100 protein-coding genes, 5 tRNA genes and 1 pseudogene (1 of these 106 cut by a window edge) are annotated in these 114,109 nt (G+C 73.9%); 82 read left to right on the top strand and 24 right to left on the bottom strand.

What is annotated here, in order from left to right; all coding sequences use genetic code 11:
- The 15 genes and pseudogenes from ligA to ACIOHG_RS23390 all read left to right on the top strand — a co-directional run.
- A protein-coding gene (gene ligA / locus ACIOHG_RS23460; protein WP_400953556.1) for an NAD-dependent DNA ligase LigA crosses the window boundary here: on the top strand, positions 1-217 show its final stretch. It extends 2,129 nt beyond the left edge of the window; the window shows 217 of its 2,346 coding nt (coding positions 2,130-2,346); its start codon lies off the left edge, out of view; it ends in the stop codon at positions 215-217.
- A gap of 364 nt (positions 218-581) precedes the next feature.
- Positions 582-2,069: pseudogene (locus ACIOHG_RS23455) on the top strand (putative bifunctional diguanylate cyclase/phosphodiesterase); the annotation flags it as partial.
- A 226-nt stretch (positions 2,070-2,295) separates the two neighbouring features.
- Positions 2,296-2,592 (top strand): Asp-tRNA(Asn)/Glu-tRNA(Gln) amidotransferase subunit GatC, encoded by a 297-nt coding sequence (gene gatC / locus ACIOHG_RS23450; protein ID WP_014138188.1) that lies wholly within the window; start codon positions 2,296-2,298, stop codon positions 2,590-2,592.
- A 5-nt stretch (positions 2,593-2,597) separates the two neighbouring features.
- Complete coding sequence (gene gatA, locus ACIOHG_RS23445) at positions 2,598-4,091, top strand: Asp-tRNA(Asn)/Glu-tRNA(Gln) amidotransferase subunit GatA (RefSeq protein WP_400953535.1); 1,494 nt, start codon at positions 2,598-2,600, stop codon at positions 4,089-4,091.
- Positions 4,088-4,327 (top strand): hypothetical protein, encoded by a 240-nt coding sequence (locus ACIOHG_RS23440; RefSeq protein WP_400953534.1) that lies wholly within the window; start codon positions 4,088-4,090, stop codon positions 4,325-4,327. Before gatA ends, ACIOHG_RS23440 begins: the two co-directional genes overlap by 4 nt.
- A gap of 33 nt (positions 4,328-4,360) precedes the next feature.
- Positions 4,361-5,524, top strand: coding sequence for an AAA family ATPase (locus tag ACIOHG_RS23435; RefSeq protein ID WP_400953533.1), 1,164 nt, complete (start codon positions 4,361-4,363; stop codon positions 5,522-5,524).
- A gap of 35 nt (positions 5,525-5,559) precedes the next feature.
- Positions 5,560-6,159 carry a hypothetical protein gene (locus ACIOHG_RS23430; RefSeq protein ID WP_400953532.1) on the top strand — a complete coding sequence of 200 codons (600 nt, stop codon included), beginning with the start codon at positions 5,560-5,562 and terminating at the stop codon, positions 6,157-6,159.
- Between the two features lie 5 nt (positions 6,160-6,164).
- Positions 6,165-7,658 carry an Asp-tRNA(Asn)/Glu-tRNA(Gln) amidotransferase subunit GatB gene (gene gatB, locus ACIOHG_RS23425; protein ID WP_400953555.1) on the top strand — a complete coding sequence of 498 codons (1,494 nt, stop codon included), beginning with the start codon at positions 6,165-6,167 and terminating at the stop codon, positions 7,656-7,658.
- A 251-nt stretch (positions 7,659-7,909) separates the two neighbouring features.
- Positions 7,910-8,131: a hypothetical protein gene (locus ACIOHG_RS23420; protein WP_400953531.1), complete on the top strand. Its 222-nt coding sequence runs from the start codon at positions 7,910-7,912 to the stop codon at positions 8,129-8,131.
- 110 nt (positions 8,132-8,241) lie between these two features.
- Complete coding sequence (locus tag ACIOHG_RS23415; RefSeq protein ID WP_400953530.1) at positions 8,242-11,292, top strand: AAA family ATPase; 3,051 nt, start codon at positions 8,242-8,244, stop codon at positions 11,290-11,292.
- Positions 11,293-11,486: 194 nt separating this feature from the next.
- Positions 11,487-11,819: a DUF6059 family protein gene (locus tag ACIOHG_RS23410; protein ID WP_400953529.1), complete on the top strand. Its 333-nt coding sequence runs from the start codon at positions 11,487-11,489 to the stop codon at positions 11,817-11,819.
- Positions 11,820-11,977: 158 nt separating this feature from the next.
- Positions 11,978-13,717 carry a fatty acyl-AMP ligase gene (locus tag ACIOHG_RS23405; RefSeq protein WP_400953528.1) on the top strand — a complete coding sequence of 580 codons (1,740 nt, stop codon included), beginning with the start codon at positions 11,978-11,980 and terminating at the stop codon, positions 13,715-13,717.
- Positions 13,714-15,504 carry an acyl-CoA dehydrogenase gene (locus ACIOHG_RS23400; RefSeq protein ID WP_400953527.1) on the top strand — a complete coding sequence of 597 codons (1,791 nt, stop codon included), beginning with the start codon at positions 13,714-13,716 and terminating at the stop codon, positions 15,502-15,504. The genes ACIOHG_RS23405 and ACIOHG_RS23400 overlap by 4 nt, the downstream gene beginning before the upstream one ends.
- Complete coding sequence (locus ACIOHG_RS23395) at positions 15,501-16,331, top strand: 4'-phosphopantetheinyl transferase family protein (RefSeq protein ID WP_400953526.1); 831 nt, start codon at positions 15,501-15,503, stop codon at positions 16,329-16,331. Before ACIOHG_RS23400 ends, ACIOHG_RS23395 begins: the two co-directional genes overlap by 4 nt.
- Positions 16,332-16,418: 87 nt before the next feature.
- A complete protein-coding gene (locus ACIOHG_RS23390) occupies positions 16,419-17,024 on the top strand; it encodes a DNA-binding response regulator (RefSeq protein ID WP_400953525.1) in 606 nt (201 codons plus the stop codon).
- 27 nt (positions 17,025-17,051) lie between these two features.
- On the opposite strand, the gene ACIOHG_RS23385 is transcribed toward ACIOHG_RS23390, so the two are convergent.
- The 4 genes from ACIOHG_RS23385 to ACIOHG_RS23370 all read right to left on the bottom strand — a co-directional run bounded on the left by ACIOHG_RS23385 (position 17,052) and on the right by ACIOHG_RS23370 (position 22,456).
- Positions 17,052-18,290, bottom strand: coding sequence for a sensor histidine kinase (locus ACIOHG_RS23385; RefSeq protein WP_400953524.1), 1,239 nt, complete (start codon positions 18,288-18,290; stop codon positions 17,052-17,054).
- Positions 18,291-18,347: 57 nt separating this feature from the next.
- Positions 18,348-19,838: a SagB family peptide dehydrogenase gene (locus ACIOHG_RS23380; RefSeq protein WP_400953523.1), complete on the bottom strand. Its 1,491-nt coding sequence runs from the start codon at positions 19,836-19,838 to the stop codon at positions 18,348-18,350.
- Positions 19,839-20,003: 165 nt separating this feature from the next.
- Complete coding sequence (locus ACIOHG_RS23375) at positions 20,004-22,283, bottom strand: TOMM precursor leader peptide-binding protein (RefSeq protein WP_400953522.1); 2,280 nt, start codon at positions 22,281-22,283, stop codon at positions 20,004-20,006.
- Positions 22,280-22,456: a hypothetical protein gene (locus ACIOHG_RS23370; RefSeq protein WP_400953521.1), complete on the bottom strand. Its 177-nt coding sequence runs from the start codon at positions 22,454-22,456 to the stop codon at positions 22,280-22,282. The genes ACIOHG_RS23375 and ACIOHG_RS23370 overlap by 4 nt, the downstream gene beginning before the upstream one ends.
- 282 nt (positions 22,457-22,738) lie before the next feature.
- Here ACIOHG_RS23370 and ACIOHG_RS23365 point away from each other — a divergent pair, with 282 nt between their 5' ends.
- From ACIOHG_RS23365 to ACIOHG_RS23340, 6 genes are all read left to right on the top strand, one after another.
- A complete protein-coding gene (locus ACIOHG_RS23365) occupies positions 22,739-23,557 on the top strand; it encodes a BTAD domain-containing putative transcriptional regulator (RefSeq protein ID WP_400953520.1) in 819 nt (272 codons plus the stop codon).
- Positions 23,558-23,721: 164 nt separating this feature from the next.
- Positions 23,722-24,492 (top strand): cyclase family protein, encoded by a 771-nt coding sequence (locus ACIOHG_RS23360; protein WP_400953554.1) that lies wholly within the window; start codon positions 23,722-23,724, stop codon positions 24,490-24,492.
- Positions 24,489-25,259 carry a thioesterase II family protein gene (locus ACIOHG_RS23355; protein WP_400953519.1) on the top strand — a complete coding sequence of 257 codons (771 nt, stop codon included), beginning with the start codon at positions 24,489-24,491 and terminating at the stop codon, positions 25,257-25,259. Before ACIOHG_RS23360 ends, ACIOHG_RS23355 begins: the two co-directional genes overlap by 4 nt.
- 88 nt (positions 25,260-25,347) lie before the next feature.
- On the top strand, positions 25,348-26,616 hold the full coding sequence (locus ACIOHG_RS23350) for a beta-ketoacyl-[acyl-carrier-protein] synthase family protein (RefSeq protein ID WP_400953518.1): 1,269 nt from the start codon (positions 25,348-25,350) through the stop codon (positions 26,614-26,616).
- The gene (locus ACIOHG_RS23345) at positions 26,613-27,866 is read left to right on the top strand and encodes a ketosynthase chain-length factor (protein WP_400953517.1); all 1,254 of its coding nucleotides are present in this window, start codon (positions 26,613-26,615) and stop codon (positions 27,864-27,866) included. Before ACIOHG_RS23350 ends, ACIOHG_RS23345 begins: the two co-directional genes overlap by 4 nt.
- Before the next feature lie 32 nt (positions 27,867-27,898).
- Positions 27,899-28,168, top strand: coding sequence for an acyl carrier protein (locus ACIOHG_RS23340; protein ID WP_400953516.1), 270 nt, complete (start codon positions 27,899-27,901; stop codon positions 28,166-28,168).
- A gap of 333 nt (positions 28,169-28,501) precedes the next feature.
- On the opposite strand, the gene ACIOHG_RS23335 is transcribed toward ACIOHG_RS23340, so the two are convergent.
- A complete protein-coding gene (locus tag ACIOHG_RS23335) occupies positions 28,502-28,942 on the bottom strand; it encodes a nuclear transport factor 2 family protein (protein WP_400953515.1) in 441 nt (146 codons plus the stop codon).
- A 175-nt stretch (positions 28,943-29,117) separates the two neighbouring features.
- Between ACIOHG_RS23335 and ACIOHG_RS23330 the strand changes: the two genes are divergently transcribed.
- From ACIOHG_RS23330 to ACIOHG_RS23310, 5 genes are all read left to right on the top strand, one after another.
- Positions 29,118-29,900, top strand: a complete 783-nt coding sequence (locus ACIOHG_RS23330) for an SDR family NAD(P)-dependent oxidoreductase (protein WP_400953514.1) — start codon at positions 29,118-29,120, stop codon at positions 29,898-29,900.
- 29 nt (positions 29,901-29,929) lie between these two features.
- Entirely contained in the window at positions 29,930-30,871 is a 942-nt protein-coding gene (locus ACIOHG_RS23325; protein ID WP_400953513.1) for an aromatase/cyclase, read from the top strand.
- The gene (locus ACIOHG_RS23320; protein WP_400953512.1) at positions 30,864-33,050 is read left to right on the top strand and encodes an AMP-binding protein; all 2,187 of its coding nucleotides are present in this window, start codon (positions 30,864-30,866) and stop codon (positions 33,048-33,050) included. Before ACIOHG_RS23325 ends, ACIOHG_RS23320 begins: the two co-directional genes overlap by 8 nt.
- Positions 33,043-33,813 carry an SDR family oxidoreductase gene (locus ACIOHG_RS23315; protein ID WP_400953511.1) on the top strand — a complete coding sequence of 257 codons (771 nt, stop codon included), beginning with the start codon at positions 33,043-33,045 and terminating at the stop codon, positions 33,811-33,813. Before ACIOHG_RS23320 ends, ACIOHG_RS23315 begins: the two co-directional genes overlap by 8 nt.
- 132 nt (positions 33,814-33,945) lie before the next feature.
- Positions 33,946-35,181, top strand: a complete 1,236-nt coding sequence (locus ACIOHG_RS23310; RefSeq protein WP_400953510.1) for an FAD-dependent monooxygenase — start codon at positions 33,946-33,948, stop codon at positions 35,179-35,181.
- Between the two features lie 51 nt (positions 35,182-35,232).
- Here the strand turns inward: ACIOHG_RS23310 and ACIOHG_RS23305 are convergent, their stop codons facing one another.
- A complete protein-coding gene (locus tag ACIOHG_RS23305) occupies positions 35,233-36,789 on the bottom strand; it encodes a PH domain-containing protein (RefSeq protein ID WP_400953509.1) in 1,557 nt (518 codons plus the stop codon).
- On the bottom strand, positions 36,786-37,322 hold the full coding sequence (locus ACIOHG_RS23300) for a PH domain-containing protein (RefSeq protein WP_400953508.1): 537 nt from the start codon (positions 37,320-37,322) through the stop codon (positions 36,786-36,788). The genes ACIOHG_RS23305 and ACIOHG_RS23300 overlap by 4 nt, the downstream gene beginning before the upstream one ends.
- Positions 37,323-37,542: 220 nt before the next feature.
- Between ACIOHG_RS23300 and ACIOHG_RS23295 the strand changes: the two genes are divergently transcribed.
- From ACIOHG_RS23295 to ACIOHG_RS23260, 8 genes are all read left to right on the top strand, one after another.
- Complete coding sequence (locus ACIOHG_RS23295) at positions 37,543-38,610, top strand: glucose-1-phosphate thymidylyltransferase (RefSeq protein ID WP_400953507.1); 1,068 nt, start codon at positions 37,543-37,545, stop codon at positions 38,608-38,610.
- Positions 38,607-39,590 carry a dTDP-glucose 4,6-dehydratase gene (gene rfbB, locus ACIOHG_RS23290; RefSeq protein ID WP_400953506.1) on the top strand — a complete coding sequence of 328 codons (984 nt, stop codon included), beginning with the start codon at positions 38,607-38,609 and terminating at the stop codon, positions 39,588-39,590. The genes ACIOHG_RS23295 and rfbB overlap by 4 nt, the downstream gene beginning before the upstream one ends.
- Complete coding sequence (locus ACIOHG_RS23285) at positions 39,587-41,236, top strand: FAD-dependent oxidoreductase (RefSeq protein WP_400953505.1); 1,650 nt, start codon at positions 39,587-39,589, stop codon at positions 41,234-41,236. Before rfbB ends, ACIOHG_RS23285 begins: the two co-directional genes overlap by 4 nt.
- A 184-nt stretch (positions 41,237-41,420) precedes the next feature.
- Positions 41,421-42,578 carry a nucleotide disphospho-sugar-binding domain-containing protein gene (locus ACIOHG_RS23280; RefSeq protein WP_400953504.1) on the top strand — a complete coding sequence of 386 codons (1,158 nt, stop codon included), beginning with the start codon at positions 41,421-41,423 and terminating at the stop codon, positions 42,576-42,578.
- A gap of 30 nt (positions 42,579-42,608) precedes the next feature.
- The gene (locus tag ACIOHG_RS23275) at positions 42,609-43,763 is read left to right on the top strand and encodes a nucleotide disphospho-sugar-binding domain-containing protein (RefSeq protein ID WP_400953503.1); all 1,155 of its coding nucleotides are present in this window, start codon (positions 42,609-42,611) and stop codon (positions 43,761-43,763) included.
- A 74-nt stretch (positions 43,764-43,837) separates the two neighbouring features.
- The gene (locus ACIOHG_RS23270) at positions 43,838-44,842 is read left to right on the top strand and encodes an aldo/keto reductase (protein ID WP_400953502.1); all 1,005 of its coding nucleotides are present in this window, start codon (positions 43,838-43,840) and stop codon (positions 44,840-44,842) included.
- Positions 44,839-45,702, top strand: coding sequence for an aromatase/cyclase (locus ACIOHG_RS23265; protein WP_400953501.1), 864 nt, complete (start codon positions 44,839-44,841; stop codon positions 45,700-45,702). Before ACIOHG_RS23270 ends, ACIOHG_RS23265 begins: the two co-directional genes overlap by 4 nt.
- A 25-nt stretch (positions 45,703-45,727) precedes the next feature.
- Entirely contained in the window at positions 45,728-46,906 is a 1,179-nt protein-coding gene (locus tag ACIOHG_RS23260) for a nucleotide disphospho-sugar-binding domain-containing protein (RefSeq protein WP_400953500.1), read from the top strand.
- A gap of 44 nt (positions 46,907-46,950) precedes the next feature.
- On the opposite strand, the gene ACIOHG_RS23255 is transcribed toward ACIOHG_RS23260, so the two are convergent.
- Positions 46,951-47,589 (bottom strand): TetR family transcriptional regulator, encoded by a 639-nt coding sequence (locus ACIOHG_RS23255; protein WP_400953499.1) that lies wholly within the window; start codon positions 47,587-47,589, stop codon positions 46,951-46,953.
- Positions 47,590-47,768: 179 nt separating this feature from the next.
- On the opposite strand from ACIOHG_RS23255, the gene ACIOHG_RS23250 reads away from it, so the two are divergent.
- Positions 47,769-49,253: an MFS transporter gene (locus tag ACIOHG_RS23250; RefSeq protein WP_400953498.1), complete on the top strand. Its 1,485-nt coding sequence runs from the start codon at positions 47,769-47,771 to the stop codon at positions 49,251-49,253.
- Between the two features lie 141 nt (positions 49,254-49,394).
- Positions 49,395-50,621: a nucleotide disphospho-sugar-binding domain-containing protein gene (locus tag ACIOHG_RS23245; RefSeq protein ID WP_400953497.1), complete on the top strand. Its 1,227-nt coding sequence runs from the start codon at positions 49,395-49,397 to the stop codon at positions 50,619-50,621.
- Positions 50,622-50,673: 52 nt separating this feature from the next.
- On the opposite strand, the gene ACIOHG_RS23240 is transcribed toward ACIOHG_RS23245, so the two are convergent.
- Entirely contained in the window at positions 50,674-51,639 is a 966-nt protein-coding gene (locus ACIOHG_RS23240) for an NAD-dependent epimerase/dehydratase family protein (protein WP_400953496.1), read from the bottom strand.
- Positions 51,640-51,808: 169 nt separating this feature from the next.
- On the opposite strand from ACIOHG_RS23240, the gene ACIOHG_RS23235 reads away from it, so the two are divergent.
- The 16 genes from ACIOHG_RS23235 (at position 51,809) to cimA (ending at position 74,249) form a co-directional block, all read left to right on the top strand.
- Positions 51,809-52,426 (top strand): dTDP-4-dehydrorhamnose 3,5-epimerase family protein, encoded by a 618-nt coding sequence (locus tag ACIOHG_RS23235; protein ID WP_400953495.1) that lies wholly within the window; start codon positions 51,809-51,811, stop codon positions 52,424-52,426.
- Between the two features lie 110 nt (positions 52,427-52,536).
- Entirely contained in the window at positions 52,537-53,847 is a 1,311-nt protein-coding gene (gene rfbH / locus ACIOHG_RS23230) for a lipopolysaccharide biosynthesis protein RfbH (RefSeq protein WP_400953494.1), read from the top strand.
- A gap of 11 nt (positions 53,848-53,858) precedes the next feature.
- The gene (locus ACIOHG_RS23225) at positions 53,859-55,235 is read left to right on the top strand and encodes an NDP-hexose 2,3-dehydratase family protein (protein WP_400953493.1); all 1,377 of its coding nucleotides are present in this window, start codon (positions 53,859-53,861) and stop codon (positions 55,233-55,235) included.
- A complete protein-coding gene (locus tag ACIOHG_RS23220; RefSeq protein ID WP_400953492.1) occupies positions 55,228-56,295 on the top strand; it encodes a Gfo/Idh/MocA family protein in 1,068 nt (355 codons plus the stop codon). Before ACIOHG_RS23225 ends, ACIOHG_RS23220 begins: the two co-directional genes overlap by 8 nt.
- 189 nt (positions 56,296-56,484) lie before the next feature.
- Entirely contained in the window at positions 56,485-59,475 is a 2,991-nt protein-coding gene (locus ACIOHG_RS23215; RefSeq protein WP_400953491.1) for a putative bifunctional diguanylate cyclase/phosphodiesterase, read from the top strand.
- A gap of 274 nt (positions 59,476-59,749) precedes the next feature.
- Positions 59,750-61,600, top strand: coding sequence for an acetolactate synthase large subunit (locus ACIOHG_RS23210; RefSeq protein ID WP_400953490.1), 1,851 nt, complete (start codon positions 59,750-59,752; stop codon positions 61,598-61,600).
- A gap of 24 nt (positions 61,601-61,624) precedes the next feature.
- Complete coding sequence (ilvN, locus tag ACIOHG_RS23205; protein WP_400953553.1) at positions 61,625-62,149, top strand: acetolactate synthase small subunit; 525 nt, start codon at positions 61,625-61,627, stop codon at positions 62,147-62,149.
- A 99-nt stretch (positions 62,150-62,248) separates the two neighbouring features.
- Complete coding sequence (gene ilvC, locus ACIOHG_RS23200; RefSeq protein ID WP_400953489.1) at positions 62,249-63,247, top strand: ketol-acid reductoisomerase; 999 nt, start codon at positions 62,249-62,251, stop codon at positions 63,245-63,247.
- A 210-nt stretch (positions 63,248-63,457) separates the two neighbouring features.
- Positions 63,458-65,044 carry a phosphoglycerate dehydrogenase gene (gene serA / locus ACIOHG_RS23195; protein WP_400953552.1) on the top strand — a complete coding sequence of 529 codons (1,587 nt, stop codon included), beginning with the start codon at positions 63,458-63,460 and terminating at the stop codon, positions 65,042-65,044.
- A gap of 284 nt (positions 65,045-65,328) precedes the next feature.
- Entirely contained in the window at positions 65,329-65,496 is a 168-nt protein-coding gene (locus tag ACIOHG_RS23190) for a hypothetical protein (RefSeq protein ID WP_400953488.1), read from the top strand.
- A 95-nt stretch (positions 65,497-65,591) separates the two neighbouring features.
- Entirely contained in the window at positions 65,592-68,696 is a 3,105-nt protein-coding gene (locus ACIOHG_RS23185; RefSeq protein WP_400953487.1) for a S8 family serine peptidase, read from the top strand.
- 4 nt (positions 68,697-68,700) lie between these two features.
- A complete protein-coding gene (locus ACIOHG_RS23180) occupies positions 68,701-69,270 on the top strand; it encodes a Uma2 family endonuclease (RefSeq protein ID WP_400953486.1) in 570 nt (189 codons plus the stop codon).
- A gap of 63 nt (positions 69,271-69,333) precedes the next feature.
- The gene (locus tag ACIOHG_RS23175; RefSeq protein ID WP_400953485.1) at positions 69,334-70,371 is read left to right on the top strand and encodes a 3-isopropylmalate dehydrogenase; all 1,038 of its coding nucleotides are present in this window, start codon (positions 69,334-69,336) and stop codon (positions 70,369-70,371) included.
- Positions 70,372-70,540: 169 nt separating this feature from the next.
- Complete coding sequence (locus tag ACIOHG_RS23170) at positions 70,541-71,653, top strand: branched-chain amino acid aminotransferase (protein ID WP_400953484.1); 1,113 nt, start codon at positions 70,541-70,543, stop codon at positions 71,651-71,653.
- A 96-nt stretch (positions 71,654-71,749) separates the two neighbouring features.
- Positions 71,750-72,313, top strand: a complete 564-nt coding sequence (locus tag ACIOHG_RS23165) for a Uma2 family endonuclease (RefSeq protein ID WP_400953483.1) — start codon at positions 71,750-71,752, stop codon at positions 72,311-72,313.
- Between the two features lie 331 nt (positions 72,314-72,644).
- Positions 72,645-74,249 carry a citramalate synthase gene (cimA, locus tag ACIOHG_RS23160; RefSeq protein WP_400953482.1) on the top strand — a complete coding sequence of 535 codons (1,605 nt, stop codon included), beginning with the start codon at positions 72,645-72,647 and terminating at the stop codon, positions 74,247-74,249.
- Between the two features lie 90 nt (positions 74,250-74,339).
- On the opposite strand, the gene ACIOHG_RS23155 is transcribed toward cimA, so the two are convergent.
- From ACIOHG_RS23155 to ACIOHG_RS23120, 8 genes are all read right to left on the bottom strand, one after another.
- Positions 74,340-74,924: a GTP-binding protein gene (locus ACIOHG_RS23155; protein WP_400953481.1), complete on the bottom strand. Its 585-nt coding sequence runs from the start codon at positions 74,922-74,924 to the stop codon at positions 74,340-74,342.
- Positions 74,905-75,561, bottom strand: coding sequence for a DUF742 domain-containing protein (locus ACIOHG_RS23150; protein ID WP_400953480.1), 657 nt, complete (start codon positions 75,559-75,561; stop codon positions 74,905-74,907). The genes ACIOHG_RS23155 and ACIOHG_RS23150 overlap by 20 nt, the downstream gene beginning before the upstream one ends.
- Positions 75,562-75,727: 166 nt before the next feature.
- Positions 75,728-76,141 carry a roadblock/LC7 domain-containing protein gene (locus ACIOHG_RS23145; RefSeq protein WP_014138208.1) on the bottom strand — a complete coding sequence of 138 codons (414 nt, stop codon included), beginning with the start codon at positions 76,139-76,141 and terminating at the stop codon, positions 75,728-75,730.
- Positions 76,142-76,151: 10 nt separating this feature from the next.
- Positions 76,152-79,658, bottom strand: a complete 3,507-nt coding sequence (locus ACIOHG_RS23140; protein ID WP_400953479.1) for a nitrate- and nitrite sensing domain-containing protein — start codon at positions 79,656-79,658, stop codon at positions 76,152-76,154.
- 321 nt (positions 79,659-79,979) lie between these two features.
- Entirely contained in the window at positions 79,980-80,564 is a 585-nt protein-coding gene (locus tag ACIOHG_RS23135) for a GTP-binding protein (protein WP_400953478.1), read from the bottom strand.
- Positions 80,545-80,997 (bottom strand): DUF742 domain-containing protein, encoded by a 453-nt coding sequence (locus tag ACIOHG_RS23130; protein WP_400953477.1) that lies wholly within the window; start codon positions 80,995-80,997, stop codon positions 80,545-80,547. The genes ACIOHG_RS23135 and ACIOHG_RS23130 overlap by 20 nt, the downstream gene beginning before the upstream one ends.
- 170 nt (positions 80,998-81,167) lie before the next feature.
- Positions 81,168-81,581 (bottom strand): roadblock/LC7 domain-containing protein, encoded by a 414-nt coding sequence (locus tag ACIOHG_RS23125; protein ID WP_176192842.1) that lies wholly within the window; start codon positions 81,579-81,581, stop codon positions 81,168-81,170.
- A gap of 13 nt (positions 81,582-81,594) precedes the next feature.
- Positions 81,595-85,428: a nitrate- and nitrite sensing domain-containing protein gene (locus tag ACIOHG_RS23120; protein WP_400953476.1), complete on the bottom strand. Its 3,834-nt coding sequence runs from the start codon at positions 85,426-85,428 to the stop codon at positions 81,595-81,597.
- Between the two features lie 523 nt (positions 85,429-85,951).
- Between ACIOHG_RS23120 and ACIOHG_RS23115 the strand changes: the two genes are divergently transcribed.
- From ACIOHG_RS23115 to ACIOHG_RS23080, 8 genes are all read left to right on the top strand, one after another.
- Positions 85,952-86,125: a hypothetical protein gene (locus ACIOHG_RS23115; protein WP_400953475.1), complete on the top strand. Its 174-nt coding sequence runs from the start codon at positions 85,952-85,954 to the stop codon at positions 86,123-86,125.
- Positions 86,126-86,271: 146 nt separating this feature from the next.
- Positions 86,272-87,069, top strand: coding sequence for a fumarylacetoacetate hydrolase family protein (locus tag ACIOHG_RS23110; protein ID WP_400953474.1), 798 nt, complete (start codon positions 86,272-86,274; stop codon positions 87,067-87,069).
- Positions 87,066-88,580 carry a glutamate--tRNA ligase gene (gltX, locus tag ACIOHG_RS23105; protein ID WP_400953473.1) on the top strand — a complete coding sequence of 505 codons (1,515 nt, stop codon included), beginning with the start codon at positions 87,066-87,068 and terminating at the stop codon, positions 88,578-88,580. The genes ACIOHG_RS23110 and gltX overlap by 4 nt, the downstream gene beginning before the upstream one ends.
- Before the next feature lie 178 nt (positions 88,581-88,758).
- Positions 88,759-88,830: transfer RNA gene (locus tag ACIOHG_RS23100), tRNA-Gln, on the top strand.
- Positions 88,831-88,851: 21 nt separating this feature from the next.
- Positions 88,852-88,924 (top strand) — tRNA-Glu (locus ACIOHG_RS23095).
- Between the two features lie 36 nt (positions 88,925-88,960).
- Positions 88,961-89,033 (top strand) — tRNA-Glu (locus ACIOHG_RS23090).
- A 15-nt stretch (positions 89,034-89,048) separates the two neighbouring features.
- Positions 89,049-89,121, top strand: a tRNA-Glu gene (locus tag ACIOHG_RS23085).
- A gap of 4 nt (positions 89,122-89,125) precedes the next feature.
- Positions 89,126-89,200: transfer RNA gene (locus ACIOHG_RS23080), tRNA-Gln, on the top strand.
- A 166-nt stretch (positions 89,201-89,366) separates the two neighbouring features.
- Here the strand turns inward: ACIOHG_RS23080 and ACIOHG_RS23075 are convergent.
- Complete coding sequence (locus ACIOHG_RS23075; protein ID WP_014138216.1) at positions 89,367-90,080, bottom strand: IclR family transcriptional regulator; 714 nt, start codon at positions 90,078-90,080, stop codon at positions 89,367-89,369.
- Positions 90,081-90,312: 232 nt separating this feature from the next.
- Here ACIOHG_RS23075 and leuC point away from each other — a divergent pair, with 232 nt between their 5' ends.
- From leuC to ACIOHG_RS23055, 4 genes are all read left to right on the top strand, one after another.
- Positions 90,313-91,734 (top strand): 3-isopropylmalate dehydratase large subunit, encoded by a 1,422-nt coding sequence (gene leuC / locus ACIOHG_RS23070; protein ID WP_400953472.1) that lies wholly within the window; start codon positions 90,313-90,315, stop codon positions 91,732-91,734.
- Positions 91,735-91,737: 3 nt separating this feature from the next.
- Positions 91,738-92,334 carry a 3-isopropylmalate dehydratase small subunit gene (gene leuD / locus ACIOHG_RS23065; RefSeq protein ID WP_400953471.1) on the top strand — a complete coding sequence of 199 codons (597 nt, stop codon included), beginning with the start codon at positions 91,738-91,740 and terminating at the stop codon, positions 92,332-92,334.
- A 136-nt stretch (positions 92,335-92,470) separates the two neighbouring features.
- The gene (locus ACIOHG_RS23060) at positions 92,471-92,761 is read left to right on the top strand and encodes a hypothetical protein (RefSeq protein WP_400953470.1); all 291 of its coding nucleotides are present in this window, start codon (positions 92,471-92,473) and stop codon (positions 92,759-92,761) included.
- A 133-nt stretch (positions 92,762-92,894) separates the two neighbouring features.
- Positions 92,895-93,596 (top strand): HU family DNA-binding protein, encoded by a 702-nt coding sequence (locus ACIOHG_RS23055; protein ID WP_400953469.1) that lies wholly within the window; start codon positions 92,895-92,897, stop codon positions 93,594-93,596.
- Between the two features lie 243 nt (positions 93,597-93,839).
- Here the strand turns inward: ACIOHG_RS23055 and ACIOHG_RS23050 are convergent, their stop codons facing one another.
- A complete protein-coding gene (locus ACIOHG_RS23050; protein WP_400953468.1) occupies positions 93,840-94,580 on the bottom strand; it encodes a GntR family transcriptional regulator in 741 nt (246 codons plus the stop codon).
- 139 nt (positions 94,581-94,719) lie between these two features.
- Here ACIOHG_RS23050 and ACIOHG_RS23045 point away from each other — a divergent pair, with 139 nt between their 5' ends.
- Together ACIOHG_RS23045 and ACIOHG_RS23040 are read left to right on the top strand one after the other, a co-directional pair.
- The gene (locus tag ACIOHG_RS23045) at positions 94,720-94,965 is read left to right on the top strand and encodes a hypothetical protein (RefSeq protein WP_400953467.1); all 246 of its coding nucleotides are present in this window, start codon (positions 94,720-94,722) and stop codon (positions 94,963-94,965) included.
- On the top strand, positions 94,962-95,345 hold the full coding sequence (locus ACIOHG_RS23040; protein ID WP_400953466.1) for a hypothetical protein: 384 nt from the start codon (positions 94,962-94,964) through the stop codon (positions 95,343-95,345). Before ACIOHG_RS23045 ends, ACIOHG_RS23040 begins: the two co-directional genes overlap by 4 nt.
- Positions 95,346-95,602: 257 nt before the next feature.
- On the opposite strand, the gene ACIOHG_RS23035 is transcribed toward ACIOHG_RS23040, so the two are convergent.
- Positions 95,603-95,824 (bottom strand): hypothetical protein, encoded by a 222-nt coding sequence (locus ACIOHG_RS23035; protein WP_400953465.1) that lies wholly within the window; start codon positions 95,822-95,824, stop codon positions 95,603-95,605.
- 17 nt (positions 95,825-95,841) lie between these two features.
- The gene (cofC, locus tag ACIOHG_RS23030; RefSeq protein WP_400953551.1) at positions 95,842-96,441 is read right to left on the bottom strand and encodes a 2-phospho-L-lactate guanylyltransferase; all 600 of its coding nucleotides are present in this window, start codon (positions 96,439-96,441) and stop codon (positions 95,842-95,844) included.
- A 303-nt stretch (positions 96,442-96,744) separates the two neighbouring features.
- Between cofC and ACIOHG_RS23025 the strand changes: the two genes are divergently transcribed.
- From ACIOHG_RS23025 to ACIOHG_RS23015, 3 genes are read left to right on the top strand one after another with little or no spacing between them, the layout of a single operon-like run.
- Positions 96,745-97,557 carry a lysophospholipid acyltransferase family protein gene (locus ACIOHG_RS23025; RefSeq protein WP_400953464.1) on the top strand — a complete coding sequence of 271 codons (813 nt, stop codon included), beginning with the start codon at positions 96,745-96,747 and terminating at the stop codon, positions 97,555-97,557.
- Positions 97,554-98,555, top strand: a complete 1,002-nt coding sequence (locus tag ACIOHG_RS23020; protein ID WP_400953463.1) for an NAD(P)H-dependent glycerol-3-phosphate dehydrogenase — start codon at positions 97,554-97,556, stop codon at positions 98,553-98,555. Before ACIOHG_RS23025 ends, ACIOHG_RS23020 begins: the two co-directional genes overlap by 4 nt.
- A 30-nt stretch (positions 98,556-98,585) precedes the next feature.
- Positions 98,586-99,728: a D-alanine--D-alanine ligase family protein gene (locus ACIOHG_RS23015; RefSeq protein WP_400953462.1), complete on the top strand. Its 1,143-nt coding sequence runs from the start codon at positions 98,586-98,588 to the stop codon at positions 99,726-99,728.
- On the opposite strand, the gene ACIOHG_RS23010 is transcribed toward ACIOHG_RS23015, so the two are convergent.
- Positions 99,725-100,291 (bottom strand): DUF3515 domain-containing protein, encoded by a 567-nt coding sequence (locus tag ACIOHG_RS23010; RefSeq protein WP_400953461.1) that lies wholly within the window; start codon positions 100,289-100,291, stop codon positions 99,725-99,727. The genes ACIOHG_RS23015 and ACIOHG_RS23010 overlap by 4 nt on opposite strands.
- Before the next feature lie 19 nt (positions 100,292-100,310).
- Positions 100,311-100,544, bottom strand: a complete 234-nt coding sequence (locus tag ACIOHG_RS23005) for an Lrp/AsnC ligand binding domain-containing protein (RefSeq protein WP_400953460.1) — start codon at positions 100,542-100,544, stop codon at positions 100,311-100,313.
- A gap of 165 nt (positions 100,545-100,709) precedes the next feature.
- On the opposite strand from ACIOHG_RS23005, the gene ACIOHG_RS23000 reads away from it, so the two are divergent.
- The 3 genes from ACIOHG_RS23000 (at position 100,710) to thiD (ending at position 103,676) form a co-directional block, all read left to right on the top strand.
- Positions 100,710-101,678 carry a thiamine-phosphate kinase gene (locus ACIOHG_RS23000; protein ID WP_400953459.1) on the top strand — a complete coding sequence of 323 codons (969 nt, stop codon included), beginning with the start codon at positions 100,710-100,712 and terminating at the stop codon, positions 101,676-101,678.
- 137 nt (positions 101,679-101,815) lie between these two features.
- Positions 101,816-102,841 (top strand): 6-phosphofructokinase, encoded by a 1,026-nt coding sequence (locus ACIOHG_RS22995; RefSeq protein ID WP_400953458.1) that lies wholly within the window; start codon positions 101,816-101,818, stop codon positions 102,839-102,841.
- A 31-nt stretch (positions 102,842-102,872) separates the two neighbouring features.
- The gene (gene thiD, locus ACIOHG_RS22990; protein ID WP_400953457.1) at positions 102,873-103,676 is read left to right on the top strand and encodes a bifunctional hydroxymethylpyrimidine kinase/phosphomethylpyrimidine kinase; all 804 of its coding nucleotides are present in this window, start codon (positions 102,873-102,875) and stop codon (positions 103,674-103,676) included.
- A gap of 310 nt (positions 103,677-103,986) precedes the next feature.
- Here thiD and rpmB read toward each other — a convergent pair whose 3' ends face one another.
- Positions 103,987-104,172, bottom strand: a complete 186-nt coding sequence (gene rpmB, locus ACIOHG_RS22985) for a 50S ribosomal protein L28 (RefSeq protein WP_014138233.1) — start codon at positions 104,170-104,172, stop codon at positions 103,987-103,989.
- Positions 104,173-104,434: 262 nt separating this feature from the next.
- Between rpmB and ACIOHG_RS22980 the strand changes: the two genes are divergently transcribed.
- The 10 genes from ACIOHG_RS22980 (at position 104,435) to mutM (ending at position 114,084) form a co-directional block, all read left to right on the top strand.
- Complete coding sequence (locus tag ACIOHG_RS22980) at positions 104,435-106,042, top strand: DAK2 domain-containing protein (protein WP_400953456.1); 1,608 nt, start codon at positions 104,435-104,437, stop codon at positions 106,040-106,042.
- A gap of 37 nt (positions 106,043-106,079) precedes the next feature.
- Positions 106,080-108,287 (top strand): ATP-dependent DNA helicase RecG, encoded by a 2,208-nt coding sequence (gene recG, locus ACIOHG_RS22975; protein ID WP_400953455.1) that lies wholly within the window; start codon positions 106,080-106,082, stop codon positions 108,285-108,287.
- A gap of 106 nt (positions 108,288-108,393) precedes the next feature.
- Positions 108,394-108,903, top strand: coding sequence for a hypothetical protein (locus ACIOHG_RS22970; RefSeq protein WP_400953454.1), 510 nt, complete (start codon positions 108,394-108,396; stop codon positions 108,901-108,903).
- Between the two features lie 103 nt (positions 108,904-109,006).
- Positions 109,007-109,591, top strand: coding sequence for a 16S rRNA (guanine(966)-N(2))-methyltransferase RsmD (rsmD, locus tag ACIOHG_RS22965; protein WP_400953453.1), 585 nt, complete (start codon positions 109,007-109,009; stop codon positions 109,589-109,591).
- Positions 109,592-109,626: 35 nt separating this feature from the next.
- On the top strand, positions 109,627-110,112 hold the full coding sequence (coaD, locus tag ACIOHG_RS22960; protein WP_400953452.1) for a pantetheine-phosphate adenylyltransferase: 486 nt from the start codon (positions 109,627-109,629) through the stop codon (positions 110,110-110,112).
- Between the two features lie 129 nt (positions 110,113-110,241).
- The gene (locus ACIOHG_RS22955) at positions 110,242-111,381 is read left to right on the top strand and encodes an ATP synthase F0 subunit B (RefSeq protein ID WP_400953451.1); all 1,140 of its coding nucleotides are present in this window, start codon (positions 110,242-110,244) and stop codon (positions 111,379-111,381) included.
- A gap of 191 nt (positions 111,382-111,572) precedes the next feature.
- Positions 111,573-112,166 carry a YceD family protein gene (locus ACIOHG_RS22950; protein WP_400953450.1) on the top strand — a complete coding sequence of 198 codons (594 nt, stop codon included), beginning with the start codon at positions 111,573-111,575 and terminating at the stop codon, positions 112,164-112,166.
- A 49-nt stretch (positions 112,167-112,215) separates the two neighbouring features.
- Positions 112,216-112,389, top strand: a complete 174-nt coding sequence (rpmF, locus tag ACIOHG_RS22945) for a 50S ribosomal protein L32 (RefSeq protein WP_035866499.1) — start codon at positions 112,216-112,218, stop codon at positions 112,387-112,389.
- A 20-nt stretch (positions 112,390-112,409) separates the two neighbouring features.
- A complete protein-coding gene (gene rnc / locus ACIOHG_RS22940) occupies positions 112,410-113,216 on the top strand; it encodes a ribonuclease III (RefSeq protein WP_400953550.1) in 807 nt (268 codons plus the stop codon).
- Positions 113,217-113,226: 10 nt separating this feature from the next.
- Entirely contained in the window at positions 113,227-114,084 is an 858-nt protein-coding gene (mutM, locus tag ACIOHG_RS22935) for a bifunctional DNA-formamidopyrimidine glycosylase/DNA-(apurinic or apyrimidinic site) lyase (protein ID WP_400953449.1), read from the top strand.
- The last annotated feature ends 25 nt before the right edge of the window (positions 114,085-114,109 follow it).

The following is a 114,109-nucleotide window of genomic DNA, read 5'->3' as shown; positions in this document are numbered from 1 at the left end:
GAAGTACGACAAGGCGGTGCAGCTCGGCCTCCCGGTGCTGGACGACGCGGGCTTCGCCGTGCTGCTCGACCAGGGGGCCGACGCCGCCCGGGCCCACCTCGGCCTGGAGCCGGCCGCCGAGCCGGTCGAGGCGGCCGCCGAGCCCGCGGCCGTTGCGCCGGAAACGCCGGAAACGCCGGAAAAGGCGGGGGAAGGGCAGGAGGAGCAGGTTTCCTGACGGGTCGTTATCGTCCTGATGCCGCGTCAGTCGGGTGTTCGAGAGCGAAATCGGGCATTGTGTCACTGAGCAGCGCGCGGATACGACGTCGCGCTCGGAGGTGACCGGAAAGTGCGCCCCTGCGGGGCGCCCCGGCTTACCCTGGGCGCTACGAACTGTCAGCAAGGAGTGTGTGGCAACGGTTTCGCCGCCGGAGCCCCGGGGACACGCCCTCGTCTGACGTCCACCGGTACCCCTGAGGAGAGGGGTGCCTCACCGTGAGGCGGCCCTGCGGGGGCGGGCCCGACGGAGGACTGGGCTTATGGATCGTACGACCGGCGGCGCGCCCACACGCCCGCCGCAGGGGGTGGCAGGTGCGGTCCTGCTGCTCGGCGTGTTGCTGGCCGGGGCCGCGCCGCTCATTCCGCTGGCCGTCCTGGTGTACCGCTACGAACCCGAACTGCTCCCGCTGTTCGCGGTTCCCCTGGCCGTGCTCGTCGCCGCCTGGCGGATCGCCCGGGACCGGGCCCGGGACCAGCTCACCGACCCGCTGACCGACCTGCCGAACCGGCAGGCCCTGCTGATCGCCACCCAGGAGGCCCTCGCCAAGCACGAGGCGGAGCCCGGCTACAGCGTCGGGCTGGTCCTGCTCGACCTGGACCGCTTCCGCTCCCTCAACGACGCCCTGGGCCACACCGCGGGCGACCGCCTGCTGGTGCACATCGCCCGCCGCCTGCACCGCGCGCTGCGCTCCGGGGCCGGCCCCGCCCGGGAGGGCGAGGAGGGCTCCGCGCTGCCCCCGCCGGTCCGCCGCGGCGAGCGCCCGGTGGTGGCCCGGATGGGCGGCGACGAGTTCGCCGTCCTGCTGCCCGGCGTCGGCAGCCCCGAGGTGCTGGAGCGGGTCGCCAAGGCGCTGATCGCCGAACTCGCCGCCCCGATCCGGCTCGACGGACTGCTGCTGGTCCTGGAGGCCAGTGCCGGGGTCTGCGTCTACCCGACGCACGCCCAGGACGCCGAGTCGCTGCTGCGCCGCGCCGACGTGGCGATGGGCCACGCCCAGCACAGCCGCAGCGGCGTCGAGCGCTACGACGAGTCCCGCGACCTCGACACCCCGTACCGGATCGGCCTGCTCGGTGACCTGCGGCGGGCCATCGAGATGAACGAGGTGCAGCTGCACTACCAGCCCAAGGTGGCCTTCGACGGCAGCGTGGTCGGGCTGGAGGCGCTGGTCCGCTGGGACCGCCCCGGCCAGGGCCGGGTGCCGCCCGACGAGTTCATCAGCCTCGCCGAGTCCTCCGGGCTGATGCCCCGGCTCACCGACTACGTGCTGGAGAGCGCCGTCGGGCAGATCGCCCGCTGGCGCCACCAGGGCCTGATGGTGCCGGTCGCCGTCAACGTCTCGCCCCGCGACGTCCTCAGCCCGGGTTTCGCGGCCCGGGTCGCCGGACACCTGACCCGGCACCAGGTCCCGCCGGAGGCGCTCCAATTGGAGATCACCGAGCGGCTGCTGCTCGACGACAGCCGACGCGCCGCCGACACCCTCGCCGAGCTGCGGCGCTACGGCGTCCGGATGTCGCTGGACGACTTCGGCACCGGGCACTCCTCGCTGGTGCGGCTGCGCAGCCTGCCGGTCGGCGAGCTCAAGATCGACCGGTCCTTCGTGTCCCGGATGGTCGCCGACGACCACGACGCGGCGGTGGTCCGCTGCTCGGTGGAGCTCGCGCACTCGCTCGGGCTGACCGTGGTCGCCGAGGGCGTCGAGGACGACGAGACCTGGGAGCGCCTGCACGACATGGGGGTGGACGCCGTCCAGGGCTGGCTGGTGTCGGCGGCGCTCCCGGCCGACCAGGCCACCGCGTGGCTGCTGGTGCGGCGCACCGGCGCCTCGCCGGTGGAGTCGCTGCCCCGGTAGGCGGGTGCGTCGCGGGGCCCGTTCGAGGGGGTGGTGCCGTCCTCGGGCGGGCCCCGCCGCGCGTGCGCGGTTCCCCGCGCCCCGGGACGCACCCCTTCTGCCCATAGGATGGGCTTCCTGACCGAAAGGACGGGTGCGGCCAGTGGCAGGCGCCCGGCCCCCAGAACTCACCCTTGAGGATCGCTGCATGCCTGGCATCACGCGCGAGGAGGTCGCCCACCTCGCCCGGCTGTCGCGTCTGGAGTTGCAGGCGGAGGAGTTGGACCACTTCGCCGAGCAGCTCGACGTGATCATCGGCGCGGTCGCCCGCGTTTCCGAGGTCGCGGGGCAGGACGTCCCGCCGACCTCGCACCCGCTCCCGCTCACCAACGTGATGCGCGCGGACGAGGTGCGACCGTCGCTGACCCCGGAGCAGGCGCTGTCCGGCGCCCCGGCGAGCGAGGACCAGCGTTTCCGCGTGCCGCAGATCCTCGGGGAGGACTGACCGAGATGACCGAACTGATCAAGTACACGGCGGCCGAGACGGCCGCCGCGATCGCCGGCGGCCAGGTCTCCGCCGTCGAGGTCGCCCAGGCCCACCTGGACCGGATCGACGCCGTCGACAAGAAGGTCAACGCCTTCCTGCACGTGGACGCCGAGGGCGCGCTGGCCGCGGCCCGGGCCGTCGACGAGCAGCGCGCGGCCGGCGCCGAGCTGGGCCCGCTGGCCGGTGTCCCGCTCGCGCTGAAGGACGTCTTCACCACCCAGGGCATCCCGACCACCTGCGGCTCGAAGATGCTGGAGGGCTGGATCCCGCCCTACGACGCCACCCTGACGCGGCGTCTGAAGGACGCGGGCGTGGTCATCCTCGGCAAGACCAACATGGACGAGTTCGCGATGGGCTCCTCCACCGAGAACTCCGCCTACGGCCCGACCGGCAACCCGTGGGACCTGACCCGGATCCCCGGCGGCTCCGGCGGCGGCTCGGCGGCCGCGCTGGCCGCCTTCGAGGCGCCGCTCGCCATCGGCACCGACACCGGCGGCTCGATCCGCCAGCCCGGCGCCGTCACCGGCACCGTCGGCGTCAAGCCCACCTACGGCGCGGTGTCCCGCTACGGCCTGATCGCCTTCTCCTCCTCGCTCGACCAGGGCGGCCCGTGCGCCCGCACCGTGCTGGACGCGGCGCTGCTGCACGAGGCGATCGCCGGGCACGACCCGCTCGACTCCACCTCGATCGACGCGCCCGTCCCGGCCGTGGTCGCCGCCGCGAAGCTGCGCGACGTGCGCGGCATGCGGATCGGCGTGGTCAAGGAGTTCGCCGGCGAGGGCTACCAGGCCGGCGTGATGCAGCGCTTCAACGAGGCCGTGGAGCTGCTCCGCGAGCTGGGCGCCGAGGTCGTCGAGGTGTCCTGCCCGTCGTTCACGCTGGCGCTGCCCGCGTACTACCTGATCGCCCCGTCCGAGTGCTCCTCGAACCTGGCCCGGTTCGACGCGATGCGCTACGGCCTGCGGGTCGGCGACGACGGCAAGCGCTCCGCCGAGCAGGTCACCGCGCTCACCCGCGAGGCCGGCTTCGGCGACGAGGTCAAGCGCCGCATCATCCTCGGCACCTACGCGCTCTCCTCGGGCTACTACGACGCCTACTACGGCTCGGCCCAGAAGGTCCGCACCCTGATCTCCCGGGACTTCGACGCCGCCTTCGCGGGCGTGGACGTGCTGGTCTCCCCGACCACCCCGACCACGGCATTCCCGATCGGCGAGCGGGCAGACGACCCGATGGCGATGTACCTCGCCGATCTGTGCACCATTCCCTCGAACCTCGCCGGCAACGCGGCCATGTCGCTGCCCTGCGGGCTCGCCCCGGAGGACAATCTCCCGGTCGGCCTGCAGATCATCGCCCCCGCGATGGCGGACGACCGCCTCTACCGCGTGGGCGGCGCCGTCGAGGCCGCGCTCAACGACAAGTGGGGTCACACCCTGCTGGAGGAGGCACCGGCACTATGAGCAGGATCGAGAAGGCCAAGGGCTGGAAGCACTCGAAGCCCGGTCTCTGGCTGTCCATCGGCACCAGCGCCTTCGGCGCCATCTCCATCGCCAAGGACATCCGCGGCGCCCGCGCCGACAACGACACCCTCAAGCTGATCAACGCCGTGGTCGGCGCCGCCGCCCTGATCACCGGCACCGCGCTCCTCGTCCGCGAGCTCAAGCGTCTCGGCGACGACGACGTCCTGCTCGGCTAGCGGCGCGGGTCTCGGAGAGGTCGGGAAGAAGAAATGATCACGCAGATCCGCATCGACGGCTTCAAGTCGTTCGTCGGCTTCGAGCTCGATGTGCGTCCGGTGACGGTTCTTCTCGGCGTCAACGGGGCCGGCAAGTCCAACCTGTTCGACGCGCTGCGGCTGGTCGCCGGCGTCGTCCGCAAGGGGCTCAAGGAGACTCTTGCGGACGACCAGCGGCTGGCTGCGCGCAACCTGTTCCACCGGAGCGGGGCAGCAGCGGGGCAGCAGCGGGACGAGCTCACGATCGTGGTTGGAATGGATGTTCCGATGGCGGAGCAGCCGGTCTCCGTCGAGTTGCGTTTGCGCCTGCTTCGGGACAGTGGGCACGGCGCTGTTCTGGATCGCAACGGTAGTTGGGTCCAGGTATCCGCAGCAGAGGGTAAGGCCGGTTACAGGATCGCTCTGGCAGCCGTCCGTCGACTCGGGAGTGACTACCTGGACGGTGTGTCCGACTCTTCGCCCGAGTCGGAGATAGCGGCCAAGGTGTACGCCGAGTGCGTTGGTTGGCAGCCGTACGTCCTTGACCCCGAGGAACTGCGGCAGTACGGAAGCCCCAACGCCGATGGGCCGCTCGAACCGAGCGGCAGCAACATCGCCGTGGTGATCCGCCGGATCGAAGAGACCGCCCCCGATCGACTCATCCGTTTGGTGGCCGACCTGGCCGCATTGGTTCCGGGAGCACGGGGGATTCGCAGCACAGTGATGCTCCCCCGCGGCGAGTTCGACTTCGAGGTGGAGTTCCAACACACCGGGTGGGCCTCGCCCGCGCTGCTTTCGGACGGCACGCTGCGAGTGCTCGCCCTGTTGGCGGCCTACTGGGATCCGAAACGGACAAGCACGCTGGCCGTGGAGGAGATCGAGAACGGGATGCACCTGTCGCAGGTCGTCAGACTGGTGCGCCGACTCGGACGCGGGGAGGGTCAACTGCTGATCACCACGCATTCCCCCGCGGTGCTGACCGCCATGCGGAACGATCTGTCCGGGAGTGTGGTGTTCATGGAGCAGGTCAGCCACGTGGACCCGGAACGCGGCACGATCTCCCGGATCACGGTGCCCCTTCCGCTGCTGGCACCGACCCCGGACAGTGCACCTGGCACTTTCAAGTCGCCGCAGGCGGTCGAACGGCTGCTGAACAGCCTCGGACAGGGGACGACGTGAGTCGGTGGCTGTCTCTCGGGCTGATGGCGGAAGGGGTGAGCGACGAGCCGTTTCTGCGGACGCTGATCACCCGGCAGGTGGAAGAGCTGTTGGTGGCCAGCCCCTCCGGAAGGGTGTACGTGCAGTCGTGCGAGGTCTCGTCCGTACGGATCACCGATCGGGGAGCGGTCGAGGCAGCGACGGCAATGGCGCTGGACTTGAGGATCGGCTTGCTCTTCCTGCACAGTGACGAGAAGGAGAGCTCGAAAGCCGAGAACATGGTGGACACGATCCGGCAGCGGGTGCAGGGGATGAAGGCGGCCGAGCCAGTGGCGTTGGTTCCCGTCCGGATGACCGAGTCGTGGATGCTCGCCGACCGGAAGGCGATCGCCGCCGCAGTCGCGGGGGCGGACCTCACGGCCTACCCGTATCGGCATCCGGAGGAAGTGGAGAAGGCGCACAACCGCCCCGACCACCCTGCCTGCGCGAAGCGGGTCTGGCAGGCGATCGTCGGCAAGGGCCACGCCGGGGTGCTGGACGACAGCATGGAACAACTGGCACAACTCATCGATCTTCGTATTCTCGGACGGCTGCCGTCGTACCAGCGATGGCTCGCGGACACCGAACACGCATTGAAATTGAAGGGATTCCTGTGAGCACCATGACCCTGGTGTCCTATGACGACGCACTGGCCTCGTACGACCCGGTGATGGGCCTTGAGGTCCACGTCGAGCTGGGTACCAAGACCAAGATGTTCTGCGGCTGCTCGACCGAGCTGGGTGCGGAGCCGAACTCGCAGACCTGTCCGACGTGTCTGGGGCTGCCCGGGTCGCTGCCGGTGGTCAACGCGGTCGGGGTGGAGTCGGCGATCCGGATCGGTCTCGCGCTGAACTGCGAGATCGCCGAGTGGTGCCGGTTCGCGCGGAAGAACTACTTCTACCCGGACATGCCGAAGAACTTCCAGACCAGCCAGTACGACGAGCCGATCGCCTTCAACGGCTACCTCGACGTGCAGCTGGAGGACGGCGAGGTCTTCCGGGTGGAGATCGAGCGCGCCCACATGGAGGAGGACACCGGGAAGTCGACGCACGTCGGCGGCGCCACCGGGCGCATCCACGGCGCGGAGTACTCGCTGCTGGACTACAACCGGGCCGGCATCCCGCTGATCGAGATCGTCACCAAGCCGATCGAGGGTGCGGGCCACCGGGCCCCCGAGGTGGCGAAGGCGTACGTCGCCGAACTGCGCGAGTTGATCAAGGCGCTCGGTGTCTCCGAGGCCCGGATGGACAAGGGCCAGATGCGCTGCGACGTCAACCTGTCGCTGCGCCCCAACGGCACCGAGACCTTCGGCACCCGCAGCGAGACCAAGAACGTCAACTCGCTGCGCAGCGTGGAGCGGGCCGCCCGGTTCGAGATCCAGCGGCACGCCACCGTCCTGGCCGACGGCGGGGCGATCGTCCAGGAGACCCGGCACTTCCACGAGGAGGACGGCTCCACCACGGCCGGCCGGATCAAGGACAACGCCGAGGACTACCGGTACTTCCCGGAGCCCGACCTGGTGCCGGTCGCCCCGGCCCGGGAGTGGGTCGAGGAGCTGCGGGCCGGGCTGCCGGAGCTGCCCCGGGTCCGCCGGGCCCGGCTGCAGGCCGAGTGGGAGCTGTCCGACAAGGACATGCAGTCGGTGCTCAACGCCGGTGCGGTGGAGCCCATTTCGGAGACCATCGCGGCCGGCGCCCCCGCCGACCAGGCCCGCAAGTGGTGGATGGGCGAGCTGGCGCGGCGCGCCAACGAGACCGGCACCGAGCTGTCCGAGCAGCCGATCACCCCGGCCCAGGTGGCCCGGGTGTGCGCGCTGGTCGCCGAGGGCAAGCTGAACGACAAGCTGGCCCGCCAGGTCATCGAGGGCGTCCTCGCGGGCGAGGGCGAGCCGGACGAGGTGGTCGAGAAGCGCGGCCTCGCCGTGGTCTCCGACGACTCCGCGCTCGGCGCGGCCGTCGATCAGGCGATCGCCGACAACCCGGACGTCGCCGCGAAGATCCGCGACGGCAAGGTGCAGGCGGTCGGCGCGCTGGTCGGCGCGGTGATGAAGACCACCCGCGGCCAGGCCGACGCGGCGAAGGTCAAGGACCTGATCCTGCAGCGGCTTGCCGCGTAAGGACCAGTCGGCACAGCCTGGCGAAGCTGGCGTAGCAGGCAGCGGGTAAGGCCCTTCCGGCGTGTCTGAGGAGGGGCCTTAGGCCCAGGCGTACGGTGCCCGTCCCCGGCAGGGGGCGGGCACCTGCCTTTTCTCCCCATCGGCCGCCCCCGGGCGGGTTCCTGACGGTGCGGAAGATGGGGAAGGCGCCCGATGTGACGGACCCCGCTGGGGGCGGATGCTGGACGCAGACGCCAACGAGGGGAACCGAGATGTACGAGTACGAGATGTTCAAGAGCCGCGAGCGCGAGCTGCACGGGGCGGCCGCCACCGCCCGACTGGTCCGGGAGGCCCGGGAGGTCCGGCGCACCGGCGGCGGGGAGCGCGGGCTGCTCGGCCGGCTGACCCGCTCGGCACGCCGGGAGGCCGGGGCGCGCACCGCCGGGACCCGGGCCGGGGGTGCCCGCGCGGGCGCCGCCGCCGGCTGTGCCTGATGACCGGCGGGTCCGGCCCGGTCGGGCCGGACCTGGTGCGGGACAGCAGGGGCGACGGGCACCGGGATAACCGTTCGGCCGTGTTCGAGGTCTGTGGCATGCTCACGGGCATGGAGCAGTCAACGGTCAGCCCGGTGTTCGTCGGACGAGGCCGGGAGACCGGCGCCCTGGACGCCGCGCTGCGGCGTGCGGCCGCGGGGGAGCCGCACGCCGTGCTGGTCGGCGGCGAGGCGGGGGTCGGGAAGACCCGGCTGATCGAGGAGTTCCTGCAGCGGGCGGACGAGGGCGGTGCGGTCACCGCCCTCGGCGCGTGTCTGGAGCTCGGCGCCGAGGGCCTGCCGTACGGCCCGCTGGCCGGGGCGCTGCGCCGCCTGCACCGGCGGCTCGGGCCCGAACTGGAGCGGGCCGCGGCCGGCCTGGAGGGCCATCTCGCCCGCCTGCTCCCGGAGTTCGGCGAGGCCGACGGCGCCGCCAACGACGAGTACGGCCGGGCCCGGCTGTTCGAGCACACCGCCCGGCTGTTCGAGCGGCTGGCCGCGGACCGGACGCTGGTCCTGGTGGTCGAGGACCTGCACTGGTCGGACCGCTCCACCCGGGAACTGATGGCCTACCTGATCCGCACCCTGCACGGCTCCCGGGTGCTGGTGGTCGCCACCTACCGCACCGACGACCTGCACCGCCGGCACCCGCTGCGCCCGTTCCTGGCCGAACTGGAGCGGCTGCGCACCGTGCAGCGGTTGGAGCTGGAACGGCTGGACCGCCCCGAGGTGGCGGCCCAGCTGGCCGGCATCCTCGGCACCGCCACCCCGCCGCGGGACTTGGTCGACCGCATCCACCGCCGCTCCGAGGGCAACCCGTTCTTCGTCGAGGAACTCGCCGCCGCGCACCAGGACGGCTGCCTGGCCGGCCTCAGCGAGACGCTCCGCGACATCCTGCTGGTCCGGGTCGAGGCGCTGCCCGAGGAGACCCAACGGGTCGTCAGACTGGCCGCCGAGGGCGGCTCCCGGATCGAGCACGGCCTGCTCGCCGCGGTCGCCGTCGGCAGCGGCGCCGTCCCCGGCGAGGACGCGCTGATCGGCGCGCTGCGCACCGCCGTCGGCGCCAACATCCTGCGGCCCGACACCGACGGCGAGGGCTACCGGTTCCGGCACGCGCTGGTCCGCGAGGCGGTCTCCGACGACCTGCTGCCCGGCGAGCGGCACCGGATCAACCGGCGCTACGCCACCGTCCTGGAGGAGGACCCGGAGCTGGTCGGCGCCGAACTGCGCCCCGCCCGGCTCGCCGACTACTGGTACCACGCGCACCACCCCGCCCGGGCGCTGCCCACCGCGCTCGACGCGGCCCGCGCCGCCCGCCGCCGCAACGCCTTCGCCGAGCAGCTGAAGATGCTGGAACGGGCCCTCGAACTCTGGGACACCGTCTCCGAGGAGACCCTCGCCACCACCCTGCGCCCCTACGACTGGGCCGACACCTACCCGCCGTGCGCCTGCGACGAGGACGGCCACGACGCCTGCGACCGGCTCCGGCTGGTCGACGTGCTCGCCGAGGCCGTGGTCGCCGCCCGCCGCGCCGGGGACCGCGACCGCGGCCAGTCGCTGGCCCGCCGCGCCCTCGCCCTGGTCGACGAGACCGCCAACCCCGCCCGGGCCGCCTGGTTCCGGCTCCAGCGCGCCCGGATGCTCGGCCACCTCAAGCGCAGCGGCGCGATCGAGGAGATCCAGTACGCCCACCGCCTGGTGCAGGGCCTCGGCCCGTCCGTGGTGCAGGCCGAGGCGCTCGCCCTGGACGCCGCGCACGGCATGCTCCGGCAGCCCGGCCCGCAGGTCGTCGCCACCGCCGAACGGGCCGTCTGCATCGCCCGGCAGGTCGACGCGCCCGCCGTCGAGGTGCACGCCGAGATCACCCTCGCCGGGCTGCTCGGCGACTTCGGCGACGGCGACCGCGCCATCGAACTGCTCGCCGCCGCCGTGGAGCGGGCCCGCCCGCTCGGCCACGACGACGTGTACACCCGCGGCCTGAACAACCTCTCCAGCCTGCTGCTCGCGCACGGCCGCGCCGAGGAGGCGGTGGCCGCCGCCCGCGAGGGCCTGGACGCCGCCCGCCGCGGCGGCCTGCTGCTCAACACCGGCCCGATCCTCACCGGCAACCTCGCCGAGGCGCTGCTCGCCGCCGGCCGCACCGCCGAGGCCGCCGCCGTCCTCGCCGAGTGGGAGGACCGGCCGGAGTCCGACACCCACGGCGAGTTCATGCACCGGCTGTGCGGCGAACTCGCCCTGCTGCACGGCGACACCGCCCGCGCCGAGGCGCACTGGACGGCCGCCCTCGCCAGCGGCGGCGACGGCGGGCAGCCCCAGCACGCGCTGCCCACCGCCGCCCTCGGCATCCGCCTCGCCGCCCGCCTCGGCCGCCCCGACCGGGCTCGCGCCCGGCTCGCCGAAGCCCTTGACACCGTCGCCGCCGACGGGCAGGACCGCCACCTGCTGGCCCTGCTCGCGGACGCCGCCGCCGTCGAGGCCGACCAGCACCCGCGCACCCCCGAGGGCGCCGCCGCGCTCGCCCGGATCGCCGCCGCCGCCGACGGGCTGGTCCCGCGCTGCGCCCTCGACCGCGGCCGGGCCGCGCTCACCGCCGGCCACCTCGCCCGCGCCGCCGGGCGCCCCGCCGCCGCGCACTGGGCGGCCGCCGTCGCCGAACTCCGGGCCGCCGCGCTGCCCGGCCCGCTGGCCGCCGCCCTGCTGCGGGCCGCCGAGGAGCACGCCGCCGCCGGCGAGCGCGAGGAGGCCGCCGCGATGCTCCGCGAGGCCGCCGGACTCGCCCGCGGCCGCGGCGACCTGCCGACCCGTCAGGAGGCCGAACTGCTCGCCGAACGGCTCGGCCTGGCCCGCACGGACGGCGCCGACCGCCCCGGCGGCGACGGCCTCGGCCTCACCCCGCGCGAGCGGGACGTGCTGCGGCAGCTCACCCTCGGCCGCAGCAACCGGCAGATCGCCGAGCAACTGTTCATCTCGCCGAAGACCGCCAGCGTGCACGTCTCGAACATCCTGGCCAAGCTCTCGGTCGGCGGCCGCGGCGAGGCCGCCGCGCTGGCCCACCGGCTGCGCCTGTTCGAGGACGGGCCGGCGGGCGGGCCGGTGGACGGCCTGGTGGCCGGGGCGGTCTGACGCCCCGTCGGCTCCGCCCCGGCCCGAGCCGGTCCCTGCTCCGCCGCCACCCCGCTCCCACCCGGCTCCCACCCGGTTCCGACCCCGCCCCGAGCCGCGCCCGGGGCGGGGGTCGAGCCGGGTTCGAGCCGCGCTCGGGCGCGCTGGCCCATCCTCCCCTCCGGCAGGCACCGGACACGGAGGAGGTGGTGGACATGGCCGGACCGAGGACACCGGCATGGCAGGTACTGGGAGCGTTGGTCCGCCGGGTGGTCCGGGCGCTGGCGCTGTTCGGCGGGATGCACGCCCACAGCGGGGTGCAGTTCTACCTGGAGCTGTGCCGGGAGGAAGCCCGGCTGCGCGGCGCCGACCGGGACGCGCCGTGGCCGCCGCACCCGCCGCTGCAGCCTCCGATCACCCTGCTGCCGCCGCCGCCCGGCCACCCGGAGCAACTGGTCCCGGACCAGCCGCTGAGCGAGCTGGAGCTGGCGCTGCGCGCCGAACTGGCGCACCTGGACCGGCTGATCCCCGGGGAGAACCGGCGGTGACCGCCCCGACGGCTGCCCCGACGGCCGCCCTGCGGGACGGCCCGGCCCGGCCGAGCCGGAGGAGAGTGCGCTTCAAGAGGCCGTTGAGCGGGCCGCCGGAGACTGGACGGAGCACGGTCCGAGCCGCGGACCGGCGACGGAACCACCGGAGGTGCAGGATGCGGGAGTCGGCGACCCTGACCGGAGCCCTGGCCGAGGTGTTCGCCCGGGCGGGCGACGGCCCCGCCGTCGTCGCGCTCCGCGACGCCGGGCCGGGAACCGCTCCACATATCCTCAGCTACCGCGAACTCGACCGGCGCGCCCGGCAGTTGGGCGCCTGGCTGACCGGGCACCGGGTGGCCGGCCGCCCGGTGATGGTGGCCCTGGAGACCGGCGCCGACCTGGCCGTCGCCGTGGTCGGCTGCCTGTACGCGGGCGCCGTCGTGGTGCCGGTGCCGCCGCCCTCGGCGTCCCCGGCCGCGGCCGAGCGGACCGCCGCGATCGCCCGGGAGACCGGCGTGCCGGTCGTCCTCACCGAGGCCGGGTCCGCCGCCGACGTGTCGCGCAGCCTGTCCGAGGCCGGGCGCGGCGGGGTGCTCTGCCTGGCCGTGGACCGCCCGCTGCCCGAGCCCGCGGCCGGCGCCGCGCCCTGGGAGCCGGTCCGCCCGGCGCCCGGCGACGTCGCGCTGATCCAGTACACCTCGGGGACCACCGCCGCCCCGCGCGGCGTCCAGGTCACCCACGCCAACCTGCTCGCCACCATGGCGGAGGTCCAGCGGGCGCTGGGCACCCACGCCGGGTCCCGGATCGGCGGCTGGCTGCCCTGCTACCACGACCTGGGCCTGATCGGGCAGTTGCTGCACCCGCTCTGGCTGGGCGCCACCGCCGTGCTGATGCCGCCCCGGCTGTTCGTCGCCCGCCCGGCCCGCTGGCTGGAGGCGATCGACGCGCACGGGGTGACCGTCGCCGCCGCCCCCGACTCGGCGTACGCCCGGTGCGCCGCCGAGGTCACCGACGCCGAACTGGCCGGCCTCGACCTGTCGCGCTGGGAGTGCGCGGTCAACGCCGCCGAGCCGGTCTCCGCGGCCACCGTGGACGCGTTCACCGCCCGGTTCGCGGCGGCCGGGCTGCGGCCCGGCGCGATGGTCGCCGGGTACGGCCTGGCCGAGGCGACCCTGCTGGTCGCCACCGGCGGCACCGGGCCGGTCCGCACCGCGACCGGGGTGCCGGCCGGCGGACCGCTGCCGACCCGACGGGTCGTCAGCTGCGGCCCGCCGCGCGGCGGCGAGGTCCGGATCGTCGACCCCGCCGACCGCACCGAGCTGCCCGAGGGCGTCGAGGGCGAGGTGTGGGTGCGCGGACCGGCGGTGGCGGCCGGCTACTGGCAGCGGCCGCTGGAGACCGCCGAGGTGTTCGGCGCCGTCACCGCGGGCGGCGCCCGCGGCTTCCTGCGCACCGGCGACCTCGGCGTGCTGCGGGCCGGCGAGCTGTACCTGACCGGCCGGCTCAAGGACACCGTGGTGGTGGCCGGGCAGAGCGTCCACCCGCAGGAGATGGAGCGCCGGCTGATCGACTGCGGCGAACGGCTGTCCTCCGCCGTGGTGTTCGGCGCCGACGAGCCCGACCGCCTGGTGGTGGTCCAGGAGGTCCGGCACCCCGGCCGGGACGCGGGCGCGCTGGCCGCGCTCGCCGCCCGGGTGCGCGGCTGCCTGGCCGAGGAGTTCGGCGCCACCGCGGCCGGCGTGCTGCTGGTCCGCCCCGGCTCGGTGCGCCGCACCACCAGTGGCAAGGTCCGCCGCTCGACGATGCGCCGGCTGTTCCTGGAGGGCGAGTTGCGGCCCGTCTACGCCGAACTCGACGCCGGGCTGGACGCCGGCCTGCCGGTCCCGGACCGGCCCGGCCGGGTGGTGGTCCCGTGAGCGTGGTCGAGCGGGTGCGGGCGGCGGCCGGCTGCGCCCCGCCGCACCCGGGGGCGGGCGCCGGCCGCGCCGTGCACCCGGCCGAGCAGCGGGTCCGGGCCCGGGTCGCGGAGTGGGAGCGCCGGCTCGGCGACCCCGGCGACCCGGCCAACCCGGCTGGGTTCCGGGCGCTGATGGCCGCCGACGAGCGGGCCGAACTCGCCGCCGGGGCGGTCGCGGTGCTCCACGACGGCGGCTTCGGCGCCGAACTGGTCCCGGTCGAGCTGGGCGGGCGGCTGGACCGCGCCGACGCGCTGGCCCGGGTGCTGCGGCCGGTGTTCCGGCGCGACGTGTCGCTCGGCTTCGGCCACGGCATCACCTCGCTGTTCGCCGCCGCCGCGGTCTGGGCGGCCGGCGACGGCCCGCAGCGCCGCCGACTGGCCCGGCTGCTGCTGGACGGCCGCCCGGTGGCGATCGCGCACCACCAGCTGGCGCACGGCAACGCCATGTGGCAGGGCCAGTTCACCGCCGAACCGGACGGCGACGGCTACCGGCTGCGCGGCCGCAAGGACGTGGTGATCAACGCCGGGCGGGCCGGCGCGGTGGTGGTGTACGCCGCCACCGGCGGGCCCGGCGGCAGCCACTCGGTGCTGCTGGTCGACCCCGACCGGGCCGGCGACGGCCTCGCCGTGCTGCCCCGCCGGGTCGGCACCGGCCTGCGCGGCTGCCACTTCGCCGGGCTGGAGTTCACCGACCTCGCGGTGCCGCCCGGCGCCCGGGTCGGTGCGGCGGGCGAGGGCGTCCGGCTGGCGCTGCGGACCTTCCAGCTGAACCGCAGCCTGATCCCCGCCCTGGTGCTGGCCGCCGCCGACACCGTGCTGCGGGCCGCCGTCCGGGCCGGCACCGGGGCGGCCGGCCGACCCGCCGGGCCGCGCCAACGGGCGCTGCTGGCCGGAGTGTTCGCCGACCTGCTGCTCTCCGACGCGACCGCCACCGCGGTGCTGCGCGCCCTGCACCTGCTGCCGGACAGTGCCCACCTCGGCGCGGCCGCCGTCAAGTACCTGGTGCCGGACCTGCTGCAGGAGGACGTCGAGGAGCTGTCCACCGTGCTCGGTGCCGCCGGGTACGACCGGGAGGGCGGCCCGGGCAGCCTGCAGAAGCTGCTCCGGGACCTGCCCGCGGCCGGGCTCGGACACGTCGGCACCGCGGCCTGCCAGGCCGTGCTGATCCCCCAACTCCCGCTGCTGGCACGGCGGTCCTGGTTCCGGGCGGCCGAACCGCCGGCCGCGCTGTACGCCTTCGCCGAGCCGCTGCCGCCGCTCGACCTGGGCGCCCTCGCGGTGGCCGGCGGCACCGACTTCCTGGCCGCCACCCTGGCCGGGGCGGCCGCCCGGCTCGCCGGCCGGCCGCCCGCCGGGCCGCTCGGCGACCGGCTGGCCACCCTCGCCGGGGCGCTCGCCGACGAGCTGGCCGACCTGCGCGAGCGCTGCCTGACGCTGCCCGCCGACAGCGCGGAGGCGCTGGCCAGCCCCACCTGGTGCGCGCAGGTCGAGCGGTACGCGCTGCTGGCCGCCGCCGGGGCGGTGCTCGGCGCCTGGGAGGCCGCGGTGCCGGACGGCGGCTTCCTGGCCGACCCGGCCTGGGCGGTGCTGGCGCTGACCCGGCTCGGCCGCCGGCTCGGCCTGCCGGTCGGCCCGCCGCCCGAGGAGTGCGTCCGGCGGCTGCACGCGGAGCTGCTCGACCGGCTGGCCGGCGGCCGCTCCTACGACCTGCACGACACCCCGCTCGCCGAAGGAGGCGCCGGATGACGGACCGTCGGGCCGAGGTGGGGGTGCCGCTGCTGATGCCCGGGCCGCGCGCCCCCTGGCTGCGGGTGCGGCAGGCGATGTCCTGGCACGGCCACGCCGTGGTGCACGCCTACACCGAGCAGTGGCAGGACGCCGTGCTCGCCGAGCCCGAGCTGCGGGCCGTCCTCGGCAGCCGGGACTGGCAGCGCCTGGGCACCCTGGAGCGGGCCCGCACCCGGGAGCGGTTCGCCGCCTCCCGCCTGCTGGTCAGGTACGCCGCCGGGGCGGCCCTGCAGGTGCCGCCGGACGCCGTCGAACTCGGCTACCGGCCCGGCGGCCGCCCCTACCTGCGCGGCTGCGACCAGGTCGACGTCAGCATCAGCCACACCCGGGACCTGATCGTGGTCGGCCTGAACCGGCGCGGCCGGATCGGCGTGGACACCGAGCTCGCCGACCGCAAGGTCCGCTACCAGGACATGCGCCGCCTGCTGTGCACGCCCGCCGAGCGGCGCTGGCTGGGCGCGCTGCCCGAACCCGAGCGGGAGCGGCGGCTGCTGCGGCTGTGGACCCTCAAGGAGGCGTACACCAAGGCCCTCGGGCAGGGCATGCGGCTGGGCTTCACCGAGTTCGGCTTCGGCCCCGACGACGCCACCCTGCTCACCCCCGACGGCGGCCCCGCCGCCTACGACGAATGGGCGTTCGGCACCCACCGGTTGGAGCGCGGCTACCTGGTCTCCATCGCCTGCCACGACGCCGGCCACCGCGGCGTCGCGGACACCTCGGTCGCCACCATGCTCGACGACGGCTTCCTCGGGGAGGTGGTGCGGCTGCTGCGGACCGGTGGCTGAGAAAGCCCCCCTCGGACCGGCTCCGCAACCCCGGTTGTCGCTATTGTTCTGGGAGATCACGCACGCTGTGTGAAACCGGGGGAAACGGTGATTCGAATTCTGATCGCGGAGGACATGCAAGTCCTCCGCCGCGCGCTGGTCGCGCTGCTCCAACTGGAGCCCGACCTGGAGGTGGTGGCGGACCTCGGCTCGGGCGACGAGGTGGTGGCGCGGGCCAAGGAGACCGCGCCGGACGTCGCCGTGCTCGACATCGACCTGCCCGGGACGGACGGCATCACCGCCGCCGGGCAGCTCGCCGAGGCGGTGCCGGAGTGCCGGACGCTGATCCTCACCAGCCTCGGCCGGCCGGGCAACCTGCGCCGGGCGATGGCCGCGCACGTGGCCGGCTTCCTGCTGAAGGACATCGAGCCGGGTCAACTCGCCGCCGCCATCCGGACGGTGGCGGCCGGTGGCCGGGCCATCGACCCGGCGCTGGCGGTCGCCGCGCTGGACGCCGAGACCTCCCCGCTCACCCTGCGCGAGCGCGAGGTGCTGCGGCTGGCCGCCGACGGCATGGAGGCCGGTCAGATCGCCGCCAAGCTGTTCCTGTCCGCCGGGACGGTCCGCAACTACCTGACCACCGTGGTCGGCAAGTTGAACGCCCGCAACCGGGTGGACGCGATCCGGATCGCCCGGGACGCCGGCTGGCTCTGAGCCGCCCGCGGCGCCCCCGCGGCGGTCTCAGCAGGCCGCCGCAGGCGCCGCCGCACCCCGCCGGCTGCCGCTGCCGGACAGCGCCAGCGCCGCCGCGTCCAGGTCGATCGCCGCCGACACCACGAACCAGTCCTGCCCGTGCGGGCCGGCGGTCAGCGCGCCGCCCAGCTCCCGGACCCGGGTGGTCAGGTTGCCGATGCCGGAGCCGCCCGCGGTGTCCCGCACCCGGTCCGCGTGCTCCCGGTCCGCCTGGGCCGGGACCGCCCGCCCCACCCCGTCGTTGGCCAGCCGGAACCGGACCGTCCGGCCGTCCCGGACCGCCGAGATCTCGCACTCCTCGACCTTGCTGTGCCGGAGCATGTTGGTCAGCCCCTCCCGCAGCACCGTCGCCAGCACCGTCTCCACCTGCTGCGGCAGCAGCCCGAAGTCCAGCCGCACCGTGCAGCGCACCCCGAGGGTGGCCAGCATCGCCTTGGCGCTCTCCGCCTCCGCGCCCAGCGACATCTCGCGGTAGCCGCGGGCCACCGCCCGCACGTCCGACAGGGCCTGACGGGCCGTCTGCAGGATCTCCGTCAACTCCTGCTGGGCCAGCTCGGACTGGGACGGCACCAGCCGGTAGGCCAGCTCGCACTTCAGGGTGATCGCGGACAGGCTGTAGCCGAGCAGGTCGTGCAGGTCGCGGGCGAACCGCAGCCGCTCCTGGGCCACCGCCAGGGTGGCCAGTTCGGCGCGCGAGCGGTGCACCTCGATCACCAGGTCGGTCAGCCGCGAAAGGCCGTAGATCACCAGGCCGTTGGTGGTGGTGGCGACCGAGATGTAGAAGGTCTCGCCCAGGCCGTCGCCGATCCACAGCATCAGCACGTTGCTGACCACCACCACCGCGACGAACCCGGGCCAGGCGAAGGCCGGCCGCAGCAGCAGGAGCAGCGAGGCCGCCAGGAAGCTCGGCATGCCGATCCACAGCGGGCCGAGGAAGAGCAGCGGCACGTAGGTGATCAGTGCCTGCAGCGCCAGCGTGAGCTGCCAGCGCGAGGCCAGTGCGGGCGCCAACCTCGGGAAGGAGTGCACCAGTTGGATGCCGAGGAGGAGCAGCAGCAGTAAGACGGTGCCGCCCAGCAGCAGCCCGCTCGGATGCAGCGCCAGGACGTAGCTGGTGGCGACCCCGGTGTACCCGAGGAACACCGCGGCGGTGATGGCGACCGCCGTCCTGGGCGCCATCTGCTTCCCCTCGGGGTCGGACACCGGCCAGGACGCGCTCTCGCTCACTGATTCCCCCAGAACACTCGGACGGGCTCCCGCTGCCTCGGATCGTACGGGACGGTGCTAGGTCGCGTCCGGGTCTGTGCGCGGCGGTTTCACTCCGACCACGAACTCCCCGACGCTGGATTCGACCGGCCAGTCCAGCCCGAAGGCGCGCGCGGCGGTGTCCGAGTTCCCGGTCGCCAGCGCGCACGGCGCCAGCCCCATCGCGGTCGTCACCAGGTAGAGGTTCTGCAGCAGCACGCCGACGTCCTTCATCAGGCTGGTGTAGGCGATCCCGCTGAACGCGTGGGTGGCCCGGCGGAACCGGGCCGTGATCACCAGCAGCAGCGGCGGCGGCCGGTCCGCGCCCAGCGCGGTCTGCGCGCCCAGCCGCAGTTCGGCGGTGTCGGCGGGCTGCGCCTCCAGCGGCTCCAGCAGGTGGCCCAGCGGGTCGTAGTGGTAGGCGCCCGGGGCGAGGGCGGTGCCGGTGCCGGCGACCAGGTACAGCTCCAGCGCGTACACCGAGCCCATGCTCGGGTAGGGGCGGCTGCTCCAGGCGAAGCCGGTGCTCCCGCCGCCGTCGTCGGGGCGCACCCGGCAGGCGCGGAACAGCAGTTCGCCGATCTGCTCCTCGGTCAGCGGCTCCGGGCCGTACGCGCGCACCGAGTGGCGGCGCTCCAGCACCGCGGTGAACGGCTCGTCCCGGGTCCGCAGGCCGTCCAGGTCGGGCCGGTGCAGGGTGATCGGGGGGCGGCCGGCCAGCGGCTTGACCACCGGCTCGGCCCGGCCCGCGTCCAGGTGGGCGAGGGTGGCGCCGAAGGCGCCGTCGGTGCGGCCCAGCCGGCTGCGGGAGTGCACCATCAGGTCGTCGGGCGACCAGCCGACCAGCCGCGGGTCCTCGTCCTCGGCGAACCGGGGCGGGGAGGCCGCCGCGCCGTCGGGGCCGTCCTCGGCGACCACCGCGATCCGGGCGGCCAGCAGGTAGCCGATCGCGGTGCCGGCCAGCTCCGGGTCGAGCCGGGGCCCGCCGCCCTGCGCGCTGCCGTCGAGCATGCCGAGCAGCAGCACCGCCTCGGAGCGGTGCAGCTGCACCCGGTGGTGGGCGAGCGGCGACTCCAGCCGCAGCCCGCCCTCGGCCCAGCGCATCACGGTGAACCGGGACAGCCGGCACGGCCGGTCGGAGGGCGCCGGGCGGGGCGTGAACCAGGCGCCGCGGGCCAGCGGGACCACGCTGAGCACCGGCGTGCCGCCGAGCGCCAGCGAGCGCACCAGGCTGTCCCGGACCCGGTCCAGGTCGTGCAGCAGCCGGGAGACCGCCGGGTCGTGCCCGCCCGGCCGGTCGACTTCCCACAGGCCGGGGAAGCCGGGCAGCACGTTGCTCAGCGACACCGGCCCGAGCGTCATCCGCTCCAGCGCCATCCGCAGGGCCGGGTCCGGGTCCTCGAACTCGACGCTGCCCCAACGGCTCTGGACGGTCAGTGTGCCGGCCTCGCCGTCGCTCTCCACGCACGTGTCCTCGCGCAGCGACCAGAGTTCGCTGAGCTGCGGGGCTGCCAGGTTGTCGATACGCATGGGCCATCCAGACGCGGGTCGCGCGCGGGTCGGACGAACACGGGTGTGTGCAGTCGGGAGGAACGGGGACGGGGCGGTGCGGGGTCCTGCGGGGGTGCTGCGGGGTGGTGCGGGCGGTGCCGGTGGTGCAGATGGTGCCAGTGGCATGACGGGCTGTCAGGGTGATCAGACGAACAGCGGGACCGGGTTGAGCCGGTCGTACGGGGTCGGCGCGGCGAGCCGGCCCAGCCGGACCGGGACGTCGAACAGCCGGCCGGGGGCGAACCGGTTCCAGTGCGGGCGCAGGCCCGGCACCACGACCTTCGCCACCGGCAGGCCGGCCTCCGGACGGGTCTGGTCCAGCACCAGCAGCTCCGTCCCGGCCCGGCGCACCAGCCGCTCGGCGGCCGTCACGTCGTCCAGCAGGTCCGCGTGCGGACCGAACGGGGCCGGGGCGGGCAGCGCGGCCGGGCGGGCCGGATCGGCCACCAGGTAAGGGAGTTCGGCCACGGTCGCGGTGCGCATCCAGTCCAGCGCCTGCGGGTCGGTGAAACCGTAGCCCGTCCCGTCGGCCCGCGCGTCCACCACGTTCGGCAGCAGCTGGTTGACCTCGGCCAGCGCCCGGCGCAGCGCGATCTCCGGGTCCAGGTGGGCGCCGAAGCCGGGCATGATGTCCTCGGCCCGCTTGTCGGTGCGCCGGGAGAACGCCGCCACCACCGGGATGCCGAGGTCGCTGGTCAGCTCGATCGCCCACACCTCGCGGTGCAGCGAGGCGTGCAGCTCGCGGACCTGCGCCACCCACGGGTCGCGGCAGGCGTCCAGGTCGACCCCGGGCTGCACGGTGCGGTTGTACCACCACAGCGCGATGGCGTCCCGCTCCACCAGCTCCAGGAAGCCCTGCAGCACCGCGTCCTCCAGGGTGCCGCCGGCCGCCGCCCCGTTCGAGGAGGCCAGGCAGTAGCGCCGGCCGGGCCGCTGCGGGGCGTTGTAGTACAGCAGGGCGGCGGGCAGCAGCTTCTGCCGCCGCTCGGTCAGCGACCACACCGGCAGCCAGTCGATCTCGTCGTCCTCGTCGAACGGGTCGGCGATCTGGTGGAAGGCGCCCTGCTCGGCGTTGTGCCGCGCGCGGTCCGCGAACTGCCGCGGGTCGAACAGCTGGACCGCGTCCGGGTGGACGGCGTCCGCCGCCAGGTCCCGGTAGCGGCCGCGGACGATCGGCTCGCCGCCCTGCAGGTGCCCCGAGTAGCGCTCCAGCGACTCGGCGAGCGCCCCGACCTCGGCCTGCAGCGGCGTCGCGCCCTTGCCCGAGGCGTTGGCGCGCAGCCCCGCCCGGACCGAGGCCAGGCCGCGGGCGCCGCCCACCGGGTTGATCCCGGCGTGGAAGCAGTTCAGCCCGGCCGGGCCGCGCGGGTCCCGGCGGATCTCCTTCACCAGGCCGGTCAGCGGGTCCACGTGGTGGCCGTAGCGGGCCATCACCTCGGCCAGCGACAGCGCCCGGTGGCCACCGCCGCCGGTGTGCAGCTTCGGCCGCGACCGCAGCACCACCGGGGCCGAGATCCGGGCCGCGACCAGGCCCGGGTCGCCGCACTGCGGGCATTCCGGGCGGCGGGTCACCGGGTGGCGGCGGCCCTCCAGGGTCAGGGTGTCCAGCGACCACAGCGCCCGCTGGCCCTCGTACCGGTGCCCGGCGAGCCACTTGGTGGCCTCCAGCGCGGCCAGCTGCAGCGCCGCGGTGCGGGCCGCCGGCAGCGAGCAGTCCCGGCGCGGCGCCGGGCCGTTGCGCTCCAGCGAGCGCTGCACGTGCGCCTCGACCTGGCGGCCGCGCCACAGCCGGTCCGCCAGGCAGGACCAGCACGGTCCCTCGGCGTCGCCGAAGAACGGGCCGATCCAGGACTCCACGCCGGCCGTCCGGACCGGCAGCCAGGGCCGGCCGGCCGCCCGGTGCGCGGCGTCCACCCCGGCCAGCCGCGGGTCCAGGTAGTCCTCGCAGAGCACCACCGTCAGGTCCGCGCCGTCCGGGTCGGCCACCGTGCGCAGCCCCGCGGCGTCCAGCGCGCCGCGCAGCTCGGCCGGGTCGTCGCCGGACGCGTCGAGCGCGGCGACCGAGGCCGCCCGGAGCCGGCGGCCCGTCAGCTGGCCGTCCTGCCCGGCCGCCGCCCAGTAGCCCTCCTGCGGCGTCGGGCGGCCGGCCGGCCGTTCGCACACCAGACCGGCTCGCCGGAGCCGGTCCACCAACTGCGCGGTCTGCTCCGCGGAGAGGTGCCCCGCGGTGTCCCGCTGCAGGTCGCCGAGGCTCCTCGTCCCGTCCAACAGCGGTGCCAGCCGGGCGATCTGGGCCCCGTGGAGGGCGGTGACCTGCTGGTCCGATATCAGGTAGACGGCCTCGCCCGGGATCGGCTCCACGCTCAGGTGGGGCTGGAAGGCGAGGAACCCGTCGGGGTCGGCCGGGCCGAGGAGCCCCGTCATGCCCGGCGCCCGGCGGCGGACTCGGCGGGCGCGCCGGTGAAGGAGTCGGCGGCGCGGCAGAAGCAGAGGATCCCCGGGCCGCCCGAAGGAACGGCGCCGGCCGGGGAGTTGTGGCTCAGGTCCTCGATCAGCAGATCGTCGCTGTGGCCCGTGACGGACGCGGCGGCACCCATTGGTCTCTCCCCCTGGTCGTGGTCGGGTCGGCGTTCGCTCGACCTGGGACCAGTCTTCTGCTCGGGCGGTCCGGGCGGCCAGTGCCAGCCTCATGAGCTCGGTATGAAGGATTCACGGTCGGCGTCGGTGGAAACGCACGCCGGGCTCGGGAGCCTGGCACTGGCCCGGTGCGAGGGTGCCGGGGGAGTCTGTTGGGGCGGTGGAGCCCGACCGGCCCCGCCGCTCGCGGCCCGTCCTGCTACTGCCCGGCCCGCCGCGGACACCAGACGGAGGGAACACCCATGGACATCAGAGTGCTCGGTCCCCTCGAAGCCGAGACCAGGCACGGATCGATCGTGCCCAGCGCGGGCAAGCCCCGGCAGATCCTCGCGCTGCTGGCGCTGTACGCCAACCAGGTCGTGCCGGTCCCGACCCTGCTGGAGGAGCTGTGGGGCATGGACGCCCCGCGCAGCGCCCTCACCACTCTGCAGACCTACATCCTGCACCTGCGCCGCCTGCTGGCCCAGGCGCTCGGCCCGGACGCCGCGATCGGCGCCAAGGACGTGCTCGTCACCCGGCACGGCGGCTACCTGCTGGAGGTCCAGCCGGGCGCGGTCGACGTGCACGAGTACGACCGGCTCGCCGAGCTCGGCCGGGACGCCTCCGACGACGGGGACGACGAGGCGGCCGCGGTCATCTACCGGGAGGCGCTGGCGCTGTGGCGCGGCCCCGCCCTGGTGGACGTCAAGGTCGGCCCGATCCTGGACATCGAGCTGGCCCGGCTGGAGGAGAGCCGGCTGCGCACCCTGGAGCGCCGGATCGAGGCCGACCTGCGGCTGGACCGGCACGCCGACCTGATCGCCGAACTGCGCGGCCTGACGGTCCGCCACCCGCTGCACGAGGGCCTGCACGCCCAGGCGATGGTGGCGCTCTACCGCTCCGGCCGGCAGGGCCGGGCACTGGAGGTCTACCAGGGGCTGCGGGGGCGCCTGGTGGAGGAACTGGGCCTGGAGCCGTCGCCGCGGGTCCGCAAGCTCCAGCAGGCGATGCTCGCCGCCGACCCGGTCCTGGACCGGATCCCCCGTCAGCGCACCCCGATCCTCGACCTGTTCGCCGCCTGACGGTACCGGCCGCCGCCCCGGCCGGTGCCCCGGCACCGACCCGGTCGGTGCCGGGCGCCGCCCCACCCGTTCTCGAACGGGGCTCCAGGCGGCGCCAGCACAGTGCGCCCACGCCTTCCGCCGCCCGCCGGCGACGGAACCCGATCCCGAGCGTGGGGGAGAAGTTGCGGATCATCGACCTGTCGTCCCCGGTGGACGCGGCCGGCTGGGAGCCGGACCCGATCGTCCACGAGATCATGACGCCCGCCGAGGGCGCCCGGCACATGGCCGAGGAGATGAAGCTCCACTTCGGCCTGGAGTTCGACCCGTCCGACCTGCCCGGCGGTGAGCTGCTGTCCCTGGACACCCTCACCCTGACCAGCCACACCGGCACCCACGTCGACGCGCCCTCGCACTACGGCTCGGTCGGCGACTACGGGGTGCCGCGCCACATCGACCAGATGCCGCTGGACTGGTTCCTGCGCCCCGCCCTGGTGCTCGACGTCACCGACGTCGGCATCGGCGTGATCGGCGTCGACCGGCTCCAGAAGGCGATCGCCGAGGCCGGGCGGCAGCCCGACCCGCTGGACATCGTGCTGCTGCACACCGGCGCCGCCCGGCACGCCGGCACCCCCCGGTACTTCACCGACTTCGCCGGCCTCGACGGCCCCGCCACCGACCACCTGCTCGACCTCGGGGTCCGGGTCATCGGCACCGACGCGTGGAGCCTGGACGCCCCGTTCGGCCACATGATCCGCGCCTACCAGGAGACCGGCGACCGGTCCGTGCTGTGGCCCGCCCACTTCGCCGGCCGCCGCCGCGAGTACTGCCAGGTCGAGCGGCTCGCCAACCTCGACGCGCTGCCCGCGCACGGCTTCCGGGTCTCCTGCTTCCCGGTGAAGATCGCCGGCGCCGGCGCCGGCTGGACCCGCGCCGTCGCCCTGGTCGAGGAGTGAGCGGCCCGCCCCCGCCCCGGCTGATCTGCTTCCACCACGCCGGGGCGGGCGTCTCCGCCTTCGCCCGCTGGCGGTCCGTGATCGGCCCCGTCGCCGAGGTGGTGCCGCTGCTGCTGCCCGGCCGCGGACAGCGGATCAGGGAGCGGCGGATCACCGACCACGGCCCGCTGATCGCCGAGGTCGACCGGCTGATCGCCGAACTCGACACCCTGATCGGCCCGCTGACGGACCGTCCGTTCGCGTTCTACGGGCACAGCCTGGGCGGCCTGGTCGCCTACAGCTACGCCCGCGAACTCCAGCGCACCGGCCGGCCGCAGCCCGACCTGGTCGCGGTCGGCGCGGTCCTGCCCCCGCACCTGCGCTCGCCGGTGCTCAGCGCCGCCGCCCTCCCCGACACCGAACTGCTGCACCGCCTGGTCGAGCACGGCCTGCTGCCGCCCGGCGCCGTCGAGGAGGACCGGCAGACCGGGCTGTGGCGCCGCCGCGTGCTGCCCGCGCTCCGCGACGACCTGCGGCTCGGCGAGGCGCTCTGCGCGGTCGGCGGCGGCCCGCTGCACGGCCGGCTGCTCGCGCTGGCCGGCGAGGGCGACACCATCGCGCCGCCGGCCGGCGTCGCCCGGTGGAGCCGGTACGCCCCGGGCGGCTTCGAGCTGCGCACCGTGCCCGGCGGCCACCTGTTCTTCCGCGAACGGGAGGCCCCGGAGCTGCTCGCCGAGGTGCTGGACGGACTGCGAGCGGCGTCCCGTCCGATGTCGAGCGCGGCTTGAGCCCGGCCGCGCAGGCTGGCGCGGCACGGCTCGGCAGAACCACCGAAAGGAGAGGAACGGGCGTGAACACCAAACAGGGGAGGCGGCCATGAGCCGGCGAGTGGTCATCACCGGGATCGGCGTCGTCGCACCCGGCGGCATCGGGACGAAGGCGTTCTGGTCCCTGCTCACCGACGGCCGGACCGCCACCAGGGCGATCTCGCTCTTCGACGCCTCCTCGTTCCGCTCGCGGATCGCCGCCGAGGCGGACTTCGACCCGGTCGCCGCCGGACTGAGCCCGCAGGAGATCCGCCGGATGGACCGGGCGGCCCAGTTCGCCGTGGTCGGCGCCCGCGAGGCGGTCGCCGACAGCGGACTCGACCTCGACGCCCTCGACCCGTTCCGCACCGGCGTCACCGTCGGCAGCGCGGTCGGCGCCACCATGGGCCTGGACACCGAGTACAACGTGGTCAGCGACGGCGGCCGCGGCTGGCTGGTCGACCACCGCTACGCCGTCCCGCACCTGTTCGACTATCTGGTGCCCAGCTCCTTCGCCGCCGAGGTCGCCTGGACCGTCGGCGCCCAGGGCCCGGCCGGCGTGGTCTCCACCGGCTGCACCTCCGGCCTGGACGCCGTCGGCCACGCCGTCGAACTGATCCGCGAGGGCAGCGCCGACGTGATGATCGCCGGCGCCACCGAGGCCCCGATCTCGCCGATCTCGGTCGCCTGCTTCGACGCCATCAAGGCCACCTCGCCGCGCAACGACGACCCCGAGCACGCCTCCCGGCCGTTCGACCGGACCCGCAACGGCTTCGTGCTCGGCGAGGGCTCCGCGATCTTCGTCCTGGAGGAGCTGACGGCCGCCCGGGCCCGCGGCGCGCACGTCTACGCCGAGATCGCCGGCTTCGCCACCCGCTCCAACGCCTACCACATGACCGGGCTGCGCCCCGACGGCAAGGAGATGGCCGAGTCGATCCGGGTCGCCCTCGACGAGGCCCGGCTGCCCGGCACCGCCGTCGACTACATCAACGCCCACGGCTCCGGCACCAAGCAGAACGACCGGCACGAGACCGCCGCCTTCAAGCTCACCCTCGGCGACCACGCCTACGCCACCCCCGTCAGCTCCATCAAGTCGATGATCGGCCACTCGCTGGGCGCCATCGGCTCGCTGGAGATCGCCGCCTCCGCCCTGGCCATCGAGCACGGCGTGGTGCCCCCCACCGCGAACCTGCACGAGCCCGACCCCGAGTGCGACCTCGACTACACCCCGATCACCGCCCGCGAGCGGAAGATCGACACCGTGCTGAGCGTGGGCAGCGGGTTCGGCGGCTTCCAGAGCGCCATCGTGCTCACCCGACCCGAGCGGAGGACCGCATGACCACCCCCCAGGGCGCGCTGATCGAGCGCCCCGCCGCCACCACCGCCGCCGTCTTCACCGGCATCGGCGTCGCCGCCCCCAACGGCCTCGGCACCGAGGACTGGTGGCGGGCCACCCTGGAGGGCCGCAGCGGCATCCGCCCGGTCGAGCGCTTCGACGCGAGCCAGTACCCCGCCACGCTGGCCGGCGAGGTCCCCGGCTTCGACGCCGCCGCCCGCATCCCCAACCGGCTGCTCCCGCAGACCGACCACATGACCCGGCTCGCCCTGGTCGCCGCCGAGGAGGCCATCGGCCACAGCGGCCTCGACCCCGAGCAGTTCCCCGCGTACGCGGCCGGCGTGGTCACCGCCGCCTCGGCCGGCGGCTTCGAGTTCGGCCAGCGCGAACTCCAGGCGCTCTGGAGCCAAGGCGGCAAGTACGTCTCCGCCTACCAGTCCTTCGCCTGGTTCTACGCCGTCAACACCGGCCAGATCTCCATCCGGCACGGCCTGCGCGGCCCCAGCGGCGTCATCGTCAGCGAGCAGGCCGGCGGCATCGACGCCGTCGCCCAGGCCCGCCGCCAGCTCCGCAAGGGCAGCCGGCTGATCGTCACCGGCGGCGTCGACGGCTCGATCTGCCCCTGGGGCTGGGCCGCGCAGCTGGCCGGCGGTCGGCTCTCCACCAACCCCGACCCGGCCCGCGCCTACCTGCCCTTCTCCGCCGACGCCAACGGCTACGTGCCGGGCGAGGGCGGCGCGATCCTGATCCTGGAGAGCGAGGGCTCCGCCGCGGAGCGCGGCGCCCGGGTCTACGGCCGGCTGGCCGGCTACGCCGCCACCTTCGACCCCCGGCCCGGCAGCGGGCAGGAGCCCGGACTCCGCCGCGCGATCCAACTCGCCCTCGCCGAGGCCGGGGTGACGCCCGACCAGGTCGACGTGGTGTTCGCCGACGCGGCCGGCGTGCCCGAGCTCGACCGGCAGGAGGCCGCCGCGCTCGGCGCCGTCTTCGGCCCGCACGGCGTCCCCGTCACCGCCCCCAAGACCATGACCGGCCGGCTCTACGCCGGCGGCGGCTCGCTCGACCTCGCCGCGGCGCTGCTGTCGATCCGGGACCAGGTCCTGCCGCCCACCGTCAACGTCGACGCCCCGGCGGCCGGCCTCGACCTCGACCTGGTCCTCGGCACGGCCCGGCCCACCGCCGTCCGCACCGCCCTGGTGCTGGCCCGCGGCGCCGGCGGATTCAACTCCGCCGCCGTGGTCACCGCCCCCTGAACCCGTCCCAACCCCGAGAGGAACACACCGACATGTCCCAGATGACGCTGGACGAACTGACCACCCTGCTGCGCGAGTGCGCGGGCGAGGACGAGAGCGTCGACCTCGACGGCGACGTCCTCGACACCCCCCTCGACGACCTCGGCTACGACTCCCTCGCCGTCCTCCAGACCACCGGCCGGATCGAGCGCGAGTACGACATCGAACTCGCCGAGGAGACCGTCGCCGAGGCCCACACCCCCCGCCTCCTGCTGGAGTTCATCAACGCCAGCCTCGCCGAACACGAGCCTGCGGCGGCCTGACCCCCCCCAGGGGGTGGCGCAACCTGAACACCCAGGGGCGCGAGGAACTGCGCGAGGCGGAAGGGCTCCACCCGAGCTCTCTTCCGCTTCGCGCAGTTCCTCGCGCCCCTTGCTTGTCGCCGGGCGCTCCCGGTCCTGCGGGGGCGGTGCCGCTGCGCGGGGCGGAGAGGTTCCACTCGTGCTTTCTTCCGCTTCGCGCAGTTCCTCGCGCCCCTTTCCTGTTGCTGAGCGCCCCGGCTTCTGTTGCTGAGCGCCCCCGGACCGCGCAGCGCGCGCAAAAGGCTGTGCCCGCCACCGGGGGGAGGGGTGGCGGGCACAGCGGGGGAGGAGGGATCAGAGGTCGTCGCGGGTGATCTGGCGGTGCCGGACCAGCCAGCGGCCGTTCTCGCGGACGAGGGTGTCCTCGCACAGGGTGGAGACGCGGATGGCGGCCTGGCCGCCCTTGGGGGTCTCGACCACGACGGCGTAGCAGCGGCCGAAGGCCGCGTCCTCGCCGCGGGGTTCGACGGTGACCATGCCGAGCCAGTGCCGGCGCTGGATGCCCTTCGCGGCGTAGGCGTCGGTCGCGGCCTGCGCGGCGGCGGTGATGCCGGTGCGGCCGACGGCGGGTTCGGGGTGGGCGTTGGCGGCGAAGACGCCGTCCTCGGTGAAGGTCTCGGCCCATTCCTGGACCCGACCGCTGTCGAGCAGCTGCATCTGGTGCGCGTAGAACTGCTGGACCTGGAAGTACAGCTCGGCGGTGGCGGTGGCGGGCACCTGCTCCGTCACGGTCATGGGTGGTCCTCTCTGGCTGGCTACCCGTCGGGTCCTGTCGGCGGAAAGCCTCCGGCCGCGGGGTCGCACCGTCCTCGAACGGAACTGGAGCGGGCGCGTCCAGCGGTGCTCGATCGGCCGTCGAGACGTCCTCGGCACGCTGTTCGCCGTCGACGTACCGAGAGGAGCGCACGGGATGAGCAGCGAGCGGAGGGTGGCCCTGGTGACGGGTGCCACCAGTGGGATCGGCCTGGCGGTGGCCCGCGGCCTGGCGACGAGCGGCCTGGCGGTGTTCATCTGCTCGCGCAGCGCCGACTCGGTCGAGCAGACCGTCAAGGAGCTGCGCGCGGAGGGCCTGGAGGTGTCCGGCGCGGTCGCCGACATCCGCAAGCCGGAGCAGGTGAAGGCGCTGGTGGACGCCGCGCTGGAGCAGTACGGCCGGATCGACGTGCTGGTGAACAACGCCGGCCGCAGTGGTGGCGGCGTGACGGCGGAGATCGCCGACGAGCTCTGGTACGACGTGATCGACACCAACCTGAACAGCGTGTTCCTGACCACCCGCGAGGTGCTGAACCGGGGCGGGCTGCAGGAGCGCGGCTGGGGCCGGGTGGTCAACATCGCGTCGACCGGCGGCAAGCAGGGCGTGGTGCTGGGCGCCCCCTACTCGGCGTCCAAGCACGCCGTGGTGGGCTTCACCAAGGCGCTCGGCCTGGAGCTGGCGAAGACCGGCGTGACGGTCAACGCGGTCTGCCCGGGCTACGTGGAGACGCCGATGGCGCAGCGGGTCCGGCAGGGCTACGCGAACGCGTACGACACCACCGAGGAGCAGATCCTGGAGCGCTTCCAGGCCAAGATCCCGCTGGGCCGCTACTCCACCCCCGAGGAGGTGGCCGGCCTGGTCGGCTACCTGGTGACCGAGACGGCCGCTTCCATCACCGCGCAGGCGCTGAACGTCTGCGGCGGCCTGGGCAACTACTGAGCCCCCGGCGGGCCGAAGGAGGGACTTCCATGTCCGAGCAGCACCGCACCCTGCACAGCACCGACGTCGCGGCCCCGGCCGAGGCGGTGTACGCGATCGTCGCCGACGTCACCAAGTGGCCGCAGTACTTCGCGCCGAACGTCCACGTCGAGCACCTGGAGCAGGGCGAGGGCACCGAGCGGATCCAGATCTGGGCGACCGCCAACGGCGAGGTGAAGACCTGGGTCTCGCGCCGCGAACTCGACCCGGAGAACCTGGTGGTGACGTTCCGTCAGGAGGTGTCGCAGGCGCCGGTGGCGTCGATGGGCGGCACCTGGAAGGTCACCGCGCTCGACGGGTCGCACGCGCGGCTGGAGTTGCACCACGACTTCACCGCCGTGGACGACCTGCCGGAGAACGTGGCCTGGATCAACGCCGCGCTGGACCGCAACAGCGAGTCCGAGCTGGCCGGCATCCGGGAGCTCGCCGAACTCGGCTCCGAGCTGGACGATTTGGTGTTCAGCTTCGACGACACCGTGCACGTGGCCGCGGCCGGCGCGGACGTCTTCGACTTCCTGAACCGGGCCGACCTGTGGCCCGAGCGGCTGCCGCACGTCGCCGCGCTGGACCTCCGGGAGGAGACCCCCGGCATCCAGGTGATGACGATGGACACCAGCACCGCCGACGGCTCGGTGCACACCACCACGTCGGTCCGGGTGGTGTTCGGCACCGACCGCATCGTCTACAAGCAGATCGCCGTACCGGCCCTGATGACCGCGCACACCGGCCGCTGGACCATCACCGAGACGGACGGCGGGGTGGACGTCACCTCCCGGCACACCGTCACGCTGAAGCAGTCCGCGATCGAGCGGATCCTCGGCGCCGGCAAGTCCGTCGCCGACGCCCGGGAGTATGTGCACCGCGCGCTCAGCACCAACAGCACCACCACGCTGAAGCACGCGCTGGCCTTCGCGGAGGCCCGCCGTGGCTGACCGGGCGCTCCCCGCCCCCGGGCGGCTGGACGGGCTGGCCGCGGGCGCGGCCGCCGCGCACCCCGCCCGGACCGCGATCACCGGCGGCGGCGCGACGGTGGACTTCGCCACGCTGGACGCCCGGGCCACCGCGGTCGCCCGGGCGCTGGCCGGGCGGCTGGACGGCCCCGGCACCGTCGCGGTCGCCTCCGCCCTGCACCCGGACTTCGCGGTCGCCTACTACGGCGCGGCCCGGGCCGGCCAGGTGGTCGCCGTGGTCAACCCGCTGATCCCGGAGATCGGCGTCCGGCACGTGCTGGCCACCAGCCGGGCCCGGCTGGCCTTCGTGGACGCCGGGCTGCTGCCCAAGCTGAAGGCCGTCCGCGCCGACCTGCCCGACCTGCGCGAGGTGGTGCTGATCGGCGGCGCCGAGGACGGCGCCACCGGGACGCTGGAGGAACTGCTGGCGGCCGCCCCGACCGGCGAGGGCTGGCAGCCGCCCGCCGTCGACCTCGACGACACCGCCTGCCTGCAGTTCACCAGCGGCACCACCGGCCTGCCGAAGGCCGTCCGGCTGAGCCACCGCAACCTGACCGTCAACGCGGCCCAGATCGCCGCCGCGCACCGGCTGGACGCCGACTCGGTCAGCCTCAACCACCTGCCGACCTACCACCCGATGCACCTCAACTCGGCCGTCGCCGCGGCCGCCACCCAGGTGCTCTGCGACGCCCCCGAGCCGGTGGACGCGGTGCACACCGCCAACACCCACGGGGCCACCCACTTCTACAGCCTCCCGGTCCGGCTCGCCCGGCTGGCCGCCGACCCGGCGCTGGACGGCCTGGCGCTGCGCACCGTCACCCGGATCGCCTCCGGCGGCTCCGCGCTGCCGGTGGACGCCGCGCAGCGGCTCACCGAACGCTTCGGCATCCCGGTCTTCCAGGGATACGGCCTGGCCGAGACCTCCCCGCTGACCCACAGCGACGACCCCGACCACCCCGTGCACGGCTCGGTCGGCCGCCCGGTGCCCGGCACCGAGTGCCGGGTCGTCGACCTGGAGAGCGGCGCCGAACTGCCCGCCGGACAGCCCGGCGAGGTGCAGCTGCGCGGCCCGCAGGTGATGAAGGGCTACCTCGGCGCGCCCGACCTCGCCCCCGGCGAGTGGTTCACCACCGGCGACATCGGCCGGGTCGACCAGGACGGCCGGCTGTTCCTGATCGACCGGCTCGGCGACGTGTTCAAGGTCGACAACTTCCTGGTCGCCCCGTCCGAGGTCGAACAGGTCGCCGCCGCGCACCCGCTGGTCCGGGAGGCGGTGGTGGTCGGCCTGCCCGACGGGCGGGGCTACCGGGTGGCCGGCGCGCTGCTGGTGCTGGACGAGCCGGAGCGGATCGCCGAGGCCGTCGAGCAGATCAACGCCGAACTGCCGTACTACCAGCGGCTGGTGCACACCGAGGCGGTCGCAGCGATCCCGCGCTCGGGCAACGGAAAGATCCAACGGCGGGTCCTGGGCGGGCAGTTCGCCGCCCGGCTGGGCCTGACCGACCCGCAGACCGAAGGGAGCGAGGCCATGGGCGCCCCGCTGTTCACCGTCATCAACACCTTCGTCCTCAAGGACCCGGCCGGCGGCGCCGCCTTCGAGCAGCGCTTCCTCGACCACGTCGAGTGGATGCGCGCCCAGTTCGGCTTCCGCTCGCACCAGGCGGTGCGCGCCCTCGCCGAGCCCGAGGTGTACGTCAACTTCGGCTGGTGGGCCACCCCCGGCGACTTCCAGCAGGTGCTCGGCAGCGAGACCTTCCAGGCGCACGCCAAGGAGTTCCACCAGCTGGTGGATGTCCAGGCCGAGCCGTCGATGGGCGTGCTGCGGGTCGAGGGCGAGCCGGCCGCGCAGAACGCGGAGGGCGCGCTGCTGGTCGTCGAGCGGTTCACCGCCACCGGCGACGCCGAGAAGTTCGAGGCCGCGTTCGCCGCCTGGACCGAGGCCGCCGCCCGCACCGCCGGCTTCGGCCACGCCGACCTGGCCAAGGCCCTGATGCGCCCCGGCGGCTACACGGCGCTCACCCGCTGGGCCTCCCCGGCGGCCTGGGAGCAGGCCCGCGCCCTGCCCGAGTACGCCGACCTGGCGGCGCTCGCCGACTCCGAGACCCGCCCCGCCGCGCCGGTGGCCGGCACCCGCACCCCTGCGGCGCCCGCCGGTGTCTGACCGGGCCGAGCCCTCGGACCTCGGACTGTCCGGGAAGACCGCCGTGGTCACCGGGGCGTCCCGCGGCGTCGGGCTGGCGGTCGCCCGCCGGCTCGCCGCCGGGGGCGCCCGGGTACTGCTCAACTACGCCCACTCGGAGGCCGACGCCGAGCGAGCCGTCGGGCAACTCGCCGGTCTCAAGGGCGAGGTGACGGCCGTTCGGGCCGACATCACCACCGCCGAGGGCCTGGCGGCGCTGCTCGGCGCCGTCCGCGAGCGGTCCGGCCGGCTCGACGTGTTCGTCCACAACGCGGCGCCCTGGCGGCCCACCACGGCCGTCGGCGGCGACCCCGCCGCGGTCACCGCCGCCGTCGGCGCCGCCCTCGACCCGCTGCTGCGCGGCGCCGCCGAGATCGCCGACCTGATGGCCGGCGGCCCCGGTCGGATCGTCGCGGTCTCCAGCAGCGGCGCCCGCTCCGTGGTGCCGCGCTACGTCGGCGCGGGCGTCGCCAAGGCCGCGCTGGAGAGCCTGGTGCGCTACCTGGCGGTCGAGCTGGCCGGCCGCGGCATCACCGTCAACGCCGTCTCCACCGCCAAGATCGACAAGGGCCCGGCCACCCCGCAGCCCGAGGTCGCCGCCGTCCTGGCCGCCCGCACCCCGGCCGGCCGGCTCACCACCCCCGCCGACCTCGCCGACGTGGTCGCCCTGCTCTGCAGCCCCGAGGCGGCCTGGCTGCACGGCCAGACCCTGACCGCCGACGGCGGCCTCGGCCTGCTCGGCTGAACCCCCGTCGTCCCACCCGCGGGGCCCGCCGCCGGAGCCCGCCCGGGCCCGGCGGCGGGCCCCGTTCCCGTCCGCCCCACCGCAGTTCCCGAACGCACCCGAAGACACACCGATCGACGAGAGGACCTGGAGATGAGCGAGGAGGACACCGGCCGGACGGCCGAGGCGGACGTCTGCGTGGTCGGCGCCGGACCGGCCGGCCTGGTGCTGGCGCTGCTGCTGCTCAAGTCCGGGCTGCGGGTCGCCGTGGTCGAACGGGCCCGCGCCCACCAGCGCGAGTTCCGCGGCGAGATCCTGCAGCCCGGCGCGATGGCGCTGCTGGACACCCTCGGCGTGCTGGCCGGCGCCCGGGCCCGCGGCGCGCACGCGCACGAGCGGTTCCGGCTGATCGAGGGCGGCCGGGCGCTGCTCGACATCGACTACCGCCGGCTGCCCGCCCCGCACGACCACCTGCTGAGCCTGCCGCAGGCCCACCTGCTGGACGAACTGCTGCTGCACTGCGAGAAGTTCGAGGGCTTCGGGTACTTCGACGGCCACCGGGTCGGCGAACTGCTGCGCGAGGGCACCCGCACCGTCGGCGTCCGGGCCGGCACCCTGGAGGTCCGCGCGCCCGTGGTGGTCGGCGCCGACGGCCGGTTCTCCAAGGTGCGCCGACTGGCCGGCATCGAGGCCGGCCGCACCGAGGCCTTCGACCTGGACGTGCTCTGGTTCAAGCTCAAGGTGCCCGAGCGCGCCCCCGGCGAGCGCCGCGACGTCCGGGTGTTCCGGGACGGCGGCAACCCCGTGCTGGCCTACGACTCCTACCCCGACAGCGCGCAGATCGGCTGGACCCTGCCGCACAAGGGCTACCAGCAGGTCGCCGCGCAGGGCATCGACCGCCTCCGCGACCAGCTCGCCGCCGCCGCCCCGCCGTACGCCGACCTGATCCGCGCGCAGATCCGCTCCGCCCGCGACGTCAGCCTGCTGGACGTGTTCTCCGGCCGGGCCGAGCGCTGGGCCGACGACGGCCTGGTGCTGATCGGCGACGCCGCGCACACCCACAGCCCGATCGGCGCCCAGGGCATCAACCTGGCCGTCCAGGACGCCGTGGTGCTGCACCCGATCCTGGTCCGGGCGCTGGCCGACGGCGACACCTCCGCCGCCCGGCTCGGCGAGTTCGAGACCCGGCGCGGCCCCGACATCGCCGCCACCATGAAGCTCCAGGGCCTGCAGAGCAAGGCGATGCTCTCCCGCGGCGGCCTGGCCGCCAAGATCCGGCCCAAGCTCGCCGCCCTGGTGCAGCGCACCCCGCTCGGGCGGAAGATCCTCGACCGGATCGCGTTCGGCAACCGCGCGGTGCGGATCGCCGAGGAGTACTTCACCGACTGAGGCAAGGCCAGGAGGGCGCCACCCGGCGGGTGGCGCCCTCCTGACGTGTTGTCACTTCCCACGCTGTGCAGGCAGTTCCGCGTCGACCAGGAACGGCTCCAGCAGGCCCGGCAGCACCTGCTCGGCCAGCTCCGGCAGCAGCTCCACCGGCAGGTCCGCCGCCCGGTACGCCTTCCGTCCGGCGGCCGTGGTGGCGGTCAGCGTCACCAGTCCGGCCCGGCGCTGCCCCCAGGAGGTGCGCAGGTTCCAGCCGATCACGCCGCCGCCCGCCAGCACCGCGCGGCGGCGCACCAGCGAGCCGTGCCGGACCACCAGGAAGCCGTCCACCACCGCGTGCCCCAGCGACCGGTACCGGTCCAGCGCCAGCGGCACCGTCAGCGGCAGCAGCGCCGCCCAGCCGAGCGCGCACCACCACGGCAGCCGGCCCGGTGCCGCGGCCGCCGCGAACAGCCCGACCCCGAGCGCCCAGCCGGCCAGCGCCCGGGTCAGCCGCCGGGTGCGGGCCCGCGGGCCGTGCCCGGTCAGCCCGGCGCGGGCCGGCCCGTCGCTGCCCAGCACCTGGCCGGCCACCGCCAGCGCGGTCGGCAGCGGCGCCGCCGGGACCAGCGCCGGGCCGCCCCGCTCCCGGTGCGCCCCGGTCGACACCGCCGTGCAGCGCGCCCCGCCGAGCAGCCGCACCGGCAGGCTCTCGGACAGCTCGACCCCGTGCACCCGGCTGCGCTCCAGCGCCACCGCCCGCCGGTTGACCAGGCCGTGCCCGATCTCCAGCGCGCCGCCCGGGCGCCGGGTCAGGACGAACCCGGCGGTCCGCTCGACGAAGGTCAGCAGGTTGATCACGGTGCCGGCCAGCAGGACCGCCGCCGGGACCCGGACCGCCCGCGGGCCGAGCCCGTCCTGGTGCAGCGCCCACTCCAGCAGCGAGCCGATCGGGGTCTGCTCCACCGCGCCGGCCAGCGGGCCGATCAGTGCCAGCCCCATCAGCACCAGCGGCAGGAACCCGGTCAGCGCGAACGGCGCGTAGCGCAGCCAGCCGGGCGAGAAGCGCAGCAGCACGGTGCCGCCGGCCCGGGCCGGACCGGCCGTCGCCGCGTCCTCGACCGCGGCCCCGCCGCCGAGCAGCTGCTCGCGCAGCGCCAACGCCTCCGGGCGGCGCAGCGCGTCCAGCTTCAGCCGGTCGCCGCGCCGCGCCGCGGCCTCGCCGGTGCCGACCGTGACGGTCATCAGGCCGAGCAGCCGGTGGGTGGCGGCCGCGTGCAGGTCCACGGTGCGCACCCGGTCCGCCGGCACCGCGACGTGACGGCGCACCAGCAGGCCGTGCCGCAGCTCCACCAGGCCGGGCCGCACCCGGTAGCGGGTGGTCCACCAGCGCAGCAGGCCGGCCCCGACGGCGAGCCCGGTCACCACGAACGCCCAGTTGTTGTGGTGCCCGAAGCTGCGGCCGAACAGGTAGGCCGGCACCACCAGCGGGACCACCTTGATCACTTCGCGCACCGGGTGGACCAGCAGCATCAGCGGGGTCAGCCGCCGCCAGCCGTCGTCGGCGTCGGCCGACGGGCCCGTCGGCGTCCCCGCCGCGGACCCGGCGGGCGGGGCGTCCGGGGCGCTCACGTGGCGTCCCCCGCCCCGGCGGACCGGGCGGCGTCGGTCAGTTCGGCGGTGAGCCGGGCCGCGGTGTCCTCGTCCAGGCCGGAGATCCGCAGCGGCCCGGCCGAGGAGGCGGTGGTGACGGTGACGGTGGTCAGCCCCAGGAAGCGCTCCAGCGGCCCGCGTTCGTGGTCGATGGTCTGCACCCGGGCGATCGGGGCGATCCGGCGCTCCTCGACCAGCCAGCCGGTCCGGGTGTAGATCGCCCGGTCGGTGGTCTCCCAGCGGTGCACGGCGAACCGGCGGCGCGGCATCACCACCAGGTGGGCGGCGCCGAGCAGGACGGTCAGGGCCAGCCCGGCGGCCCGGGCGCCCGGCGCCCAGGACGGCAGCAGCACCAGCAGCACGACCTGCGCGGCGGCGGCCGACAGCCAGCCGGCCAGGGCGCGCAGCCGCCAGTAGCGCACCGCGCGCGGGTCGACGGGATGCTCGGGCGGCCTCAGGTGCCGTGACCGGGGCGGGAGTTGCGCCCCGCTCGGGGGCGTGGTGGCGGACATGCCGTCAGGATCACCCATGCGTGACGGGACCTGCCCGGGATTCGCTCGAGTCCTGCTGGAGCCCGCCCCGGAACCGGGAGGGACCCGCCCCGGCGGCGGCCCGGCACCGCCCCACCGCCGGGCCGACCCGTCCTGGCGGCCGGATTCGAGGGATTCTCCACCGGCCGCTCCCATCCTCCGGGCTGTCCGCGCCATTGACCGTTGAGGAAGAGGAATCCCGATGAAGGCTCTGGTGCTGTCGGGCGGGTCTGGTACCCGTCTGCGTCCGTTCACCTATTCGATGCCCAAGCAGCTCATCCCGATCGCCAACCGCCCGGTGCTGGAACACGTGCTGGAGAACATCCGCGAGATCGGGGTCACCGAGATCGGCGTGATCGTCGGCGAGCGGCGCCCGGAGATCGAGGCCGTGCTGGGCGACGGCTCCCGGCTCGGGGTGCGCATCACCTACCTGCACCAGGAGCAGCCGCTCGGCCTGGCCCACACCGTCACCGTCGCCCGCGAGTTCCTCGGCGACGAGGACTTCGTGATGTACCTCGGCGACAACATGCTCCCGAACGGGATCGCCGAGGTCGCCGAGGAGTTCCGGGCCGGCCGCCCGGCCGCCCAGGTGGTGGTCCACAAGGTGGACGACCCGCGGGCGTTCGGCGTGGCCGAGGTCGGCCCGGACGGGGCCGTGCAGCGGCTGGTCGAGAAGCCCCAGCAGCCGCGCAGCGACCTGGCGCTGATCGGCGTCTACTTCTTCACCCCGGCGATCCACCTGGCCGTCGACGCGATCGAGCCCAGCCCGCGCGGCGAGCTGGAGATCACCGACGCCATCCAGTGGCTGGTCACCGCCGGCGCCCCGGTCCGGGCCAGCGAGTACCGGGGATACTGGAAGGACACCGGCCGGGTCGACGACGTCCTGGACTGCAACCGCGAACTGCTCGAAGGGCTGCGCCGGTCGGTGGCCGGCGAGGTCGACGCGGACAGCGAACTGATCGGCGAGGTGCTGGTCGAGCCCGGCGCCAAGGTGGTCCGCTCGCGGATCGAGGGCCCGGCCGTGGTCGGTGCGGGCAGCGTGGTGGAGGACAGCCACATCGGCCCGCACACCTCGATCGGCAAGGACTGCGTCCTGCGCGACACCCACGTGTCGTACTCCATCGCCCTCGACGGCGCGTCCGTGCGCGGCGTCAGCGGCATCCACGGCTCGCTGATCGGCCGCTCCGCGGCCGTCACCAGCGTGCACAGCGCACTGCGCCACCACCGCCTGGTGGTCGGCGATCACACCCAGGTCGAGGTGGCGGCATGAGGATCCTGGTCACCGGCGGTGCCGGTTTCATCGGTTCGCACTACGTGCGGACGCTGCTCGCGGGCGGCTACCCGGGCTACGAGGACGCCCGGGTCACCGTCCTCGACAAGCTCACCTACGCCGGCAACCGGGACAACCTCCCGGCCGCCGGCCCCCGGCTCGACTTCGTCCAGGGCGACATCTGCGACCTCGACCTGCTGCTGGAGCTGTTCCCCGGCCACGACGCCGTGGTGCACTTCGCCGCCGAGTCGCACGTCGACCGCTCGCTGGAGTCCGCGGCCGAGTTCGTCCGCACCAACGTCGGCGGCACCCAGAACGTGATGGAGGCGGCGCTGCGCACCGGCGTCCCCCGGGTCGTGCACGTCTCCACCGACGAGGTGTACGGCACCATCGACGAGGGCTCCTGGACCGAGGAGTGGCCACTGCTGCCGAACTCCCCGTACGCCGCGTCCAAGGCCGGCTCCGACCTGATCGCCCGCGCCTACTGGCGCACCCACGGGCTGAACGTGTCGATCACCCGCTGCTCCAACAACTACGGGCCGTACCAGCACCCGGAGAAGCTCATCCCGCTGTTCGTCACGAACCTGCTGGAGGGCAAGCAGGTCCCGCTGTACGGCGAGGGCCTGAACATCCGCGAGTGGCTGCACGTCGACGACCACTGCCGGGCGATCCAGCTGGTGCTGACCGGCGGCCGGGCCGGCGAGGTCTACAACATCGGCGGCGGCAACGAGCAGACCAACCGGCAGATCACCGAACTGCTGCTGGCCCGCCTCGGCGCCGACTGGAGCTCGGTCCGCCGGGTCGCCGACCGCAAGGGCCACGACCTGCGCTACTCGCTGGACGAGGGCAAGATCCGGGCCGAGCTCGGCTACGAGCCGCGCATCCCGTTCGCGCAGGGCCTGGCCGAGACCGTCGACTGGTACCGCGACAACCCGGGCTGGTGGAAGGCGGTCAAGGACGGCCTGGAGGAGCGCCGGTGAGCAGCGTCCAGGTCCTGGTCGTCGGCGCCGGGCCGGTCGGCCTGACCGCCGCCCACGAACTCGCCCGGCACGGCGTCACCGTCCGGCTGGTCGACGCCGCCGCCGGCCCGGCCACCACCAGCCGGGCGCTGGCCACCCACGCCCGCACCCTGGAGGTCTACGACCAGCTCGGCGTGCTGGACGAGCTGCTGCCGCGGGGCCAGCGGGTCGAGCACTTCACCCTGCACCAGAACGGCCGCCGGCTGGTCCGCTTCGACACCGACTACAGCCGGCTGCCGACCCGGTTCCCGTTCACGCTGATGGTCGACCAGGTGGTCACCGAGGAGGTGCTGCGCACCGCCGCCGCCCGGCGCGGCGTCGAGGTCGAGTGGGGCGTGCGGCTGGCCCGGTTCGAGGACCGCGGCCAAGGCGGCGTCCGGGCCGTGCTGGAGCACGCCGACGGCCGCACCGAGGAGGTCGACGCCGGCTGGCTGGTCGGCTGCGACGGCGGCCACAGCACCGTCCGCAAGCAGCTCGGCCTGCCGCTGATCGGCGAGAGCAGCGAGACCTGGCTGATCGCCGACGCGGTGGTCGACTGCGACCTGCCCCGGGACAGCATCCACTGGATGCGCACCCCCGCCGGCACCGTGATGATGGTGCCCTTCCCGGCCCCCGGCAAGTGGCGGCTGCTGGACACCGCCGACGCCACCAACCCCGGCGACCGGGCCGTCGCGGACCGCTTCGCCGCCAAGATCGAGGCCGGCACCGGGCGCCCCGTCCGGGTCGAGGACCCCAGCTGGATCTCGGTGTTCACCATCCAGCAGCGGATGATCGAGCAGATGCGCAGCGGCCGGGTGTTCCTGGCCGGCGACGCCGCCCACGTGCACAGCCCCGCCTCCGGCCAGGGCATGAACACCGGCGTCCAGGACGCCGTCAACCTGTCCTGGAAGCTCGCCGCGGTGATCCGCGGCGAGGCCGCCGAGACCCTGCTCGACAGCTACAGCGCCGAGCGCGTCCCGGTCGGCGCGACCCTGCTGAAGTCGACCCGGATGGCGACCATGCTGGTGCAGCTGCGCAGCCGGAAGGCCGCCGCGGCGCTGCGCACCCTGTTCACCGTGGTCCGCTCGGTCCGGCCGCTCAAGTCGAAGATCGAACGCAAGATCATGGGCGGCATGTCGGCGCTCGACCTGTCCTACGCCGACGGCCCGCTCGCGCTGCCCGCCGCACCCGCCGGCCCCGGCCCCGGGGCCCGGGTCGCCCGGGTCACCGACCCGACCCCCGCCTGGGCCGCCCTGCTGGACGAACTGCGCACCCCCGGCTGGACCCTGCTGGTCCGCGCGGTTCCCACCCAGCACGCGGCGCTGCACCGGCTGGCCGCCGAGCACCCGGCCGTCCGGGTCCGCGCCCTGGTCCCCGACGGCACCGGCAGCGACGCACCCGGGCCGCTGGCCGACCCGGACGGCACGCTCGCCGCCGACCTCGGCGTCCCCGCGGGCGGCTGGCTGCTGGTCCGACCCGACGGTTACCTGGCCGCGTCGGGCCCCGGCCTGGACGCCGCGCCACCCGCCGAGGCGTTCGCCCGGCTCGGCGTCCTCCCGCCCCGTCCGGCGGCCGGCGGACCCGGCGCCCCGGCCGCCGCCGGCGCGGACCGGCGGCTGACGGTCTGACCGCACCGGGCCTCCGCTCCGGCCGCCCGCCGCTCCGGCGGACACCCGTCCGACGGACACCGGTCCGACGACCCGTCGGCCCGGTGCCGCCCCGGCCCGGCCGCTCCGATCCCACGCCCGCGACGGCAGGCCGCCCCGCCCGCGCGGGGCGGCCGCCGCAGCCACCCGACCACGAGGAGCGCAGATGCGCGTACTGATGATCACCACCCCGGTCCCGAGCCACCTCGCACCGATGCTGCCGCTGGCCGACGCCCTGCGGGCGGCCGGGCACGAGGTCCTGCTGACCGGGCAGCCGGACGTGGCGGCGACCGCCGAGGACGCCGGACTGGAGTTCGCCGCCGTCGGCGGCCCCTACCACCAGGAGGACGTGGTGCTGTCCGGGCTGCCGGACGGGCCGCGACCGCTGGAGGCGCTGGGGCGGGCCGGCGCCGCCGCCACCGTCGAGGGCGTGCGGGCCCTGGTGGTGCACGCCCGCTACCTGACGCCCCGGTACCTGGAGACGGCCCGGGAATGGCGGCCGGACCTGGTGGTCGGCAGCCAACTCGACTTCTCCGCCCCGCTGGTGGGCGCCGCGCTCGGCGTTCCGGTGGTGGAGCACCGCTGGGGCGTCGACCCGGGCGGGGCGGTCACCCGGTTCCGGGCCGGCGTCTTCCTCGGGGGCCTGGCCGACCGCCTCGGCCTGCCGGGCCTCCCCGCGCCCGACCTGATCCTCGACCCGTGGCCGGTCGGCCTGCAGGACCCGGAGGCCGAGGCCGCCACCCCGATCCGGTACCTGCCCGCCCCCGCCGCCGGGTCGGCCGCCCCGGCACCGGCCGCGGGCGTCCGCCGGATCGCCGTCGCCTTCGACGGCCAGAACCTCGATCTGCGCACCGGCCCGCTGCTGCACGCCGTGCTCGTCGCGCTGGCCGCCGCACCCGGCCTCGAACCCGTTCTCGCCCTCACCCCCGACGCCCTCCACCGGTTCGGCGAACTTCCGGCCGGCGTCCGGGCGGTGGGGCCGGTGCGGGAGGCCGGCGCACTGGCCGGCTGCGCCGCCGCAGTGCACCTCGGCGACGGCGCGAGCACGCTGGCCGCCGCCGCGGCGGGCCTGCCGCAGCTGGTGCTGCCGCAGTTCATGCACCAGTTCGAGGCGGCCGACCGGGTCGTGGCGGCGGGCGCCGGCCTGAGCCTGGACACCGCCGCCGAGCAGGACGACCCGGACCGGGTGGTACGGGCCCTGACCGGGCTGCTCGACGAGGCCGTGTACGCCAAGGCCGCCGACGAGCTGCGCCGCACGGTGCTGGAGCAGCCCGAGCCCGCCCAGGTCGTCGCCGAGCTGGAGCGGCTCGTCTCCGGCGGCTGACCCCCGACCATCCCGACCACAGGAGTATCGATGCGCGTCCTTTTCCTGACCACGCCCGTGCCGACCCACTTCTCCACCCTGGTCACCACCGCCTGGGCCTTCCGGCAGGCCGGGCACGAGGTCGTGGTGGCCGGCCAGCCCGACATCGCGGCGACCGCGCACGCGGCCGGACTGCCGACCGTGACGATCGGCGACTGGAACGACGCGGTGTTCGCGCTCGGCGCGCTGCTCCCGCCGGGCAAGCGGCTGATCGACACGAAGGGCCGCCCCGACCGGGACGACCTGGTCGCCGGTACCCGGGTCTGGGTGGTGCACGCCAAGTACCTGCTGCCGCAGTACCTGGAGTTCGCCCGCGCCTACCGGCCCGACCTGATCGTCGCCGACATGGTCGAGTACACCTCGCTGATCGTCGGCGGCGTGCTGGGCGTTCCGGTGGTGCAGCAGCGCTGGGGCACCGACCGGATGTCCTCGGCGGCCCTCGACTCGGCCCGCGAGGCACTCGGACCGCTCTGCCGCCGGCTCGGCCTCGACGGGCTGCCGGACCCCGCCGTGATGCTCGACCCGACGCCGCCCGAGCTGCAGGCGCCGGAGTCCCCGGGCACGCCGATCCGGTACGTCACGTTCAACGGCAGCGGCACGGCCCCCGCCTGGCTGTGGGCCCCGAAGCCCGCCGCCCGCCGGGTCGTGGTCACCCTCGGCAGCCACACCATGCGGCTGAACGGCGTGCCGCACGTGCGCCGCATCCTGGAGGCCTTCGACGGCCTGCCGGACACCGAGGCGCTGGCCACCGTCGAGGAGAAGTACCGGGCCGAGATCGGGCCGGTGCCCGCCAACGTCCGGATGGTCGACCCGGTGCCGCTCGGCCTGGTGCTCGGCTCCTGCGACGCGGTGGTCCACCACGGCGGCGTCGGCACCGCGCTCACCGCCACCGCGGCCGGCCTGCCCCAACTGGTCCTGCCGCAGCTGCTCGACATGTTCACCGTGGGCGACCTGCTGGCGCAGGCCGGTGCCGGCCTCACCCTGGACACCGCCGAGACCCAGGACGACGTCCCGGGCGTCCGCAAGGCCCTCGGCGCCCTGCTCGACGACCCCGGCTACGCCGCGGCCGCCGACCGGCTCGCCGGGTCGATGGCCGCGATGCCGTCCCCGGCCCGGGTGGTCGCCGACCTCGAACAGCTGGTCTGACCCCGCAGACGCGTTCCCCGGCCGGTCGAGGCCGATTCGAGCACCTGCCGAGCCGCCGCTGCGAGCGTGTGGCCATGGAGCAGAGAGAACTGGGCCGCGGCGGCCCGCAGGTGTCCTCGATCGGCCTCGGCTGCCTCGGCATGTCGGGCGGGTACGGGACCGCCGCCGCCGCGGACTGCGCCGCCACCGTCCGTCGGGCCGTCGAGCTCGGGATCACCCTGTTCGACACCGCCGACTTCTACGGCGACGGGGCCAACGAGACCCTGCTCGCCCGGGCCCTCGGCCCGGACCGCGCGCGGGTCCTGGTCGCCACCCGCGGCGGTGTCCGGTCCGACCGCCCGGGCGGCCCGCCGACCGTCGTCGACGGCCGGCCGGACACGTTGCGCGCCGCCCTGGAAGCCTCGCTGCGCCGGCTCGGCACCGAGCGCGTCGATCTCTACTACCTCGCCCGGGTCGACCCGCAGGTCCCGGTCGAGGAGAGCGTCGGCGCGCTCGCCGACCTCGTCGCCGCGGGCCGGATCGGCCGGATCGGCCTGTCCGAGGCCACCCCCGAGCAGCTCCGCCGGGCGCACGCCGTGCATCCCGTCGCCGCGCTGGAGACCGAGTACTCGCTGTGGGAGCGGCACGTCGAGGCGGAGATCCTGCCCACCGCCCGGTCGCTCGGCATCACCCTGGTCGCCCACACCCCGCTCGGCAAGGGGATGCTGACGGGCCGTCTGGAGAGCGTCCGGGACCTCGGCGAGCGCGACCACCGCCGCAACCACCCGCGCTTCGCCGACGGGAACTTCGAGGCCAACCGGCACCTGGTCGAACAGGCCGCCGCCCTCGCCGAGCAGGCCGGTGCGACGCCCGCCCAGCTGGCGCTCGCCTGGCTGCTCTCCCGGGGCGAGGACGTGGTCCCGATCCCGGGCACCAAGCGGATCCCCTACCTGGAGCAGAACGCCGCCGCCACCGCGCTGCGCATCGACCCCGCCGTCACCGACGCACTCACCGCCCTGTTCGCCCCCGCGCGGATCCACGGGGAGCGGACACCCGCACACCGCCGGGCCGCACCGGCCCCGAGGGAGGCCATCGCATGAGCACCGCCGAGATCCACCGCACCCGCGCCGACATCACCGTCGCCGCACCCCCGGAAGCGGTCTACCGGGCCATGACCGACGTCGAACAGTGGCCGGTGGTCTTCCCCTGGATCGCCCACACCGAGGTGCTGGAGCGCGACGGCGACGCCGACCTGGTCAAGTTCTGGGCCGTGCGCCCCGACGGCACCACCCGGATCTGGACCTCCCGCCGCACGCTCGACCCGGTCGGGCTGCGGATGGAGTTCGAGCAGCAGGGGGCGGTCGGCCTGATCGACCGCCTCGGCGGCAGCTGGCTGTTCGCCCCCGGCACCACCGCCGACAGCTGCGAGGTCGGCTCCGAGCACTGGTTCACCACCGACGGCGACCCGGCCGCCGCCGCCGCCGAACTCGACCGCCACGGTGCCCGCCAGCTCGCCACCCTGCGCAGCCGCTCCGAGGGCCGCGCCGAACTGGCCGGCCGCCTGCTGCGCGGCGAGCGCACCCTGCTGGTCGCCGAGCCGCCCGCGCAGGTGCACGAGCGGCTGCGCCGGGGCCTCGGCCCGCTCGGCCCGGCCCACGGCGAGTCCTTCCTCGACGTGACCCTGGACCGCGCCGACGGCAGCGTCCACCCGGACCGGGTGCTGCAGATCCCGACCGGGACCGGGCTGCTCGTGCACAAGCACCTGATGCCCCCGGAGACCCTCGAACTGCTGGTCCGCCACTGGCGGGTGGCCGCGGACCCGGCCGGCACCCTGGTCACCGCCGGGTACACCGCGGTGGTCCGCGACCTCGCGGCCCGGGTGTCCGTCGCCGAGGACCTGGACCACGACCTGGACCGGACCCCGGCCCGCCACCTGGCCCCGATCGCCGTCGGGCGCTGAGCCCGGCACCACGGAGGAGACCCCGATGCGGATCGCACTCAACGCGCTGATCGCCAGTCACTTCACCCTGATGGCACCGTTCGCCTGGGCGCTGCGGGCCGCCGGGCACGACGTCCTGGTGGTCGGCGGTGCGGACGTGGCGGCCGCCGCCCGGGACGCCGGCCTGACGGCCCGGGCCGTGGACCCGGCCACCCGCCGGCTCGAAAGCGGGACCGCCGCGCCCGCCGCCCCGGTACCCGCCGCGCCCGGGGCCGACCCGGCAGGAGGCTCCGCGCGGGAGCAGCTGCTGCGCCGCAAGGCCCCCCAACTGCGGCTCGCCGCCGCCGGGTTGGCCGAGGAGCTGGGCGCCTGGCGGCCGGACCTGGTGATCACCGACCCGCTCGGCTACGCGGCCCGGGTGGCCGCCGCCGTGCTCGGTGTCCCGGTGGCCGTGCACCGCTGGGGCATCCAGGAGCCGCACGGTGAGACGGAGGAGGCGGCCCGCCGGGTGTTCGGCCCGCTCTGCGCGGAACTCGGCGGACCGGCCGGCCTGCCCGAGCCGCTGCTCACCCTCGACCCGTGCCCGCCCGCGCTGCGGGTCCCCGGGACGGAGCCGGCCGAACCGGTCAGGCACCAGCCCACCCCGGGCCGGTACGAGGTTCCCGACTGGGCGCTGGCCGCCCCGGCCGGCGAGCGGGTGTGCGTCCTGCTCGGCGTCTGGGGCGCCCGGCTGCTGGCCGAGGGCGGACGGCTGGCCGACACGGTCGCCGCGATCGCCGCGGCGGTGGCCGGGCCGGGCCGGGAGGTCCTGGTGCTGCTCCCGCCGGAGCACCACCTCGGGCTCGGCGAACTCCCGGCCGGGGTGCGGGTGCACGGCCCGCTCCCGCTGGACCTGGTGCTGCCGGGCAGCGTCGCGGTGGTGCACCACGGCGGCAACGGCACGGCGCTGGCCGCGGTCGCGCGCGGCGTGCCGCAGCTCGTGCTGCCGGCCGAGCGGCCCGAACTGGCCGTGTTCGGGCAGCAGGTGGCGGCCGCGGGGGTGGGCCGGCTGCTCACCGCCGCGGACGGCGACCCGCTGGCGGCACTGCCGGCGGCGCTGGCCGAGGTGATCGCGGATCCGGCGTACCGGAAGGCGGCCGAGGCGGTCGGCGCGGAGGTCGCCGCGATGCCCGCGCCGGCGGAGCTGGTCCCGCTGCTGGAACGCCTGGTCCGTTCGGCGGCGTGAACGCTCCCCGAGGCCCGGTCCGGCCGGTGCCGCCGTTCCGTCCGTCAGCGGGCGCCGTAGCCGCCGAGGCCCCGTTCCAGCAGGTCGAACGCCAGCTCGGCGGCGGTGACGGCGGTGCGCTGGACGTCGTCCACCGGCTCGCCGGCGGCGAGCCGGCGGAAGTTGTCCTCCACCAGGGTGTCCCGGACCCCGGCGATCTGGGCGGCCGCCAGGCGCGGCGTCAGGTCGTCGGGGCCGGCCGCGGTGTCGGCGGCCAGCAGGTCGGCGAGTGCGCTCTGGCCCCGGCGCATGATCTCGCGCAGCCGGGTCAGCAGCACCGGCGTCGACATGATCATCCGCACCATCGGCACCACGTGCTCGCTCAGCCCGGACTGCGGTGCGCGCTCGGCGAGTTCGGTGAGGTGGTGGCGGCGGACCGCTGCCACCACCGACTCGCCCGGGGCGCGCCGGGCGACGGCCAGCGCGAGGTCGGTGGCGTGCGCGGCGGAACCCGCCAGTGCGATGTCCTCCTTGCGGGGGAAGTAGTTGAACACGGTCATCTTCGACACCTCGGCGGCCTCCGCGATCTGCACCACGGAGACCTGGTCGAAGCCGTGCTCGACGAACAGCGGCAGGGCGACCTCGACGATGCGGGCGGCGGTCTGCAGCTTCTTGCGCTCTCTGAGTCCCTGGTCTGCGGTCATGTCTCGACGCTAGCACCTGGATCGGCCGAGTACATGTTTTGGTTTGACATATTCTTGGATCCGTCATAAATTTTTCCCAAGCCAAGATTCCCCCTGGAGGTGCCGAGATGGCAACGGCGACAACGGCCGATCGGCCGAAGACGGAGCGGGTGACGAGGGTCGGCTGGGTCGCTACGGCGATGCTGCTCACGCTCGTGCTGGCCATGCTCGACCAGAACATCGTCAACAACGCGGTCCCGTCGATCGTCTCGGAGCTGGACCCGGCGCACGGCTTCGACAGCGCTCCGTGGCTGTTCACCGGCTACATGCTGGCCTCGACCGTCACCCAGCCGCTGTACGGCAAGCTGGTCGACCTCTACGGCGCCAAGCTGCTCTACCTGATCACGGTCGGCATCTTCATGGCGGGCTCCGCGCTCTGCGGCATCGCGCAGAACCTGCCGGAGCTGATCGGTTTCCGCATCCTGCAGGGCATCGGCGGCGGCGGCCTGATGAGCATCAGCATGGTGATCATCCCGTTCGTCGCCACCAAGCGGATGGGCGCGCTGATGATGAACCTCGCCGTCACGATGGCCGCCGCGGGCATCGTGCTCGGCCCGCTGGTCGGCGGCCTCTTCACCCAGCACCTCTCCTGGCGCTGGGTGTTCTACATCAACCTGCCGCTCGGCGTGTTCGTCTGGGCCGTGGTGGTCGCCTTCCTGCACCTGCCGGTCACCCGCACCACGCGCCGTCCCGACCTGATCGGCGCCGGCCTGATCGCGGCCGCCGCCGCGGCCTTCATGCTGGTCGCCGAGTGGGGCGGCCGGTCCCACTCCTGGACGTCCGGCATCGTGCTCGGCACCGCCGCGGCCGGCCTGGTCGCCTCGATCGGCTTCGCCTGGCGCCAGCGCACCGCGGCCGAACCGATCTTCGACTTCTCGCTGTTCAAGGACCCGGTGTTCCGGGTGATCAGCCCGCTGCAGTTCCTGATCGGCGTCTCCTCGATGGGCGCGCTGGCCTACCTGACCATCGTCCTGCAGTACGCCCGGGAGCTGTCCCCGACCAACGCCGGCCTGTTCATGATCCCGATGGCCGGCGGCCTGGTGGTCGCCTCGATCATCTCCGGCCGGTCGCTGCGCTCCTCCGGCCGGGCCAAGCCGCTGCTGCTGGTGTCGGTCCTGACCAACACGCTGGCCCTGGGCCTGCTGGCGACCAGCACCACCGGCACCCCCGCGGTGGTGCTCGGGGCGGAGCTGTTCGTGCTCGGCGTCGGCATGGGCTTCGGCATGGGCACCGGCATGTACGCGGTCCAGAAGTCGGTGCCGCGGCCGAAGATGGGCCAGGCCGTCATGTCCATCCGGTTCGGCCAGACGCTGGGCGCCTCGCTCGGCGCCGCGGCGCTCGGCTCGGTGATGACCCGGGTGTATGCCGGCAGCCTGCCCGCCGACCTGGTCGACGCGGCCCCCAACCCGGGCAGCGGCACGCTGGCGGGCGTCACCCCCGGCCAGCGGGCCACCATCCTGGACGCGTTCGTGACCGGCGCCGACGCGGCCTTCCTGGTCGCCGCGGTGGCCAGCGCGCTCGCCGTCCTGCTGTTCCTCCGCTTCCGCGAGCCCGCCCCGGAGGCGGCCCCCGCCGCCCCGTCGGCTCCGTCCGCGCCGGCCCCCGCGGCGCCGAAGCCCGCGTAACGGGCCGACCCCCGACCAGGCCCCGTGGATCCCGGCCACGGGGCCTGACGCGTGCCCGAATCGAGGCCCGTTCGAGGGCGGTGCCGGACGGTGGGAGCGCCGCGCCGCCGGCCGCGCGGCGTCCACGGATGAGGAGATCAGATGCGCGTCCTGTTCATGACGTTCCCCTGGGAGTCGCACTTCTACCCGGTGGTTCCGGTGGCCTGGGCCTGCCGGGCGGCCGGCCACGAGGTGCAGGTGGCCACCATGCCGCTGCTCACCGGCGCGGTCACCGCCTCCGGTCTCCCCGCGGTGCCGGTCGGCCCGGCGGTGAAGGACCTCAAGGAGCTGTTCGCCGGGCGCAGCCACCTCGCCGGACTCGAACCGGGCGGCTGGCCCGACGACTGGCCGGTCCACCCGGAGCGGCTGACGGACAACCAGCGGGCGTTCCTGGAGAACATGGGGGCCATGCAGTGCGTGATCGCCCGGGCGATGCTGCCCGCGGTCCTCGCGCACGCCGCCGAGTGGAAGCCGGACCTGATCGTCAGCGACGCCGTGACGCTGGCCGGCCCGGTCGCCGCCGCGGTGCTGGGCATCCCCAACGTCCGCTACCAGTGGGGCATCCCGTACCTGCAGCGGATCGAGCGGCACGTGGACGGCAGCGGCCCGCTGCCCGAGTACGTCGAGCTGCACGAGGAGTTCGGCGCCGAACTGCGGGACGAGCCGGACGCCTGGCTGGACCCGTGCCCGCCGTCGATGCTCTACCCGACCGACGACCGCCGGCTGCCGATGCGGTACGTGCCGTACAACGGCCCCGGCGAGGTGCCGGAGTGGCTGTACGAGGACTCCGGCAAGCCGCGGGTCTGCCTCACCTGGGGCGGCACCATGGCCAAGTCCATCGGCGCGGACCTGGTCGAGGCGGTCGGCCAGGTGATCGAGGCGGCCGCCGGGCTGGACGTCGAGATCGTGGTGGCGGCCAGCCCCGTGCTGCGCGACCTGCTCGACACGGTGCCGACCGGCCTGCGGTTCGCGGTGGGGCTGCCCATGCAGCTGCTGCTGCCGACCTGTGCGGCCGTCGTGCACCACGGCGGGCCCGGCACCACGCACACCGCCGTCGCGGTCGGCACGCCCCAACTGGCGATCACCCGGATCCCCCAACTCACCATCACCTCGGGCCGGTTGGCGCTGACCGGCGCGGCCCGGCACCTGCGGCACGCCGACGTCCCCGCCGGCCGACCGGGGGCCGAGCTGATCCGGGAGGAGCTGCGCACCCTGCTGGCGGACCCGACGTACCGGGCCGCGGCCGAGGCGCTGCGCAAGGACACCGCGGACCTGCCGAGCCCGGCCGACCTGGTCGCCGTGTTCGAGCGGCTGGCGGCCCGGGCCTGAGCGCGACGAAAGGGTGCCGCCCGGTGTTCCGGGCGGCACCCTTTCGTCGCGCTCAGTGCTGCGCGGCCAGCATCAGGTCGCGCAGCGAGCGGTCCAGGTCGCGGGTCGGCGCCCAGCCGAGCAGCTCCCGGGCCGCGCCGATGTCCAGCCGCTGCCACTCGGCGTCGGGCCCGCGCCCGGTCGCGGCGGCCTCCTCGACCAGCCGCACCGGACGCCCGCTCAGCTCGATCAGCCGCTCGACCAGGGAGCGGACGCCCACCGCCTCGCCCCGGCCGATGTTGATCACCCGCGCGGTGGTCCCGGCCGTGGCGGCGGCCAGCACCGCCTCGGCGACATCCCGCACGTCGACGAAGTCCCGGCGGGAGAGCAGCGGGGCCAGCCGCAGCTCGGCGGGGGCCGGGCCGTCGGCGGGCCCGGTCAGCCGGTCGGCGACCAGTCCGAGCAGGCTGCCGCGCGGCGCACCCGGCCCGGAGACGTTGGCGATCCGCAGCGCGAGGGCGTCGATCCGGCCCCGGTCGGCCGCCTCCAGCACGTGGCGGGTGCCGAGCAGCTTGGTCCGGCCGTAGGCGTTGACCGGGCGCAGCGGGCTGAGCTCGTGGATGTCCTCGCCGGGCCGGGCCGGCCCGTACTCGTGCACCGAGCCGAGGTGCACCAGGCGGACCCGGCGGGGGAGCGCGGCCAGGCCGGCCACCACGTTCTCCACCAGGCGGACGTTGGCCCGCTCCATCTGCTCCTCGGTGGTGTCCCAGACCGCGCCGGCGGCGTTCACCACCGCGGAGGCACCGGCCGCGGACACGAGCCGGCCGAACTCCTCGGCGGTCGTCGCGTCCACGTCCACCGCGAGCCGCCGGTGCCAGGGCCCGGGCCCCGGGTCGCGGCGGGCCACCGCGGTGACCCGCCAGCCGGCCGCGGCGAAGGCCCGGCAGATGTGGCGGCCGACGAAGCCGGTGCCGCCCAGCACCAGCACGGACGGCCCGCTCCCGGGCGGCGGTCGATCCTCGTCCGAAGACTCCAGCATTGGCACCGTTGACCTCCTCCGTCCCGGCCCCGCGCGGGACCGGGAACTGTCGCAACGTCAGGGAAACGGGCCCCATCCTGGGCAGTCCCGCTCAAGCAGCGGTCGACGGGCGCTGGTCGTACGGGCGTGCGACCACCGCTCTAGCCGGGGTGCCTACAGTCCCGGGGCCATGGAGATCGAGGAGATGAAGCTGCCCGACGCGTACCGTGTCAGACCCCGGAAGTGGGTGGACGCCCGGGGCGAGTTCTTCGAGTCGTACAAGCACGACGAGCTGGCCCGGCAGACCGGGCACGCGTTCACGCCGCTGCAGGTCAACTACTCGTCGTCGAGCCGGAACACGCTGCGCGGCATCCACGGCGTGGTGATCCCGCCCGGGCAGGCCAAGTACGTCAGCTGCGTGCGCGGCACGCTGCTGGACTTCGTGGTCGACCTGCGCCTCGGCTCGCCCACGTTCGGCCAGTACGACACCACCAGGCTGGACGCCGGCGACGGCACCGCCGTGTACGTGGCCGAGGGGCTGGCGCACGGGTTCGTCGCGCTCACCGACGACGCCTGCATCAGCTACCTCTGCTCCACCCAGTTCGTCCCCGGCACCCAGTACGACATCCAGCCGTTCGACCCGGAGCTCGCGGTGCCCTGGGAACTCGGCCTGACCGGCGACCCGGTGGTGTCGGAGAAGGACGCCGGGGCGCCGGGCCTCGCCGAAGCCGCCGACCGCGGCCTGCTCGCGGACTACCGGGAGTGCCAGGCGCTGTACGCGCGCAACCGGGCCGCCGCGGCCGGCTGAGCCGGAGGCCCCCAACCCGGTGTCGAGCACGGGTCGAGGCGCGCGTCCCAGGCTGGGACGTGGCCGAAGGAGAACCACCAGTCAGTCATCACGACCATGGAGGGCCGGAGATGAGCGTGCACAAGGAACTCGTCCTCGACGAGGTTCGCAAGTTCCACCAGGAGCAGGAACAGGAGCGCGGCGGCGAGTTCGTGCCCGGCGTCACCGAGATCTGGCCGTCCGGCGCGGTGCTGGACGAGGAGGACCGGGTCGCCCTGGTCGAGGCCGCGCTGACCATGCGGATCGCCGCCGGACCGAGCTCCCGCAAGTTCGAGTCCGCGTTCGCCAAGCGGCTGGGGCGGCGCAAGGCCCACCTGACCAACTCGGGCTCCTCCGCGAACCTGCTGGCGGTCTCCGCCCTGTGCCAGCCCGAACTCGGCGACAAGGCGCTCAAGCCGGGCGACGAAGTGATCACCGTCGCGGCGGGCTTCCCCACCACCGTCAACCCGATCCTGCAGAATGGGCTGATCCCGGTCTTCGTGGACGTGGAACTCGGCACCTACAACACCACCGCCGAGCGGGTGGCCGCCGCGATCGGCCCCAAGACCCGGGCGATCATCATCGCGCACGCCCTCGGCAACCCGTTCGAGGTCGGTGAGGTGGCCCAGCTCGCCAAGGAGCACGGCCTCTACCTCATCGAGGACGACTGCGACGCGGTCGGCGCCACCTACGACGGCAAGCCCACCGGCACCTTCGGCGACCTGACCACGGTCAGCTTCTACCCGGCGCACCACCTCACCATGGGCGAGGGCGGCTGCGTGCTGACCTCCAACCTGGCCCTGGCCCGGATCGTGGAGTCGCTGCGCGACTGGGGCCGGGACTGCTGGTGCGAACCCGGCGTCAACAACACCTGCTTCAAGCGGTTCGAGTACCAGCTGGGCGACCTGCCGGCCGGCTACGACCACAAGTACATCTTCTCGCACGTCGGTTACAACCTGAAGGCCACCGACATCCAGGCCGCCCTCGGCCTCAGCCAGCTCGCCAAGCTCGACGGCTTCATCGCCGCCCGCCGCCGCAACTGGCGCCGGCTGCGCGAGGGCCTGGACGGCGTGCCCGGCCTGCTGCTCCCGGAGCCGACCCAGAAGTCCGACCCGAGCTGGTTCGGCTTCGTCATCACCGTCAAGCCGGACGCCCCGTTCACCCGCGCCGCGCTGGTCGACTTCCTGGAGGGCCGGAAGATCGGCACCCGCCGCCTGTTCGCCGGCAACCTCACCCGGCAGCCCGCCTACATCGGCCGGCCGCACCGGGTCGTCGGCGACCTGACCAACAGCGACATCATCACCGAGCACACCTTCTGGGTGGGCGTGTACCCCGGCCTGAGCGATGCCCAGCTCGACTACATCGTCGAGTCGGTCCGCGAGTTCGTCGCCAAGAACAGCTGAGGAGCAGTCAGATGTCCGCACCGGTCGTCCCGGCGCCCTCCGCCGGCCCCCGCGAGGACCCCGGCCCCGCGGCCCGGATCGCCCGCTCCGCCGCCGCCCGCGAGGGCGCCCGGCTGAGCACCGAGCAGTTCGCCGCGTGGCTGGCCGGCCGCGGCCGGGCCAACGACTTCGCGGTGGAGAAGATCCCGTTCGCCGACCTGGTCGGCTGGTCCTTCGACCCGGACACCGGCAACCTGGTGCACCGCAGCGGCCGGTTCTTCTCGGTCGAGGGCCTGCACGTCACCGTCGACGACGGGCCCTACCGGGAGTGGTACCAGCCGGTCATCAAGCAGCCCGAGGTCGGCATCCTGGGCATCCTGGTCAAGGAGTTCGACGGCGTCCTGCACTGCCTGATGCAGGCCAAGATGGAGCCCGGCAACCGCAACCTGCTCCAGCTCTCGCCCACCGTGCAGGCCACCCGCAGCAACTACACCAAGGTCCACCGGGGCGCCGACGTGAAGTACATCGAGTACTTCATCGGCGGCCGCCCGCGCCGGGTGCTGGCCGACGTGCTGCAGTCCGAGCACGGCTCCTGGTTCTTCCACAAGAGCAACCGCAACATGATCGTCGAGGCGCTCGACGAGGTCCCGCTCGACGAGGACTTCTGCTGGCTGACCTTCGGCCAGATCGCCGACCTGCTCGGCCGCGACAACGTGGTCAACATGGACTCCCGCACCGTGCTGTCCTGCGCCCCGGTCGCCGACCCGGCCGGCCGCGCGCTGCACTCCGACACCGAACTGCTGTCCTGGTTCACCGGGCAGCGCTCCCGCTACGACATCCGGGCCGAGCGGATCCCGCTGGCCGGGCTGCCCGGCTGGAAGCAGGGCGAGGAGGCCGTCGAGCACGAGCAGGGCCGGTTCTTCCGGGTGGTCGCCGTCAACGTGACGGCCGGCAGCCGCGAGGTCACCAGCTGGACCCAGCCGCTGATCGAACCGGTCGGCCCCGGCGTCGCCGCCTTCCTCACCCGGCGGATCGACGGCGTCCGGCACGTGCTGGCGCACGCCAAGGTCGAGGGCGGCTTCCTGGACGCCGTCGAACTCGCCCCCACCGTCCAGTGCACCCCCGGCAACCACGACCACCGGCCGCCGTTCCTCGACCGGGTGCTGGACGCCGCCCCCGAGCAGGTCCGCTACCGGGCCGTGCACTCCGAGGAGGGCGGGCGCTTCCTGCACGCCGAGGCCGACTACCTGATCGTCGAGGAGGACGAGCGGGAACCGCTCCAGGAGCCCGAGGGCTACGCCTGGGTGACGCCCGGTCAGCTCTCCACCCTGGTCCGGCACGGCCACTACGTCAACGTCCAGGCCCGCACCCTGCTGGCCGTCCTGAACGGACTCCCCGAGGATGACTGAGCCCGACCTGCGGACGACCGGGCCCGAGCTGCGGACGACCGGGCCCGAGCTGCGGATCGGCGTCCTGGGCTGCGCGGATCTCCGCGCAACCCAGCGTCCCCTGAGGATCGGCGTCCTGGGTTGCGCGGAGATCGCCCGGCGGCGGATGCTGCCCGCGATCGCCGCCCGGCCCGGCCTGCGGCTGACCGCGATCGCCGGCCGCGACCCCGGCCGGGCCGAACCGCTCGCCGCGCGGTACGGGGCCCGCGCGGTGGCCGGCTACCGCGCCCTGGTCGAGGACCCCGAGGTCGACGCGGTGTACGTGCCGCTGCCGATCGCCCTGCACGCCGAGTGGGCCGCCGCCGCGCTCGCGGCCGGCAAGCACGTGCTCGCCGAGAAGCCGCTCACCGCCGACCCGGCCGCCACCGCCGCCCTGCAGCGGCAGGCCGAGGCGGCCGGGCTGGTGCTGCGGGAGAACGTGATGTTCGTCCACCACCCCGCGCACGAGCAGGTCCGGCGGCTGGTCGCGGACGGCGCCATCGGCGAACTGCGGGTGTTCTCGGCCGCGTTCGCCATCCCCGGCCTGCCGCCCACCGACATCCGGCACCGGCCCGAACTCGGCGGCGGCGCCCTGCTCGACGTCGGCTACTACCCCGTCCGGGCCGCCCTGCACTTCCTCGGCCCGGAGCTCACCGTGGCCGGCGCCGCCCTGCACCGCGGCCCGGGCGCCGAGGTCGACACCTCCGGGGCCGCCCTGCTGCTCACCCCCGGGGGAGTGCTCGCCCAGCTCGCCTTCGGCATCGAGCACGCCTACCGCAACAGCTACGAGCTGTGGGGCAGCACCGGCCGGCTCCGGGTCGACCGGGCCTTCACCCCGCCCGCCGACCGGGCGCCCGCCGTGCTGCTCGAACGGGACGGCGGCACCGAGCGGATCGAGCTCGACCCCGCCGACCAGGTGGACGCCGCGCTCACCGCCTTCGCCGCCGCGGTGGCCGCGAAGGACACCGCCGCCGACCCGCTGATCCACCGTCAGGCCGAACTGCTGCACGCCGTCCGGGCCGCCGCCGGAACGGCCGCCTGACACCCTGTCAAGACCCCCTCCGGCGGCCCGCCGCCTGCGCCGAACGGGCGATCCCGCTCCCAACCGACTCCACGCCACCTGCGGTTCATTACTCTAAGTCGAGCGCACGTGCCAGTGCGTGACCGCAGTGGTGTAGGGTCCGGAGCGGGAACACCGGTACGGCCGCAGGGCCGGAGGGGGAGATGTCGATTGAACTCCACCGAGGCGGTGCCCCCTGCCCGATCCCTGCCGGCCCGATCCCTGCCGCGCCGACTGGTGGCCGTGCTGCTCGCGCTGCTCTGCGCCGGGTACGCGGCGGGCGCCGCCGTCGGCTGGGGATCGTGCGAACTCGCACTGATGATGGGGGACTTCGGTCTCGCCGGGGCGGCCCTCGCGGCCGCCCTGTCCTGTCTCGGGCACGGCGTGCTGGTCGGCGGCCACACCCGCCCGGCCTGGCTGCTGTTCGGCCTCTCCTCCGCCATGGTGGCGTTCGGCAACGGCGCCTGGGGCTGGTACGAGGTCGTCCTCGGCCGCACGCCGCCGCAGGACTCGCCCGCCGACTACGCCTTCCTGCTGTTCGCCCCGCTCGCCATCCTCGGCCTGCTGGTGCTCGCCCAGCGCCCGCGCAACCCGGCCGGCTGGCTCTGCCTGCTGCTGGACGGCTGGCTGGTGGCCGGCTCGCTGTTCACCCTCAGCTGGAGCCTCGCCCTCGGCCGGGTCGCGGCCGGCGACGGCGACGACCCGCTCAAGCTCGCCCTCGGCCTCGGCTACCCGGTGCTCGACATCCTGCTGGTCAGCCTGGTGGTCGGCCTGAACTTCCGCGGCCGGGACGGCAACCGGGCCGCCGTGCACACCGCGATGATCGGCCTCGCGGTCACCGTGCTGTGCGACGCCCTCTTCACCACCCCGCAGTTCCACAGCGACTACCACTCCGGCGAACTGCTCGACGCCGGCTGGTTCGCCGGCTCGGTGCTGCTCGCCTGGGCCCCCTGGTCGCACCGCCGCCACCCGCACCGCCGCCACCCGCTGCGCCAGCACCCCTCCGCCCAGGGCCTGCCGCGCCGCCGGGTCGCCTCCACCTTCAGCGCCCTCACCCCGTACGCGGCCGCCGCCGTCTGCACCGTCGCCATCCTCTACAACGCGCTCGGCGGCCGCTCGATCGACCGGGTGATGCTGGCCGCCGCCAGCACCGTCGGCCTGGCCCTGATCGTCCGGCAGGGCATCATGCTGATCGACAACCTCTCGCTGGCCCAGGAACTCGCCACCAAGGAGGCGCACTTCCGCTCCCTGGTGCAGGGCTCCAGCGACGTCATCATGATCGCCGGACCGTCCGGCGCGCTCTCCTACGTCAGCCCCGCCGCGCTCCGGGTCTACAACCGCGACCCGGAGGAACTGGTCGGCGGCAACCTGCTCAACCTGGTCCACCCCGAGGACGTCGACCGGGTGCTCGCCGAGGTCCGCCGCATCCTGGCCCGCACCCGGGGCGCCCGGTTCAGCAACGGCGAGCCCTCGGCCCGGGTCGAGTGCCGGATCCGCTCCGGCGAGGGGGAGTGGCTGCACGTCGAGTCCACCGTCAACCCGTACCGCGACGGGCTGATCCTCAACAGCCGCGACATCACCGAACGGGTGCGCCTGCAGGCCCAGTTGCAGCACAACGCGTTCCACGACCCGCTCACCGACCTGCCGAACCGGGCGCTGTTCGCCCAGCGGGTCCGGGCCGCGCTCGCCGCCCAGGGCCCGGCCGGCACCACCGTCGCCGTGCTCTTCCTCGACCTCGACGGCTTCAAGGCCGTCAACGACACCGCCGGCCACCAGGTCGGCGACCAGCTGCTGGTCCAGGCCGCCCGCCGGCTGCAGGCCGCCGTCCGCGGCGAGGACACCGTCGCCCGGTTCGGCGGCGACGAGTTCGCCGTCCTGGTCCGCGGCCGGCTCGGCCACCCCCAGGTCCGCGACCTCGCCGAACGGATCCGCGGCGCGCTCTCCGAGCCCTACTGGATCGGCGGCGCCGAACTCGGCGTCGCCGCCTCCATCGGCATCGCCTTCGGCCCCGACACCCCGCTGCCCGCCCCCGAGCCCGGCCCCGGCGGCCCCGAGCGGGCCCCCGACGGCCCCTCCGGCACCGCCGCCGACGAACTGCTGCGCAACGCCGACCTCGCCATGTACCAGGCCAAGTCCCGCGGCAAGGGCCGGGTGGTGCTCTACACCCCCGCCATGCGCGCCGAACTCGACCGCCGCGGCGAACTGGAGGAGCGGCTGCGCGCCGCCGTCCGGGAGGGCTCCTTCACGCTGCTGCACCAGCCCGTGGTCGAGCTGGCCGGCGGCCGGCTCACCGGCGTCGAGGCGCAGGCCCGCTGGCGCTCCGCCCAGGGCATGCTGCTCACCCCCGCCGAGTTCCTGCGCACCGCCGAGACCGGCGACGCCGCCACCCGGTTCGCCCGCTGGCTGCTCACCGAGGCGGTGGCCGCGGCTGCCCGCCGCCGCGCCGACGGCCCCGCCGCGCCCCCCGTCCCGGTCACCGTCCGGCTCGCCGCCGAACGGATCTGCGCCCCCGGCATGTACGAGACGCTGGCCGGCGTGCTGCGCGACACCGGCCTGCCGCCCGACCTGCTGGTCCTGGAGGTGGCCCGGACCGGCCCGGACGCGCTCGCCGACGAGCTCGGCCGCCGGCTGGCCGCGCTGCGCCGCCTCGGGATCTCCACCGCGCTGGCCGGCTTCGGGGCCGGCGGCGGCTCGCTCGGCGTGCTCGCCCGGCTGCCCTTCGACGCCCTCAAGCTCGACCGCAGCCTGGTCCAGGACCTCGCCGAGTCCCCACTCACCCGGGCGCTGGCCGGGCACGCGCTGCGGCTGGGCCGCGACCTCGGCCTGGTCACCGGCGCCGACGGCGTCGACCACCCCCGGCAGGCCGCCGTCCTCCAGGAGCTCGGCTGCCGCCGCGGCCAGGGCCTGGCCTTCGACCGGCCGCTGGACGAACTCCGGCTGCGCCGCGCCCTGTTGCGCCGCGGCTACCCGGTGCCGGGCGCCGACCGGGCGGCCGCCGCCCGTCGGGCACTGCTCACGGCCGGACCGCGAACGGGTGGACTGGCGGAGGCCGCGGCGGCCCGCCCCGGACCGCAGCACACCCCACGCGACCTGGGACAACGGCACCCGGTGGGGGGTCCGGGCGGCGGTTCGCATGGTGAGACGGCGGTCCCACCAGCTTGACACCCGCCACTGCGTGGGAGGAAGGTCGGTGCCATGACCACCCGAATTCTCGTACTTGGCGGGCGCGTCGGCTGAACCGCAGCCCGACGCGCCTCCCCCTCGCTTGCCCTGGGCACGAGGGGTTTTTTGTTGCACGAATCCTGGTTGGCCACCGCACCACCACTGGCCTCAACCACCTGAAATCCGGACGATTGAGGCAGAGCCGGAGACCGGACCGGGCCCCCGGCGGCCCGCCCCGGACGAACCCGAGCAGAACCCGAGAAGAGACAGGCAGATGACTGAGCACGCCGCAACCCCCCGTCGCGGGGACCACCCGGCCGCGCACGCTCCGGGTCCCCAGACCACCGAGACCATGACCGGCGCGCAGTCGCTCATCCGCTCGCTCGAAGCCGTGGGCGCGGACACCGTGTTCGGCATCCCCGGTGGTGCGATCCTCCCCGCCTACGACCCGCTGATGGACTCCACCAAGGTCCGCCACATCCTGGTCCGGCACGAGCAGGGCGCCGGCCACGCCGCGACCGGCTACGCGCAGGCCACCGGCCGGGTCGGCGTCTGCATGGCCACCTCGGGCCCCGGCGCGACCAACCTGGTCACCCCGATCGCCGACGCCTACATGGACTCCGTCCCGATGGTGGCGATCACCGGCCAGGTCGCCTCCAAGGCGATCGGCACCGACGCCTTCCAGGAGGCGGACATCTGCGGCATCACGATGCCGATCACCAAGCACAACTATCTGGTGACCGACCCCGCCGAGATCCCCCGGGTGATCGCCGAGGCCTTCCACATCGCCGCCACCGGCCGCCCCGGCCCGGTCCTGGTCGACATCGCCAAGGACGCCCTGCAGGCCACCACCGTCTTCCGCTGGCCGGTCGAGGCCGCGCTGCCCGGCTACCGCCCGGTCACCAAGCCGCACGCCAAGCAGATCCGCGAGGCCGCCAAGCTGCTGGTGAACGCCAAGCGCCCGGTGCTGTACGTCGGCGGCGGCGTGCTCAAGGCCGGCGCCGGCGCCGAACTGCGCATCCTGGCCGAGCTGACCGGCGCCCCCGTGGTGACCACCCTGATGGCGATCGGCGTCTTCCCGGACAGCCACCCGCAGCACCTGGGCATGCCCGGCATGCACGGCTCGGTCCCCGCCGTCACCGCCCTGCAGAAGTCCGACCTGCTGTTCACCCTGGGCGCCCGCTTCGACGACCGGGTCACCGGCAAGCTGGACTCCTTCGCCCCGAACGCCAAGGTCGTGCACGCCGACATCGACCCGGCCGAGATCGGCAAGAACCGCCCGGCGGACGTCCCGATCGTCGGCGACGCCCGCGAGGTGCTGGCCGACCTGATCGTCGCCGTCCAGGCCGAGTTCGACGCCGGCCACCGGGCCGACTACGCGGACTGGTGGAGCAAGCTCGACCACTGGAAGAAGACCTACCCGCTCGGCTACGAGCCCGCCCCCGACGGGCAGTTGTCGCCCCAGCAGGTGATCGAGCGGATCGGGCAGCTGGTCGGCCCGGACGCGATCTACGCCGCGGGCGTCGGCCAGCACCAGATGTGGGCCAGCCAGTTCATCCGGTTCGAGAAGCCGGCCACCTGGCTGAACTCCGGCGGCGCCGGGACGATGGGCTACGCCGTCCCCGCCGCGATGGGCGCCAAGGCCGGCCGGCCCGACGTCCCGGTCTGGGCGATCGACGGCGACGGCTGCTTCCAGATGACCAACCAGGAACTCACCACCTGCACCCTGAACGACATCCCGATCAAGGTCGCGGTCATCAACAACGGCTCGCTCGGCATGGTCCGCCAGTGGCAGACCCTGTTCTACAACCAGCGCTACTCCAACACCGTGCTGCACTCCGGCCCCGGCCACGACGGCATCGAGCCGCCCGCCCAGGGCACCCGGATCCCGGACTTCGTGCTGCTCTCCGAGGCGATGGGCGCGGTCGGCCTGCGCTGCGAGCGCCCCGAGGACCTGGACGACGTGATCAAGCAGGCGATGGAGATCAACGACCGCCCCGTGGTCATCGACTTCATCGTCCACCAGGACGCGATGGTCTGGCCCATGGTCGCGGCCGGCACCAGCAACGACGAGATCCTGTTCGCCCGGGGCGTGCGCCCCGACTTCGGCGACGACCTGGACTGACGGACCCAGAAAGCGATGACCACCATGTCCAAGCACACCCTGTCCGTCCTGGTCGAGAACAAGCCCGGCGTGCTCGCCCGGATCGCCTCGCTGTTCTCCCGCCGCGGCTTCAACATCGACTCGCTGGCGGTCGGCCCGACCGAGCACCCCGACATCTCCCGGATGACCATCGTGGTCAACGTCGAGGAGCTGCCGCTGGAGCAGGTCACCAAGCAGCTCAACAAGCTGGTCAACGTGATCAAGATCGTCGAGCTGGACCAGTCCCAGGCGGTCCAGCGCGAGCTGGTCCTGGTCAAGGTCCGGGCCGACGCCGAGACCCGCTCGCAGGTCACCGAGATCGTCCAGCTGTTCCGGGCCAAGACCGTCGACGTGTCGCCCGACGCGGTGACCATCGAGGCGACCGGCTCCTCGGACAAGCTGGAGGCCATGCTGCGGATGCTGGAGCCGTACGGCGTCAAGGAGTTGGTGCAGTCCGGGCTGGTGGCGATCGGCCGCGGCGCCCGTTCCATCACCGACCGCTCGCTGCGCGCGCTCGACCGCACCGCCTGACACCAGCGTCTTACTGACTGAGCACCACCGCCGAACCCCCGCCGGGCTGGCCTACCGTAGGAACCCCGGCATCACCACCACGCAAGGAGATGTGCCCCCGTGGCCGAGCTGTTCTACGAAGACGACGCCGACCTGTCCATCATCCAGGGCCGCAAGGTCGCGGTCATCGGCTACGGCAGCCAGGGCCACGCCCACGCGCTGTCGCTGCGCGACTCGGGCGTGGACGTCCGGGTCGGCCTGCTGGAGGGCTCCAAGTCCCGGGCCGCCGCCGAGGAGGCCGGCCTGCGCGTGGTCACCCCGGCCGAGGCCGCGGCCGAGGCCGACGTCATCATGATCCTGGTGCCGGACCCGATCCAGGCCGACGTCTACCAGGACGCCATCGAGCCGAACCTGAAGGCGGGCGACGCCCTGTTCTTCGGCCACGGCCTGAACATCCGGTTCGGCTTCATCCAGCCGCCGGCCGACGTCGACGTCTGCATGGTCGCCCCGAAGGGCCCGGGCCACCTGGTCCGCCGCCAGTACCAGGAGGGCCGCGGCGTCCCCTGCATCGTGGCCGTCGAGCAGGACGCCACCGGCAAGGCCTTCGACCTGGCGCTGTCCTACGCCAAGGGCATCGGCGGCACCAAGGCCGGCGTGATCAAGACCACCTTCACCGAGGAGACCGAGACCGACCTGTTCGGCGAGCAGGCCGTCCTCTGCGGCGGCACCGCCGCCCTGGTCAAGGCCGGCTTCGAGACCCTGGTCGAGGCGGGCTACCAGCCCGAGATCGCCTACTTCGAGTGCCTGCACGAGCTGAAGCTGATCGTCGACCTGATGTACGAGGGCGGCCTGGAGAAGATGCGCTGGTCGGTCTCCGAGACCGCCGAGTGGGGCGACTACGTGACCGGCCCCCGGATCATCACCGCCGACACCAAGGCCGAGATGAAGAAGGTCCTCGCCGAGATCCAGGACGGCACCTTCGCCAACACCTGGATCGCCGAGTACAAGGCGGGCCTGCCGAAGTACAACGAGTACAAGAACGCGGACAGCGAGCACCTGCTGGAGACCACCGGCAAGAAGCTCCGCAAGTTGATGTCCTGGGTGGACGAGAGCGCCTGATCGCTTGTACAACAAGGCTGTTCCCGTCCGGGTGATTTCGCCGGACGGGAGCAGTCCCCGCACCGCCCCGCCGATAGACTCCGAACCACGCGTCAGGCCCACAGCGTCGTGCGTCTAACTACGCGACATGCCACCTTCCCCCGCCCTGTGCACGCCACCTCCGTGCGGCGGGGTGAACCGGACAGTTAAGGACACACTGTCGTGAGCACTGTGACACCCAAAAACGCTGTCGTTCTGATCGCCGAAGAGCTGTCGCCCGCCACCGTCGACGCACTGGGCCCCGACTTCGAGATCCGGCACTGCAACGGCGCCGACCGCACCGAGCTGCTGACCGCGATCGCCGACGTGGACGCCATCCTGATCCGCTCCGCCACCAAGGTGGACGCCGAGGCGCTGGCCGCCGCCAAGAAGCTCAAGGTGGTCGCCCGGGCCGGCGTCGGCCTGGACAACGTGGACGTCGCCGCCTCCACCAAGGCCGGCGTGATGGTCGTGAACGCGCCGACCTCCAATATCGTCACCGCCGCCGAGCTGGCCTGCGGCCTGCTGATCTCGGTCGCCCGCAACATCGCGCCCGCCAACGCCGCGCTCAAGGGCGGCGAGTGGAAGCGCAACAAGTACACCGGCGTCGAGCTGAGCGAGAAGGTGCTCGGCGTGGTCGGCCTCGGCCGGATCGGCGTCCTGGTCGCCCAGCGGATGTCCGCGTTCGGCATGAAGATCGTCGCCTACGACCCCTACATCCAGGCCGCCCGCGCGGCCCAGATGGGCGTCAAGCTGCTCTCGCTCGAAGAGCTGCTGGAGGTCGCCGACTTCATCACCGTGCACCTCCCGAAGACCCCGGAGACCATCGGCCTGATCGGCGACGAGGCGCTGCACAAGGTCAAGCCGAGCGTGCGGATCGTCAACGCCGCCCGCGGCGGCATCGTCGACGAGGACGCCCTGCTCCGCGCGCTGCAGGAGGGCCGGGTGGCCGGCGCCGGCCTCGACGTGTACAGCAAGGAGCCGTGCACCGACTCGCCGCTGTTCGCCTTCGACAACGTGGTCGCCACCCCGCACCTGGGCGCCTCCACCGACGAGGCGCAGGAGAAGGCCGGCATCGCGGTCGCCCGCTCGGTGCGCCTGGCGCTGGCCGGCGAGCTGGTGCCGGACGCGGTCAACGTCCAGGGCGGCGTGATCGCCGAGGACGTCCGCCCGGGCCTGCCGCTGGCCGAGAAGCTCGGCCGGATCTTCACCGCGCTGGCCGGCGAGGTCGCCGTCCGCCTGGACGTCGAGGTCCGCGGCGAGATCACCCAGCACGACGTCAAGGTGCTCGAACTCTCCGCGCTGAAGGGCGTGTTCGAGGACGTGGTGGCCGAGACGGTGTCCTACGTCAACGCCCCGCTGTTCGCCCAGGAGCGCGGCGTCGAGGTGCGGCTGACCACCTCCAGCGAGTCGCCCGAGCACCGCAACGTGATCACCGTCCGCGGCACCCTGGCCGACGGCGGCGAGGTGTCGATCTCCGGCACGCTGTCCGGCCCGAAGCAGACCCAGAAGATCGTCGGCGTGGACGGCTTCGACGTGGACGTGGCGCTCACCGACCACATGGCCTTCTTCCACTACGAGGACCGCCCCGGCGTGGTCGGCACCCTCGGCCGCATCCTCGGCGACGCCGGGATCAACATCGCGGGCATGCAGGTCGCCCGGGACGGCGACAGCGCGCTCGCCTCGATCACCGTGGACAGCGAGGTGTCCCAGGAGGTGCTGACCGAGATCGCCGGCGCCATCGGCGCCCGGTTCGCCCGCGCGGTGAACCTCGGCTGACGCCCGCCCGGCCCTCCCGAACGGCCCTTCCGCCCTTGCGGCGGAAGGGCCGTTCGCACACCCGGGCGGGAATCCCGTCTCAGATACTAGGAAATCCGAGTAAATCTGCTGACCTCACGGCCTCCTCGTCGTACTGTGAAGAGGTCGTACGGTGCGCCACCCCCCGCAACGCCGGGGCGCGTGGCCCGTACGACCCGTACGCGGTGCGGCAGGCGACCCCTGCCAGGCGTACCCCCACCCAGCACCCTCATGCGCCGTCGCGCCCCCGCACCAAGGAGCCCGGTATGCCTTTCGTTGCAGACCGCACCACCGCCACCACCGCCACCGCGTCCGCCGCCGCCCGCGCCGCGACCCCGCGCCGCCGCCGCGCCCTCCCGGCCGACCCCCGCACCGCCGCCGCCCTGCAGCGCGCCCTCGACCGGCGCGACAACGGCGCCCCGGCGATCGACTGAACGCCAACCCCCCGGTTGCGCCGGGCGGGTGACGCACCGTCACCCACAGGGTGAACGTCCTCGCCCGGCCCGGCGGCGGCTCCTAGTTTGGGGCCGTGCGCCCCACCTCCCTCGGCCTCCTCGCCGCCCTCGCCCTGCTCGCCCCGGCCGCCGCCGTCCCCGCGTCGGCCGCCCAGCCGGCCGGGCCGAGCACGACCGTCTTCGTGGAGCTCGACACCGAGCCCGCCGCCACCGCCTGGCAGCGCGCCCGGGACGACGCCCGCCGACAGGCGCGCACCCCCGACCAGACCCGGCGCGCCGCGGCCGCCGCCGGCAGCGGCCAACGCGCCGCCGCCGACCGGTCGTTGGACGCCCTCACCGCCCGACTGCGGCGCGCCGCCCCCGGCGCCCGCCCGCTCTACCGCACCCGCACCCTGGCCAGCGGCCTCGCGCTGCGGCTGCCCGCCGCCGAACTCCCGCGGCTGGCCGCCCTCCCCGGGGTGCGCGCCGTCCGCCCGATCGCGCTCAAGCGGCGCGCCAACGGCTACTCGGTGCCGCTCACCGGCGCCCCGAAGGTCTGGGACGGCCCCGCGGGACACACCGGCGAAGGCGTCCGGATCGGCGTCGTCGACTCCGGCATCGACTACACCCACGCCGACTTCGGCGGCCCCGGCACCCCCGAGGCGTACCGCGCGGTCGACGGCGCCAGGCCCGCGCCCGCCGGACTGTTCCCCACCGACAAGGTGATCGGCGGCAAGGACCTGGTCGGCGACGACTACGACCCCGACCCGGCCTCCGCCCACCCCCAGCCCGAACCGCACCCCGACGACAACCCGCTGGACTGCGCCGCCAACGGCCACGGCACCCACGTCGCCGGCACCGCCGCCGGGTACGGCGTCACCGCCGACGGCCGGACCTACCGCGGCCCCTACCGCCCCGGCCTGGACCCGGCCGACTTCAAGGTCGCGCCCGGTGCCGCCCCCGGCGCCCGGCTCTACGCCATCAAGGTGTTCGGCTGCGACGGCTCCACCGACCAGCTCTCCGCCGCCCTCGACCTCGCCGCCGACCCGAACGGCGACGGCGACCTCTCCGACCGCCTCGACGTGGTCAACCTCTCGCTCGGCAGCCCCTACGGCCGCCCCGGCGACGCCGACGCCCTCGCCGCCGACCGGCTCGCCGCCCTCGGCACCGTGGTGGTCGCCGCCGCCGGCAACGAGGGCGACGTGTACGCCGTCGGCGGCAGCCCCGGCACCGCCGCCCGGGTGCTCACCGCCGCCGCCTCCGTCGACCCGCACGGCGACGCCGACGGCATCACCGTGCTCGCCCCCGCCGCGCTGGCCGGGAACGTCCCCGCGCACTGGAGCAGCAAGTACACCCACTGGGACGACACCGGGGTGAGCGGCGAACTCGCCGTCCCCGCCGACCAGTCGGACGGCTGCAAACCCTTCACCCCCGCCGACGCCGACCGGCTGCGCGGCAAGGTCGCGGTGCTGCGCTGGACCACCAAGGACCCCGACCGGGCCTGCGGCTCCGCCCCGCGCGCCGACCACGCCGCCGACGCCGGCGCCGTCGGCACGCTCTTCGCCGCCGACGGCGACAACCTCGGCGAGATCGCCGGCGACGCCCGGATCCCCGCCGCGATCCTGGCCCGCGCCGACGGGCAGCGGCTGCTGACCGCCCTGGGGGAGGGCCCGGTCACCGTCCGGCTCGCCGCCCCCGGCAACCCGCTGCACGGCGCCGTCCCGCAGGACCAGCCGCAGCGCACCGACACGCTGGCCCCCTTCACCTCCCGCGGCATCGGCGTCGACGGCGTGGTCAAGCCCGACCTGGCCGCCCCCGGCGAGACCGTTTGGTCCGCCAAGGCCGGCACCGGCACCGGCGGCATGCGCGAGGACGGCACCTCGATGGCCACCCCGCACCTGGCCGGCCTGGCCGCGCTGGTCCGCGCCGCGCACCCCGACTACGGCCCCACCGAGGTCAAGGCGGCCCTGATGGACACCGCCACCGACACCTACCTGCACGACGGCCGCACCGGCCCGGTGTACGGCCCCGAACGCACCGGCAGCGGCCGGGTCCGGGTCGACGAGGCCGTCCGCACCCCCGTGCTCGCCCACGGCGCGCAGACCGAGGGCGCGGTCGGCGTCTCCTTCGGCGTGGTCGAGGCCACCGGACCGCTCACCGCCACCCGCGAGGTGACGGTCCGCAACCTGAGCGACCGTCACCTGTCCTACAGCACCGGCTACGCGTCCGCCACCACCGTGCCCGGCGCCGCCTTCGAGCTCGCGCCCGCCCGGGTCGACCTCCCGCCGCACGGCACCGCCACCGTCACCGTCACGCTCCGGCTCGGCGCGGGCCTCGGCCGGGCCGCCGACCCCACCCTCGACCTGCTCCAGGGCGGCCACGCCCGCAGCTACCGCGCCGAACTCTCCGGCCGCCTCACCCTCGCCCCCGCCGACCCCGCCCTCCCGGCCCTCCGCGTCCCGCTGTTCGCCGCCCCGCGCGCCGCCACCGCCGCCACCGCCCTCGGCACCGCCGCCACCTTCGCCGTCTCCGGCGAGGGCACCCGCTCCGACCTGCTCACCGTCCTGCAACCCGGCGGCGAGGCCGCGCGCTGGCCCGACTGCCCCACCCCCGACGACACCCCCTGCGTCGACGACCCCGCCGAACGCGCCCACAACCTCCGCCGGGCCGCCGCCGCCGTCGACGGCCACGGCATGCTCTACCTCGCCGCCGTCCGCTGGGCTCCCGCCGCCACCCCCGCCGGCCCGATCGCCGTCCATGCCTCCCTCGACACCGACGGCGACGGCACCCCCGACGCCACCGTCGTCGCCGACCGCCTCAAGGGCAGCGACGTCCTGGTCGCCCGCACCCTCGACGCCCGCACCGGCGCCGAACTCGACGTCCAGCCCCTCAACGGCCGCTGGGGCGACACCGACACCGCCCTGCTCGACTCCGACACCCTCCTCCTCCCGGTCCGCCTCTCCACCCTCCCCCCGCTCACCCACCCCCGCTACACCCTCTGGACCTCCCCCTCCGACAACCCCGCCGAAGCCCTCACCACCCTCGGCCCCTACCCCCTCGACCCGACCCTGGCCACCCCCGTCCTCGTCCCCACCCACCCCGGCCAGGTCCTGCACACCCCCCTCCCCGAGGCCCTGCTGATCCACCACCTCAACCCCACCGGCAACCGCACCCAACTCCTCACCCGCAACGGCGGCTGACCCGATGAACGACCCCGCGCTCACCCCGTATCCGGACTGGCTCCGCCCGCCACCGACCGGCTACCGGGCGGAAGACCTGGACCACCTCCCCGACGCCCCGCCGCACACGGAACTGATCGACGGAAGCCTGGTCTTCACCGCCCCGCGCACCAGGTGGGAGACGCGCACGACGGGCCTGCTGCACAGTGCGCTGGAGGCCGCGCCGCCCGACTGGGAGGTGTGGCGCTCGATGACCGTCGTGCTCGACGAGCGCAACCGCCCGGAGCCCGACCTGATGGTGGTCGACGCCCATGCGGACTGGGGGCCCCAAACCACGTTCTGCCACGCTGCGGATGTCCTGCTCGTTGTCGAAGTGGTCTCCGAGGAGTCGCAGACCCGCGACCGCCGGACCAAGCCCCCCAAGTACGCCGCCGCCGGTATCCGCTACTTCTGGCGGGTGGAGAACGTCGACGGCCGCCCGGTCGCCTACACGTACGAGTCGGACCCGTCCACCAACAGTTACGTGCCCACCGGGATCTTCCACGACCGCCTCAAGGTCGAGCACCCGTTCCCGGTCGAGGTGGAGCTGGCCTGACGCCGCGTCCGGATCGTGGACGGTGCGTGCCCAGGCCGTGGGACGGGTTGTAGTGTCCGATTTATGTCTCGCACCATTCGTCTCGCAGTGATCCCGGGTGACGGCATCGGCCAGGAGGTCGTGGCCGAGGGCCTCAAGGTGCTCCGCGCCGCCCTGCCCTCCGACACCAAGCTGGAGACCACCGAGTACGACCTCGGTGCACGGCTGTACCACCGCACCGGGGAGACCCTCCCGGGCGCGGTGCTGGAGGAGCTCAAGGGGCAGGACGCGATCCTGCTCGGCGCGATCGGCGACCCGAGCGTGCCGTCCGGCGTGCTGGAGCGCGGGCTGCTGCTGAAGCTGCGGTTCGCCTTCGACCACCACATCAACCTGCGCCCGGGCAAGCTCTTCCCGAACGTGAAGTCGCCGCTGGCCGGGAACCCCGACATCGACTTCGTGGTGGTCCGCGAGGGCACCGAGGGCCCGTACGTCGGCAACGGCGGCACACTGCGCACCGGCACCCCGCAGGAGGTCGCCACCGAGGTGTCGCTGAACACCGCCTTCGGCATCGAGCGGGTCGTCCGGGACGCCTACCGCCGGGCCCAGGCCCGCCCGCGCAAGAAGCTCACGCTCGTCCACAAGAACAACGTGCTGGTGCACGCCGGCCACCTGTGGACCCGGATCTTCGAGCAGGTCGGCCGGGAGTTCCCCGAGGTCAGCACCGACTACCTGCACGTGGACGCGGCGACGATCTTCTTCGTCACCCAGCCCGAGCGCTTCGACGTGATCGTCACCGACAACCTGTTCGGCGACATCCTCACCGACCTCGCCGCGGCCGTCACCGGCGGCATCGGCCTGGCCGCGTCCGGCAACATCAACCCGGGCGGCGAGTTCCCGTCGATGTTCGAGCCGGTGCACGGCTCCGCCCCGGACATCGCCGGCCAGGGCAAGGCGGACCCGACCGCCACCGTGCTGTCCGTCGCCATGCTGCTGGAGCACCTCGGCTTCGCCGCCGAGGCCGCCCAGGTCGAGGCCGCGGTCGCCGCGGACCTCGCCGAGCGCTCCGGCGCCCGTTCGACCTCCGAGGTCGGCGACGCGCTCGCCGCCCGAGTAGCCGGCTGACCGGCCGGAAACAACCTCCGGCCGGCGGGCCGGTTCATACCGCGCACAGCCTCCCGGCTGTTCGGCACGGCCCTCTGGATGCGAGTATCGACAGTGGGCCGTGCCGTCATGCGTTCCTCCGCCAGGCGGTGAAGGCCCAGCCCAACCCCACGGTGAAGGACAGACAGCCATGAGCACGCCCACCCAGGCGCCCATCACGTTCGACCTCAAGCCCTCCGCGCACCCGCTGTCCGACGCGGAGCGCGAGGCCCGACTGGCCAACCCCGGCTTCGGCCGCGTCTTCACCGACCACATGGTGACCATCCGCTGGACCGAGGGCCGGGGCTGGCACGACGCCCAGCTGACGCCGTACGCGCCGCTGGAGATCGACCCGGCCAACATGACGCTGCACTACGGCCAGTCGATCTTCGAGGGCCTGAAGGCGTACCGGCAGGCCGACGGCTCGCTGGCGACCTTCCGCCCGGAGGCCAACGCCGCCCGCTTCCAGGCCTCGGCCCGCCGCCTGGCGATGCCCGAGCTCCCGATCGAGACCTTCGTCGAGGCCGTCGACCTGCTGGTCCAGCAGGACCGCGCCTGGGTCCCGGAGCAGCCCGAGCAGAGCCTCTACCTGCGACCCTTCATGTTCGCCACCGAGGTCGGCCTGGGTGTCCGCCCCGCCAACTCCTACGTCTTCATGATCATCGCCTCGCCGGCCGGCGCCTACTTCGCCGGCGGCGTCAAGCCGGTCTCGGTCTGGCTCTCCGAGGACTACGTCCGCGCCGCGCCCGGCGGCACCGGCGCCGCCAAGTGCGCCGGCAACTACGCGGCCTCGCTGGTCGCCCAGGCCGAGGCCGCCGCCAAGGGCTGCGACCAGGTGGTCTGGCTCGACGCGGCCGAGCACAAGTGGGTCGAGGAGATGGGCGGCATGAACCTCTACTTCGTCCTCGGCGAGGGCGAGAACGCCACCATCGTCACCCCCGAGCTCTCCGGCGCCCTGCTCCCCGGCATCACCCGCGACTCCCTGCTCACCCTCGCCGCCGACCTCGGCCACAAGACCGAGGAGCGCCGCATCTCCACCGACGAGTGGAAGCAGGGCAACGCCGACGGCACCATCACCGAGGTCTTCGCCTGCGGCACCGCCGCCGTCATCACCCCCGTCGGCCACGTCAAGTCCGCCACCGCCGACTGGACCGTCGCCACCGGCGAACCCGGCCCCGTCACCATGAAGCTCCGCCAGTCCCTCCTCGCCATCCAGGGCGGCCGGACCCCGGACACCCACGGCTGGCTCCACCCCATCGCCTGACCTGCCTTCGGCCCGGGCATTTCGTGGCGGATTGCCCGGGCCCGATAATCTCGGAACACTCCACTCGTTGAGCAAACCGGATAGGAGGGAGGGGCCATGACCGCCGAGATGTACGACGCCGACGCCTGGCGCAGCCGGGAGGACGTCCTCCTGGAGGCCTTCCTCGCCCTGGACACCCCGGAGGGGTTCAAGGCCGAGCTCATCGAGGGAGAGATCATCGTGACGCCACCGCCGGACGGTGACCACGAAGGTGCCATTGGTCGGATCGTCCGCCAGGTGTTCCGGCTGTGCGATGCGGACATCACGTTCGCAGGGAACAAGGGGCTGATCGTTCCGGGCGGCAGGTTCATTCCTGACGGGACATTCGCCGACGAGGGAGCATTCGACGGCCAGCCCTCGTGGATGAAGCCCGACCGGATCCTGATGGTTGTGGAGGTCACCTCCAGCAACCCCGCAAAGGACCGTTGGGACAAGCGGAAGGGCTACGCCGCGGCGGGGATCCCGCTGTACCTGCTGGTGGATCGGAAGAGCGGCAAGGCGGTGCTGCACAGCCGCCCGGAACGCGGCGAGTACACCACCACCACTACCGTGCCGTTCGGGGATCCGCTGCCGCTGCCCGCGCCGTTCGGGTTCGAGCTCGACACTGGCCGGTTCTCCTGAGCCGTTCCGGATGGCGAGACGCCGGTGCCCGTGGGCGGGGCGTGTGCAAGACTCCAAGGGTGTCCTCGCTTTCGCTGATTATTAGCAGCAGGCGCGCCGGTCCGCAGTGACCGCTTCCACGGCAACACCCTGACCGCGGAGCGACCACCAGCGTCCAGACCCGCGCGCAGACCTCTCGCACCCGCGAGGGGTCTTTTGTTTTGCCCCGGACCGGCACCGCCCCCCACAAGGGGACGGAGACACCGGGGACGCGCGCGGGATGCTGGACAGTGGAGCCGGATTCCGATCCCGGCAAAGAGCAGTAACTCCACCGAACGGAGAACCCAGGGCCATGACCGAGGCCAACGGCCGTCCCAGCGACGGCTTCCACGTCTTCGACACCACGCTCCGCGACGGCGCCCAGCGCGAGGGCATCAACCTGACGGTGGCGGACAAGCTGGCCATCGCGCGCCACCTGGACGAGTTCGGCGTCGGCTTCATCGAGGGCGGCTGGCCCGGCGCCAATCCCCGGGACACCGAGTTCTTCGCCCGCGCCCAGTCCGAACTGGAGCTCCAGAACGCCCGGTTGGTGGCCTTCGGCGCCACCCGCCGGGCCGGCGGCAAGGCCGCCGAGGACCCGCAGCTGGCCGCGCTGGTGGCCTCCGGCGCCCCGGTGGTGACGCTGGTGGCGAAGTCGCACGACCGGCACGTGGAGCTGGCGCTGCGCACCACGCTGGAGGAGAACCTGGAGATGGTCCGGGACAGCGTGGAGTTCCTGCGCGCCCAGGGCCGCCGGGTGTTCATCGACTGCGAGCACTTCTTCGACGGCTACCGGGCCAACCCGGAGTACGCCCTCGCGGTGGTCCGCACCGCGCACGGGGCCGGCGCGGACGTGGTCGTGCTCTGCGACACCAACGGCGGCATGCTGCCCTCGGGCGTGCGCGAGATCGTCGCCGCCGTGCTCGCGGCGACCGGCGCCCGGCTCGGCATCCACGCCCAGGACGACACCGGCTGCGCGGTGGCGAACACGCTGGCCGCCGTGGACGCCGGGGCGACCCACGTGCAGTGCACCGCGAACGGCTACGGCGAGCGGGTCGGCAACGCCAACCTGTTCCCGGTCGCGGCGGCCCTGGAGCTCAAGTACGACCGCCGGGTGCTCCCGGCCGGGGCGCTGGCCGAGATGACCCGGATCTCGCACGCGATCGCCGAGGTGGTGAACCTGACGCCGTCCACCCACCAGCCGTACGTCGGCTTCTCGGCGTTCGCGCACAAGGCGGGCCTGCACGCCTCCGCGATCAAGGTCGACCCGGACCTGTACCAGCACATCGACCCGGAGCTGGTCGGCAACACCATGCGGATGCTGGTCTCGGACATGGCCGGCCGGGCCTCGATCGAGCTGAAGGGCAAGGAACTCGGCTACGACCTGTCCACCGACCGGGACCTGGCGGGCCGGGTGGTGGCCCGGGTGAAGGAGCAGGAGAACCTCGGCTACAGCTACGAGGCGGCGGACGCGTCCTTCGAGCTGCTGCTGCGCGACGAGGTGAACGGCGGCGAGAAGCAGCGGTTCTTCACGCTGGAGTCCTGGCGCACCATCAGCGAGCAGGGCCCGAAGGGTTTCGCGGGCAACGAGGCGACCGTGAAGCTCTGGGCCAAGGGCGAGCGCAAGGTCGCCACGGGGGAGGGCAACGGCCCGGTCGACGCGCTGGACAAGGCGCTGCGGGCCGCGCTGGAGCCGATCTACCCGCCGCTGGCGAAGCTGGAGCTGGTCGACTACAAGGTCCGCATCCTGGAGGGCCAGCACGGCACGGGGTCGAAGACCCGGGTGCTGATCGAGTCCACCGACGGCACCACGACCTGGTCCACGGTCGGCGTCGCGGACAACGTGATCGCGGCCTCCTGGGTGGCGCTGGAGGACGCCTACACCTACGGGCTGCTGAGGGCCGATCAGCAGCCCTGACAGCGGCGAGTGGACGGAAGTGCCCAGGGGGCGTGCGGAAGGCTCCGCACGCCCCCTTCTGGCGTGTCCATTACCGCTTCTGACGTCCCGTCACCGCAGTCGGGCGAGCAGGGCGTGTTCGACGAGGGTGATCAGTGCGCTCTTGGCGCTGTCCCGGCGGCGGGCGTCCAGCGTGATGATCGGGATGTCCGGGTTCAGCTGCAGCGCCTCCCGCACCTCTTCCGCGGTGTGCGGCTGGTGCCCGTCGAAGCCGTTCAACGCCACCACGAACGGCAGGCCCGAGTTCTCGAAGTAGTCGAGGGCGGGGAAGCAGTCGGCGAGGCGGCGGGTGTCGACGAGGACGACGGCGCCGATGGCGCCGCGGACGAGGTCGTCCCACATGAACCAGAAGCGGTCCTGGCCGGGGGTGCCGAAGAGGTAGAGGATGAGGTCTTCGTCGAGGGTGATGCGGCCGAAGTCCATGGCGACGGTGGTGGTGGTCTTGCCGGAGACGTGGCTGAGGTCGTCGATGCCGGCGGAGGCCGAGGTCATGACGGCTTCGGTGCGCAGGGGGTTGATCTCGGAGACGGCGCCGACGAGGGTGGTCTTGCCGACGCCGAAGCCGCCGGCGACGACGATCTTGGCCGAGGTGGTGGCGCGGCTGGGGGCGGCCGCGTTAGAGCTTGCGAAGTCCACTGAGGACCCTTTCGAGCAGCGTGACGTCGGGCTGGTTGCCGGATTCGCCGCCGGCTGCGGGCTGGTGGATGGCGACCAGGCCGGCCTCGGCCAGGTCCGCGACGAGGATGCGGGCGACCCCGAGCGGGAAGCCCAGCAGGGCCGAGATCTCCGCCACGGACTTGACCTCGCGGCACAGCGACACGATCCGCTGGTGCTCGGGCAGCAGGGTGGCCATCCGGGCCGGGTCGACCGCGGCGGAGACCAGGGCCTCCAGGGCGAGTTCGTAGCGCGGCCGGGTCCGTCCGCCGGTCATGGCGAAGGGGCGGATCAGCGGCTCGGCGTCCTCCTCCTCGTACTCCTCGTACTCCTCGACGCCGCCGGGCTGCTGCTCCTCGTAGCGGTGCGGCAGGCCGTCGTGGCCGGGGAACGCGTCGGAGCCGGGGAACGCCTGGGCGCCGGAGTGGGCCTGGCCGTATCCGTCCGGCTGCTGGTACCAGCGCGGATCGGACTGCGGGGGCAGGTACGACTGGCCACCGGCGAACTGGGGCGCGTACTGCTGCTGCTGACCGTGGCCGACGCCGGGAACCCCGAAAGCGTCGTGGCCGGTGCCCGCGTACGGGATGCCGAACTGGCCACTGTGGTCGGGCGGTGTCACGGTTCATCTCCTCAAAGGGTGCGGCGGTGCGTTGCTGGCCGCGTCGCCGGGGAGCGCCGTGGCCGGTGGTGCGAAGGCCGTACAACGCCCGGTCCCGAGGCCGCCGAAGCGACCTCGGGACGGGCAATGAGGTCTTTCGAATACCAGGACGGTATCCGACGAACCGTCAGTGCAGGAGACTGCCCTGGAGTTCGGCCCGCAGCGCGGGCGTCAGGACCGCGCCCGCGCGGTCCACCAGGAGGGCCATCTCGTAGCCCACGAGGCCGATGTCGGAGTCCGGCGAGGCGAGCACCGCGAGCGCGGAGCCGTCGCTGACCGCCATCAGGAACAGGAAGCCCCGCTCCATCTCGACCACGGTCTGGGTCACGTCGCCGCCCTCGAAGATCCGGCTGGCGCCGGAGGTCAGCGAGGTGAGGCCGGAGGCGACGGCGGCCAGCTGGTCGGCACGGTCCCGGGGGAAGCCCTCGGACATGCACAGCAGCAGACCGTCGGCGGAGACCACCACCGTGTGGGACACCCCGGGGGTGTTGTCCACGAAGTTGGTGATCAGCCAGTTCAGGTTCTGTGCGGCCTGGCTCATCTGGGTCAACTCAACGCTCCTGCTGGTTCGAGCCGCCGAAGAGATCGGTGCTGCTGTTGTGCGGTTCCTCACCGTACGCCCCCTGGGCGGGGTCGATCCGGAAACTTCCGGTGGCACCGGGGTCGCCGCCCGCCTGGCGGCCCTGCTCGACGCCGCGTCGCAGGTTGGTCAACCGGCCGCGCACCTCGCTCGGGTCGCGGGAGACCTGCGGGCCTTCCTGCGGGGTGCTCCGGGCGTTGCCCGGCACCAGGTTCTGGCGCGGCACCCGGCGCGGCAGACCCGACTGGGTCGTGCCCGCGCTGGACGGCTCGCGGAGCTTCTCCGCGCGCTGCCAGTCGCCGTCGTTGGGGGACTCCCACTCGCCGGGCGCCGCGGTCGGGCCGGTCGGGCCGTAGCCGCCGAGCGCCGACACCTCGTGGCCGCGCGGCTCGACGGCCTCCGCGGAGGTGTCCTTGGCGCCGGTGAACCAGTTCGGGCTCTCCGAGCCGCCCGTCCCGCCCGGGCCGGCCAGTTGCTGGCCGGGACGGCGCTGCGGCAGCCCGCCCGGGGCCCCGTCCGCCGGGGCCGGCGGCAGCGCCGGGAGCTCCTCCGCCGGGTACGGGTGCCCGGCGGGCTCCTCGTAGCCGTACTGCTGCTGCGGGTACTCGTCGGCGTACTGCGCCTCCGGGTACTGCTCCTCGTACGCCTGCCCGCCGAACTGCCCGTCACCGTAGGGCTGCTGGTACTCCCCGGCGTACTGGCCGTCCTGGTAGTAGCCGTCCTCCTGGGTGTACTGCTCGGGCGCGTAGCCGTCCTGCGGGTACTGCCCGGCCGGCGGGTAGCCGTCGTACTGGCCCTGGTACTGGCCGTCGTACTGGCCCGCGTCGTCCTGGCGGTAGCCCCAGGCGTCGTCCGGCTCGGCCTGCCGCGGCTCGACGGGGCGGCCCCAGGCGTCGGCGGCCGGGCGGCCGTGGTCGGCCCCGCCCTGCTGCGGCGCGTACTGGTCCCGGTAGCCGTCCTCGGTGCCGTCCCCGCCGCCGTAGGGCGACTCCAGGATCTCCGCCTCCAGCGGCTCCTCGGCGCTGCCCGGACCGGCCTCCAGGGCGGCCCGGCGGCGCTCCTCCAGGCGCTGGGAGCGCTGCATGGACTCCAGCGCGGGGGAGAAGCCGTTGTCGGCCGCCTCGCCGCGCACCGGCAGGTGGTCGTCGAAGCCGAGCTCGGCCGCGGTGCGCTCCTGCCCCTCGAACGCCCACGGGGCGGCCTGCTCCTGGTCGGGGAAGATCCGGGAGACCGTGAACTCCTCGGCCTGCGGCTCCGGGACCCGGCCGACCTGGATGGTGAGCTGGACCGGCAGCATGACCAGCGAGGTGGTGCCGGCCGACTCGCCGGACGGGCGCAGCTGCACCCGGATGTCGTGCCGCTGGGACAGCCGGCCGACCACGAACAGGCCCATCCGGCGGGAGATCGTCGCGTCGACGGTCGGCGGCTCGGCCAGCTTCTCGTTGATCTCGGCGAAGTCCTCGGCGGTCAGGCCGATGCCCTTGTCGTGGATCTCCACCAGCACCCGGCCGTCGGGCAGCCGGGTCGCGTTGACCAGTACCCGGGTCTGCGGGGAGGAGAACGAGGTGGCGTTCTCCAGCAGCTCGGCGAGCAGGTGGACGAGGTCGGTCACGGCGGGGCCGACGACCTCGGCCTCGGGGATGCCGGCCAGCTCGACGCGCTCGTAGTGCTCCACCTCGGAGGCGGCCGCGCGCAGCACGTCGACCAGCGGGACCGGGGTGTTCCAGCGGCGGCCGGGCTCCTCGCCCGCGAGGACCAGCAGGTTCTCGCCGTTGCGGCGCATGCGGGTCGCCAGGTGGTCCAGCTTGAAGAGGTTCTCCAGCTGGTCCGGGTCGGCCTCGTTGTTCTCCAGGTCGGTGATCAGCGCCAGCTGGCGCTGGATCAGGCCCTGGCTGCGGCGCGACAGGTTGGTGAAGATCGCGTTGACGTTGCCCCGCAGCAGCGCCTGCTCGGCGGCGAGCGAGACGGCCTGCTGGTGGACCTGGTCGAAGGCGCGGGCGACCTCGCCGATCTCGTCCCGGCCCCACAGCGGGATCGGCGCGACCGAGGTGTCGACCCGCTCCGGGTCGGTCTTGGACAGCTTGTCGACCAGCTCGGGCAGGCGGTGGTTGGCGATGTCGAGCGCGGCGGTGTTCAGGGTCCGCATGCCGAGGATCATCGAGCGGGCGATGTAACCGGTCAGCAGACCGGCCAGCACCAGCGAGGCGATCACGATCAGCGCGTTGAGCACCCAGTCGGCGAAGGCCCGGTCCTTGAAGCTCTGGGCGTCGGTGACGACCTGGTCGAGCAGCACGGACTCGGCCGAGCGCAGCGCGCTCATGTGGCTCTTGGTGGCCTGGTCCCACAGCGGGCGGGTCAGGCCCTCGGCGCTGGCCGCGTTGATGATCCGGGTGGCCGCGTCGCGGTCGGAGGCGGCGGTCGACAGCTGGCTGGCGTAGCTCATGCCGACGGCCAGCAGCGAACCCATGGTGGGCAGCGTGTGGCCGTCCGGCATCCGCAGCGGCAGGCGCTGGTCCTGGATGGACTGGGTGACCAGCGAGTCCGAGTAGAGCTTGATCTCGTCGTCGGAGGAGGCGGTGTTGAACTCCGCGATCGCGGTCTGCTCCAGGCGGTACGCGACCGTCAGGGACTGGATCAGGTCCTCGCCCTCGTGGCCGTCGACGCCGCCGACGCCCAGGCCGACCAGCAGGTTCAGCATCAGCGCGCGCTGGGTCGAGGCGGAGGCCTTGGCCAGCGACATCGCGTAGATGGCGCGGCCCTTCGCGGTGGCGTTGGAGGAGCCGAAGCCGACCGAGTTGTCCATCGCCAGCAGCGGCGCGAACAGCAGCGAGTACGCGTTGGCGGTCGCGGTGGCGAACAGCTCGGGCTTGTAGGCGTTGTCGCGCAGGTGCGGGAGCGCCTTGACCAGGCCCTGGAACTGCTCGTCGCGACGCTTCATGGTCGCGTCGTCCTTGACCTTGGCGACGACCGAGTTGTAGTCCTTCAGCGCCTGGTCGGTGCGGTCCCGGAGCTTCTTCACCTCGCCCTGGTCGCCCTGCCCGGTGAGCAGCGGCACCAGGCTCTCGTCGCGCTCCTGCTCCAGGGCGTCGGCGAGCTTGGTGGCGACGTTGACGGTGTTGGCGATGCGCACCGCGCGGTCGGCCTCGTGGTAGTCGTCCAGCGAGGTGTTGACGCGCAGGCCGCCGAAGACCAGGGCGATGACGACCGGGATGGTCAGGATGGCCACCAGGCGGGTCGGCACGCGCCAGTTCAGCGGGGACAGGAAGTCGTACCGGCTCTCGGTGGCCCGGCCCGGCACCGGCCCGGCGGCGGCCCGGCCCGCGGGCTCGGCCGACCCGGCGGGGCCCGGGCGGTTCGGCTCGGCGCGGTCCTCGGTCGCGGTGAACGCCGAGAACTGGCCGGTGCTCGGGCCGCTACCCGGGTCCTGCTGGCGGGGCTCTGAGCGCCGCTGCGGGGTGACTGGCTGCTTACGCCTCACTCGACAACAACCTCTCGACCGACTGGCGGCCATGGATCTATTCGGCGGCTGCCCCCCGACGGGCCGCGGCCCGCGTGGGTCCTACGGGGTAGCAGGAATTTCAACACGAGCCGGTGAACCGGACAAACAGGTCCCCGCCCCGCACGCCCGAGCGGGAAAACGGACATTCGCGGGCGAAGTCCCGCAAAGTTCAAGGTCATTGGCGCGGACCGGGTTCGGACGGCTACGTACTGTCAGACCGGGGCGGCAAATGCCTACCGAACTGTTACCGGGGAACGCGAACCATCTGTGGTACGCGCCCCCCGGCAACCCGGGCCCGGCTCACCGCAGTCGGGCGAGCAGGGCGTGTTCGACGAGGGTGATCAGTGCGCTCTTGGCGCTGTCCCGGCGGCGGGCGTCCAGGGTGATGATCGGGATGTCCGGGTTCAGCTGGAGGGCTTCCCGGACCTCTTCGGGAGTGTGCGCCTGCTGTCCGTCGAAGCCGTTCAACGCCACCACGAACGGCAGGCCGCTGTTCTCGAAGTAGTCGAGGGCGGGGAAGCAGTCGGCGAGGCGGCGGGTGTCGACGAGGACGACGGCGCCGATCGCACCACGCACCAGGTCGTCCCACATGAACCAGAAGCGGTCCTGGCCGGGGGTGCCGAAGAGGTAGAGGATGAGGTCTTCGTCGAGGGTGATGCGGCCGAAGTCCATGGCGACGGTGGTGGTGGTCTTGCCGGAGACGTGGCTGAGGTCGTCGATGCCGGCGGAGGCCGAGGTCATGACGGCTTCGGTGCGCAGGGGGTTGATCTCGGAGACGGCGCCGACGAGGGTGGTCTTGCCGACGCCGAAGCCGCCGGCGACGACGATCTTGGCCGAGGTGGTGGCGCGGCTGGGGGCGGCCGCGTTAGAGCTTGCGAAGTCCACTGAGGACCCTTTCGAGCAGCGTCACGTCGGGCGTACCGCCGGACTCGCCCGCCGCGGCGGGCTGGTGGATGGCGACCAGGCCGGCCTCGGCCAGGTCTGCGACGAGGATGCGGGCGACCCCGAGCGGGACACCCGCCAGCGCGGAGATCTCCGCCACGGACTTGACCTCGCGGCACAGCGACACGATCCGCTGGTGCTCGGGCAGCAGCGTGCCCGGCGCCGAGGTGCCGGTGGTCGAGATCAGGGCCTCGATGGCCAGCTGGTAGCGCGGCCGGGTCCGTCCACCGGTCATCGCGTACGGCCGGACCAGCGGCTGCTGCTCGTAGCCGTCGTCCGACTGCTGACCGCCGTAGCCGCCGGCCTGCTGGCCGCCGCCGTAGCCGTTTCCGTAACCGCTGCCGTACGCGCCGGCGGGTGTCGGGGGCGGAGTCATGCGTCCTCCTTGTGCTGCAGTCCTCCGTGGCCGGAGCCCGCGGGGCCGGTCGGCCGACAGGCTGTCGGCCGCCGTGCCGCGGAGGACTTGGATGGGGTGCCGGACCCGGGGTCGGTGAGGTCCGGCACGGTGAGGGTGGTGCTTCAGGAGCCGAAGGGGCGGACGGAGCGTCAGTGCAGCAGGCTGCCCTGGAGTTCGGCCCGCAGCGCGGGCGTCAGCACCGCGCCCGCCCGGTCGACCAGCAGCGCCATCTCGTAGCCGATCAGGCCGATGTCGGAGTCCGGCGAGGCGAGCACCGCGAGCGCGGAGCCGTCGCTCACCGCCATCAGGAACAGGAAGCCCCGCTCCATCTCCACGACCGTCTGGTTGACCTCGCCGCCCTCGAAGATCCGGCTGGCGCCGGAGGTCAGCGAGGTGAGACCGGAGGCGACGGCGGCCAGCTGGTCGGCGCGGTCCCGCGGGAAGCCCTCGGACATGCACAGCAGCAGACCGTCGGCGGAGACCACCACCGTGTGGGACACCCCGGGGGTGTTGTCCACGAAGTTGGTGATCAGCCAGTTCAGGTTCTGCGCGGCCTGACTCATCATCTGGCTCAACTCAACGCTCCTGGTGCTCGGGGCCGAAGCCCTCGGACGTCCCGCCGAAGTCGAAGCCCGACCGCTGCTGCGGCGCGGGACCGCCCGGACCCTGCTGCGGGCCGGGCTGCTGCGAACCGGCCTGGCGGCCCTGCTGGATGCCGCGCCGCAGGTTGGTCAGCCGGCCGCGCACCTCCTCCGGGCTGCGCGAGACCTGAGGGCCCGTCAGCGGGCTGGCCTCGGCGCTGCCGGAGACCAGGTTGGCCTGCGGGGTGCGGCGCGGCAGGCCCGAGGTGGTCAGGCCGCTGGTCCGCGGGTCGCGCATCTCCTCGGCCCGCCGCCAGCGCTCGTCGTTCGCCGACGGACGCCACGGCGCCTCCGGGGCGCCCTGCTGCTCCGGGCCGGCCCCGAACGGCCGCTGCTGCTGCGGGGCCTGCGGGGCCGGGCGCGGACCCGCCGGACGCTGCGGGGCGCCCTGCGGCGCACCACCGGCGGCCGGTCGCTGCGGCAGGCCCTGCGGGCGCTGCTGCTGCTGCTGCTCGGCCTGCGGGCGCGGCGCCTGCTGGGCCTGCTGGGCCTGCGGCGCCTGCTGGCGGACGGCCTGCGGGGCCTGCCGCGGCTGCCGGTCGTCCGCCGGGGCGAACTCCGGGGCCGAGGTGCCCGGCCGCTGCGGCTGGTACCTGGCCTGCTCGCGGACCTGCTCACGGGTCGGCGCCGGGGCGGCCGACGGGTCGCCCGCGGTCGGCAGCGCCATCGGCTGCGGACGCTCCGCGAACTGCTGCGGCTGCTGCTGCGGTGCCGGACGGCGCTGCTGCTGCTGGGGCGCGGCCGACGGCAGGCCCTGGCCCACCGGGTCCGGCAGCACCGGCTCCACCAGGCCGAGGCCCAGCGGGTCGCGCGGGTCGATGTCGGACGCCTCGAAGCGCGGCCGGGCGAACCCGGACGGCTCGGCCGGGGCGGCCTCGATCGGCGCGGCCGGCTGCTGCGGCGGCATCGGACGCCGCTGCGGCTGCCCGGCCCGGCCGTGCTGGGTCGGCTCGCCGCCCGGACGGCCCTCCGCCGGGCGCGGCCGCTCCGGACCGCCCTGCGGGCCCTGGGGACCCTGCGGACGGCGCGGGCCCTGCGGCCCGCCCTGCTGCGGCCCGTTCTGCGGCTGCGGACGGCGCGGCGGCAGCCCGCCGCCCGGACCGCCCTGGACGCCCGGCGCACCGGACGCGCCCGGCACCCGGCGCGGCGGCAGGCCGCCGGCCTTCGGGGCACCCGCGCCGGGGCCGGCGGGGGACTGCGGCGCGGCCGGGGACTGCCCGGGCGCGGGGTTCTCGCGCAGCGACTGGCCGACCGCGCGGGTCGGCAGGCCGCCGGTGCGGCCGCCCCGGTCCGGGCCGGGGCCGGTGCCGAAGGCGCCGCCCGGACCGAAACCGCCCTGGTTCGGGGCCTCGCCCGGCGCGCCGGGACGGTTGCCCGGACCACCGGGGCCGCGACGGCCGCCCTGCTGCGGGCCGGCCGGGCCGCCCGCACCGCCGGGGGAGAACAGGTCGGGGCTGCCGCCGGCCGGGCCCTGGCCCAGCTGCGGACGGCCCGCGGGGGCGCCGGCCGGTGCCTGGCCGAGCGCGGTGCGCCCGCCGGGCAGGTCGCCCGCGGGGCGGCCCTGCTGGCGCGGCTGCGGCGCCAGGCCGCGCTGCTGCTGCGGCTTGCCGCCCTGGCCGGGGCCGCCGGGGCGCTGGCCGCGCCGCTCGGCGGAGTTGGTGACGTCCACCGGCAGCATGACCAGCGCGGTGGTGCCGCCGGAGTCGGACGGGCGGAGCTGGATGCGGATGCCGTGTCGCAGGGACAGGCGGCCGACCACGAACAGACCCATCCGGCGGGAGACCGAGACGTCCACGACCGGCGGGTTGGCCAGTCGCTCGTTGATGTCGGCGAGGTCGTCGGGGGAGAGGCCGATGCCGGTGTCGTGGATCTCGACCAGCACCCGGCCGTCCGGCAGGGCGTGGCCGGTGACCCGGACCCGGGTCTGCGGGGAGGAGAACGAGGTGGCGTTCTCCAGCAGCTCGGCGAGCAGGTGGACGAGGTCGTTGACGACGCGGCCGGCGACCTCGGCGGTCGGCACCGAGGCCAGCTCGATGCGCTCGTACTGCTCCACCTCGGAGGCCGCGGCACGGAGCACGTCGACCAGCGGGACGGGGCGGGTCCAGCGGCGGCCCGGGTCCTCGCCCGCGAGGACGAGGAGGTTCTCGCCGTTGCGGCGCATGCGGGTCGCCAGGTGGTCGAGCTTGAACAGCGAGGCCAGCTGGTCCGGGTCCGCCTCGCGGCTCTCCAGCTCGGAGATCAGCGACAGCTGGCGCTGGATCAGGCCCTGGCTGCGGCGCGAGAGGTTGGTGAACATCGCGTTGATGTTGCCGCGCAGCAGCGCCTGCTCGGCGGCCAGTCGGACCGCCTCGCGGTGCACCATGTCGAAGGCGTGCGCCACGTGGCCGATCTCGTCCGCGGAGTCGACGCCGACCGGTTCGACGGTGACGTCGACGTCGTGCGGGTCGCTCTCGGAGAGCGTCTTGACCAGCTCCGGCAGGCGGCGTTCGGCGACGTCCTCGGCGGAGGCCTGCAGGCGGGTCAGCGAGCGCACCATCGAGCGCGCCACCAGGGCGGCGCCGGCGATGGCGACCACGAGCACCAGGGCGACCAGCGAGGCGTTGATGACCGACTCGGTGTCGGCGTCCGACTGCAGGGACTGGGCCTTGCCGTTCAGGACGTCGAGCAGCTTGCCCTCGATGACCCGCTCGGCGTTGACCTTGGCGGTCGACTTGTCGAACCAGTTCTTGTAGGAGACGTCGTCGGCCTGCTTGATGCCGTTGGTGTTCAGGACGGCCTTGGAGAACCGGTCGGCCTCGGCCACCACCTGGTTGAAGCTCATCGCGGAGCGCAGCCCGCGGGCCTCGTTCTCGCCGTAGATGGCGGTGAAGTTCGCCATCGCGTTGTCCTCGGAGTTCATCAGCCGGACGCCGAAGGTCTCGTCGGACGGGGACATGTCCGGACCCTTGGGGTTGGCCAGCGCGGCGGCGATCAGCGCGCGCTGCATCGAGGTGAACTCCTTGGCCAGCGAGAACTGGTACAGCGCCCGGGTGGTCTTGATCAGCTCGGTGGAGTTCGAGGTGATCGCGATGTCCTGGGTGGCGCCGATCAGGTCCTTGATGATCACGTCGTAGTTGGTGATCGTGGCCTGGATGTTGTCGGGGCTCTTGAACGCGCCGGTACGGGCCCGGGACAGCGTGTTGAGGTCCTTGCGGACCTGCAGCAGCAGGGTCTTCGAGCCGGCCAGGTCGAGGTTGTCGAACTTGTCCGCGCTGGCGTTGAACTTCTTGGACAGCGCGTTGGTGTTCTTGTACGCCTCGCTGATGTCCGGGTCGGTGTCGGCGGAGCCGCCCGCGGCCAGCGGGCCGGCCGAGACGTCGCGCTCGTACTGCAGGGCGTTGGCCAGGTCGGTCGCGTTGCGGGCGAGCTCGGCCAGGTCGCTCATCTGGGACAGCTGGCGGGAGTTCTCCATCGAGCTCTGCACCCGCAGGCCGCCCAGCACGAGCGCCACCACCACGGGGAGGAAGAGCAGCGCGATGAGGCGGGTCCGGATGCGCCAGTTGCGCATGGCGAAGCGGCTCAGGCCGGTGGCGCGGCGGCGGTTGAGCGTGCCGCGCAACCGGGCGCGGCGGCTCTTCTGCTGCTCGGCGGACCGGCCGCCGGCCTCCTCCTGGGGGGCGCTGTCCGCGCCCGGGGCACTGCTGTCGGCGGCGGGCTCGGAGCGGCCGCCGAACGGCCGTTCGCCCCGGCCCGTCGTCGCCGGTGCCGCCTGGTGGTGGGGGCCGGCCATGGGCTCCCGCGGCTCCGGGTCACCCGCGGCGCCGCTGCCCCTCTTGAAACGTCCCTGCACTGGCGTCGCAACCTCTGGACCGGGCGCCCTTCCCCGCCGGGCGGAGATAGGGCGGTGTCGAGTTTTTCCGTGGCATTCCAGCACAGCGGGGGAAGTCCAACAAGGGCCGTTACGACACGGTGTCCTGGGCTACCCAGCGCTTGCGGCGTCTCACGGTGCGTGTGCCAGGGGGCGCGAAATACGGTCCTTTTCGGACACTCGCCATGTCCGGGTCAATCAAGACGAAGATCGCTTTGCGCCGGGAATGTCCGAGATATCCCCAATGGTGGATTTCGCCATTGGTCCGGAATCGCCGGGTCCGCCCGCTTTGCGGGCGCAATTGTGAGCAACCTCACAGCTCAATGTGTAGCTTTGGTCACGGCCGCTGTGGAATGGGACACCCGATCTGGCAGGGTTGTCCGGAGCCTGCCCCGCCGCGGGCCCGCGCAAAAGTCCATTCGAGCGAAACAAGGTGCTGACGCAAATGTCCGAGAAGACCACGACGGCCCCCGCTTCCACGGCCAACCCGCGCCGCACCACCCTGGCCTCCGTCGCCGACTTCTCCGAGCTCCCCGGCTTCGCGGCCCCCCGCACGCCCCGTGCCTACGCCGCCACGCTGCCCGCCAGCACCGCCAACCCGCGCCGCACCACGCTCTGACGCCCCGTCGGCGCCCGCGCCCCCGCCTGCGGCGGGAGCGGTCCGGGCGCCGATAACCTGGTGAGCACGAGCCGAGCCCGGCACTGCGGGCCCGGCCACCGTCCGGGAGCGTCCGGGCGGCCGACGAACCGAGAGGTTGCTGGGCTGTGCGTATCGCCAGGTTCTCCGTCCGTGAAGGGAGCCCCGCGGCGGGCTCGGTCTCCTTCGGCGTCGTCGAGGGGGACGCCGCGCAACCCGAGTCGCTGGTGGTGCACACCCTGGCCGGGCACCCCTTCGGCACCCCCCGGCCCACCGGCGAGACCCACCGCCTGCCGGACGTCCGGCTGCACGCCCCGATGCTCCCGAGCAAGATCGTCGCGGTCGGCCGCAACTACGCCGCGCACGCCGCCGAGCTGGGCAACGAGGTCCCCGCCGTCCCGCTGACCTTCTTCAAGCCCTCCACCGCCGTCATCGGCCCCACCGAGTCGATCGCCTACCCGCCGTTCTCCGAGGACGTGCAGTACGAGGCCGAGCTCGCCGTGGTGATCGGCCGGATGTGCCGCGAGGTGCCGGTCGAGCGGGTCCCCGAGGTGGTCTTCGGCTACACCTGTGCCAACGACGTCACCGCCCGCGACGTCCAGCAGCGCGAGGGCCAGTGGGCCCGCGCCAAGGGCTTCGACACCTCCTGCCCGCTCGGCCCGTGGATCGAGACCGACCTCGACCCCGCCGACCTGGCCGTCACCTGCACCGTCAACGGCGAACTCCGCCAGGCCGGCCGCACCTCCCAGATGGTCCGCTCGGTCGCCGAGCTGATCGCGCACGTCTCCGAGGCGATGACGCTGCTCCCCGGCGACGTGATCCTCACCGGCACCCCCGCGGGCGTCGGCCCCCTGAACATCGGCGACGAGGTCGCCGTCTCCGTCGAAGGCATCGGCACCCTCTCCAACAAGGTCGTCAAGCGATGAAGGCTGAAAGCGTGGTCGAGAAGAACCCGAACGTCCGGGTCCGTTTCTGTCCCTCCCCGACCGGCAACCCGCACGTGGGCCTGGTCCGCACCGCCCTGTTCAACTGGGCCTACGCCCGGCACAACGGCGGCACCCTGGTGTTCCGGATCGAGGACACCGACGCGGCCCGCGACTCCGAGGAGTCGTACGGCCAGCTCCTCGACGCGATGCGCTGGCTCGGCTTCGACTGGGACGAGGGCCCCGAGGTCGGCGGCCCGCACGCCCCCTACCGCCAGTCGCAGCGGATGGACATCTACGCGGACGTCGCCGAGCGCCTCCAGCAGGCCGGCCACGCCTACCGCTGCTACTGCACCACCGAGGAGCTCGACGCCCGCCGCGAGGCCGCCCGCGCCGCCGGCAAGCCCTCCGGCTACGACGGCCACTGCCGCGACCTGACCGCCGAGCAGGTCGCCGGGTACGAGGCCGAGGGCCGTGCCGCGATCCTCCGCTTCCGGATGCCCGACACCACGCTCGCCTTCGACGACCTGGTCCGCGGCCGGATCTCCTTCGACCCGAAGGACGTCCCCGACTACGGCATCGTCCGGGCCAACGGCGCCCCGCTGTACACCCTGGTCAACCCGGTCGACGACGCCCTGATGGAGATCACCCACGTCCTGCGCGGCGAGGACCTGCTCTCCTCGACGCCCCGTCAGATCGCCCTCTACGCGGCCCTCGCCGAGATCGGCGTCGGCAACGGCACCACCCCGCAGTTCGGCCACCTGCCGTACGTGATGGGCGAGGGCAACAAGAAGCTCTCCAAGCGCGACCCGCAGGCCTCGCTCAACCTCTACCGCGAGCGCGGCTTCCTCCCCGAGGGCCTGCTCAACTACCTGGCCCTGCTGGGCTGGTCGCTCGCCGAGGACCGCGACGTCTTCGACATCGACGAGATGGTCGCCGCCTTCGACATCGACGACGTCAACGGCAACCCGGCCCGCTTCGACCTCAAGAAGGCCGAGCACCTGAACGCCGAGCACCTGCGCCGCCTCGCCCCCGAGGAGTTCGTCCGGCGCCTGGTGCCCTACCTGCAGGCCGCCGACCTGCTCCCGGCCGAGCCCACCGCGGAGCAGCTCGACCTGCTGGCGAAGGTCGCGCCGCTCACCCAGGAGCGGATGGTCGTCCTCTCCGAGATCGTCACCATGGCCGGCTTCCTGTTCATCGCCCCCGCCGACTTCGCGGTCGACCCGGAGGACGCCGCCAAGGTCCTCACTGCGGACGCCCGGCCGGTCCTGCTGGCCTCGATCGAGGCCCTCACCGGCCTGGCCGACTTCACCCCCGACCCGATCCAGGCCGCGCTCCGCGCGGCCCTGGTCGACGGCCTGGGCATCAAGCCCAAGTTCGCCTTCACCCCCCTCCGGGTCGCGGTCACCGGCCGCCGGGTCTCGCCGCCGCTGTTCGAGTCCATGGAACTGCTCGGCCGCGAGGAGACGCTGCGCCGCCTGCTGAGCGCGCTGGAGCTGCTCCCGGCCTCCTGAGCCCCCCTCCGGACACCTGCGGGCCGTGTCGCTGACCTGGCCCGCAGGTGTCCGGCGCGCAGCCTGCGGTTATCGATTTTGGAGCGGGGCGGGGCGTCGGGTAATGTTCTTTCTGCGCCGCCCGGGCAGGGAGGCGCAAGACACCGAGGAAGACCCCCGCACAGGGGTTGAACTCTGGTGGGGTATGGTGTAATTGGCAGCACGACTGATTCTGGTTCAGTTAGTCTAGGTTCGAGTCCTGGTACCCCAGCGCAGCATCTCAGTGCAGCAAGCCCCCGTTGTGTAGCGGCCTAGCACGCCGCCCTCTCAAGGCGGTAGCGCCGGTTCGAATCCGGTCGGGGGTACGCAATTCTTGACAATTGCAAAGATGAGTGAGACTTGCCCCCGTTGTGTAGCGGCCTAGCACGCCGCCCTCTCAAGGCGGTAGCGCCGGTTCGAATCCGGTCGGGGGTACTCATTCAAGCTAGGGCCCCCGTTGTGTAGCGGCCTAGCACGCCGCCCTCTCAAGGCGGTAGCGCCGGTTCGAATCCGGTCGGGGGTACTTTTGGGGTATGGTGTAATTGGCAGCACGAGTGATTCTGGTTCATTTAGTCTAGGTTCGAGTCCTGGTACCCCAGCCAAGAAAAGCTCAACGAACAAGCTCCGGGCAACCGGGGCTTTTTTGCATTCCCGCCCATCGCGCCCCCGCAACCACGCCCCGCGCGGCCTCTCCTTCGCTCCCCTCCCCGGACGCGGCGGTGCCCCCGTCCCGGGGCGGGATGCGGGGGCACCGGTCGTGCGGGGGCCTCAGCTGCGGCGGAGGGCCTCGGTGAGGCGGTTGGCGGCCTCGATGATGGCCTGGGCGTGCATCCGGCCGGGGTGGCGGGTCAGGCGCTCGATCGGGCCGGAGACCGAGACGGAGGCGACCACGCGGTTCGAGGGGCCGCGGACGGGGGCCGAGACGGAGGCCACGCCGGGCTCGCGCTCGCCGATGGACTGGGCCCAGCCGCGGCGGCGCACGCCGCTGAGCGCGGTGGCGGTGAACCGGGCGCCCTGCAGGCCGCGGTGCAGGCGCTCGGGCTCCTCCCAGGCCAGCAGGACCTGCGCGGCGGAGCCGGCCTTCATCGGCAGCGTGGAGCCGACCGGCACGGTGTCCCGCAGGCCGGAGAGGCGCTCGGCGGCGGCCACGCAGATCCGCATCTCGCCCTGCCGGCGGTAGAGCTGCGCGCTCTCGCCGGTGACGTCCCGCAGGTGCGTCAGGACCGGCCCGGCGGCGGCCAGCAGACGGTCCTCGCCGGCCGCGGCGGAGAGCTCGGCGAGCCGGGGGCCGAGGATGAACCGGCCCTGCATGTCGCGGGTGACCAGGCGGTGGTGTTCGAGTGCGACGGCGAGTCGGTGGGCCGTGGGCCGTGCCAGACCGGTGGCGGCGACCAGCCCCGCCAACGTGGCGGGGCCCGACTCCAGTGCGCTCAGCACCAGAGCGGCCTTGTCGAGAACGCCGACGCCGCTAGTGTTGTCCATGTCTCGATACTGCAGTCTCAATCGGCGAGACGCAAGTTCAATCTTCCGAGAAAAGCGCCACTCTTGGAGTCGGCAGCCCGGGAGACACCCAGGACGGCACCCCACCACGGTGTCCGCATTCTGGACGGTCCGGCGTGCAGGTCGCGCTCCGAGCGAGCCTCACAGGGCGGCACGGGACAAGACCTCGACGATCACGAGAAGGCCGGCAGAGCGGCCGGCTGGAGGGAATCCGATGGGACGGACACTCGCAGAGAAGGTCTGGGACGACCACGTCGTCCGGCGCGCCGAGGGCGAGCCCGACCTGCTCTACATCGACCTGCACCTGCTGCACGAGGTGACCAGCCCGCAGGCGTTCGACGGCCTCCGGCTGGCCGGTCGGCCGGTGCGCCGCACCGACCTCACCATCGCCACCGAGGACCACAACACCCCGACCCTCGACATCGACAAGCCGATCGCCGACCCGGTCTCCCGGGTCCAGCTGGAGACGCTGCGCAAGAACGCCGCCGAGTTCGGCGTGCGCATCCACTCGCTGGGCGACGTCGAGCAGGGCGTGGTGCACGTGGTCGGCCCGCAGCTCGGCCTGACCCAGCCCGGCATGACCGTGGTCTGCGGCGACTCGCACACCTCCACCCACGGCGCGTTCGGCGCCCTCGCGTTCGGCATCGGCACCAGCCAGGTCGAGCACGTGCTGGCCACCCAGACGCTGCCGCTGGCCCCGTTCAGGACCATGGCGATCACGGTCGAGGGCGAACTGCCCGAGGGCGTCACCGCCAAGGACCTGATCCTGGCCGTGATCGCGAAGATCGGTACCGGCGGCGGCCAGGGCTACGTCCTGGAGTACCGCGGCTCGGCGATCCGCAGCCTCTCCATGGAGGCCCGGATGACCATCTGCAACATGTCGATCGAGGCGGGCGCCCGGGCCGGCATGATCGCCCCCGACCGCACCACCTTCGACTACCTGCAGGGCCGCCCGCACGCCCCGCAGGGCGCGGACTGGGACGCCGCGGTCGCCTACTGGGAGACCCTGGCCACCGACGAGGACGCGGTCTTCGACGCCGAGGTGTTCATCGACGCCGCCGAGCTGACCCCGTTCGTCACCTGGGGCACCAACCCCGGCCAGGGCGCGCCGCTGGGCGCCAACGTGCCGGACCCGGCGGACTTCGCCGACCCGCAGGAGCGGATCGCCGCCGAGAACGCCCTGAAATACATGGGCCTGGAGGCCGGCACCCCGCTGCGCGAGGTGAAGGTCGACGCCGTGTTCGTCGGCTCCTGCACCAACGGCCGGATCGAGGACCTGCGGGCCGCCGCCGCGATCCTGGAGGGCCGCCGGATCGCCGAGGGCGTGCGGATGCTGGTCGTCCCCGGCTCGGTCCGGGTCGCCCTGCAGGCCGTCGAGGAGGGCCTGGACAAGGTCTTCACCGCCGCGGGCGCCGAGTGGCGGCACGCCGGCTGCTCGATGTGCCTGGGCATGAACCCGGACCAGCTCGCCCCCGGCGAGCGCTGCGCGTCCACCTCGAACCGCAACTTCGAGGGCCGGCAGGGCAAGGGCGGCCGCACCCACCTGGTGTCCCCCCAGGTCGCCGCCGCCACCGCCCTGCTGGGCCGACTGGCCGCCCCCGCCGACCTGACCGACAACGTGGCCGTGGAGGTCTGAGCCATGGAGAAGTTCACCACCCACACCGGCCGCGCCGTCCCGCTGCGCCGCTCCAACGTGGACACCGACCAGATCATCCCGGCGCACTGGCTGAAGAAGGTCACCCGGTCCGGCTTCGAGGACGGCCTGTTCGAGGCCTGGCGCAAGGACGACTCCTTCGTGCTGAACCTGCCGGAGCGTCAGGGCGCGACCGTGCTGGTGGCCGGGCCCGAGTTCGGCACCGGCTCGTCCCGCGAGCACGCCGTCTGGGCGCTGCAGAACTACGGCTTCCAGGCCGTGATCTCCTCCCGGTTCGCCGACATCTTCCGCGGCAATTCGCTGAAGAACGGCCTGCTCACGGTGGTTCTGCCGCAGGAGACCGTCGAGCGGCTCTGGGAGTTGACCGAGGCCGACCCGACCGCGGAGATCACCGTCGACCTGGAGGCCCGCGAGGTCCGGGCCGAGGGCGTCACGGCCCCGTTCGAGCTGGACGACAACGTGCGCTGGCGGCTGCTGAACGGCCTGGACGACATCAGCATCACCCTGCAGAACGAGGCCGACGTGGCCGCGTTCGAGGCGAAGCGGCCCTCCTTCAAGCCCCGTACCCAGCCGGTCGCCTGACCCCCCGCTTTCTGACGGACCGACAACAAGACCCGCCCCCCTCCGGGGGGCGGGTCTTCGTTGTTCGCAGGGGAGTTCGTCACCCGTGAATAGACCCTGGTGTAGCGCAACTCCGCACAGATGGCACAATCGTTGCATGCACCACAGCCCCGAACCCCCGTACCAGGACGCGGAACCCGCGTCCGCGGCGGAGGAGGGCGGTGCTGCCGACTCGGAAGTCACCCTGCTCTACGCACTGGTGGCCGAGCGGTTGAAGCAAGCCCACGCCCGCGTTCACGCGCTGAACGTGTCGACGGACGCAAAGACCGCTCTCACCCGACAACTGCTGATCGTCACCGAGACCGCCAAGCGTGATCTCCCGGGGGCGGCACGGCGGTTGAGTCGCTTTGTGCAGGACCTCGACGAGGGGCGGATGCCGCCCCGGTGAGCACCTCCATGCGCAAATCCATTGCGACACTAGGGTGATTCACGCGTTTGGTAATTGAAAGTCCGCAGATACATACCTAACGTGCGAAAAGAACGGATGGAATCATCCGGCGCCCGTTTCCGAAGGGGAAGACGTGAACAAGGCTCAGCTTGTCGAAGCGGTGGCCGAGCAGCTGGGCGGTCGCAAGGCTGCCGCAGAGGCCGTCGACGCAGTGCTCGACACCATGGTGCGTGCCGTTGTGGCGGGTGACCGCGTCTCGGTCACCGGTTTCGGCACCTTCGAGAAGGTGGAGCGCTCGGCGCGCTTCGCCCGCAACCCGCAGACCGGCGAGCGGGTCAAGGTCAAGAAGACCGCCGTGCCGCGGTTCCGCCCCGGCCAGGGCTTCAAGGACCTGGTGGCCGGCAGCAAGAAGCTGCCGAAGGACGGCCCGTCCGTGAAGAAGGCCCCCAAGGGCTCGCTCACCCCGGGCAAGTCCGGCGTGGCCGCGACCCCCGCCGCCAAGCGCGCCGCCACCAAGCGCGCCGCCGCCGCGGGTGCCGCCACCGTCACCGCGACCAAGAAGACCGCCGCCAAGAAGACCGCCACCACGGCGGCCAAGAAGGCCACCGCGGTCAAGGCCGCGGCGACCAAGACCACTGCCGCCAAGAAGGCCGCCCCGGCGAAGGCCGCGGCCTCCAAGACCGCCGCCGCCAAGAAGGCCGCTCCGGCGAAGGCCGCCGCCAAGAAGACCGCCACCACGGCGGCCAAGAAGGCCACCGCCACCGCCAAGAAGACCGCTCCGGCGAAGAAGACCACCACGCGCAAGACCACCGCGCGCAAGTCCACCGCCAAGTAGTCGCCCCGCACCTGGCACCGCGTCAGCCGGTGCCGGGGGCCGGCCGGGCCGCACCGGCCCCGCCCCGAGCGCGTCCGGACCACCGGAGCGCCCGGGCCGGGGCCGGTGCGGCCCTTCGGCTTTCCGGGCGCCCGGCCGGAGCGGGTTGACGACCCGCCGGCGCGACGACCCGTCAGAACGGCGGCACCGGCGTGCCGCGGCGGGAACACCCGGGTCGGAACGGCCGCGCCGGAAAGCGCGGAATTACTCCGCGGGCTCCACCGGCAGCTCGTAGCAGATCTCCCAGCGGGAATCCGGAATCACCAGGTCGGCGGTCTCCACCGGCCGACCGGTGTCGTCCAGGTACGTCCGCTCCACCAGCGTCACCAGGTCGCCCGCGCTGATCCCGAGCAGCACCGCCTGCTCCGCCGAGGCCCGGGCCGGGCGCGGACGCTCCACCGCGCGCACCACCCGCACCCCGATCTCCGCCATCCGCACCACCACGTTGCGCAGCCGCATCGGGGCGTACTGCGGCATCAGCACCGGGGAGCCGTCGGTGAGCGTCATCGGCTCCCAGGAATCGGCGAGTTGGACCGGCCGGCCGCCCAGCAGGAACTCGTACCGGGTGTGCACCGTCAGCGCGCCGGGCTCGATCCGCAGCCGCCGGGCGATCTCCGCCGGGGCGGGCGTCCGGGCCGCCGTCTGGGTCTCCCACGTCCCGCCCGGGACCGCCGACTCCGGGAAGCCGCCGGCCGTCCGCGCGCGGTGCAGCGGCAGCCGCTCCACCGGCTCCCGGACGTACGTCCCCGAGCCGGTCCGGCCCTCCAGCAGGCCCTCGCCGATCAGCACCTCCTGCGCCCGCTGCAGCACGTTGGCGCCCACCGCGTAGTCCTCCGCCAGCTGCGCCCGGGAGGGCAGCCGCTCACCGACCGCCCACTCGCCGGCCGTCACCCGGCGGCGCAGGTGGTCCGCGATGCGGAGGTACGGCGGGTCCTGTGAGGGCATCGGGCGTCTCCCTGCGGAGGGGGAGCCCTGTCCGGGGAGGGACAGGGCGAAGATTCAGCTTGACAATCTAATGCATCAGGTGGAATCTAATGCCTAGCTTTACTTTGCGTGATCAGCTGACCTCGGGGAGAGGCGTGGCGTGCGAACCACCAGGGTGTTCGAGCTGGCATCCGACCTCGCCGCGGCCGGCGGAGCCGAAGCCCGGATCCAACGCCTCCCCGGCGGCGGCTACCGGATCGAGGCCACCCTCCCCACCGGCCCCGACGAGCACGACTACCGGGCCGTGCTCGCCGTGCTGGCCCGCGCCGATCGCTACGGACACCGCTACACCGCCCGTTCCCACACCGTCTGGGCCGAAATCGACCCACCCCAGGAGCCGCCGTGAAGACCACGCCGCCCGGCTACACCGTGTCCATCGAGGACATCACCGAGCCGGCCTCGTTCCGCTTCCTCGCCGACGCCCTCGCGTCCCTCTGGTCCACCCTCCGCACCCTCCCGCTCGGCTGGACGCAGTACGAGGCCTACCGCTACTTCTTCGGCCCCGGGGCCGCCGACCGCACCGCGGCTTTCCTGGCCCGCGACGGCCAACTCCGCCTCACCTTCGTCCTCCTGGGCCGCACCCGCCTCCTCCGCGTGTCCCCCGCCACCCAGGGCCCCTTCCAACTCAACCCCGTCCCGCTCCAGTTGCTCACCACCCCCGAAGTGGCCGCCCTCCGCCTCGACGCCCCGGACGACCAACCCCAGGAGATCGCCCGCTGCGCATGAGCGGAGCCCGGGGCACGGGCGGTGGGCGGGGGCGCTGTCCCGATCGTGCTCCTCCAGGGCGGTCCCCGAGCTTGCGCGGTGCTTGGGCAGAGGTCGGCCGCAGCGGCCGGTCCGAGGCATCGTCAGACTCCTTGCGGGGTGCCGCGGATCACGGGGGTCGGCATCACCCGAACGTCCGGAGCGCGTGCGGAAGCACGGAGGCGGGCGGGAGCGGTGTCCCCCGAAGGGGTGAAGGTGGGGCGGGGGGTGACGGGCGGTCAGACGGCTTCCGGGTCGGGGAAGGTCTGGAGGGTGAGGAAGACGACGCGGCGGGCGGGGCCTTCGCCGGTGGTGCGGATCCGGAGGCGCTGGCCGGGGCGGACCAGGAGGAGGCCGCCGGCGTCGAAGGCGGGGGCGTCGAAGGGGACGGGGGTGCCGTCGTCGAGCAGGACCGAGCCGGAGCGGGTCGTGGGGTCGAAGGTGAACGCGGTGGCCTGCATGGCAGCAGCATAGAGCGTCAGAGCAGGGCGGCGGTGGCCGGGCCGAGGCCCAGGCGGCGGGCTTCGGCGAGGTCGGCCGGGGTGTCGACGTCGCGGCGGACGGAGGGCACGTCGGGCAGCAGGAGCTCGTGGGCGCCACCGGCCAGGTGGCGGTCCCGGGAGCCGGTCCCGAAGGCCGGCCGCAGCGGGGCGCCGGTCAGCAGGACGGTGCCGGTGCCCGGGGCATCGGGGAGGAAGGCCCGGCCGCCGGGCGGCACCGCGGCGAGGACGCGGGCGAGTTCGGTGGGCCGCAGCGCGGGCAGGTCCGCGGACAGGGTGGCGACGGGGGCGCGGGGGTGCCGCCGCTCCGCGGTGGCCGCGCCGTGCGCCAGCGCCGGGTTGAGGCCGCCGCCGGGCTCGTCCCCGACCACCTCCGCCCCCAGCGCGCGCAGCGCCCCGGCGGCGCGCTCGTCCCGGGTGACGACGAGCACCCGGCCGACCACCGGGCAAGCCAGCGCGGCCGCCACGGTGTCCAGCGCGAAGGCCAGCGCGAGCCGGGGCCGGAGCGGTCCGAGCGGTGCCAGTCGGCTCTTCGCCTCCGCCAGCGCCTTGACGGGGACGACCAGCGACCAGCCCAGCCGCAGGGCGGACCGCTCGGGGAGGGCCGGGACCGGGGCGGTGGACCCGGGGGCGGCGGGGCGTACGGTGTCCTCTGTCATCGGCGCCATTGTGGCGTCGGCCGGGGAGCCCTGGCCAGCGGTTCCGGGAGGCCCCGGGGCGGCGGCCGGGGGAGCGGTCGGCTGGTGGCGGCGGTGGCTGCTCGACACGGACTCGGCCCGCGGGCGAGACTGGTCGGCGCCCCGGAGCCGCAGGTCGGCCCCGGCGAGGAGAGAACGCGGTGTCCGGGCAACGGGGCGCCGCACGAACGAGGAGGAGCTGGGGTGGCCCGCCGCTCTAACGCCAGGTTCGGCAACGCCGACTACGGGATCTGGTACCGCTTCGCGGCGGTGCTCGTGAAGCCGGTGACCAACGCCCTGGCGAAGGCGGAGTGGCACGGCTGGGAGCACCTGCCGAAGGAGGGCGGGTTCATCGCCGCGGTGAACCACAACTCGGTGATCGACCCGGTGTTCTACGCCCACTGGCAGTACAACTCGGGCCGCCCGCCGCGCATCCTCGGCAAGTCCTCGCTGTTCTCGATCCCGTTCATCGGCTTCATGCTGCGCAAGACCGGCCAGATCCCGGTGTTCCGGGAGTCCACCGACGCCGCCGAGGCGTTCCGGGCCGCGATCGAGGCGATCGAGCGCGGCCAGTGCGTGCAGTTCTACCCGGAGGGCACCCTCACCCGGGACCCGGAGCTGTGGCCGATGACCGGCAAGAGCGGCGCCGCCCGGGTCGCGCTGATGACGGGCGCCCCGGTGATCCCGGTCGCGCACTGGGGCGCGCACGAGATCATCCCGCCGTACGGCCGGGGCGTGAAGGGCGGGAAGGGCAAGTACCGCCTGTTCCCGCGGCACAAGGTGACGGTGGCGGCCGGTCCGGCCGTCGACCTGAGCAAGTACCAGGGCCAGGAGCTGACCGCCCAGGTGCTGAAGGACGCCACCGACGACATCATGGCGGCGATCACCGCGGTGCTGGAGGAGGTCCGGGGCGAGCAGGCCCCGGCCGAGCGCTACGACATGCGCCGGGCCGCCAGGGACCGCGCCGCGGTCGCCGCCGCCAAGCGCGAGCGCGCCGCCGAGGAGGGTGGCCGGTGACCCGCTGCGCGGTGATGGGGACGGGCTCCTGGGGCACCGCCTTCGCGATGATCCTGGCCGACGCCGGCTGCGAGGTGACCCTGTGGGGCCGCCGCCAGGAGCTGGTCGACGCGATCGACCGGGACCACGTCAACCCGGACTACCTGCCCGGCCTGGCCCTCCCGCCGACCATCCGGGCCACCACCGACCCGGCGGCGGCGCTGGCCGGCGCCGAGTTCGCGGTGCTGTCGGTGCCGTCCCAGACGCTGCGCGACAACCTCGCGCACTGGGCGCCGCTGCTCGCCCCCGACACGGTGCTGGTCAGCCTGATGAAGGGCATCGAGCTGGGCACCGCGAAGCGGATGAGCGAGGTGATCGCCGAGGTCGCCGAGGTCCCCGCGGAGCGGGTCGTGGTGGTGTCCGGGCCGAACCTGGCCGGCGAGATCGCCAACCGGCAGCCCGCCGCCACCGTGGTCGCCTGCACCGACGAGGAGGTGGCCAAGCGCTTCCAGAAGGCCTGCCACACCCCGTACTTCCGCCCGTACACCAACACCGACGTGGTGGGCTGCGAGCTCGGCGGCGCGGTGAAGAACGTGATCGGCCTGGCGGTCGGCATGGCCAACGGCATGGGCCTGGGCGACAACACCAAGGCGACGCTGATCACCCGGGGCCTGGCCGAGACCACCCGGCTGGGCCTGCGGCTCGGCGCCGACGCGCACACCTTCGCCGGCCTGGCCGGGATGGGCGACCTGGTGGCGACCTGCTCCTCGCCGCTGTCCCGGAACAACACCTTCGGCACCAACCTGGGCCGCGGCATGACGGTGGCCGAGACCGTCGCGGCCACCAGCCAGACCGCCGAGGGCGTGAAGTCCTGCGAGTCGGTGCTCGACCTGGCCCGCCGCAACGGTGTCGACATGCCGATCGTGGAAGCCGTGGTCGACGTGGTCCACCACGGCCGCCCGACCCAGGAAGTGCTGAAGGGACTGATGGCCCGTTCGGCCAAGCCTGAACGCCGATGACCGGAATCGGACGGTAGTCTCAACGCCGATATGAGCATCGAACAGACCACCCCGAACCAGGCGGCCAAGCCGCGCGTCGCCATCGTCTTCGGCGGCCGCAGCTCCGAACACGGCGTGTCCGTGGTCACCGCCGCCAGCGTGCTGCGCTCGATCGACCGCGGCAAGTACGAGGTGCTGCCGATCGGCATCACCCATGAGGGCCGCTGGGCCCTGGTCGGCGACGAACCCGCCCGGATGGTGATTACGGACGGCCGGATGCCCGACGTCGACCAGGTCGCCGAGTCGGTCGAGGGCCAGGTGGCGCTGCCCGCCGCCCCCGGCAACCGCGAGGTGGTGTGGAGCGAGCCCGGCGCCGCGCCGAAGGCCCTCGGCGAGGTCGACGTGGTGCTGCCGCTGCTGCACGGCCCGTGGGGCGAGGACGGCACCCTGCAGGGCCTGCTGGAGCTCTCCGGCGTGCCCTACGTCGGCTCCGGAGTGCTGGCCTCCGCGGTCGGCATGGACAAGGAGTTCACCAAGCGGATCATCGAGTCGCTCGGCCTGTACGCGGGCGAGTACACGGTGCTCAAGCCGCGCGACTGGGAGTCCGAGGCCGGCCGCGCGGCCGCCCGCGAGCGGATCGCCGCGCTCGGCCTGCCGCTGTTCGTCAAGCCCTGCCGGGCCGGCTCCTCGATCGGCATCACCAAGGTCAAGGACCTCGCCGACCTGGACGCCGCGATCGACGAGGCCCGCCGCCACGACCCCAAGGTCATCGTGGAGAAGGGCGTCGAGGGCCGCGAGATCGAGTGCGGCGTGCTGGAGTTCGAGGACGGCCCGCGCGCCTCGGTGGCCGCCGAGGTGCTGGTCGACGGCGACTTCGAGTTCTACGACTTCGAGGCCAAGTACATCGACTCCTCCGAGGTCCGCATCCCCGCCGACCTCACCGCCGCCGAGCAGGACGAGATCCGCCGCCAGGCCGTCGAGGTCTTCGAGGGCCTCGGCTGCGAGGGCCTGGCCCGGGTCGACTTCTTCCTGCTGCCCGACGGCCGCTGGATGGTCAACGAGATCAACACCATGCCCGGCTTCACCCCGATCTCGGCCTACCCCAAGATGTGGGAGGCTACCGGCGTGCCCTACGCCGAACTGATCGACCGCCTGCTGACCGCCGCGCTGCGCCGCTCCACCGGCCTGCGCTAGGGCGCTCCGTCCAGGCACCCCGAGTCGGCCGCCCCGGTAATGGTCGGGACGGCCGACCGGATCGCGGTCGAGAAGGAGCTCAGCGGATCCGCGTAGTTCGGGTACGCGCCCGCGGGGACGTGCACCTCCACGTACGCCCTGCGGAGCGTCGTGACGAACCGGTAGCCGCCGCTGCCGTCCGGGCCCATGCCCCAGGACACCTCGTCCACGCAGGGGCCCTGCTGGGCCGAGGTGTCGGTCAGCTGCTGGTCCGGCGTGATGTTCAGATAGTCCGGCCGGTCCCCGCCGCAGGTCAGCACGGTGCGCGGCGAGGACGCCCAGGCCGCGGTGTACGGCGAGGCCGGGGACGGGTCCTGGCGCGGGTGGCCGAGCACCTCGGCGGGCAGCGCCCGGTCCAGCGCCGCGCAGTACACCGCGGCCTCGGCGGACGGCACCGGCGGGGCGACGTCCGGGTCGCCGCTCCAGAACGCGACCAGCCCGGCCGTGCACGCCAGCAGGGCGGCGGGCGGGCCCAGCCAGCGCACGGGGGCCGGGAGGCGGTTCAGCAGGTCGCGGAGAGGCACCCGTCGATGGTAGACGCCGCTACAGGCGCACCACCGGACAGGTCAGGGTGCGGGTGATGCCCTCCACCTGCTGCACCTGGGCCACCACCAGGCGGCCCAGGTCGTCGATGGAGTCGGCCTCGGCCCGGACGATCACGTCGTACGGGCCGGTCACGTCCTCGGCGGTGAGCACGCCGGTGATTCCGGCGATGGACTGGGCGACCGCGGTGGCCTTGCCCACCTCGGTCTGGATCAGGATGTACGCCTGCACCACGGGGGACCTCCAGGCGGCTGGGTGGGGGGAGTTGCTGGCCGGCAGTCTGATCACCACGCTACCGCGCGGGGGCGCGGACGGGGGAGTCCCCGGCGGCCCCGGAGGGCGTACGCTGCGCGGCGGGGGCGCACCCCAACGACACCTGGAACGCGGGAGGACGGGCTGATGCAGGGGACCGTGGGCGAGCTCGGCGAGTTCGGGCTCATCCGGGAGCTGACCGCGCGGCTGCCGATGACCCCGGCGGTGGAGCTCGGGCCCGGCGACGACGCGGCCGTGGTGAAGGCCCCCGACGGCCGGGTGGTCGCCACCACCGACGTGCTGATCGAGGGCCGGCACTTCCGCCGCGACTGGTCCACCGCCTACGACGTGGGCCGCAAGTCCGCCGCCCAGAACCTCGCCGACATCGCCGCGATGGGCGCGGTCCCGACCGCCCTGCTGCTCGGCCTGGTCGTCCCCGCCGACCTGCCCACCACCTGGGCCACCGAGCTGATGGACGGCCTGCGCGACGAGTGCCAGGTGGCCGGCGCCACCGTGGTCGGCGGCGACGTGGTGCGCGGCGACACCATCACCCTCGCCATCACCGCGCTCGGCGACCTCAAGGGCCGCCGCCCCGTGGTGCGTTCGGGCGCGCAGGTCGGCGACGTGGTCGCCGTCACCGGCTGGCTGGGCTGGTCCGCCGCCGGGCTGACCGTCCTGCAGCGCGGCTTCCGCTCCCCGCGCGCCTTCGTCGAGGCGCACCGCCGCCCCGAACCGCCGTACCACGCGGGCCCCGCCGCCAGCGACCTCGGCGCGACCGCGATGGTCGACGTCTCGGACGGGCTGGTCGCCGACCTCGGTCACGTCGCCCGGGCCAGCGGCGTCGACATCGACCTGCACGCCGCCGACTTCGACGTCCCGGCCCAGATGTCCGACATCGGGCAGGCCGTCGGTGTCGACCCGCTGGTCTGGGTGCTCTCCGGCGGCGAGGACCACGCGATCGTGGCGACCTTCCCGCGCAGCGTCCAGCTCCCGGCCCGCTGGCGGGTGATCGGCGAGGTCGCCCGCCCCGCCCGGGCCGGCCGCGGCGGCACCGTCACCGTCGACGGAGCCCCCTGGGACCGCACCGCCGGCTGGGACCACTTCGCCGAGCAGTAGCCGCCCCGCTCCTGGTGGCTACCGGACGGTACGCCCCCGAACGCGTAGGGTGGCGGCTGTCGGGCGGGCCGGCAGCGTCGACGGCCCGGTCCACCCACGTACGCGGGGCGCGCCCCCGGAGCCAGGAGCACAGCCACATGCGAATCGGCGTTCTCACCAGCGGCGGCGACTGCCCCGGCCTCAACGCGGTGATCCGCTCCGTCGTGCACCGCGGCACCGACGTGCACGGCGACGAGATCATCGGCATCGAGGACGGCTTCCTCGGCCTGATCGAGGGCCGGGCCCGCCCGGTCTCGCACGACGACGTCACCGGCCTGCTCACCCTCGGCGGCACCATCCTCGGCTCCGCCCGGGTGCAGCGCGAGAAGATCCGCTGGGCCGTGGAGAACTCCCGCGAACTCGCCGCGAAGCTCGGCATCGACGCGCTGATCGCGATCGGCGGCGAGGGCACGCTGACCGCCGCCAAGCTGTTCAGCGACGCCGGGCTGCCCGTGGTCGGCGTCCCCAAGACCATCGACAACGACATCGACGCCACCGACGTCACCTTCGGCTTCGACACCGCCGTGCACGTCGCCACCGAGGCGATCGACCGGCTGAAGACCACCGCCGAGTCCCACCAGCGCGTCATGGTGGTCGAGCTGATGGGTCGGCACACCGGCTGGATCACCCTCACCGCGGGCGTGGCCGGCGGCGCCCACGGCATCCTGATCCCGGAGAAGCCCTTCGACATCGAGGCCGTCGCCCGGATGATCGAGGAGCGCTTCCGGCGCGGCAAGAAGTTCGCCATCATCGCGGTCGCCGAGGGCGCGAAGCCCGAGCCCGGCACGCTGCGCTTCGAGCACGGCGAGGTCGACCGGTTCGGCCACCAGACCTTCGGCGGCATCGGCACCCGGCTCGCCGCCGAACTGGAGAACCTGCTCGGCAAGGAGGCCCGGCCGGTCATCCTCGGCCACACCCAGCGCGGCGGCACCCCCACCGCGCTCGACCGGGTGCTGGCCACCCGCTTCGGCTGGCACGCCGTCGAGGCCGTCCACAAGGGCGCCTTCGGCCACTTCACCGCGCTGCGCGGCACCGACATCCACCTGGTCCCGATCGCCGACGCGGTGGTCCAGCTGAAGACCGTCCCCGAGAACCGCTGGACCGAGTCCGAGGCCGTGCTCTGAGCCGTCCGGCCGGATCGGTAGGTTGGGGCGCATGAGCACCGAAACCGCCGCCCCGCCCCGAGTCCTCACCGTCGCCGGCTCCGACAGCGGCGGCGGCGCGGGCATCCAGGCCGACCTCAAGACCATGCTCGCCCTCGGCGTCCACGGCATGAGCGTCATCACCGCCGTCACCGCCCAGAACTCGCTCGGCGTCCAGGGCTACTGGGAACTCCCCGCCGAAGCCGTCCGGGCCCAGTACCGCAGCGTCGTCGACGACATCGGCGTGCAGGCCGTCAAGACCGGCATGCTCGCCTCGGTCGAACTCGTCGGGACGGTCGCCGAACTCCTCGCCGGCACCTCCGCCCCCGTGGTCGTCGACCCGGTCGGCGTCTCCAAGCACGGCGACGCCCTGCTCGCCGCCGAAGCCGTCGCCACCGTCCGCGAACACCTCCTGCCGGTCGCCACCCTCGCCACCCCCAACCTGCACGAGGTGACCCAACTCACCGGGCGCACCGTCACCCGGGAGGACGAGATGCTCGACGCCGCGAAGGCGCTGCGCGACCTCGGCCCCGGCTGGGCCCTGATCAAGGGCGGCCACCTCGCCGGCGAGGCCGCCGACCTGCTGCTCGGCCCCGCCGGTGAGACCCACTGGTACCGGGCGCCCCGCCACGACAACCGCCACACCCACGGCACCGGCTGCACCCTCGCCAGCGCGATCGCCGCCGAACTCGCCCACGGCCACCCGATGCCGGAAGCCGTCGCCCGCGCCAAGGCGTACGTCACCGGCGCCATCCGCGAAGGCTTCGCCCTCGGCGCGGGCATCGGCCCGGTCGACCACTTCTGGCAGCACCGGTAAAGGCCCGCACCCGGGCAGTCAGGGCCCGGGGAAGGAGGTATTCAGGGGCCCGGGGAACGGCGGAGCCGAGGGGCGGGTGTCCGACGGGCCGCGGGGCGCCACCCCGTTTCGGGTCGGAGGTCTTTCGGCCGACGCCCCGTGGCGCCCCACTGTGCCCCGGCCCAACGCCTCTCGGCTCCGCCGTTCCCCGGGCCCCTGGCGGGGCTCCCCGGAAACGACAACAGCGGAAACGACAACAGCCGATCACGGTCCCCGAAGGGCGTGATCGGCTGTTGCCGACAAGATGGTGACCGGCTTGGCGGTCTGCGCGTCAGCGCGAGACCTTACCGGCCTTGATGCACGAGGTGCAGACGTTGAGCCGCTTCGGCGTCCGCCCGATCACAGCGCGCACCGTCTGAATGTTGGGGTTCCAACGACGGGGGGTGCGGCGGTGCGAGTGGGAGATGCTGTTGCCGAAGCCCGGGCCCTTGCCGCAGACGTCACAGTTGGCAGCCACAGGAGTCACTCCAAGACTTCAGAATCAGGTACTTGTTACTAGCCCGGGGTGCTCCAGGCAACCGGGAGAGCATACAACGGTGACTCCCGCTCAACGAAACTACCACGATCGCCGGGGTGATCGTTCTCCCGAGCTGGGCGGGAGCCGGGCCCGAGCCTGCGGGGGAGGGCGCCGCGGGGGCCGATAACCTGCCAGCATCGCCCCTCGCCCCTCGCCGCCGCGTCCCGTCGTGTTCCGGTGGCGTTCATCCGGAGGAGACCCGGTGCTGGACACCCTCGACGCCCCGGCCGTCCGCACCTGGTGCCGGCTCGCGCTGGCGGCCCTCGGCCAGGCCCGCGAGGAGATCGACGCGCTGAACGTGTACCCGGTCCCGGACGGCGACACGGGGACCAACCTGTACCTGACGCTGGAGTCCGCGGCCGAGGCGCTGGACGCCGTCTTCGCGGCCGAGGAGCGCCCCGAACTAGCCCGGGCGGCCGCCGCCGCGGCCCGCGGGGCGCTGGTCGGGGCGCGCGGCAACTCGGGCGTGATCCTGGCGCAGTGGCTGCGCGGCCTGGCGGGGCGGCTCGCCGAGGGCGGCGAGCTGGCCGCGGCGCTGGACGGCGGCGCCCGCTCGGCGTACTCGGCGGTGGCGCAGCCGGTGGAGGGCACCCTGCTGACGGTCGCGGCCGCCGCGGCCGCCGCCGCGAAGGACGCGGACGGGCTGACGGGGCAGGCCCAGGAGGCGTACCGGGCGGCCCGGCAGGCGCTGCTGCGGACGCCCGACCAGCTGTCGGTGCTGGCCGAGGCCGGGGTGGTGGACGCCGGCGGCCGGGGCTTGGTCGCGGTGCTGGGCGCGCTGGTGGACGCGGTGTCCGGCCAGCAGCCGATGGGGCCGGTCGCGCTGCGGCGCGAGCTCGACCCGCTGGTGCTGGACGGCTGCGAGGGCCAGGAGCGCCCGCCGGGGCCCGGCCACCCGGCGTTCGAGGTGATCTACCTGCTGGAGGCGGGGGACGAGCAGCTGCCCCGGCTGCGCGACCGGCTCGCGGGCCTCGGCGACTCGCTGGTGATCGGCGGCGGCGACGGCCTGTGGAACGTCCACGTGCACGTGGACGACGCGGGCGCGGCCGTCGAGGCGGGCGTCGAGGCGGGCCGCCCGTACCGGATCAGGATCACGCACTTCGCGGAGGCCGCGGCCCGGTCGGGGGAGCGGGAGGAGACCGTCTCGCACGGGCGGGCGGTGCTGAGCGTGGTGACCGGCAGCGGGCTGGCGCAGCTGTGCGAGCAGGCCGGCTCGGTGGTGCTGTCCGCCGACCCGGACCGGCCGCCGTCCAGCGCCGAACTGGTCGCCGCCGTGCACCGGTGCGGCGCGCGCGAGGCGGTGCTGCTGCTGAACGACCCCGAGCTGCGCCCGGCCGCCGGCGCCGCCGCCGACCAGCTGCGCGAGGAGGGCGTCCGGATCGCCGTGCTGCCGACCCGCTCCCCGGTGCAGGGCCTGGCGGCGCTCGCGGTGCACGACGCCGGGCGGCGCTTCGACGAGGACGTGGTGGCGATGACCTCCGCGGCCGGCGCCACCCGGCACGCCGAACTCGCCGTCGCCGAGGGCGAGTCCTGGACGATGGCGGGCGTCTGCCAGGCCGGCGACGTGCTCGGGCTGATCGACGGCGACGTCGCGGTGATCGGCCGGGACCTCACCGGCACGGCGCTCGCCGTGCTGGACCGGATGATCGCGGCCGGCGGCGAACTGGTCACCCTGGTGCTCGGCGAGGAGGCCCCCGCCGAGCTCGCCGACCGGCTGATCGCGCACGCCCGGCGGACCAGGCCGGAGATCGACGCCGTCGCCTACGACGGCGGCCAGGAGGCCGCCCCGCTGCTCATCGGGGTGGAGTGAGCCGGACCGTCGGTCCCGTGGTGTGGAATGGGACGCCATGGGCGCTCTCGATGAACCGCTGAAGGAACTGGTCGGCGACCGCACCGCGAAGGTGCTGGCCGACAGTCTCAAGCTGCGCACGGTCGGCGACCTGCTGCACCACTACCCGCGCCGGTACGTCGAGCGCGGCCAGCTCACCAGCCTGGACGAGCTGGAGGTGGACGAGCACGTCACGGTGCTGGCCCGGATCGAGAAGGTCACGCTGATCCCGTTCCGCGGCCGCAAGGGCGACCGGCTGGAGGTGGTGGTCACCGACGGCCGCTCCCGGCTCTCGCTGGTGTTCTTCAACCAGGGCTGGCGGCAGAAGGAGCTCCGGCCCGGCGCCCAGGGCCTGTTCGCCGGCAAGGTCGGCCTGTTCAACCGCACCCGCCAACTCGCCTCGCCCGACTACCAGTTGATCGACGCCGAGGAGGGCTCCGCAGCGGCCGAGCAGTTCGCCGGGCGGCTCATCCCGGTCTACCCGGCCAGCGCCCAGCTGCCCAGCTGGAAGCTCTCGCTCTGCGTCGACCTGGCCCTCACCAAGCACCTCGCCGACGTCGGCGAACCGCTGCCCGCCGAGCTGCGCGCCGAGCACGGCCTGATCCCGCTGCCCGAGGCGCTGCAGCTGATCCACCGCCCGCACAGCCAGGCCGAGAAGGAGCGCGCCCAGGCCCGGCTGCGCTGGGACGAGGCCTTCGTCCTCCAGGTCGCCCTGGCCCAGCGCCGGGCCGCCGACACCGCGCTGCCCGCCGTCGCCCGCCGCCCCGTCCCCGGCGGCGTGCTGGACGCCTTCGACGCCCGGCTCCCGTTCACCCTGACGGAGGGTCAGCAGCAGGTCTGCGCCGAGATCTTCGCCGACCTGGCCACCGAGCACCCCATGCACCGCCTGCTCCAGGGCGAGGTCGGCTCCGGCAAGACCCTGGTGGCGCTGCGGGCGATGCTGGCGGTGGTCGACACCGGCGGGCAGGCGGTGCTGCTCGCCCCGACCGAGGTGCTGGCCCAGCAGCACCACCGGTCGATCGTCGAGATGATGGGCGACCTCGCCGAGGCCGGGATGATCGGCGGCTCCGAGCTCGGCACCCGGGTCGCCCTGCTGACCGGCTCGATGGGCGCGGCCGCCCGCCGCGGCGCCCTGCTGGACATGGCCTCCGGCAAGGCCGGGCTGGCGATCGGCACGCACGCCCTGATCGAGGACAAGGTGCAGTTCGCCGACCTCGGCCTGGTGGTGGTCGACGAGCAGCACCGGTTCGGCGTCGAGCAGCGCGACGCGCTCCGGGCCAAGGGCGAGCAGCCGCCGCACCTGCTGGTGATGACCGCCACGCCGATCCCGCGCACCGTGGCGATGACGGTCTTCGGCGACCTGGAGACCTCCGTCCTGGACCAGCTGCCGTCCGGCCGCTCGCCGATCTCCACCCACGTCGTCCCGGCCCTGGAGAAGCCCAACTTCCTGGTCCGGGCCTGGGAACGGGTCCGCGAGGAGGTCGGCAAGGGCCACCAGGCGTACGTGGTCTGCCCGCGGATCGGCGACGAGGAGGAGCCGGGCAAGAGCGGGAAGAAGAAGCGCAAGGAGGACCCCGAGGAGGTCGGCGGGGGAGCGGACAGCGAGGAGAAGCGGCCGCCGCTCTCGGTGCTGGAGACCGCGGCGAAACTGGCGAAGGGGCCGCTGGCGGGGCTGCGGATCGAGATCCTGCACGGTCGGCTCGCGCCCGAGGCCAAGGACGACGTGATGCGCCGGTTCGCGGCCGGCCAGGTCGACGTGCTGGTCGCCACCACGGTGATCGAGGTCGGCGTCAACGTCCCGAACTCGACCGCGATGGTGATCATGGACGCGGACCGGTTCGGCGTCTCCCAACTGCACCAGCTCCGCGGCCGGGTCGGCCGCGGCTCCGCGCCCGGCCTCTGCCTGCTGGTCAGCGACATGCCCGCGGCCGGCGCCGCCCGGGCCCGGCTGGACGCGGTGGCCGGCACCCTGGACGGCTTCGCGCTCTCCAGGATCGACCTCGAACAGCGCCGCGAGGGCGACGTGCTCGGCCAGGCCCAGTCCGGCGTGAAGTCCTCGCTCAAGGTGCTCTCCGTCCTCGACGACGAGGAGGTGATCGCCACCGCCCGGGCCGAGGCGACCCGGCTGGTCGCCGCCGACCCGGCGCTGGCCGACCACCCCGAGCTGCGCACCGCGCTGGAGAGCCTGCTCGACGAGGACCGCGCGGAGTACCTGGAGAAGGGCTGAAGCGGCTCGTTCGCACCCTCCGGATGTCAGTGCCCCGGGAGAGAATGTACTTGCTCGGGGCGCACTCCAAGTCGCGTCCCCGGCACGAGAATTGGGGGTCATTGCCATGGCATTCCGTCACCTCAACGAGCTCCCGCTCGGCGACAAGGTCTTCCGGATCGAGGTCGCCAGCGAGGACGACCGCGAAGTCACCCTCACCCTGACCGGCTGGCGCGAGGGCAACTCCGCCAACCCGGTCGCCTCCGGCAAGCTCCGCCTCCCGGTGGAGGACGTCGCCTCGCTGCGGATCGCACTGAACCGCGCGCTGCGCGCACTGGCGATCGTCGCCGACGTCTCCGAGCCGATCCCGGACCGGGACGTGCTGCGCGAGCTCTACCCCGGCCACGGCTCCCCCTGGGTGCCGCAGCACGAGGAGGAGCTGGTGCGCCGCTTCCACGACGGCGACACCATCGCCCGGATCGCCGCCCGCTACGGCCGCACGCCCGACTCCGTCCGCACCAAGCTGCGCGAGCTCGGCCACGACCCGCGCCGCCCCGAGTACTGCCCGCCCGACGGCTGCCTGGCCTGGTCCCGGTACGCCTCGCCGAGCGTGCTGGGGGCCGCGGCGAACGAGTAACGGACCCCGGGGCGCGAGCGGCGCGCGCAACCGGCCATGCCCCGCAGGTCGGCTATGGTCGGGCGCGCAGTTCCTCGCGCCCCCGCTCCGTAAGGACTTCCCCATGCCCCGCGTGATCGCCGGCGTCGCCGGAGGCCGCCCGCTCGCCGCGCCGCCCGGCCGGAACACCCGCCCGACCTCCGACAAGGCGCGGGAGGCGATGTTCTCCACCGTCGAGGCGCTGTACGGGCCGATCGGCGGGGCCCGGATGCTGGACCTGTTCGCGGGCAGCGGCGCGGTCGGCCTGGAGGCGCTCTCCCGCGGCGCGGGCCACGCGCTGCTGGTGGAGGCCGACCCGGCCGCCGCCCGCACGGTCCGGGAGAACGTCCGCGCGCTCGGCCTGCCCGGGGCCGAGGTGCGGGCCGAGAAGGCCGAGAAGGTGATCGCCGGGGCGCCCCCCGCCGAGCCCTACGACCTGGTCTTCCTGGACCCGCCGTACGCGGTGGCGGACGAGGTGCTGAGGGAGATGCTGGTCACACTGCGCTCGGGGGGCTGGTTGGCGGAGCATGTTCTCGTCACCGTGGAACGCAGCACCCGGGGCGGCGAGTTCGGTTGGCCGGACGGCTTCGAGGGGCTGCGCTCCCGCCGCTACGGCGAGGGCACGCTCTGGTACGGTCGCGCCGCTACCGGGGCCGAGCAAGACTCGTAGCCACGAACGTCCCGCCTCCCGAGGGAGCTTCAGCCATGCGCCGCGCCGTCTGCCCGGGGTCCTTCGACCCCATCACCAACGGACACCTGGACATCATCGAGCGCGCCTCGAAGCTGTACGACGTGGTGCACGTGGCGGTCCTGATCAACCGCAACAAGCAGGGCATGTTCTCGATCGACGAGCGGATCGGCCTGATCACCGAGACCACCGCGCACCTGGGCAACATCGAGGTGGAGTCGCACAGCGGCCTGCTGGTGGACTTCTGCCGCGAGCGCGGCATCCCGGCGATCATCAAGGGCCTGCGGGCGGCCGGCGACTTCGACTACGAACTGCAGATGGCGCAGATGAACCACGGCCTCACCGGCGTGGAGACGCTGTTCGTGCCGACCTCGCCGACGTACAGCTTCCTCTCCTCCAGCCTGGTCAAGGAGGTGGCCTCGCTGGGCGGCGACGTCTCCCACCTGCTGCCGCCGGTGGTGCACGAGCGGCTGGTCGAGCGGATCGCCGAACGCCGCAACTGACCGAGGCGTTGTGAGCGGCGGGGCGGGTGGCCGTACAGTCTGTACTCCCGGCCCCGGGAGTGGCGCCAGCGACGCCCGGGCACTGCCTCCGCCGCACCTCGGCGGCACACGGAAAGACAGAAGACACCCGTGGACGTGCAGCAGAAACTCGACGAGATCATCGCCCTGGTCGAGAAGGCCAAGGCGATGCCCATGTCGGCCTCCTGCGTGGTCAACCGCGCCGAGCTGACCGGCCTGCTCCGCGACCTGCGCGACGCCATGCCCGCCGAACTCGCCCAGGCGCAGTCGGTGGTGGCGGACCACCAGCAGATGGTGGCCGACGCCCAGGCGCAGGCCGACCACATCATCCGCGGCGCGCACGACGAGCGCGGCTCGCTGATCTCCGACACCGAGGTGGTGCGCCAGGCCCAGGCCGAGGCGGACCGGGTGCGCGCCGAGGCCCGCGCCGAGGTGGAGGCCAAGCGCGCCGAGGCGGACGACTACGTCGACTCCAAGCTCGCCAACTTCGAGGTGGTGCTGACCAAGACGCTGGGCGCGGTCGGCCGCGGCCGGCAGAAGCTGCGCGGCGACTCCGGCGTCTACGAGCCGGAGCAGGACGGGGCCGAGGACGGCGAGGAGTTCCGGCCGCGGACCAGCCCCAGCCCGGAGGCCGACGAGTACGTCGACGTGAAGCTCGCCACCTTGGAGGCGGTGCTCTCCGCCACCCTGGAGGCGGTCGGCAAGGGCCGCGACAAGCTGCTCGGCAAGGCCCCGATCGACGAGCTGGGCGCCTACCTGGCCGCCGCCGACGAGGCCCAGCAGCTCAAGGACCGGGCCGAGGCGGTCGCGGCCGGCTTCTCCGACGAGGGCGAGCAGTCCTGGTACGCGGACGTCCCGCAGCAGCAGTCCTGGCCGGAGCAGACCCCGGCCGCGGCCGGCTGGCAGAACCCCGCCGAGGACCTGTACGCCCAGCCGCAGGCCCCGCAGTACGCCGAGGTGTACGGCGGCGGCTACGACCCGGCCGCGGCCCCGCAGACCGACCCGTACGGCCAGCCCTACGGGCACCAGCAGCCGGTCGACCCGTACTACCAGCAGCAGTACCAGCAGCAGCCGCAGCAGGGCTTCGACCAGTGGGGCAACCCGCTGCCCGCCGACCCGTACGGCTACCAGCAGCAGCAACCCCAGCAGCAGCCGACCCAGGTGCCGCAGCAGGGCGGGCTGGACGAGACCAGTTTCTTCGACACCAGCATGATCGACATGACCCGGCTGCGGGAGCTCGGCGGCCGCTGAGCGCCGCCCGGCCGCCGGGGTCCGGCGGCCGGGGGACGGGCGAGTTGGGTTGGACGCGGAGTCTCCGGTAGTCTGACCACTCCGGCCTGTTCGTGCCGGGTTCGCCGTGTGCCCGCGACCGGGCCGCGCACCGCAGAAGCCACCTTCGCGCCACGCAGGGATGCGTGCCGCCACCAGGAAGTCAGGAAACCTTGAACCGCCTCGACCACCGCGACCCGCTCGTGTTCGACACGCACGAGCTCGGCCGTCGCCCCGGATCGCTGCGCAAGGTGACCCGAACCCTGGAGGCCCCGGCGGAGCTGGGCATCGCGGACGTGATCGGCGTCCCCGAGAAGAGCGAGATCAAGCTGGAGCTCCGCCTGGAGTCCGTGGTCGAGGGCGTGCTGGTCACCGGCACCGCCGAGGCCGAGGTCGCCGGCGAGTGCTCGCGCTGCCTGGAGCCGGTGGAGGACGACCTGACGGTCGACTTCCAGGAGCTCTACTACTACCCGGAGTCCGAGGAGCGGCACCGCGCGATCGCGGGGGACGACTTCGACGAGGAGTCCGAGGACGAGACTTACCGCCTGGAGGGCGACCTGTTCGACCTCCAGCCGGTGCTGCGTGACGCGGTGGTGCTCGCACTGCCGCTGCAGCCGGTGTGCCAGGACGACTGCCTGGGCCTGTGCTCCGAGTGCGGGGCACGCCTGAGCGACGACCCGGCGCACCACCACGATGCCGCCGACCCCCGGTGGGCGGCTCTGCAGGGACTCTCCGCCGCCCCCGGCGACGAGGGTGACGAGGAATAAGACACAGCGCTGCCCGTGAGGGCCTCGCCGTAGAACCAGGAGATTTACCGTGGCTGTTCCGAAGCGGAAGATGTCGCGCAGCAACACGCGTCACCGCCGGTCCAACTGGAAGGCCGTCGTGCCCGCGCTCGTCGCGTGCGACCGCTGCCACGAGCCGAAGCTCGCGCACATCGCGTGCCCGAGCTGCGGCACGTACAACCGTCGCCAGGTCCTCTCGGTCTGATCGGCGGGGTGCACGGATCGATGTCGGACGGTGGCAACTCCTCCCGCAAGCCGAACTCCGCGAGCAACGGGGGTAAGGGCGGCGGGCCGGCTTCGACCGAATACGACGTCCTGGAAGGGCGCCTCGGGTACCCGCTCGAGCGCGCCCTTCTGGTGCGTGCCCTGACGCACCGCTCGTACGCGTACGAGAACGGCGGTCTGCCCACCAACGAGCGCCTGGAGTTCCTCGGCGACTCGGTGCTGGGCCTGGTGGTGACCGACACCCTCTACCGCCTCCACCCGGAGGTCGCCGAGGGGACGCTCGCCAAGCTGCGCGCCGCGGTGGTGAACTCCCGCGCGCTCGCCGAGGTCGGCCGCGGCCTGGACCTCGGTGCCTTCATCCGGCTCGGCAAGGGCGAGGAGGGCACCGGCGGACGCGACAAGTCCTCGATCCTCGCGGACACCGTCGAGGCCGTGATCGGGGCGATCTACCTCGACAAGGGCCTGGACTCCGCCACGGACTTCGTCCACCAGCTGTTCGACCCGCTGATCGCGGAGTCCGCGCAGCTCGGCGCCGGACTCGACTGGAAGACCAGCCTCCAGGAGCTCACCGCGGCCGTCGGCATCGGCGTGCCCGAGTACGTGGTCACCGAGTCCGGACCGGACCACGAGAAGACCTTCACCGCCGCCGCGCGGGTGGCCGGGCAGGACTACGGCTCCGGCAGCGGCCGGTCGAAGAAGGAGGCCGAGCAGAAGGCCGCCGAATCGGCCTGGCGCTCGATCAAGGCCCAGAACGAGGCCGCCCACGCTCCCGCGGCCCAGGGCGAGCAGCCCGCCGCGGCCGGCTGAGCCGCCCGCCGTGCCCGAACTGCCCGAGGTCGAGGTCGTCCGCCGCGGTCTGGCCCGCTGGGCCGCCGGACGCACCGTCGCCGAGGCCGAGGTGCTGCACCCGCGGGCCGTCCGCCGGCAGGCCGGTGGCGCCGAGGAGTTCGCCGCGCTGCTGCGCGGCCGCACCCTCGGCGCGCCGCAGCGCCGCGGCAAGTACCTGTGGGTGCCGCTCGGCGACGGCCTGTCGATGATCGGCCACCTCGGGATGAGCGGCCAACTCCTGATCCAGGAACCGGAGATGGCCCCCTCGGTGCACCTGCGGGCCCGGGTCCGGTTCACCGACGGCGGCACCGAACTGCGCTTCGTCGACCAGCGCACCTTCGGCGGCCTCGCCGTCGAGGAGGCCGAGGCCGACGACCCCGAGGGCACCCCGCTCTCGCTCGCGCACATCGCCCGTGACCCGCTCGACGCCCGCTTCGACGACGCCGCCTTCGCCACCGCCCTGCGGGCGAAGCGCACCACCGTCAAGCGCGCCCTGCTCGACCAGACCCTGATCAGCGGCGTCGGCAACATCTACGCCGACGAGGCGCTCTGGCGCAGCCGCCTGCACTTCGACCGCCCCACCGCGACGCTGACCCGCCCCGCCGCGCTCGAACTGCTCGGCCACGCCCGGGACGTGATGACGGCGGCGCTGGCCGTCGGCGGCACCAGCTTCGACTCGATGTACGTCAACGTCAACGGCGAGAGCGGCTACTTCTCCCGCGACCTCGACGCCTACGGCCGCGAGGGCGAGCCCTGCCGCCGCTGCGGCAGCGCGATGCGCCGGGACGCCTGGATGAACCGCTCCAGCTACTCCTGCCCGAAGTGCCAGCGCCCGCCCCGGGCCTGATCGTCCGGCAGCCCCGGGGCGGCGA

This window comes from Kitasatospora sp. NPDC088134 (genome assembly GCF_044741705.1).
Classification (GTDB): domain Bacteria; phylum Actinomycetota; class Actinomycetes; order Streptomycetales; family Streptomycetaceae; genus Kitasatospora.
The sequence above is the reverse complement of the archived record's forward strand: the minus strand, read 5'-3'. Positions and strand labels throughout refer to the sequence as shown.

Bases quoted from the DNA above. Each gene is read 5' to 3' on its own strand.
- ACIOHG_RS23245 (WP_400953497.1), top strand. From the start codon at position 49,395: ATGCGCGTCCTGTTCATGACGTTCCCCTGGGAGTCGCACTTCTACCCG.
- ACIOHG_RS23270 (WP_400953502.1), top strand. From the start codon at position 43,838: ATGGAGCAGAGAGAACTGGGCCGCGGCGGCCCGCAGGTGTCCTCGATC.
- rfbH (WP_400953494.1), top strand. From the start codon at position 52,537: ATGAGCGTGCACAAGGAACTCGTCCTCGACGAGGTTCGCAAGTTCCAC.
- gatB (WP_400953555.1), top strand. From the start codon at position 6,165: ATGACCCTGGTGTCCTATGACGACGCACTGGCCTCGTACGACCCGGTG.
- rfbB (WP_400953506.1), top strand. From the start codon at position 38,607: ATGAGGATCCTGGTCACCGGCGGTGCCGGTTTCATCGGTTCGCACTAC.
- ACIOHG_RS23235 (WP_400953495.1), top strand. From the start codon at position 51,809: ATGGAGATCGAGGAGATGAAGCTGCCCGACGCGTACCGTGTCAGACCC.
- ACIOHG_RS23395 (WP_400953526.1), top strand. From the start codon at position 15,501: ATGACGGACCGTCGGGCCGAGGTGGGGGTGCCGCTGCTGATGCCCGGG.
- ACIOHG_RS23345 (WP_400953517.1), top strand. From the start codon at position 26,613: ATGACCACCCCCCAGGGCGCGCTGATCGAGCGCCCCGCCGCCACCACC.
- ACIOHG_RS23435 (WP_400953533.1), top strand. From the start codon at position 4,361: ATGATCACGCAGATCCGCATCGACGGCTTCAAGTCGTTCGTCGGCTTC.
- ACIOHG_RS22995 (WP_400953458.1), top strand. From the start codon at position 101,816: ATGCGAATCGGCGTTCTCACCAGCGGCGGCGACTGCCCCGGCCTCAAC.
- ACIOHG_RS23220 (WP_400953492.1), top strand. From the start codon at position 55,228: ATGACTGAGCCCGACCTGCGGACGACCGGGCCCGAGCTGCGGACGACC.
- ACIOHG_RS23075 (WP_014138216.1), bottom strand. From the start codon at position 90,080: ATGGACAACACTAGCGGCGTCGGCGTTCTCGACAAGGCCGCTCTGGTG.
- leuD (WP_400953471.1), top strand. From the start codon at position 91,738: ATGGAGAAGTTCACCACCCACACCGGCCGCGCCGTCCCGCTGCGCCGC.
- ACIOHG_RS23370 (WP_400953521.1), bottom strand. From the start codon at position 22,456: ATGGGTGCCGCCGCGTCCGTCACGGGCCACAGCGACGATCTGCTGATC.
- ACIOHG_RS23125 (WP_176192842.1), bottom strand. From the start codon at position 81,581: ATGAGTCAGGCCGCGCAGAACCTGAACTGGCTGATCACCAACTTCGTG.
- rsmD (WP_400953453.1), top strand. From the start codon at position 109,007: ATGCCCCGCGTGATCGCCGGCGTCGCCGGAGGCCGCCCGCTCGCCGCG.
- gatA (WP_400953535.1), top strand. From the start codon at position 2,598: ATGACCGAACTGATCAAGTACACGGCGGCCGAGACGGCCGCCGCGATC.
- leuC (WP_400953472.1), top strand. From the start codon at position 90,313: ATGGGACGGACACTCGCAGAGAAGGTCTGGGACGACCACGTCGTCCGG.
- ACIOHG_RS23190 (WP_400953488.1), top strand. From the start codon at position 65,329: ATGCCTTTCGTTGCAGACCGCACCACCGCCACCACCGCCACCGCGTCC.
- ACIOHG_RS23250 (WP_400953498.1), top strand. From the start codon at position 47,769: ATGCTGCTCACGCTCGTGCTGGCCATGCTCGACCAGAACATCGTCAAC.
- ACIOHG_RS23175 (WP_400953485.1), top strand. From the start codon at position 69,334: ATGTCTCGCACCATTCGTCTCGCAGTGATCCCGGGTGACGGCATCGGC.
- ACIOHG_RS23365 (WP_400953520.1), top strand. From the start codon at position 22,739: ATGGACATCAGAGTGCTCGGTCCCCTCGAAGCCGAGACCAGGCACGGA.
- ACIOHG_RS23060 (WP_400953470.1), top strand. From the start codon at position 92,471: ATGCACCACAGCCCCGAACCCCCGTACCAGGACGCGGAACCCGCGTCC.
- ACIOHG_RS23310 (WP_400953510.1), top strand. From the start codon at position 33,946: ATGAGCGAGGAGGACACCGGCCGGACGGCCGAGGCGGACGTCTGCGTG.
- ACIOHG_RS23295 (WP_400953507.1), top strand. From the start codon at position 37,543: ATGAAGGCTCTGGTGCTGTCGGGCGGGTCTGGTACCCGTCTGCGTCCG.
- ACIOHG_RS23165 (WP_400953483.1), top strand. From the start codon at position 71,750: ATGACCGCCGAGATGTACGACGCCGACGCCTGGCGCAGCCGGGAGGAC.
- ACIOHG_RS23280 (WP_400953504.1), top strand. From the start codon at position 41,421: ATGCGCGTACTGATGATCACCACCCCGGTCCCGAGCCACCTCGCACCG.
- ACIOHG_RS23380 (WP_400953523.1), bottom strand. From the start codon at position 19,838: ATGCGTATCGACAACCTGGCAGCCCCGCAGCTCAGCGAACTCTGGTCG.
- ACIOHG_RS23180 (WP_400953486.1), top strand. From the start codon at position 68,701: ATGAACGACCCCGCGCTCACCCCGTATCCGGACTGGCTCCGCCCGCCA.
- ACIOHG_RS23050 (WP_400953468.1), bottom strand. From the start codon at position 94,580: ATGCCCTCACAGGACCCGCCGTACCTCCGCATCGCGGACCACCTGCGC.
- ACIOHG_RS23210 (WP_400953490.1), top strand. From the start codon at position 59,750: ATGACTGAGCACGCCGCAACCCCCCGTCGCGGGGACCACCCGGCCGCG.
- ACIOHG_RS23145 (WP_014138208.1), bottom strand. From the start codon at position 76,141: ATGAGCCAGGCCGCACAGAACCTGAACTGGCTGATCACCAACTTCGTG.
- rnc (WP_400953550.1), top strand. From the start codon at position 112,410: ATGTCGGACGGTGGCAACTCCTCCCGCAAGCCGAACTCCGCGAGCAAC.
- gatC (WP_014138188.1), top strand. From the start codon at position 2,296: ATGCCTGGCATCACGCGCGAGGAGGTCGCCCACCTCGCCCGGCTGTCG.
- ACIOHG_RS23130 (WP_400953477.1), bottom strand. From the start codon at position 80,997: ATGACTCCGCCCCCGACACCCGCCGGCGCGTACGGCAGCGGTTACGGA.
- thiD (WP_400953457.1), top strand. From the start codon at position 102,873: ATGAGCACCGAAACCGCCGCCCCGCCCCGAGTCCTCACCGTCGCCGGC.
- ACIOHG_RS23440 (WP_400953534.1), top strand. From the start codon at position 4,088: ATGAGCAGGATCGAGAAGGCCAAGGGCTGGAAGCACTCGAAGCCCGGT.
- ACIOHG_RS23035 (WP_400953465.1), bottom strand. From the start codon at position 95,824: ATGCAGGCCACCGCGTTCACCTTCGACCCCACGACCCGCTCCGGCTCG.
- gltX (WP_400953473.1), top strand. From the start codon at position 87,066: ATGAAGGCTGAAAGCGTGGTCGAGAAGAACCCGAACGTCCGGGTCCGT.
- ACIOHG_RS23255 (WP_400953499.1), bottom strand. From the start codon at position 47,589: ATGACCGCAGACCAGGGACTCAGAGAGCGCAAGAAGCTGCAGACCGCC.
- ACIOHG_RS23350 (WP_400953518.1), top strand. From the start codon at position 25,348: ATGAGCCGGCGAGTGGTCATCACCGGGATCGGCGTCGTCGCACCCGGC.
- ACIOHG_RS23405 (WP_400953528.1), top strand. From the start codon at position 11,978: ATGCGGGAGTCGGCGACCCTGACCGGAGCCCTGGCCGAGGTGTTCGCC.
- coaD (WP_400953452.1), top strand. From the start codon at position 109,627: ATGCGCCGCGCCGTCTGCCCGGGGTCCTTCGACCCCATCACCAACGGA.
- ilvN (WP_400953553.1), top strand. From the start codon at position 61,625: ATGTCCAAGCACACCCTGTCCGTCCTGGTCGAGAACAAGCCCGGCGTG.
- ACIOHG_RS23300 (WP_400953508.1), bottom strand. From the start codon at position 37,322: ATGTCCGCCACCACGCCCCCGAGCGGGGCGCAACTCCCGCCCCGGTCA.
- ACIOHG_RS23115 (WP_400953475.1), top strand. From the start codon at position 85,952: ATGTCCGAGAAGACCACGACGGCCCCCGCTTCCACGGCCAACCCGCGC.
- ACIOHG_RS23170 (WP_400953484.1), top strand. From the start codon at position 70,541: ATGAGCACGCCCACCCAGGCGCCCATCACGTTCGACCTCAAGCCCTCC.
- ACIOHG_RS23420 (WP_400953531.1), top strand. From the start codon at position 7,910: ATGTACGAGTACGAGATGTTCAAGAGCCGCGAGCGCGAGCTGCACGGG.
- ACIOHG_RS23340 (WP_400953516.1), top strand. From the start codon at position 27,899: ATGTCCCAGATGACGCTGGACGAACTGACCACCCTGCTGCGCGAGTGC.
- ACIOHG_RS23260 (WP_400953500.1), top strand. From the start codon at position 45,728: ATGCGGATCGCACTCAACGCGCTGATCGCCAGTCACTTCACCCTGATG.
- ACIOHG_RS23375 (WP_400953522.1), bottom strand. From the start codon at position 22,283: ATGACGGGGCTCCTCGGCCCGGCCGACCCCGACGGGTTCCTCGCCTTC.
- ACIOHG_RS23325 (WP_400953513.1), top strand. From the start codon at position 29,930: ATGTCCGAGCAGCACCGCACCCTGCACAGCACCGACGTCGCGGCCCCG.
- ACIOHG_RS23265 (WP_400953501.1), top strand. From the start codon at position 44,839: ATGAGCACCGCCGAGATCCACCGCACCCGCGCCGACATCACCGTCGCC.
- ACIOHG_RS22970 (WP_400953454.1), top strand. From the start codon at position 108,394: ATGGCATTCCGTCACCTCAACGAGCTCCCGCTCGGCGACAAGGTCTTC.
- ACIOHG_RS23410 (WP_400953529.1), top strand. From the start codon at position 11,487: ATGGCCGGACCGAGGACACCGGCATGGCAGGTACTGGGAGCGTTGGTC.
- ACIOHG_RS23335 (WP_400953515.1), bottom strand. From the start codon at position 28,942: ATGACCGTGACGGAGCAGGTGCCCGCCACCGCCACCGCCGAGCTGTAC.
- ACIOHG_RS23240 (WP_400953496.1), bottom strand. From the start codon at position 51,639: ATGCTGGAGTCTTCGGACGAGGATCGACCGCCGCCCGGGAGCGGGCCG.
- ACIOHG_RS23225 (WP_400953493.1), top strand. From the start codon at position 53,859: ATGTCCGCACCGGTCGTCCCGGCGCCCTCCGCCGGCCCCCGCGAGGAC.
- ACIOHG_RS23015 (WP_400953462.1), top strand. From the start codon at position 98,586: ATGAGCATCGAACAGACCACCCCGAACCAGGCGGCCAAGCCGCGCGTC.
- ACIOHG_RS23000 (WP_400953459.1), top strand. From the start codon at position 100,710: ATGCAGGGGACCGTGGGCGAGCTCGGCGAGTTCGGGCTCATCCGGGAG.
- cimA (WP_400953482.1), top strand. From the start codon at position 72,645: ATGACCGAGGCCAACGGCCGTCCCAGCGACGGCTTCCACGTCTTCGAC.
- ACIOHG_RS23330 (WP_400953514.1), top strand. From the start codon at position 29,118: ATGAGCAGCGAGCGGAGGGTGGCCCTGGTGACGGGTGCCACCAGTGGG.
- ACIOHG_RS23275 (WP_400953503.1), top strand. From the start codon at position 42,609: ATGCGCGTCCTTTTCCTGACCACGCCCGTGCCGACCCACTTCTCCACC.
- ACIOHG_RS23120 (WP_400953476.1), bottom strand. From the start codon at position 85,428: ATGGCCGGCCCCCACCACCAGGCGGCACCGGCGACGACGGGCCGGGGC.
- ACIOHG_RS23415 (WP_400953530.1), top strand. From the start codon at position 8,242: ATGGAGCAGTCAACGGTCAGCCCGGTGTTCGTCGGACGAGGCCGGGAG.
- recG (WP_400953455.1), top strand. From the start codon at position 106,080: ATGGGCGCTCTCGATGAACCGCTGAAGGAACTGGTCGGCGACCGCACC.